Genomic DNA, 84485 nt, shown 5'->3' on the forward strand with positions numbered 1-84485 from the left:
ATCGGCCACGATCTCCGGTTGCCCGGAACCCGGAGGCGCCGGGGGTAGATCCGCCCACGAGACCAAGCCCCCGAGCTCGCCTGTGCGTGGATCGACCAACGCCGCAACCGGCTGACTTTCGTCGACCACCCACACGGTGTCATTCGCGAAGAACACATACCGAGAGCGCAGCATCCTGCGCACCGGAGTTGGTTCGATCATCGCCCATCGCTCCCGCTGACTCCGCCCGAAGACGAAGAGAGCGACCTTACACCCCGTCTCCCCCTGCGCCCACCCACTGGTTTGCATTAGCGCTAATGTACCCTCGGTTCATGCTGGTACCGTCCTCCCCCGGACTCGGTGAGCTCCTTCGATACGTCGGCGAGCTCGTCGACCGCGGCGCCGAGGAGGTGTACGACTCCCTCGGGCTGTCGTACCGCGCCCGCTACACGCCAGTGCTGCGGGCGATGGCCGACGGAGCCGCGACCGTCACCGACATCACCACCCGGCTGCACCTCACCCAGGGGGCGATCAGCCAGACGGTCGGGTTGATGGTCACCGACGGACTGATCCAACGGACGAAGCTGCCCGACGGCCGCAAGAGCGGACTGCGCCTGACCGACGAGGGCCGCGACCTCGTCGATCAGCTCACTCCCCACTGGGAGGTCACCTTCGACGCGATCGCCGAGCTCGAGCAGGAGGTCCGCCACCCGCTGCGACGCGTCCTCTCCGACACCGCGGCAGCGCTCGAAAGCAAGAACTTCGCCGAACGGATCCGCCAGGCACTCCAGGACAGGCACGAACGGGACGCGACAACGGCAACCCCCGAGAACGGGGCATCGACGAACTGGTTCGACCGAGGTGGTCAGGCGTACGCGCAATTCCGGCCGGTCTACCCGGAGCGACTGGCGATGTTCCTGGCCTCACTGGCGCCGTCCGCCGACCTCGTCGTCGACGTGGGCTGCGGAACCGGGCAGCTGACTAGCGGGCTCGCTCCGTACTTCGACGAGACGATCGGCCTCGACCCCAGCGCCCAGCAGCTCGCGAACACGCGGCCACAGGACCGGGTGCGATACGTCCAGGCGCCGGCCGAGAAGCTTCCCGTGCCCGACCACAGCGCCTCGTTGATCACCGCGGCCCAGGCCGCGCATTGGTTCGACCGGCCCGCCTTCTACTCCGAGGTTCGCCGCATCGCCGTCGACAATGCCGTGCTGGCGCTGGTCAGCTACGGCGTCATGCGACTCGACCCCGATCTCGCAGACCGGTTCGACCGCTTCTACCGCCAGGAGATAGGCCCCTACTGGCCGCCGGAACGCGCACTCGTCGACAGCGGATACGCGGACATCGACTTCCCGTTCGAGCAGTACCCGGCGCCCCCGATAGAGATCACCGAGAACTGGACGCTGAGCCAGGTACTGGGCTACATCTCGACGTGGTCGGCCGTCCGGCAAGTCGAGAACGCAGGCAAACCGGAAATCCTGCACGCCTTCGCCACCGACCTCGCTGCGCACTGGGGCGACCCGGCGGTGACGCGGCCCGTCACCTGGCCCGTCACCATGAAGGTCGGGATCGTGACACCCCTGGCCCGACACGAATGACACGCGGTACACTTGCGGCACCACAGGAGGTGGTTGCCGTGCTCACCAACCGAGATTCCGCTCGCGACTCGATCCATGCACTGTCCGACCAGGACCTCGTCGCCCTGCTCGCCGAGGAGTTCTCGCGCCGCCCGACCCTGCGTCCGGTACGCGACGACGTGACGGCACTGCTCGCCATGAGCCCCACCCTCGCGCTGGCGCAGGAACACGCCGTGGCGAACCCGGCCGCTGCCGCCGTGGCCCGCACCCGCATCGTCGCGTCCGCACTCGGCGCGATCGTCGACCAGCACGACATGCTCGACTCGACTGCGGTCAGTCGCGTCCTCGGCAAGGCAGCCACGAGCAGGAACACCGCCAGTCGCCTCACCGCATCGGGCACCGTGATCGCACTGCCCGCCTCGGGACAGAAGCTCTACCCCGCGTTCCAGTTCGACGCCTCCCGTCAGGAGGTCCGCCCCATCGTCCGCGAACTCAACCGACGCCTCGGAGCGAAGGACGACCCGTGGGGTGTCGCGTCATGGTGGCTCTCCCCCACCGCCTTCGCCGACGACCCGCGCTCCCCCGCCGAACTCGCACTCGCGGGCGACATGGACGAGGAACTCCGCGACATGGCGGACGACCTCACGCAGGACTGAGAGTGGCGGCACACCACCCGGATCCGCCCTCTCCCCTGCCCCCAGCCCTGGTCGTGACCGTTCCAGCCGGAACATCGCTGTGGCGCATACACAGTGCCACTCGAGGCGCTGCCGACCTCAACCCGACACCGAGCCCTCGGGCGCGCAGGGGCGGGCGCTTCGACAGCCTCGACGGCACCTACTCGTACACGTATGTCGGCGACAGTCCCGCGGCTGCCGTAGCCGAAACCCTGTGCCGCAACCTGCCTGTCGATCAGTCCCCTCGACTGATCCCCCGTGTCCAGATCGCCGGCCGTGTCCTCAGCGAACTCCGCACCACGCGGGCCCTACGCGTCATCGACCTCACCGGCACCGGTGCCGCCCGCATCAACGCCGACGTGTGGTTGACCAAGTGTGACCCGTCCGGCTACCTGCACACCCGGCTGTGGGCCGCAGCGATTCTCGACGCCAACCCCGGCATCGACGGCATCCAGTTCCGTCCGCGTCACGACGAGAACACCCTGTCGTGGGCGCTGGTCGGCGCTCCCACCGCTCGAACGCACCCGGGTCTCACTCCCGTCGGCGGCGTCGTCCCGCTCGACTCGAGCGACGGCCACTACCTCCTCGGTGCACTCCTCACACCGCACAACGCTGCGCTGGGTCCATAAGTCGGTCGCGCGGTCCGTCATCCGATTGCGAAGATGGCGCGGCGCCCGTCAGGGCGGCTTGTGTTCTTCGGGTGGTGAGTTGCGCCGGTTCCCCCTTATTGCCGATAAGCTGCCTTATGACATTATTGATGGGAGCGCGATCGCGCGATTTCCATGAACAGCCAGGTCAGAGCGTTCTGGCGCGGGCTGCAGCGTCGCGGTACTCGAGGCGATTGTGAGCGATGTGCGAGTCGACCCGCATGTGATCCCGCATCGTCGGAATCGCCGCGATGTCGTCGAGTTCGATCCCCCGCCGCAGTAGCCATGACTGCACTTCGCCCCACAGCCACAGCTGCCCCAGTGTCAGGTTGAACGGCGACGGGAACGGATCATCCTGGTGGCGTTGCCCATTGACCCACAGGGCCACCGCCTGCCGCGTGCAACCTGCGCGTTCGGCAATCAGTCTGCGGTTCACCAGATCCGGCTGGGTGCGCTCGACATCGACACCGGCTGCGCTCAGACTCGCCACCAGGTCCACCCCCGCGGCGTAGCCGCGGACGGCGTGCGCGGTCGCCGTAACCACATGCAGCGGACCGTGATCCGCGACCTCCGCGCCGAGTTCGCCCCGAACGCGGTCCTCGACGCGTATCGGCAGGACCGACGTGACGAACGAGTACCGGAACGGGCGCGAGTTCGACTCCACGCCGCAACCCTAGCCTCGACCGACCCTGGTGTTGACGTTCGTCAACACCAGGGTCGGTCGGACAGTCGAGTCGACGCGATCCCCTCCCCCAGCGACCACCCGTCCGGTCAGCCGGTCGTGTGGTGGTGCCGAGCCGGACTCGCCCAGCACCACCACACGGCTGGAGTGATTCTTCGCGTCAGGACGTGACGTTGATCGGCCCCGGCGTCCAGAGTCCGGATCGGGTCACCGTGCCGGTGCGGATCTGCGCCGGTCCGGCCGTGCGGTCGATCGGCACGAACTGCTCCAGCGAGCCCCAGTCCCGATCCCAGTCGTGGGCGAGGTACGACGGGATGGTTCGGGCGCCGAGCAGCAGCTGCGTCCACCCGAGCGGACCGCCGCCGTAGTGGTCCTGCCAGAGGCCCGTCACCACTGCCAGCGGACGATCCGGCGAGATCCGGTACTCGGGAACTTCCGCGACACCGTTGGCGTGCAGCATCTGGTGCTGGCACGGAAAGTTCAGCCCGACTGCCCAATCCAACAGGACCGGGGTGTCGCGGCCGAGGACGTCCTGCAGGGTCCTGGTCTGCGGTACCCGAGGCGGGGTGAACGCGAGCCACTGCTCGGGACGGACATCGTGATCGGTGGCCACAACGCGCACCACGTCGGCCTCGCCCGGCAGACCGTCGAGAGGAACGCGCAGGTTCCTCCACGACGGGGTGGGCCCGATGTCGAGGGGCACCGTCGACCCCAGTGCGGACACCGAACCGTCCGCCCCGCGAGCGCCGTACTCGAGAACCAGATCCTGTCCGTAGGTTTCGATGCCGTCCGCATCGACCGATCGGATCGACCCAGCCGCCGAGATCGACACCAGGTCCCCACGGGATCCGGAACCGTCGGGGTCGGGCAGCAGATACCAGTCGGTGGTGACGGTCGCGACGCCGGCTGCGCCATCGCTGCCCAGCACCGGGGTGGTCGCAGGGTCGAGGCCGAAGGGCAGGGCGACGGTGCTGCCGTTGACGCCCTCGCCGCCGAACCCGCCGCCGGTCCCGGCGGTACTGCCGGTCGTGTTCTGGTCGGCGCCGGTGCGGTCGACGGTGTTCGCCGTCCCGGAGGCAACATCCTCGGCATCCGGAGTGAGGTTCCGCGCGACTCCATTCGGTGTGAAGCCGTCGCCACCACCCGCGGCGACTCCTGCACCGACATTCCCGGAGAGCGGCCGCAGCATGGATGCGTTCGGGTCGGTCTCGAGGAGCACGTCGTTGGCCAGCCCGCAGGTCGACCCGGTGAGCGCGTCGATGTTGGAGCGCGCCACCGAATACGCCGGGTACTGCGATACCGCACCCTTGGCGAGGGAGAGCACCTCGAACGCGACCATGACGGCAGCGGCGACCGTCAACGGCGGGATCACCCACAGCCGCGAGGGCGCGTCGGTGCGGGTCGACGCCGTGGGGTGGATGTGGAACCAGGCCGCCGCCCCGAACAGCAGCACCGCGACCGCGAGGAACGCGACCGCGAATCCGTGTCCGGCTATCGAGGGCGCCTTGTCGAACCACGGCACGCCGTAGGCCGAGACGTACCACCAGTCGTTGCGGCCGGCGAACGAGATCGCGACCACGCACATCACAACGGCGGCGAACAGCGCCCGGTTGCGCCGAGACCGCAGTACCGCGGGCGCCACTGCGATGGACGCCGCGATCGCGACCGCACCGGCCAGACCGGCGTAGATGCCGAAGTGGTGTGTCCACTTGGTGGGCACGAACGTCATCAGCACCATTGCGCCGATGGTGATGCCGGCGATCCTGCGGGTCGGACCCACCGCGGTACCGGGAATCCGGCCCCGCCGAAGTAGGGCAACCACCAGAGTGAGCAGGCAGAGCACCATGGTGAAGACTGCGAACCTTCTCGCGAGCGAGCCGTCGGTGCTGTCCTGGAACAGCCACTGGTAGCGCAGGTACTCGTTGAACCACGGCTCGGACGGCGGGATGGCGTGCACGCGCTGCATCTCCCGCACCGCAGCGAAGGTCTGATCCGCGAAGACCGCGACGAGCACCACCAGACCGGCCGAGAGCATCGGCAGTAGTAGTGCGACATGGCCGACTGCCTTCGCCCGGTCGGCGACGATCCGCGCGATCGGCCGTGCACCGGAGATCAGTGCCGCGAAGCAGATGATGCCGGACGGACCCGCTGTCACGGTGACCGCGCCGATCAGGATCGCCGCGGCCGCAGGCAGCAGTCGCCGTGTCGCAATGGCCCGTTCGACGGAGCACCACGTCAGGAGCACACCGACGGCGACGATCGGTTCCGGCCGAAGGCCGTTGTTGAATGGCAACCAGAACGCCAGGAACACCAGGGCACCGGTCCACAGTGGCAGGGTGGAACGCCTGGCCGCGGCCCCGAGCCGGGGTGCGACCTCCCGACTCAGGAGCCACCACGCGAGCACGCCGGCGAGCAGGGCGGGCAGACGCATCCAGACACTCGCGGTCGACACGTGGGTCATCCAGGCGAGAACGTCGTAGAACGGAGTTCCGAAAGGAGCCTCGGGGACACCGAACCAACGGAAGTAGTTCGCCATGTAGCCGGCATCGCCTGCTGCGCGGGCCATACCCAACTGGTAGCCGTCGTCAGAGGTGTTCGCGCCGATCACATGCCACGACACGAGAACCCCGACGACCACCGCATCGATCCGGGTGAATGACCACCAGGAGGCGGGCAGGAACCTGCGGGTGCGCCGCCCGTCGACGGCATCGAGTCGGTACAGCGCCCACAGAGCCCCGGCGGTCGCCAGGGCCGCCATCACCATCGCGATGAGCTTCACTGCGGTCGGGGACGTGGTGAACCGGGTGTCGAGCGTCGCATCCACCCGCAACCCGTCCGGCGCGACACCGCCGAGGTCCGAGAAGACGCCTACGAGCTGCGGACGCAGATCGCCGTCGAACACCCGGTTGGTGTCGCCGTCGCTGTCGGTGACCGCGACGACGGTGCGGTCCGATGACGACGCGATCGCCACCGCACAGTCCGCTCCCGACATCGCCGCGACCGGCGTGGAAAGCAGAACCGTGTTCCGCGCAACCACTTCCAGCCGAGCGTCCGCACCGCCGTCTACGAGCGTCCGGGCGGACAGCGCCCACCGGTCCGGTTGAGCGGCACCGATCGGAGCCGTCGACACCAGAGTCCCACCACCCGCAGCGGCCAACTCCCCGATGGCCGCACACGGGATGCTGATCTCCAGATCGGTGGGCGTGTACGACACCAGCGGTGCCGTGATGCCGTCGAGTGAACCGTTCTGCGGCCACGAGATCCGAGCCTCGGTGTGCGTGACCGGCAGGAACGGGATCGCCGTCGCGGCGAGAATGCCGATCACCGCACTGATCACGGCGATCAGTCGCACACGTGCCAGATCCCTCCGCGCGGATGGAGGTTCGCCGGTGTGGGATGGGGTGGGTGTCGGCGGTCCAGCCGCCGTCTTCATGTCGGTCACGGCAAGCGAGCCTATCCAGACACCGAACGACCCCACCCCGAATCATCCGCGATCGGGTCGAGAGCCGGCGAGGGATGCTGTTCTCGTCATCCCACTGCGGCGAGATACTCGCTGTAGAACAGTCCGAGGCCGACTGCCGATGCGATCGCCGCAACCAGCCAGAACCTGATGATCACGACTGTTTCGGGCCAGCCGCCGAGCTCGAAATGGTGGTGCATCGGGGCCATCCGGAAGACCCGGCGTCGGGAGGATCGGAAGACGGCAACCTGGATCAGGACCGATGCCGCCTCCGCGACGAACAACGCCCCGATTCCCACGGCGAGCAATTCCGTCCGCGTCGTGATGGACAGGCCCGCGAAGAGGCCGCCCAGCGCGAGCGAACCGGTGTCGCCCATGAAGATCTTGGCGGGAGCTGCGTTCCACCACAGGAATCCGATGCAGGCACCGACACCGGCCGCACAGACGAGTGCCAGGTCGAGCGGGTCGCGCACGTCGTAGCAGCCCACATCGGGAGCGGTCTCGCATGCGTTGCGGTACTGCCAGAAGGTGATGAGCACATAACTGCCGAGTGCCAGTCCCATCGATCCGGCGGCGAGACCGTCCAGCCCGTCGGTCAGGTTCACCGCATTCGACCACGAGACCACTACTGCGCAGGTGAACAGGACGAACACGATCGCGCCCATCGACAGTGTGGTGTCGCGGATGATGGAAAGGCTGGTACTTCCGGGTGTCAGACCACTACCGCCGCGGAAGTTCAGGGCGAGAACCGCGAAGATCACGGCCGCGGAAATCTGGCCGATGTACTTTCCCGTTGCCTTCAGGCCGAGGTTGCGTTGCTTCCGAATCTTGATGTAGTCGTCCAGGAACCCGACGCCGGCCAGAGCTGTTGTGAGCCCGAGTACCAACAGTCCCGACGCGGAGGGACCGTCGGCGTCGTAGCCGAGGCCGATCAGGTGTGATCCGAGATATCCGGCCCACAGTCCGAGCAGGATCGCGATGCCACCCATCGTGGGGGTTCCGCGCTTGGACTGATGACTCGCCGGCCCCTCGACTCTGATCTCCTGGCCGAAGCCCTGCCGCGAGAATGCCTTGATCAGAAGCGGTGTCAGCAGGATCGAGACCGCCAGTGCAATGCCGGACGCAAAAAGGATCTGCCTCAATTTTCCCCCGAACGGTGCCAGCCCTGCGTTGTCGTCGTAGCTCGACCGAGCGCGGGCGGATAAGGCCAACAGGTCGTTGGGAGCGTCGGCCCAGCGTGTTTCGCTGCTTCGGTGTGGGCTGTCCCCCGGCGGACACGATAGCGGCCCGCGCGCCACACCCCGTGCAAACGTGGCACGGAGCCGATCGATCGGCGCCGCGTTTCACCACTTTTCGCTACACGTCGACAGAGCGACGTCAGCAACGGTGAAGGGTTCGCAGGGCCGATGGCCCACTCGGGGCCCTCCGGCGCGGACGTGTCGGCCACCTCCGGCACAATCGAACACGTGGCCGAATACCTGGACGACTGGTTCGAGGAGTTCCTCGTGTACCGGAGCACCGCCAAGCCGTCACCGAACACGCTGCGCGCCTACCGGCAGGACTATCGCATCGTGTCCGAGACCCTGGCTCGGACCTCGAATGTTCGACCCGACCGCCTCACTCCCGCGGTCATCGACAAGGGACGCATGCGCACCGCATTCGCCGAGTACGCGGACACCCGCCAGCCGGCGTCCATCCGGCGCTGCTGGTCGACGTGGAACATGCTGTGCGACTTCCTGTTCGCCGCCGATGCGATCGTGGCGAATCCCATGTCGTCGGTGTTGCGACCCAAGGCACCCAGGACCGTACCGAAGGCGTTCCACGCCGATTCCGTCGAGCGCCTGGTGACCACCCTGCAGGCGCCCGACGACGGCGCCCGTGCGTGGCCGCAGCGCGACCTGGCGCTGATCCTCACCGGCTTGCTGACGGGACTGCGGTCGGCGGAACTGATCGCGATCGACCTGGGAGACCTCCGCGACTCCGCCGGCGACAGCGCTGCGAACGCGAAGGTGATCCACGTCCACGGCAAGGGCAACAAACAGCGGGTGGTGACCGTCGAACCGGTCGTCGTCGATGTGCTCGGCGACTATCTGGACAGTCGCGCACGACGCTTTCCGGCGACGACGCGCAGGCGCGCGGCGCCGGATCCGTGGCAGCGCTTCGCCCCCACCGACCCGATGTTCGTCGGCGGGGACGGGGCGCGTATCACCCGGGGCACGCTGCAGTATCGCGTCGAGCGCGCCTACCGGAGGGCAGGCATCAACGGCGACCGCGCGAAAGGTGCTCTGGTGCACCAGCTTCGGCACACCTTCGCAACAGCGATGGCGGATCAGAACGTCAGCGTCTACACCTTGATGCGGATGCTCGGCCACGAGTCGATGACGACCACTCAGCGGTACACGTCGGGGGCGGGTACCGAGGTTCGCGGCGCGGCGGCGCTGAACCCGGCGTACGGCCTCGTGAGCCGTTCTGCCGGGCATTCACCGTCCTGAGGCGGCACCCCTTGGTCAGGGGTGTGTCACGGCAGCGTGGCGAGGAACGCGAACACCGCGGGCTGCACGGCCGGATTCGCGTTCACGACGCCGGTGACCGCGCCGATGGTGCCGCCGATCGCCGCGCCGAGCGGGCAGCCGACGAAGAGGAACAGCACGCAGCCGACGACGAGGCCGATCGCGGCGCCGGTGTTGGCTTGCAACTGTCCGCCGTTCAGCCAGCCCTTCTCGATCTCGGCGATCATTGTTTCGTAGGCGGCCTGGCTGTACGCCGGTTGGACGCCGACCGGTGGCGCCTGGGGTGTCAGGATCAGTTCACGCCCGCCCTCTCCCACGGTGGCGGAGATCGGAACGAGCGCGTCACCGACTCCGTAGGCGAGCGGGACCGTTGTCAGCGGCGTCCCTGCGTCGTCGAGGACGTCGACGGCCGTACCGCCCGCCGTTGGCCTGAACATCCCGGAGTCGAGAACGGTCGCCACCGAGCGACCGTCGGGGAGGATCGAGGTCGTGTAGCCGACCCCGGCATCGCTTGGTGCGGGGGTAGAGGCATAGGAGGTGCCGGTACCTACACACAATGTCGCAACCACGGCCACGGACAGGACCGCGGCCTTCTGAAGTTTCATGGTGGGGCTCCCAACTCGAGCGACACCGAGACCACGGGGACCCACGGACTCGGTGATTCGAACACCGATTGGCGGGAAGACGGCCGACGAAACCGTTCGTAGGCCGTCAGGAACACACCTAGAATAGAGGGCAAACGGCCTCGCGTCTGCCCCTATTGGGCTTGTGACCTCGGTCGATGCTCCTGACGCACGTTTCGCCGCCGGGCAGTTGCCCAGTGTCCCGATCGTCACGATGTAGGCGTCGACACCGAGCTCGCAGCGCCGCGGAGCCCTCCCCACGAGCGAATACGACTCCGAGTGCCACTGCGAGGTGCTCCACCGTTCGGCAACGCCGTCCCGGAGGCTGCACGCCGCGGACTCGGCTAGAACGGCACTGGACTACTCAATCATTAATGTGGGCCATTCATGTGGGCAGTGAGCGACGGTGCCGTGCCATGTCCGCTCGTCCTGTTCGACGATCGTCATGCAGGCCCCGGAAGTGACCGGGCGCGTACGCTGACACTGCACCAGGGTCGGGTCAGATCCAACGCGGAAGGCTCACGCCATGCGCCGTGCAGCAATTCATCGTTCGTTCGTCGCCCGCGCCGCGGCGTCCGTCGCCGTCCTCGCCGTCCCGCTCTGCACATCCGCTGCGGCGACTGCGAACCCGCCGCCGGTCCCGGCGGCGTCAACCACGGCGTTCCAGGTTCCGGTGAGGTTCGTCGAAGGTTGCCTCAGCAATGTGTTTGCGTGCTGGGGCCTTCCGTCGCTGACGACGCTGACGCCGACGGCAACGCCAGGTGCATCCGGCGCGGTGACCTTCGCGACCGAGCCGTCGCCATGGGCCTCGACCTGCCCCGATGTAACGGTGAGCTGGCGGAACCTGAACACCGGCGCCGTCGGCACCACCGCGCTCCGGCGCGTGGAACCCGGCTACGCTCCGCCGATAGCGCCGGAGGATCGGTGCCGACATGCCCCCGCGGCGGCGATCACCGGCAGCGGCACGATCACCGCGACCGCCGACGTCGGCGCGTTCACTCGCGGCGGCCCTGCCAGCGTCGGGTACCGACTCGTGGTCACCCCGGGGATCGGCACATTCCAGGTCAACTGAACTGGCCCCGACTGTTCTCGGAGGTCGCCGTGATCGATTTCGTTCGTCGATCGGTCGCCTGCGCGGCCATCGTGGCCGGTTCGGTACTGGCGCCGGCGGCCGTCGCCTCAGCCGCGGTCACCGTTCCGTTCCAGATCAACCCGTACGGCAGCTTCGATTTCCCCTCTGTCCACTGCGTGGCCGTGGTCGGCGAACAGCCTGGGACGGTGACGATCACCGGTCCGGAGGAACGCAAACGGGAAGGCAGATCGGGGTGCCTACAACTGTCCGAAGTGCACTGGCTGAACCTGTCGAGCGCAGCCACCGGCTCCACCCCGATGTCGAGCGAGTACCCGGAAGCGGTCCTGCCGACCGGGGCCGGGCAAGTTGTTGTCGTCGTCGTACACACCGGCAGCTCGTTCGTCACACCGGGCGTCGCGACCGTCTACGTTCCGTAGACGACGGCCTCGCTGTCCGGGAGGGCGCGCGGGTCTACCACTCAACGCCTCGAGCAACTCCAGTCGGTCCAGATGCTGCTGCCGCAGTCGGTCAGGGCACCGTCCAGACACCGGCGCCGGGAGTGGCGACGAGGATCCGGTAGCCGGGCCCATCGGGGGGAATTGTGACCGAAGCGACCACCGTCCCGGAACCGGTCACGACCGATGTGCCGTAACGGTTGTCGAGGTATGCGACACCCGCCGCACCAGTGGAGATGTTTCGCCAGTGGACGTGGACACCGGTGTAAGGCCCCAAACGGGTCACTCCCGGAGTGTCCGGGTCGGTGGTGGCGGTCAGGTAGGAGTAGCCCGAGCTCGGGAGTCCCGTCACGCCGATACTGATCCCGGCGACGGGAATGGGGAAGACAGCGTCCGTCGGGGCGGCAGCGGCTGGCTGTGCCGCGAGAAGCAGTGCTGCACAGGCTCCGGCGACAAGAGATGCCCGGCGTAGAAGGTGACGTTGTCTCATCGACGGACCTCCCAGCCCTGGTGGCCCGCTCCCGGACACGAACACCGGCGCCAGCCGAAGAAGCCCTCATTCTATGTCGGATACGGGTGGCCCCGACCATGAATCACCTGGTCGGGGCAGCCCTTAGCGTGCTCGCTGATCCTGCAAAGGCTCCCTGTCCAGGACCCCTCTTCCGCTTGGTCCAAGTTCACCACAACGCCCCAGAGCGATCCTTGGCCAACCGGTCGACGGGAACGCGGTCACGCAATCTGCGATTTCGTGACCCTGATAGATCGGGCGATGGCGACCGAGGCCTGTCTCAACAACCCGGACGATGGATGGACTTCTTCGCGCGGAATCTCAGGCATCGCCTGCCGACGTCTTACCGATGTGAAACGTGGGAGGCGCCGGGCACAATGCCCGGCGCCTCCCACGTCGTCGTTGTCGGGACTTCTCAGATGACCCCGAGCGCGAACATGGCGTCGGCCACCTTCACGAAGCCGGCAATGTTGGCGCCGAGGACGTAGTCGCCCGGCTTGCCGTACTCGTCCGCGGTCGTGACGCAGCGGTGGTGGATGTCGCTCATGATCTTCGAGAGCCGCTCGTCGGTGTACTCGAAGCTCCAGGAGTCCCGGGAGGCGTTCTGCTGCATCTCGAGCGCGGAGGTGGCCACACCACCGGCATTGGCAGCCTTACCCGGCGCGAAAGCGACACCTGCGTCGCGGAACACCGCGATGCCCTGCGGCGTGGTGGGCATGTTCGCGCCCTCGGCGACGACCTTGACGCCGTTGTTGACGAGGGTCTTCGCCGACAGCTCGTCGAGCTCGTTCTGCGTCGCGCACGGCATCGCCACGTCGCACGGCACATTCCAGACGTTGCCGCCAGGGTAGTACTGGGCGTCGCCGCGCTCGTCCACGTAGTCGGAGATGCGGCCGCGACGGACCTCCTTGATCTCCTTGAGCAGTTCGAGGTCGAGGCCCTTGTCGTCGACGATGTAGCCGGACGAGTCGGAGCAGGCGACGACGGTGCCGCCGAGCTGGTGGACCTTCTCGATGGCGTAGATCGCGACGTTGCCGGATCCGGACACGACGACGCGGCGGCCGTCGAGGCTCGTTCCGGCGGTCTTCAGCATCTCGGCGACGAAGTAGGCGGCGCCGTATCCGGTCGCCTCCTTGCGGACCATCGAGCCGCCCCAGGTGAGTCCCTTGCCGGTGAGAACACCGGACTCGTACGAGTTGGTGAGGCGCTTGTACTGCCCGAAGAGGTAGCCGATCTCGCGGCCACCGACGCCGATGTCGCCCGCGGGGACGTCGGTGTACTCGCCGATGTGGCGGTGGAGTTCGGTCATGAACGACTGACAGAAGCGCATGATCTCGGACTCGGACCGGCCCTTGGGGTCGAAGTCGGAGCCGCCCTTGCCGCCGCCGATGGGCAGGCCGGTGAGCGAGTTCTTGAAGATCTGCTCGAAGCCGAGGAACTTGACGATGCCGAGGTTGACGCTGGGGTGGAACCGCAGGCCGCCCTTGTAGGGACCGAGTGCGCTGTTGTACTGGACCCGGAACCCTCGGTTGACGTGAACCTGTCCGTGGTCGTCCTGCCACGGCACGCGGAAGATGATCTGCCGCTCGGGCTCGCAGAGGCGCTCGATCAGGGCACTGTCGGCGTAGTTGGGGTGCCGCTCGAGGACGACGGTGAGGGACTCGAAGACTTCGGCGACTGCCTGGTGGAACTCGGGTTCGCCTGCGTTACGCCGCGCGACGTCCTCGAAGTACCTGTCGACTCGCTCACGGACCTGCCCACTCACGTGACAGCCCTCCTCTTTCTCACGGGAACCGTCTCGACAGTTCACCCAGGTGTGGAAATCACAGCCAAGCACAGCGCTCGGCGGTTTAGGGCCTTTCATGGGCGTGAGATTTCGCTCAGGTAAACAATTGTGAACTTTTCCTCACGTCTGCTAGGAGGTTGCTGGGAGTAACCATTCGACGCGCCGCCGCCCGCGCTCATCAGGACGAGCCGTCCGCGCCGGACTACGGTGGGCACAGTGCCAGGACGTCGCTCGAACGGGCGGTGTCCGACGGTGTCACCCGTCCCTTTCCGTCGTGGAGGACCGTGTACATGAGCATCCAGTCGGCACATCCCCGCCGTCATCGCGTCGTCGTCATCGGATCCGGCTTCGGCGGCCTGTTCAGCACCCAGGCGCTCAAACGCGCCGACGTCGACGTCACCCTCATCGCCCGCACGACGCACCACCTGTTCCAGCCCCTGCTGTATCAGGTAGCGACCGGCATCCTGTCCGTCGGCGACATCGCGCCCGCCACCCGGCTCGTGCTGCGGAAGCAGAAGAACGCGCAGGTCCTGCTGGGCGAGGTGGAGAAGATCGACCTCACGGCGAAGACCGTCACGTCGAGGCTGCTCGACCGCGACACCGTCACCGAGTTCGACAGTCTGATCGTCGCCGCGGGAGCCGGACAGTCGTATTTCGGCAACGACCACTTCGCGAAGTTCGCGCCCGGCATGAAGACGATCGACGATGCGCTGGAACTGCGCGGCCGCATCCTCGGGGCGTTCGAGGAAGCCGAACTGTCCAACGATCCGGAGGAGCGCGCGCGGCTCCTCACCTTCGTCGTCGTGGGTGCCGGGCCCACCGGTGTCGAACTGGCCGGTCAGATCGCGGAACTCGCCAACCGCACCCTCGAGGGCGCCTTCCGCCACATCGATCCCCGCGATGCGCGCGTCATCCTGCTCGACGGCGCGCCCGTCGTCCTGCCCGTGTACGGCGGCAAGCTCAGCGCGAACGCGGCGAAGCGGCTCGAGAAACTCGGAGTCGAGATCCAGCCGGACGCGATGGTGACCGACGTCGACGTCGACGGGCTCACCGTCAAGGACAAGGACGGCACCGAGCGCCGCGTCGACTGCCAGTGCAAGGTGTGGTCCGCGGGCGTGCAGGCGAGCGGCCTCGGCAAGCAGCTCGCCGAACAGTCCGGCGCGGAGATCGACCGCGCCGGACGCGTCCACGTCAATCCCGACCTGTCACTGCCGGGTCACCCGAACGTCTACGTCATCGGCGACATGATGGCGCTCGACAGCCTGCCGGGCCTGGCCCAGGTCGCGATGCAGGGCGGCAAGCACGCCGCGAAGCAGGTGAAGGCCACCCTCGCGGGAACACCGCCCGAGGAGCGCACCCCGTTCAAGTACTTCGACAAGGGCTCCATGGCCACGATCTCGCGGTTCAGCGCGGTCGCGAAGGTGGGGAAGCTGGAGATCACCGGCTTCATCGGGTGGCTGATGTGGCTGGTCATCCACCTGATGTACCTGGTCGGCTTCCGCAGCAAGTTCTCCACGGTCCTGTCGTGGACGGTGGCGTTCCTCGGCCGGAGTCGGGCGCAGATGGCGTCGACGGAGCAGCAGGTCTTCGCGCGGACGGCGATCGAGGACCTGCAGGACTACGAGCGGGCGAGAGCGGCCGGGCTGATCGGCGACCCGACCGCCGTCGCCACCGGCGAGGAGCGCGAAGCGGGCTGACGCCCACGGGAGCATCGTTCCGGGCCGGTGGCCGCCGCGGCGGCGCGGATCAGCCCTTGGCGAGCTGTTCGGTGTGTTCGATGTTGGCGAGACGCACCTGTCCACGTGAGACGAGCCGATCCTGCTCGTCGCGGATTTCGGCCTGCCACAGCTGTTGGGTGCGACCGCGATGCACGGGTGTCGCGGTGACGGTGAGCGTGCCGGTGCGGACGGCGCGGAGGAAGTCGGTGTTGTTGTTGACGCCGACGACGTGGCCTCGGTCGCCGATCCAGACGGTGCCGCCGGTGCTGATGACGGTTTCGATGACGGTGCAGTAGACGCCGCCGTTGACGATCCCGGCCGGCTGGTAGAGGTGTGCGCCGACGTCCCAGCGAGCGACGACGCGGTCGCCGGTCAGCTCGAGGTAGTCGAGCCCGATCGACTCGCAGAACCCCTGGTTGAGGATGGGGGAAACCTCGGCGAGGGACAGTTGGGTCAGCGCGCTCTCGAGGGTTGTCGCGTCCGCCACCGTGGGCTGGGGCTCGGTCACGTGTGCTCCTTCGCTAGATCGTCGTGTCCCGCAGGGGACGCGTGCTCCGTTCGAGGCAGAGCCATCCGAAAGTCAAGCACGCAACGTCAGAGGGCCCCGCACCGGTGATCGGTGCGGGGCCCTCCGTGGAAGGGACCGGGAGTCTCTGCAGCCCTCAGGACTCCGGCGCGGTCCAGTAGTTCAGTTCGTCGCCATCACAGGGAACTATAGGCAAGGCTTCCCTAACTTGCAAGTGCTTGCGGGACGGCGCGCCGAAATGCCGGACGACCCGCGCGGGCGCGCACCGGAAGGCCGGCCCTCTCGAACGCGTCGAGCAGTGCCTGCCCCCGACGATCCGCGATCGACGGCGCGAGGGTGCTCCGCAACGGCACCATCGTGGCGGCACCGAGCACGGCCTCCCCCACCATTGCCCACAGCATCGTGCGGTCGAGCAGGACCAGACGATCCAAGGCGTCGAAGATCGCGGTCAGCGCGGTGCGGCTGCGGCACGCGGTCCACATCGCCAGCGCCCGCTCGCAGGGCAGCGTGACGACACCGGGAGATCCCTCCCACCGGTCGCCCGGCAGCACCCGGAGGGCGGGATCCCACACGCCGGCCCAGTCGATGCATCCGTCGCTGTCCATGTGGATCGACAGATTGTCCAGGCCGGTGTCCCAGGCCCGCCCGTCGAGGACGACAAGGGCGGCGACGCGTCCGATGACGGCGTGGATCAGCGCCGATGCAACAGAGATCGCCGCGGCCTCGTGGTCCGGGATGTCCTCGAGCGCGCGTGTCAGCATCCGCTCGAGGCGGTCCCCACGGATGCCCTGGGAGACGGCCCACCACCGACGCTTCGGCTGCTCGGACATCTGGGCCACGGCGTAGACCCGCGGATACTCGGGATGCAGTGCGCGCAGATGGGTACAGGACTCGACGAGACCGGCCGCGGTCCGGATGGGCGCGGCAAAGACGGTGGCGCGCAGGGGCGTCACGGTGATGTCGCGGATCGAGGCGGCCGGTGCGGCCGGGTCGAGTACCAGAGTCGTCGGCACTGCTCACTCCTTCGTCGTCGAGCAAGATCGAATGTAGGTTAGCCTAACCACAAGAAGATTGGGAGTACGGATCCGGGGTGTCAGGTTTGGATAGGGTTACGTAACCTGAATCCCCGTGCGATTCACCCCCTCAGGAGCGTGCCCGTGACCACCACACCCGGCGACGTCGACTACGCGGTCCGGGCGATTCCCCGTGGACCCGCGTCGCGCACCCGCCGCGGCGCGGCCGCGCTCGTCGACTGGGCTGCGGTCGCACTGCCCCTGATTCTGGGCTGGATCGTCGTCGACTCCCTGCGCGACGCCAACGGCGGCGGACAGATGGACCGCCTCGTCTTCGGCGCAGCAGCATTCGCCGCGGCAGCTGGCGTACTCGTCTGGAATCGAGGTTTCCGGGACGGCCGAACAGGCGCGAGCCTCGGCAAATCCTGGCTCGACCTGATCTCACGCGACGCCGCGACCGGTGCGCCACTCGGCACCAGCCGGGCCCTGCTCCCCCGCACCGGCACCGATGTCGTCCGCCGCGCCACCGCACTCGACGAGGGGTTCATCCCGATCCCGTCCGACACCTCCGTCACAGCGATTCGGAAGCGGCGACTGCTCGGCCTAGCCGCGCTGCTGCTGATCCTGATGGCGACCATCGTCGCGAGCATCGCGGTCGGCGCCCGGCCGATGGACTTCGGAGAGATCTTCCACGCCGTGTTCGGGGCCACCGGCACCGACACCGACCTCGTCGTCCGAACCCTCCGGATACCGCGGACCGCGCTCGCCGTCGCGGTCGGCGTCGCACTCGGCATCGCGGGTGCTCTCATCCAGGGACACACCCGGAACCCGCTCGCCGACGCCGGACTCCTCGGCCTCAACGCGGGTGCGGCCCTGTTCGTGGTGCTCTCGATCTACCTGCTCGGTTTCAACACCCCCAGCCAGTACCTCTGGTTCGCCTTCGCCGGGTCGCTCGCCGCGAGCGTCGTCGTGTTCGGCATCTCGTCGATCGGCGGTGGCGGGGCCAGCCCGCTCAGCCTCGCCCTCGGCGGCGCTGCGGTCGCGATGTTCCTGCAGGCCATGACCCAGACGGTCATCCTGCTCGACCAGACCAGCCTCGACGGCTACCGATTCTGGGTGGTCGGCTCGGTTGCCGGTCGCGGACTCGACGTGCTCTGGCAGGTGCTGCCGTTCCTCGTCGTCGGCGTGATCATCGCGCTGGCCAGCACCCCCAGCCTCAACGTCCTGAGCCTCGGCGACGACATCGCCCGTGGCCTCGGCACGAACATCGTGCGCAGCCGCGTGATCGGCATCGCCGCCATCACCCTGCTCACGGGCGCCGCGACTGCCGCCTGCGGGCCGATCGCGTTCGTCGGTCTCGTCGTCCCGCACGTCGCGCGGTTCGTGACCGGCCCCGACTATCGCTGGCTGGTCCCGTACTCGGGCCTGATCGGCGCCATCATGGTTCTGCTCGCCGACGTGATCGGACGTGTCGTGGTCCGTCCGGGCGAACTCCAGGTCGGAATCGTGCTCGCGATGTTCGGCGCGCCGTTCTTCATCGCGCTCGTGCGGCGCAGGAAGCTGGTGTCCCTGTGAGCCTCGTCGACGACGACGCCCGTCCGATCCCGACCACCGTTCCGTCACGGCCCGCGTTCCGGGTCGGATCGGTTTCCCTGGTCTGGCGCACCGCCATGGTCGCCATCACCGTCGGGCTGCTCGTGGCCGCGTTCCTGCTGCTGTGCATCAACATCGGACGTGGCGAGTACTCGATCCCGATTCCGACCGTCGTCGAGGTCCTCTTCGGCGGCGGCGAGAAGGTCGAGCGGTTCATCGTGATGGACCTGAGACTGCCCCGAGGTCTGGCGGCGTTGCTGACCGGCATCGCGCTCGGGATCTCCGGCGCGATCACCCAGTCGATCCTGCGCAATCCACTCGCGAGCCCGGACATCCTCGGCATCACCGCAGGCGCGAGTGCCGCCGCGGTGACGCTCATCGTCGTGGGAGGTGGCGGGAGCTTCGTCGGACTCCTCGCCGTCCTCGGAATCCCCATCGCCGCCCTGATCGGCGGCATCGTCACGGCGGTGGTCATCTACCTGCTCGCGTGGCGCGGTGGCGTGCAGGGCTTTCGGGTCGTGCTGATCGGCATCGGCGCCAACGCGATGCTCGTCGCGGTGATCCAGTGGCTGCTGATCTCGGCCGACATCAACGACGTCTCGCGGGCGCAGGTGTGGTTGAACGGCTCCCTCAACGGCAGTGACTGGGAGCGGGTCTGGCCCGTCGCGATCGGGGTCGCGGTGGTGGGTACCGCGGCGGTGATCTCCTCGTTCACCCTGGGCGTGCTGCGGCTCGGCGACGACAACGCCCGCGCTCTGGGCGTGCGGCTGCAAACGGGGCAGGCCGCGCTGCTCCTCGCCGCGGTGGCGTTGGCTGCCATCGCGACCGCAGCGGTCGGCCCGATCGGGTTCGTCGCCCTCGCGGCCCCCCAGGTGGCGATGCGCCTGCTGCGCACGCCCGGTCCGCCACTGATCGCGTCCGGCCTGATGGGGGCCGTGCTGGTCCTCGGTGCCGACATCATCGGCCGCACCGTGCTGCCCGTCGAACTGCCCGTCGGCATCGTCACCTCGGCGCTCGGTGGCCCGTTCCTGATCTACCTGCTCATTCGCAACAATCGGAAGGTGACCGCATGAGCGGCCAGAGCACCGGCGCCAGGGCACAGTCGGCGTCCGACCCCCGGGAAGAGTCGGGGCCCGACAGCCGGGAAGGGTCGGGGCCCGACAGCGGGGCGCAGTCTCCCGACGCGCAGCCGGCCATCGATCACGTCGCGGCCGCCGCGCATTCGAGTCACCGGCTCGCCGCGTACAACCTGGTCGTGGGGTACGGGGACCGGATCATTCTCGACGGACTCGACCTCGAGATCCCGACCGGAGTCGTCACGACCATCATCGGCCCCAACGGGTGCGGTAAGTCGACGCTGCTGCGGTCCATGGGGCGTCTCCTCAAGCCGCGGAGCGGCGAGGTCGTCCTCGACGGCAAGGCGATCTCGTCGATGCGGACGAAGGACGTCGCGCGGACGCTCGGGATGCTGCCGCAGGCCCCCGTCGCGCCGGAAGGTCTGACGGTCGCGGATCTGGTGTCGCGGGGCAGGCACCCGCACCAGTCGTGGCTGCGGCAGTGGTCGTCGGACGACGAGGGCGAGGTGGCGAAGGCGCTCGCGTTGACCGGAGTGTCGGATCTCGCGGATCGGCCCGTCGACCAACTCTCGGGCGGTCAGCGCCAGCGCGCATGGATCTCGATGGCACTCGCGCAGGGCACCGACATCCTGCTCCTCGATGAGCCGACGACGTACCTGGATCTGGCGCACTCGATCGAGGTGCTCGACCTGGTCGACCGCCTGCACTCGGAGTTCGGGCGCACGGTGGTGATGGTGCTGCACGACCTGAACCTCGCGATCCGCTACAGCGATCACCTCGTGGTGATGGCGCAGGGCTCGATCGTCGCGGAGGGGACGCCGACCGAGGTGATCACACCCGAGCTGCTGCTGGAGGTGTTCGGGTTGGAGGCCCGGGTCATCGACGATCCGGTCTCGGACCGACCGCTCATCGTTCCGGTCGGTACCCGGCACGTGTACGGGACGATCGGCGGGCCCGCGGAGGCCACACCGGGGCACTGACGTCAGCGGCTGCGGATCATGGTGCGCACCAAGCGCATCCCCTGCCCCACCGACACCTCCGGCAGGTAGGCGCGGCCGACGGCGTTGCCGATGCTCGGCAGTGCCGCCGGATCGGCGAACGTCATGTACATCGGCACGTAGTCGGGCTGGAACTTCGCCTTGAACGCCAGTAGCGACCGGAATCCGTACACCGGTTCGAGGGTGCGACCGAGGACGTCGAGGAGTCGGTCGAGGACCGACGCGAGCGTCACCTGCTCCCGGGCCTGCTCGTCGTCGGCGGGCGGCGCCTCCTGCCCCGCCTGCACAGTGGCGAGGGGTGCGCCCGACAGGCTGACGAACTCCGCGCCCTCCTCCTTCAGGGACAGTGCGGCGGAGGCGATGAGGAATTCCATTGCGGGCCGGAACCCTTCGGCTCTCCTGCGCATGAAGTCGAGCGTCCAGCCGACGACCCGGCCGTCGCGGTACACGGGCATCCAGGACGTGACGCCGTGGACGGTGCGCGACTCGTCGACGGCGATCAGGCAGCGCACCTGCGGATCGTCGATCTCGTCGAGGCCACCGAGGGTGAATCCCATCTCGGGCATCCCCTTGTCGGCGACCCACTCCTCGGAGATCGCGGTGATCTGGTCGGTCAACGACAGGGGCGCGTCGGGGAACCGTATCCACTCGGCGGTGACGCCGGACTTCGCTGCGCGGTTGAGTGCGGTGCGGACGTCCTGGAACTTCTTACCCTTGAACTCGAGGCGGTCGAGGTGCAGGACGGTCTCCTCCGCGACCTGGATGGCCGACCAGCCGAGCGCGTCCGTGGCACGCTTCAGCGCGCCGGTGACGGAGTAGAAGCACGGTGTCCAGCCGTTGGCGGTGGCGAAGTCGGCGAAGGCGGTCGCGTTCGCGCGCAACGATTCCGGTGGGCCGACCGGGTCGCCCGTGGTGAGCGCGATTCCCGAGATCACCCGGTACGCGACGTAGCCGCTGCCGTCGGGGGCGAACCAGTACTGGTTGCCGCGCCACGTGGTCATCCACGACAGCGGAGCGCCCGACCCGCTGGTCAGGAGCGTCCGGGCGCGTTCGGTGTCGTCGGTGCGGTCCCCGTAGGAGGGGGCGAGGAAGGTTCCCGCCACCACCGCGCACAGGACCACCCAGACCAGCACCCCCGTCCATTCGTACAGCAGGGTGGTGGGAGCGCTGTCGGGGAGGAAACGCGGGTCGAGCCACTGCAGGTACACGGGCGGGATCAGGCGCTCGGGGTAGTCGGCCCCCAGCGACGCCACGGACGGTTCCCGGTCGAAGCCGGAGCGGGCGAGCATCCCGAGCGCGACGTAGGCGACGCCGACGGCCACCCCGACCGCGGCGAGTCGGAGCCAGAGCGTGCGTTGGACGCCTCGCGGTGCCGACACGGTGAACCAGCCGCGGGTCGCGACCAGCACCAGCAGGATCGCGATCGGCACGACGAACGGGATCGCGGTCCGGTACACCGTCGGGGAGTCCAACCCGTAGTACAGGGTCTGCTCGTCCGCGAACCCGACGTAGCGGATCCCGAAGTCGATCACCGACAGGCCGAGGAGCACGATCTGCGCGACGACGGCGGCGATCCACGCGAATCGGCGTCCGCGGCGCAACCCGTCGGCGAGCACGAGCAGGAACACCGACGGCATCAGGCTCAGGATGGTCGGGCCGACGCCGCCGAGCCGCAGTTCGAGCAGTCCGCGCCTGCAGTCCTCGCTGGACGCGTCGGCCTCGCACAGCTCGCGAACCTCGCTGGGTGTCCACGGCACACCGCGGAACAGTTCGCGCAGCACGGCGAGCGGTCCGACCGCGTTGGGCGACAGGGCCGCCAGCACCGGTCCGAGCGCGCCTGCCGCGACGACCAGGGCGACGAGGACGCGACCTTCGCGCCGCGTCCCGGCCAGGTGGGCGCCGCGCGCGCTGCGCGCCACGATCCACGGTCCGATCACGAGTCCGACGATGGCGGCACCGAGCCGGACCAGGTCGATGAGGTGCCCGCTGAACAGTGACATGGTGACTAGTAGCGCGAGCCCGCCGACGCGGACCCGCCGACGCCACAGCGTGGTCATGCCCGCGGCGGCCACCATCGCGGCTCCGATGATCCAGGTGGTCGGACCGACCGCGGTTCCGATGTGCAGCCGGAAACCCCAGGTCTCGTCGACCGTCCGCACGAGGGCCGCCACCGCGAGGGCCAGCAGCGTTCCGAGGACCTGGGTGGACGCCGCGGCGACCAGGAATCGTCCGCTGCCGATGCGGTGTTCGACCGGTGCGGCGACCACGAGGACGAGCAGCGTCGCGACGAGGTAGCCGACGAGGCTCGGCGCCCAGAGTCCGGAGGTGAGCAGGGTCCACACCCGGCCGTGTTCGAGCGCGGGAACGGACGCCGCGAAGTGGCGCTGCACGTAGCCGCTCGGTCCGGTCAGGCTGGACGTGGCGGCGCCGAGCACCCAGATCACCACGAGCAGGGTGATGCTCGCGGGCGCGCCGGACACTCCGAAGCGGACGAGTTCGGCGATGCGCCGCGACTGCCGGCGCACCGCGGTGATCGGTGACGTCACGAGATCAACCCCACTCTCCTGGACAACCAGTCCACCTGTCCTGCGAGGCCCGCCGACCACACCGCGAAGCTGTGGCCGCCGGGCAGTTCCACGAGGCGCACGTCCATCCCCGCCTGTTGTGCCGCCGCGTACAGGGTGTGCACACCCGGCGCGTACTCGTGGTCGTCGGCGCCGACGACGAAGACCCCCGCCGTGCCCGGGAACCGTCGGGATGCCAACAGATCCATCGGGTTGACCTCGGTGAACGCCGCGTCGTCACCCCCGAACGCCGCGTCGACCGTTCGGTCGCGATCACCGAGGGTCGGCTCGAGCTGCCCGGACAGGTCGAGGAACGTCGGGTAGACGTCGGGATGGTTGGTGGCGAGTTGGAGCGAGCACGTTCCGCCGTACGACAGGCCTCCGACCGCCCAGGCTGGCGGGTCGGTGTCGACCTGCAGGTTCGCCTTCACCCACGCGGGTACGTCGGTGGCCAGGTAGGTGTCGACGTTGCCGAGGCGGGAGTCGAGGCACAGCGGGTTGGAGAGGGTCGACCCGGTGCCGTCGGCGACGACGACCACCGGCGCGAGCCCACCGTGCTGCGCGGCGAACGCGTCCATCGTCTCCGCGAGGCGGCCACCGGCGAACCAGTCGCCGGGGCTTCCCGGTTGCCCGGCGAGCAGCACCAGGACCGGGAGCAGGGGTCGCGGGTCGGCGAAGTAGGCGGGGGGTAGGTAGATCTGGGCGTCGCGAGCGGCGAATCCGGATGCGGTGCCCGGGATGGGGACGGTCACCACGCTGCCGTGGTCGGGCAGGTCGGCGGGCGGATGCCAGTCCGCGTCGAGTGGAGTGCCGCTGATCGGGTCGGCGACCGGCCCCGGGACCTCGGCGAAGGCGAGCGCGTTCGCGGCGGGCAAACCGAGGACGTCGCGGACCGTCGGGTAGGCGTCGAACACGAGGTTGACCTGGACGGCGGCGCCGACGACGACGGCGAACGCGGCCACCACGGAGACGATGCCGCGCAGCAGGTGCCGATCGGTGGCGATGCGCGCGGCGGCGAGGAGGATCGCGAACAGGCCGCAGCCGATCCAGGCATACACCCCGAGTGCGACGGGGTCGGGGAACGGACGCCACCATTTCTCGACGACGAGCCATCCGGCCACGGTGAGCGCCCCCGCGGCCACGGCGCACGCAGGAACGACCCGCAGGCGGTGGCGACGGGAGTCGGTGGTCGGTGCGAGCAGCAGCCACACCGCGCCCGCGACGGCGAGCACCGTCGCCGCCCACGGCACCGTCCCGGAGAGCAGCGGTCGGTCGTACAACCAGTCCACTCCGTGGCCCCCTCTGCCCGTGCGGTCGCACCGACTGTGTCCATTCACTGATACACCGACTGCGTTACTACTGCGGGTAGTACGCACAACTGTCGGACAGTAAGTACCATGGGGCCATGGCAGGACTTGGCGAGCTCGAACGCGCAGTGATGGATCACCTGTGGTCCAGTTCCGAACCCCAGACCGTTCGTCAGGTGCACGAGGCCTTGGCGGAACGGCGTGAGCTTGCGTACACCACTGTCATGACCGTCTTGCAGCGGCTGGCGAAGAAGAACCTGGTGATTCAGCAGCGGGACGACCGCGCGCACCGGTACCTCCCGGTCCAGGGCCGCGACGAGCTCGTTGCGTCGCTCATGGTCGACGCGCTGGACCAGGCCCATGCCTCGGACGGCAGGGTCGCAGCGCTCGTGCACTTCGTCGGCAGGGTCGGCGCCGACGAGGCCGCCGCGCTCCGGGAGGCCCTCGCCGCACTGGAGGCGTCCGACGCGTCGTCGCGGCACCTGCGCAGCGTGGACACCGGTACCGATCGCGCAAGCTGACGCCCGCCCGTCGTGCATGATGGGTAGGCCATGAACCCCTCCACCGCGCTGGCCTTCGCTGTACTGGCCCTGCTCCTCACCGGCCCGGTCCCCGCGCTGCTCGCACGGGCCACCTGGCCTCATCGCGCGCCCGGCGCGGCACTCGTGCTGTGGCAGGCCGTCGCGATCGCAGCGGTCCTGTCGGCGTTCAGCTCCGGTCTCGCGATCGCCACCGAGCTGCTCGTGCCCGGTCCCGACGGCCGGCCCACCACGGCGCCCCTCGAAGAGATCGACGCCCTCGGGTTGCCCCTGTGGATCGCATACGTGGTGGTGTTCGCGATCACCCTCCTCATCGGGGCGAAGCTGATCTTCTCCATCGCCTCGGTCGCGGTGCGTACCCGGCGTCGGCGGGCCCGCCACCGGATGCTCGTCGACCTCCTCGACCAGGGCGAGCCGCATCGCAGCCGCCAGTCGAACCTTCGTGTCCTCGACGCCGCCGAACCGATCGCGTACTGCCTGCCGGGACTCCGGCATCGGGTGGTCGTCAGCGCCGGCACCCTCGACAACCTCAACCGTGACGAGATCACCGCGATCCTCATGCACGAACGCTCACACCTGCGTTCCCGGCACGACCTCGTGATCGAGGCGTTCACGGCGGTCAACGAGGCGTTCCCGAAGGTGGTGCGCAGCAATTCGGCGCTCGGGTCCGTGCAACTGCTGGTCGAACTGCTCGCCGACGACTCCGCGGTGCGGGTCACGGGACCGACGCCGCTCGCGCGGGCGCTCGTCGCGTGCGCCGGGTCCAGTGCACCGGACGGAGCACTCGCCGCGGGCGGCCCGCACACGCTGACCCGCATCCAGCGGCTGACCCGCCCCGGCACCAGCATCCCGATCGCCCTCGGCGCGTACCTCGCGTCCGTGGCGATCCTCGTGGTGCCGACGATCGCCGTTGCGGTGCCGTGGCTCGTCGAACTCGAGCGCCTGTTCCGCGGATAGCGCGGCGCCCCCCCGGGGGTGATGCGAGGGTCACAGTCGCTCGGGATGAGAGTGCGTTCGCCGTCCCGTACACTCGACAACGGCCGTAATCGCGGCCCGACTCAATTGTTACTCACATTTTCGGCACGCCCCTGGCCAGACCAGGGTGAATGTGCCCGGCTCGTCTCTTTCTGCGCGACTGTTCACAGCCCCGCTCTCCGCGACGCGCCCGACGCCCGGAGAGGTATACCGCGTGACCAACGCTGCCCAAGACAATGCTGCCCAAGATCAGGCTGAAGCGACTGCCGCACCGACGGATCAGTCCGCCGAGTCCGCAACCGTGACCGTGACCGTGACCGATCAGCCGACCTTCGCCGAGATCGGCCTCCCGGCCCCCGTGGTCGCCGCCCTGGCGCGCGACGGCATCACCGTCCCGTCTCCGATCCAGGCGATGGCGATTCCGGACGCGATCGCGGGCCGCAACGTCCTCGGGCGCGCCCAGACCGGTTCCGGCAAGACCCTCGCGTTCGGCCTGCCGATGCTGGCTCGTCTCGCCGGCCGCGACGACCGCCCCGCAGCGAAGCGCCCGCGCGCCCTGGTCCTGGTCCCGACCCGTGAGCTCGCCGTCCAGGTCGTGGACTCGCTGCACCCGTACGCGTCGACCGTCGGCCTGAAGGTGCGCTCCGCCGTCGGCGGAATGGTGTTCACCAAGCAGGTCGACCAGCTCGCGCGCGGCGTCGACATCCTCGTCGCCACCCCGGGCCGCCTCGGCGACCACCTGCGTCAGGAGACCTGCATCCTCGACGAGGTCGAGATGATCGCCCTGGACGAGGCCGACCAGATGGCCGACATGGGCTTCCTCCCCGAGGTGCGGTCCATCATCGAGCAGACCCGCCCCGATGGTCAGCGTCTGCTGTTCTCCGCGACCCTCGACCGCGAGGTGCAGTCGCTGGTCCGCCGGTTCCTGCCCGACCACGTCGAGCACGCCACCGCAGACGGCCGCGCGAGCGTCACCACGATGGAGCACTACGTGCTCAACGTCGACCGCGGACAGAAGGACGCCGTCCTCGCCGAGATCGGCGCCCGCAACGGGGGCCGCACCATCATGTTCGCCCGCACCAAGCTCGGTGCCGAGGGCATCACCGAACGGCTCCGCGAGGTCGGCGTCGTCGCGGAGGCACTGCACGGCGGCAAGGCACAGAACCAGCGGACCCGCGTCCTCGAGCGGTTCAAGACCGGCCGGACGCCGATCCTCGTCGCGACCGATGTCGCGGCCCGCGGCATCCACGTCGACGGGATCGATCTCGTCGTGCACGTCGACCCGCCCGCCGACCACAAGGACTACCTGCACCGCGCAGGCCGCACCGCCCGTGCAGGTGAGAAGGGCACGGTCGTGTCGATCGTGCTCCCGAACCAGCGTCGGATGGTGCAGCGCCTGACCGACTCCGCCGGCGTCGACGCCGTTCAGGTGAACGTCCGCCCCGGATCCGAGGAACTGACCGCCATCACCGGCGCGCAGAAGCCGAGCGGCGAGCCGGTGCGCGAGCGTCGTGAGCGCTCCGACCGCGGCTTCGGTGATCGGCCGCGCCGCGAGGGTGGCTACCAGCGAAACGACCGCTCCTATGGTGACCGTCCCCAGCGCAGCGGCGACCGCTCCTACGGTGACCGCCCGCAGCGCAGCGAGGGTGGCTACCGCGGCAACCGCGACAGCGGGAACCAGCGCGGCGGCGACCGCTCCTACGGTGACCGTCCCCAGCGCAGCGAGGGCGGCTACCGCGGCAACAACGACCGCAGCTACGGCGACCGCCCCCAGCGCGACGGCGGCTACCAGCGCAGCGGCGACCGCCCCCAGCGCAGCGAAGGTGGCTACCAGAGGAACGACCGCTCCTACGGTGACCGTCCCCAGCGCAGCGAGGGCGGCTACCGCGGCAACAACGACCGCAGCTACGGCGATCGGCCGCAGCGCAGCGAGGGTGGCTACCGCGGCAACCGTGACGGCGGCAACCAGCGCGGCGGCGACCGCTCCTACGGTGACCGCCCGCAGCGCAGCGAAGGTGGCTACCAGCGGGGCAACGACCGCAGCTACGGTGACCGTCCCCAGCGCAGCGAGGGCGGCTACCAGCGCAGCGGCGACCGCCCGCAGCGCAGCGAAGGCGGCTACCGCGGCAACAACGACCGCAGCTACGGCGATCGGCCGCAGCGCAGCGAGGGTGGCTACCGCGGCAACCGTGACGGCGGCAACCAGCGGGGCGGGGACCGCTCCTACGGGGACCGGCCTCGCGGTGACCGTTCGTACGGTGACCGCCCGCAGCGCGACGGGTACCGCAGCGACCGCCCCCAGCGCGATGGTGGCTTCCAGCGCAGCGGCGACCGCCCGCAGCGCACTGAGCGCACGGGCACGTCCGGCGGTTTCCGCAGCCGGACGGAGCGTCGCTCGTACGACGGGTTCGACGGTCCGGTCCGCGACCGCTGATCCGCCTTCCACTGCACCGGCCGACGCCGCGACCCAACCGGGTCGCGGCGTCGGCCGTTTCGTGCCGAGCACCCTCCCCGTGTCATCCCACGGTGCGAGACCCTGGAGTGTCGCTCGTTTCGCGGGCAGGGAATGCTTGTCTGCATGACCGACAACACCTCCTCGACCGCGCGTGCCCAGATCGGCGTCACCGGACTTGCCGTGATGGGCTCGAACATTGCCCGCAACTTCGCCCGCCACGGACACACGGTCGCGCTGCACAACCGCAGTGTCGCCAAGACCGATGCCTTGATCGCCGAGCACGGCGACGAGGGCGACTTCGTTCGGACCGAGACCGTCGACGAGTTCGTCGCGGCGCTGCAGCGCCCGCGCCGCGTCCTGATCATGGTGAAGGCCGGTGAGGCCACCGACGCGGTGATCGAGGAGCTCGCGGCAGCGATGGAGCCGGGCGACATCATCATCGACGGCGGAAATGCCTTGTACACGGACACGATTCGCCGCGAAGCGTCGCTGCGTGAGCGTGGCCTGCACTTCGTCGGCGCCGGCATCTCCGGTGGCGAGGAGGGTGCGTTGAACGGTCCCTCGATCATGCCGGGCGGACCGAAGGAGTCGTACGAGTCGCTCGGTCCCCTGCTCGAGTCGGTTGCGGCGGTCGTCGACGGAACGCCGTGCTGCACGCACATCGGGCCGGACGGTGCCGGTCACTTCGTGAAGATGGTGCACAACGGCATCGAGTACGCCGACATGCAGTTGATCGGCGAGGCGTACCACCTGTTCCGGGACGCGCTCGGCTACGACGCCGGACAGGTCGCGAAGGTGTTCGCGGAGTGGAACACCGGCGAGCTGGAGTCGTACCTGATCGAGATCACCGCCGAGGTGCTCTCGCAGGTGGATGCGAAGACCGGCAAGCCGCTCGTCGACGTCATCGTGGATGCGGCGGAGCAGAAGGGCACGGGCCGCTGGACGGTGAAGTCCGCGCTCGACCTCGGTGTCCCGGTGACGGGTATCGCCGAGGCCGTGTTCGCGCGCGCACTGTCGGGGTCGCGGGAACAGCGCGCCGCCGCGAAGGGTCTCGCGTCCGGTTCGCTGGGCGGCAAGCCCACGGATGCGGAGCAGTTCACCGAGGACATCCGCCGGGCGCTGTACGCGTCGAAGATCGTCGCGTACGCACAGGGCTTCGACCAGATCCGCGCGGGCAGCGTCGAGTACAACTGGGATCTCACCCCTGGCGACATGGCGACGATCTGGCGTGGCGGCTGCATCATCCGGGCCCGGTTCCTGAACCGGATCAAGGAGGCGTACGACACGAACCCCGATCTGACGTCGCTGATCGTCGAGCCGTACTTCAAGGACGCGATCGAGAACGCGATCGATTCGTGGCGTCGCGTCGTCGTGACCGCGACGACGCTGGGCATCCCGGTCCCGGCGTTCTCCTCGTCGCTGTCGTACTACGACGGCCTGCGCGCGGAGCGTCTCCCGGCGGCGCTGACGCAGGGGCAGCGCGACTTCTTCGGCGCGCACACCTACGAGCGCACGGATCGTCCGGGCAAGTTCCACACCCTCTGGAGCGGGGACCGCAGCGAGGTCGAGGCCTGAGTTCGCCGCGTCCCGGTGGCGGTTCCCAGGAGCCGCCACCGGGATGCGCGGCCGCTGGTGCCGGGCCCGCGCCGGTGGGAGACTGGTAGGCGTCGTCTAGCCGGGGGCTGTGGTGGATCCGAGCGAACGATCCCAGAGTGCGGTACCGGAAATCTGCGACGTCTGCATCGTCGGGGCGGGAATCGCGGGACTGAATGCCCTGTTCGCGGCGAGCCGCTACCTGTCTCGAGATCAACGGGTCGTCCTGGTCGAGCGCAGGGAACGGGTCGGCGGCATGTGGGTCGACACCTACCCATACGTCCGCCTGCACCAGCCCCACGGCCTGTTCACCGTCGGGAACATCCCGTGGCAGCTGGACCGGGACCGTGCCCACCTCGCGACCAAAGGGGAGGTTCTCGACCATTTCGAGCACTGCCTCGACGTGTTGCGGGGCCGGGTGCGGATCGACGAGCGGTTCGGGTGGTCGTTCGAGTCCGCCGACGAGTCCGTGGACGGGGTCGACGTCGTCTGCTCGTCCGGTGACGGCCGGCGCCTGACGATCCGGGCGACGCATCTGATCAAGGCTTTCGGGCTCGACGTCGGACGGAATGCCCCACTGGCCGTGTCGAGTTCACGTGTCCGGTCGGTTTCGCCCGACGGCTGCGATGTGCGGCAGGGCGACATGCGTGCGTCCGCCGACCCGGTCTGGGTGATCGGCGGTGGGAAGACGGGTATGGACACGGTCCACACCCTCGTCACCGAGTACCCCGGGCGGGAGGTGAACCTCGTGGCGGGATCGGGCACCTACTTCGTTCGTCGCGACTGGGCGTTCCCGGTCGGTCCCCGCCGGTGGTGGCGCGGGCCCCTTCCGGATGCGGTGGCGGCCGACGCCGCCCGCCGATTCGACGGGACGAACGAGGCGGAAGTGGCGGCGTGGTATCGCGCCACCCACGGTATCGACGTCACCAGCGAGGCCAGCAACTTCGTACTGGGAGTGCTGTCGGAAGCGGAGAGCGACACGATCACGTCCGGCCTGGGCGCCGTGTACATGGACCACTTCGTCGACGCGGTCGATCGGGACGGTGCCACCGACGTGGTGCTCCGAAGCGGGGCACGAAAAGCGATCGAACCGGGCAGCTGGATCGTGAACTGCACCGGCTACGTCAGGATCGACGCCCCCTACGAGCCGTACGTGTCCCCGGGTGGGCGTGTGGTGTCGATCCAGCCCCGGTCCGCGATCATGCACCTGCCCGGCTTCATGGGCTACTACCTGACGCACCTGTTGATGTCGGGGAAGGCCACGACGGTTCCCCTCTACGAACTCGACTGGAAGGGCCTGCTCGACGGAGGCGGCAAACCCGCGTTCAGCTACGCGGTGATGGCATTGGCGATGTACAACCTCGGACTGTTGGCGGATGCCCTGCCCAGCCGTGTCTTCCGCGACTGCGGACTCGACTTCGACCGTTGGTATCCGGCACCCCGCCGACTGGCCGGGCAGGCGCGGTTCGCGGCCACCAGCCACCGCGACCGCAACCACCACCGCCGGACGCTGGACACGATCCGGGGGCGCTTCGGCATTCGGTGCGGCCCGCTCGTCGAGACGTGAGTGCCGATCGACGATCGGGCGTGTCACGGAGCCCCGGTCCCGTTGCGCGGCGGTCCGAGTAGCGGCTGGACGATGGTCGAGTCCTCCGCCCCTTCCCACGGCAACAGCCCCCGACAGTCGGCCCACACCGCCTGCAGTGCGTGGATGCGTCCGAACAGCGCGACGGCGCCGAGCAGCCACGACTCGCATTCGCGCACCTCGACGAGGTACACGTCGAGCCCGCCCGCCGTGTGCCGGTCGCCGGGCCGCAGGTCGAGTCCGCTCGCCTGCCACGATCCGAGGTCGTTGAGCACCTGCGCGGACTGGTCGGCGACCCGCCCGGTGACCACCAGTTCGGGTAGTCCCTTCGCGGTGTGCCCCACCGAGTAGCAGTACGCGGGATACACGTCGTATTCGTCGATGCCGGACTCCACGTACTGGAGGGCCCAGCCGTGCTTCCGAATGCTGCGGCGCAGGTCCCGCTCCATCTGCGCCGCCGACTTGCCGTCACACATCTCGCACATCCGTCTCCCCCTCCGCGATGACATTCGAAACAATGTTCGAATGGATGATGCACGACCCCACCGACACGGTTGGGCGTCAGTGACGCGACCCGACCCGCGGTAGCCTCTACCTGCACCGATCGCGAGGAGTCCACCCGCATGTCCACCTTCGCCGACCTCGGCCTGCCCACGACGCTGGTGCAGTCCCTGCGCCGGGAGCACATCGTCGAACCGTTCCCGATCCAGTCACTGGTGATCCCCGACATCCTCGGCGGCGCCGACGTGCTCGGGCGCGGTCCGACCGGGTCCGGGAAGACCCTCGCGTTCGGGTTGCCGATGCTGGTGCGGCTCAAGGGTGGCTTCAGCGCGCCGAAGCGGCCGCGCGGACTCGTCCTGGCACCGACGCGTGAGCTCGCCACGCAGATCGAGCGGGCACTCGACGAATCTGCCCTCGCGGTGGGGATGCGGATCGCGTCGGCGACGGGCGGTGTCCCGACGAAGGGGCAGGCCGAGCGCCTCGCACGCGGGGTCGATCTACTCGTTGCGACTCCGGGCCGGCTGATCGACCTGCTGAACCAGGGCGCCGTCGCGCTCGACGACGTGGCCGTCACCGCCGTCGACGAGGCCGATCACATGGCGGAGATCGGGTTCCTGCCGCAGGTGACCGCGATCCTCGACCGCACCCCGAATTCCGGTCAGCGCCTGCTGTTCTCGGCAACCCTCGACGAGGACGTCCGAGCGCTCGTCGACCGCTACCTCACCGACCCCGTGACGCATGCGACGGCGGCCGCGGCGGCACCGGTGGACCCGACCGATCATCACGTCCTGTTCGTCGACCGTGCCGACAAGGACGCGGTGGTCGCGCAGATCGCGTCGCGGACCGGCCGGACTTTGCTGTTCGTTCGTACCCAGCACGGCGTCGACCGCCTCGTCGCCCGACTCGCGCAGGTGGGGGTGCGGGCGGGGACGCTGCACGGAGGGAAGTCACAGGCGTTCCGCCGGCACGCGTTGTCGGCGTTCACGTCCGGCGCGGTTCCGGTCCTGGTCGCCACCGACGTCGCCGCCCGCGGCATCCACGTCGACGACGTCTCGCTCGTGGTGCACGTCGATCCGCCCGCGGATCCCAAGGACTATCTGCACCGGGCCGGTCGCACCGCGCGCGCCGGTGCGGCGGGGACCGTGGTGACCCTGGCGACGGAGGACCAGCGCGCCGAGGTCGAGGCGATGACGGCGAAGGCGGGTGTCGGATCGAAGGGAGTGCACGTCGCCCCCGGAGACCGCCTCCTCGTCTCGCTCACCGGCGCCGCACGGCCGTCGGGTGTCCCGGTACCCGAGGAGGCCGCCCCCGCCGCCGAGCCGGCCCGGCCGACCGAAGGACGCAGCGGTGGGTCGCGCCGCGAACAGGCGGGCCGATCGCGGCGACAGCCGCCGCGGAGTAGGGGACGCTGAACTCCATGACCGACCTGCCGCTGCTGGCCGTCCTGTGTGCACTCGTGGGCGCACTGCTGTTCGCGATCGGATCGGTCGCGCAGCAGTCCGCGGCGGCCGGTGTCGACGAGGGTGATGCACTGATCGGCGAGCTGATCCGGTCGCCGCGCTGGTGGGTCGGGGTCGGCGGCGACGTCGGCGGCTACGTGTTCCAGGCGACCGCACTCGGTCTGGGGTCGGTGCTGGTGGTGCAGCCGCTGATCGTGAGCACCCTGCTGTTCGCGTTGCCGCTGTCGGCGAGGTTCGCGGGTACCCGGATGTCCGCGAAGACCTGGCTGACGGCGATCGCGTTGGCGTCCTCGCTGGTGGTGTTCCTGACGGTCGGCAACCCGACCGAGGGCGCCGCCACGGCGACGTTGCGGCACTGGGCGTTGCCGTTGGCCCTGGTGGTCGGGGCGTGCGTGGTGGCGGTGGTCGTCGCCGGGACCCGAGTTCCCGCGGGTGCGCGGGCGTTGCTGCTCGGGGCGGCGTGCGGTGGCCTGTACGGGGTCGCGGTGGCGTTGACGAAACCGGTGATCGACGATCTGGAGCACGGCCCCGTCGCGGTGGTGACCGGGTGGGAGCCGTGGGCGCTCGTCGCGGCCGGGGTGGCCGGGTTCTACCTGCAGCAGCGTGCGTTCCAGGCGGGGTCGCTGGCCGCGTCGCTGCCCGCCATCACGATCGGCGAACCGCTCGTCGCGTCCTACCTCGGGTTCACGGTGCTCGACGAGCGACTCCGGGTGCAGGGCGCCGGCCTCGTCGTCGTCGCCGCGTCGGTCGCCGTGATGATCTGGGCGACGATCGCGCTGTCGCGGTCCCAGGCGCAGTCGACACCTGCCGCGGCCCTCGGGGACTCGGGCACATCCGGCGCGGCGGTGTCGCCGTAACGGGCGGCCAGGCGTTTAGTCTGGCGCAGTGACTACTGCGAAACACGAGGTCCCGACGCCGGCAGTGACCGGCCGCCGCCTCACCTACCTGACTTTCGCCCTGATCGTGGTCGCCTACCTCGCGATCATCAAGATCAGCGGGACACTGATCGCCGGCTGGGCCGACGAAGACGACACGCTGACCACCCGAGGGGTGGTCTTCACCATGCTGATCCCCCTCGGGCTCTCCGTCGTCTTCACCTACGGCGTCATCGCCGCGCTCGGGTGGTGGCGGCCGGTGATGAAGGACGACCGCCCGGTCAACCGGTGGGTGTGGGTCGTGCCCGCCATCCTCCTCGGCGCGATCCTCCTCGGCATCAACTACAGCGCGTTGTCGGAGAAGGGCTGGCTGTTCATCGTCTGCCTCCTCATCGCCACCCAGTTCGTCGGCTGGGGCGAGGAAGGCATGTTCCGCGGCATCGGCGTCACGGTGCTTCGCCAGCACGGCCTCCGCGAAGGCCAGGTCGCCCTGTGGTCCAGCCTCATCTTCGGCGTGGTGCACCTGTCGAACGCCTTCACCGGCGGCGGATCCGGCGCGATCGCCCAGGCTGCCATCGTCAGCATCGCGGGATACTTCTTCTATCTCACGCGCCGCGTGTCGGGCAGCAACGCGGTCAACTCCGTGATGCACGGCCTCTTCGACTTCTCGCTGCTCACCGGCACCGTCATCCTGCTGGACCAGCAGGCCTACGTGGGCACCTTCGCGCCGTTGCTGGCCTACCCGATTCTGGTGATCATCCTGCTGGTGAGGCGCAAGAGCATCGAACCGGCCGGCCGCGCCGACGCCACGGCGACCCCGTCCTGACCGACGCGACACCACCCGCGGTGAGAGGTAGCGTCGATTTCGTGCGCTTCCTCGACGGGCAGACCCCGCCCTACGACCTGACCTACGACGACGTGTTCCTCGTCCCGAATCGCACGGACGTCGCGTCCCGGTTCGACGTCGACCTCGCGACCCGCGACGGTTCCGGGACGACGATCCCGATCGTGGTGGCGAACATGACGGCCGTCGCGGGTAGGCGGATGGCCGAGACGGTCGCCCGCCGCGGCGGCATCGTCGTCATCCCCCAGGACGTGCCGCCGGAGGCGGTCGCGGATACCGTCACCTTCGTCAAGAGCAGGCACCTCGTCGCCGACACCCCCGTGACGTTGGGCCCCGACGCATCGGTGTCGGATGCGCTGGCGTTGCTGCCCAAACGCGCGCACGGTGCTGTCGTGGTGATCGACGGCGACCGGCGCCCGATCGGCGTGGTCACCGAATCGGCCTGCGCGGATGTGGACCGGTTCACCCGCCTCGCCGCGATCGCGGCGACCGACTTCCCGGTCGCCCGGGTGAGCGCGTCGGCGCGGGAGGTGTTCGACCTGCTCGCGTCCCGGCACGAGACGTTCGCGGTGATGGTCGACGATGCGGGACGTCTCGAAGGAGTCCTGACCCGGACCGGCACGATTCGCGCGGGCATCTACGCACCCGCCCTCGACGAGAGCGGGCGCCTGCGGATCGCGGCCGCCGTCGGCATCAACGGCGACGTGTCGGCGAAGGCGAAGGCGCTGGTCGATGCGGGTGCCGACGTGCTGGTGATGGACACCGCGCACGGACATCAGAAGCGGATGCTCGACGCGCTGTCCGCAGTCGCGGGACTCGATCTCGGGGTGCCACTCGTCGCGGGCAACGTGGTGTCCGCGGCCGGAACCCGCGATCTGGTCGCGGCGGGCGCGAACATCGTCAAGGTCGGTGTCGGCCCCGGCGCGATGTGCACCACCCGGATGATGACCGGCGTCGGGCGACCCCAGTTCTCCGCGGTCGCCGAATGTGCCGACGCGGCAAGGGAACTCGGTGCGCACGTGTGGGCCGACGGCGGAGTCCGGCATCCGCGTGACGTGGCGCTGGCGCTGGCCGCGGGCGCGTCGAACGTGATGATCGGGTCGTGGTTCGCCGGCACCTACGAGTCGCCGGGCGACCTGCGGTTCGACACGGAGGGCAACGCCTACAAGGAGAGTTTCGGGATGGCGAGCAAGCGGGCCGTCGCGGCGCGCACGGCCGCCGACAGCGGTTTCGATCGCGCCCGCAAGGCCCTGTTCGAGGAGGGGATCTCGAGTTCCCGGATGCGACTCGACCCCACGCGGCCCGGCGTCGAGGACCTGATCGACCACATCTGTTCCGGTGTCCGCAGCACCTGCACCTATGCCGGGGCCCGCAGCATCGAGGAACTGCACGACAAGGCGGTACTCGGGGTGCAGTCCGCGGCCGGTTTCGCCGAGGGACGCCCCCTGCCCGGCGGGTGGTGACCCGCCGCGGCTGTGGCGCACGTCGCGGTTGCCCGTTTCCGGCGCCGCGGCCGGTAGAATGGCCGTCTCCAGTTAGGTGTGCGCCCGGCACGATCCGGGCACGACGAAAGGATCAAGGTGCCCGAGGCACCCGAATCGGCGCATGACGCCGACTCCGGCGACGACAGCAGTTCCACGACGGAGGGCTCCTCTACCGAGCCGGGTGACAAACCCGGCGGCCCCACCCCGACCCCTCCCGGGCGGCGATAGACGATGCAGATCGCAGTGACCATCGTCAGCCTGCTCGGGTTTTTCGCCCTGACCGCGGGCACCGCCGTGTTCGTGGCCGCGGAATTCTCCCTGACCGCGCTCGAACGCAGCACCGTAGACGCCCACGCTCGCGACGGCGACCGGCGCGCACGACAGGTACAGCGGGCGCACCGCACCCTGTCCTTCCAACTGTCCGGCGCGCAGCTGGGCATCACCATCACGACACTGGCCACCGGTTACATCGCCGAGCCGGTCCTCGCGAAACTGATCACCCCGATCCTGACGGCCGTCGGCGTCTCGACGTCGGTGGCATCGGGGATCTCGTTGGTGCTGGCCCTGGTCCTGGCGACCTCGCTGTCGATGATCTTCGGTGAACTCGTCCCCAAGAACCTCGCGATCGCGCATCCCCTGGCGACGGCGCGCGCGACGGCGGGCCCGCAGGCCTGGTTCTCGACGGTGTTCCGGTGGGCGATCAATGGCCTCAACGGCGCCGCGAACTGGGTGGTTCGGCGTCTCGGGGTCGAACCCGCCGAGGAATTGCGGTCGGCGCGGTCGCCGCAGGAATTGGGGTCGCTGGTACGCAACAGCGCCCGTAGTGGCACCCTCGACCCCGGCACCGCGCTGCTCGTGGACCGATCGTTGCGTTTCGGTGAGCGCACGGCGGAGGAACTGATGACGCCGCGGGTCAAGATCGAGACCCTCGAACTGCACGACACCGTCGCCGACCTGCTCGACGTCGCGTCCCGGACCGGGTTCTCCCGCTTCCCCGTGGTCGATGGCGACCTCGACGACACGGTGGGCGTGGTGCACGTCAAGCAGGCGTTCACAGTGCCCGCATCCGCCCGTGCGACGACCACGCTGATGGTCCTCGCGAAGAAGGTGCCGGTGGTGCCGTCGAGCCTGGACGGCGACGCGTTGATGGAACGGGTCCGGTCGGACGGCATGCAGGTGGCGCTCGTTGTCGACGAGTACGGCGGCACGGCAGGCGTGGTGACGATGGAGGACCTCATCGAGGAGATCGTCGGTGACGTCCGAGACGAGCACGACGACACGGAGATCGACGTGCAGCGCCAGGGTGACAGCTGGATCTGCGCAGGTCTGTTGCGGATCGACGAGATCCGGCACGCCACCGGCTACGCCGCACCGGAAGGCGAGTACGAAACCATCGGTGGACTCGTCCTCGAACGCCTGGGGCGGATCCCCGAGGTCGGCGACGAGGTGGAACTACCCGCCCCCGACGGGTCCGACACCCATCTCGGTGACGGGAGCGGCGGCTGGCTCGCCCGCGTCGCCGCGATGGACGGGCGCCGCATCGACCGGGTCGTGCTGACCCCGGTCCCCGCGGAGGCCCTTGCCGCGCACCGGACCCGCACCACCGAGGAGTCCGACGATGAATGACCTCTTCGCCGTCCTGCTGACGGTGCTGCTGCTCGGTGGCAACGCGTTCTTCGTCGCGGCCGAGTTCGCGTTGATCTCGGCTCGCCGCGACCGCCTCGAAGCGCTCGTCGCCCAGGGCAAGAAGCGGGCCGCCACGGTCATCCACGCGGGCGAACACCTGTCGCTGATGCTGGCCGCGGCACAGCTCGGCATCACGATCTGCTCGATCCTGCTCGGCCGGGTCGGCGAGCCGGCCATCGCGCACCTGATCGAGAAGCCCCTCGACTTGGTCGGCCTGCCCGACCAGCTGCTGCACCCGATCGCGTTCGCCGTCGCGATGTCGCTGGTGGTGATCCTGCACATCCTGCTCGGCGAGATGGTCCCGAAGAACATCGCCATCGCAGGGCCGGAGCGGGCGGCGATGCTGCTGGTGCCCGCGCACCTCGCGTTCATCAAACTGGCGAGGCCGCTCATCGCGTTCTACAACTGGGCCGCGAACTCGGTGCTGCGGATGCTGCGGGTGCAACCGAAGGACGAACTCGACAGCACCGTCTCCGAGATCGAACTCACCGAGATGATCGGCGAGTCCCGCTCGGAGGGGCTGATCGACGAGGAGGAGCATCGCAGGCTCACGCAGGCGCTGCACACGACGGGCCGCACGGTCGCGGACGTGCTCATCCCCCTCGACAAGGTGCGGACGGTGCCGCTGACGGACCGGGGCACGACGCTCGGCGCCATCGAGCGTGCCGTGGCGGAAACCGGCTACTCCCGCTACCCGGCCGCACTGCCCGACGGCTCGCTCGCCGGGTACCTGCACCTCAAGGACGTGCTCGACGAGGTGCTCGACGAGTCGGCGGGCCCGGACACCGTCGTGCCGCGCAGCGATGTGCGGCCCTGGCCGCGGTTGCAGATGCAGACTCCGCTCGACGAGGCACTGGCCGTGCTCCGGCGCGCGAGCAGTCACCTCGCGGAGATCGTCGACGCCGACGGCCACTGCCTCGGCATCGTCGCGCTCGAGGACCTGGTCGAGGAGTTCGTGGGCACCGTGCGGGACGGCACCCACCGGATCACCGATGCCGTCCCCGGGCAGCACACATCGTGACGGCACCGCAGCAGACGGCGCGCCGGACCGTCCTGTCCGAGGAGGACTGGACGGTCCGGCGCGACGCGCACCACGCGCGGGTCGACGCGCTGATCGGCCCGCACCTGGGCAGGCAGGCGCGCGGCGACTCCCATCCCGTCGTCGACTTCCTGTTCACGTACTACAGCCTCCGGCCCGCCCAGTTGCGGCGCTGGCATCCGGGCTTCGCGCTGGTGCTCGGAGGCGAGGCCTCCCGGCCGTACGCCGAGTACTCCGGGTACCGGGAGGTCGACGGAGGGGTCGGCGCGGACCCGGTGCTCCTGGAACGCCGACGGACGATGCTGGAGTTCACCGAGCGGGTACTGGCTGGGACGGCGTCGCGGCCCGCTCAGCTCGGGTGCTTCGGCCTGCACGAATGGGCGATGGTGTATCGCGGCGGCGCCGACGCCGTCCGGCATTCGGGGACGCCACTGCGGCTCGGCGCGGAGGGGACGGACGCGGTCGTCGAGTCGATGACACTGCGGTGCACCCACTACGACGCGTTCCGGTTCTTCACGCCGGACGCTGTGGGGCGCAACCATCTTCCGCTCTCCCGCGACGAGCAGTCGGAGCGTGAGCAGCCGGGCTGCCTGCATGCAGGCATGGACCTCTACAAGTGGTGCTACAAGTTGGTGCCGCTGGTCGACTCCGATCTGCTGCTGCGCTGCTTCGAGCACGCCATGGACGCACGGGAACTCGACATGCGGGCCAGCCCGTACGACCTCCGGGACCTCGGCTACGAACCGGTGCCGATCGAGACCGCGGCGGGCCGCGCCGACTACGTGCGTGCGCAGCAGGCGCTCGCCGACCGGGCGGCGCCGCTCCGCGCCGAACTCCTGGCGCGCTGCCGGGAACTGCTGGGCCACTGAGGAGTCTCCGGACTTCTCAGGGAGGGCGCCCACCTGCATGGCCTCCGCCACCGATTCCGGCTCGGATAGGCTGCGCCACATGACCAACGGCAGCAGACGCGGCGCGGACGTGCTCGTCTTTCTGCTCTTGTGGGCCGCCATCTGGTTTCAGGCATTGGGACTCGCGGCCAGCGGCGACACCACCGCACTGCTGGCCGGCCTGGTCATAGCTCTGGCAGCGGTCGCTGCGCTCGTACTCGTCTGGCGCGCCGACGACCTGATGTTCGGGCTCGCCCGCACCACCCGCGGTCCGACCAGCGAGGAAAAGCGCCTGCGGGGCGCGTTCCGCCGCCATTCACACCCCGCTACTCCCGGCCGCCCACGACCTCGAGCGCCTGGCCCCCTTGCAGGGGCCGCTTTCACCACGTCGGTCTGATCGGCCCCTGCTTCCTCGCGACCTTGCACTTCCTCGAGGAACCACGGGAGTCCCCCATGCTCAATCCTTCTCGGCCGGACGACCACGTCCTGGCCGTCCACGATGCCGAACGCCGCTTCGGTGATCTGACGGTGTTCACCGGCGTCACCTTCGCCGTCTCCGAAGGTCGGTGCTGCGCGATCGTCGGCGCGAACGGCGCCGGAAAGTCCACCTTGCTGCGGTGCGTGACCGGTCTCGACCGGCTCGACGTCGGCACCATCACAGTCGACGGCTCGGTCGTCGACGAGGCCTCACCCACTTTCAGGGCGGCCGTGGCGTCGGTTGTCGGCGACGTCGCCACGTTCGCCCACCTGACGGCGCACGAGCATCTGCAGCTCGTCGCGACCGCCCACGGGATGCCCGACCCGTACGGGTTGGCGACACGGACACTGATCAACGTCGGTTTGTCCGGTGCCGCGGACCAACTCCCCGTCACCTTGTCGAGCGGACAACGTCGACGGTTGGCTGTGGCGTCCGCGTTCGTTCGGCCCCGGCGACTGCTGGTACTCGACGAACCCGAACAACACCTCGACACCGGCGGTCGCGCCTGGCTCGGCACCCGCATCAACGACGAGAAGAGGAGCGGGACAGCAGTTCTGATCGTCTCGCACGACGCGGCGCTGGTGTCTGCGGTCGCCGACGAGACGGTGGACGGTGACTCGTGGCGCTGACAGCCTGCACCTCGCCGGCTCCGAGCGCCCGCACACTGCGTGCGATGCAGCGCCGGTTCGCCCGTGCCAACACGCCGGGCGGTTCACGTACCGGCACGATCGTCGTGGCCGTGCTCGGCGCCTACGTCGTCGCCGGGCTCGCCTGGTGGCTGACGACTCGACCGGCCACCGTACTGGCGGATTCGGCCCTGCTGTCCGGTGCGGTCGAGGGGAACCCGACCTGGGCATGGGTGTGCGGTGCTGCCGTCATCGCATCGGGTTCTGCAGTAGCGCGCGCTGTCGGACCGCTGGCCACCAGTCCGGAGCACGGCTTCTGGATGCTGGCCACGCCGGTCGACCGGGCGGCGCTGCTCCGTCCGAGGGTGATGGCGACATTCGTCGTCGCTGCGGTCGCCGGTGCCGCGGGCGGACGGCTGGCGGCGTACGCCGGGGCAGTGACGCTGTGGACACCCTTGGCGGGCGTTGGGGCCGCGTTCGGCGTGAGTGTGGCCGCCGCAGCGGTCCTGACGCAGGCCCGGGTGCTTCCGGCTCGGACGATCTCGACACTTCAGGTCCTGTTCACCGTGACGGCCGCCGGTGCGGCGGTGGCGGCGACAGTCGGGTTCGAGGTTCGGGCCGCCCTCCCCTGGACCCCGGTCGTGGCCGTCGTGGGTGTCTCCGTGGGGCTGGCGGTCGGCGCGATGCGGGCTTGTGGCCGGATCACGGCCACCGAGCTCGACGAAGGTGCCGACATCGCCGTGGCGGCCGAAGTCTCGATCATCGGCATGGATCTGACCGTGCTGACGGGCGTGGCGAACGAACGTGCGTGGCGGCGAATCGCTCACCGGCCGACGCGAACACTGCCGCGCAACCGATCACGCGCTCTGCTCCACGTCGATGTGCTCAGACATGTGCACCGGCGGTCGGCATTCGTCGTCACTGCAGTCACCCTTGCGGGGGCGTGGACGATCGGCGGCATGGTGTCGCCGATCGTCGCGGCGTGGGTTCAGATGGCGGCGGTGTTCCTCGCTGCGATGGTGTTCAGCACGGGGCTGCGGGAGTTGTCGGGCAATCCCGAACTGGTGGGGATGCTCGGCGCCGACGATCGATCGCTTCGCCTACCGCTGACGGTCCTCCCCTCATGTGCTGCGGCTGCGGTGGCGATGGTGACGGCACCTCTTGTGGGCTGGTCGGTACCTGCGCTGGTGACTGTCGTGGCCGGTTCGTGTGGTGCGGTGTACCGCCTACGAACCCGGCCGCCGTCCACCTACGACGGCCTTGTCCTCGAGATCGGCGTCGGTCAACTGCCGATCGATCTGATCCGACAGAAACTCCGAGGCCCGGACTGCCTCATTCTGACCGCAGCACTGCTCGCCGCACTCTCCTGAAGCGAGCCCGATCCGATGCACCAGGGCGGTGGTGGGGCTCCGGAAGCGCCGAAATGGGGATCGCCGGACATGACCTAGGGTTGGGCGCGTGTACGTCCCCGCCGCCTTCGCCCTGACCGAGGACGAGACCGTCGACGCGCTGCGTCGCGGCGGGTTCGCGCATCTGGTCACCGCCACACCCGCCGGGCTGCTGACGACCCCGCTGCCGATGCTCTACGACGAGGAGCGGCACCGTCTGGTCGGGCACGTGTCGCGGGCGAACCCGCACTGGCGTGGCGGTGACGGCGGGCAGAGCGTCGCGATCTTCTCCGGTGCCGACGGGTACGTGTCCCCGCGCTGGTATCCGGAGGACGCGTCCCGCACGCGGATGGCACCGACGTGGAACTACGAGGTGCTCACCGTGCACGGCCGGCTCGTGGTGCACGACGACGTCGAGTGGGTGCGGGCGAACGTGACGGCGTTGACGGCGGCCCACGAGCAGGACCGGGACGAACCCTGGCGGATCGGCGAGGTCGCGGCACGGGACGTGGACGCGATGCTCCGCGCCATCGTCGGCGTCGAGGTCGTCATCGAGCGGGCGGTGGGCAAGGCGAAGCTCAGCCAGAACCAACCCGACCGCAATCGCCGCGCGGTGATCGACGGTTTGGAGCGATCCGCGTCCCCGGGCGATCGCACGCTCGCCGACCGGATGCGTATCTCGCCGAGCGAGAACTGAACCCACGACGGCACAGCAGGCCGCTACATTCAGCCTCGTACGGCGAATTGATCCCGGACGCTCACATGGGAGGCAGTGCAGGTGAAGGTCACGCACGACCGCATCGTCGACGCGGGCATCGACCGCGACGAACTGGAACGACGCAAGACGCTGTACGGCTCGTTCACCGACGCGGTGCGGGAGCTGGTCGACGCGACGATCCGCACCGAGGTGGACGACGAGGTGATCCGTGAGGTGCAGGCGGAGATCACGGCGGCGACCGCGAAGCTGCGCGCCCGCCAGATCGACGGCGCGTTCGGGATGCGCCGCACGATCTCGGGCGAGACCTTCTCGTGGGGCAATGCGGGTGTCGGGGTGCGCAATGCGGTCGCGCCGCCGCTGGTCATCGAGCGTGACGACACCGGCAGGCACTGGACGCACGTCACCCTCGGCGCCGCGTACGAGGGCCCGCCTGGTCACGTGCACGGCGGCATCGGGGCTCTGGTCCTCGACCACCTGCTCGGTGTCACGGGCAGCGCCACGGAACGCCGCCTGACTGGCACCCTGACGCTGCGCTATCGGCGCGGGACCCCCCTCGGCCCGCTGTACGCCGAGGCGCAGGTCGTCGAGGTGGACGGACGCAAAGCCATCGTGCGGGGCACCCTGTCCGACGCGGAGGGTGTCACGATCGAGGCGGAGGGAATCTTCATCTCACCCGGACCGTTGGTGTAGTCAGCCCGTCGGCGTGGGTCGGGCCGCCACCGTCCCGCGGGCGTACCAGGCCCGGGCGTCGAGGGTGAACGGTCCGGTCGGCAGTTCGGTCCGGCACACCTCGCGGACCGCGGAGCGCAGGTTCTCCGGCAGGGAATGCAGGAACTGGCCCGCCGGTCCGACGGCGAACGTGAACGGTTCCCAGAAGTCGTCGAAGTCGCGGTAGTCGACGTGGGCGGTGAGCGCGCCGCTCACCACATCCGCCAGGCCGGCGCGGCGCAGCCTCTCGGCGATGTCGCCGTCGGCGGTGCCCACCATCGCGGCCTCTCCCACCACGGTCGGGTCGATCTCGCGGACCGCGGTCCAGAACAGGTGGAGCATCCGCATGCCCCCGGTCGCGATGTCCCACATGCAGGCGGCGACGGTGCCGCCCGGTCGGGTCACCCGCGCCATCTCACCGACGCCGCGGTCGGGGTCGCGCATGAATCCGATCACGAGCGACGCCATCGTTGCATCGAATTCGTCACTGTCCCAGGACAATTGCTCGGCCGCGCCGTCGCGGACGTCGGCGCCGGGAATGCGTTCTCGACAGGCCGCAGCGAACTGGGGTGCCGGGTCGATCGCCGCGACGTTCGCCGCGCCGACGCGGGCGGCAAGTTCCGCGGCGAGGGCACCGGGTCCGCACCCGACGTCGCAGACGCGCATTCCGGCGCGAACCCCGACCGCGTCGGCGAAAACCGGCGCCAGGGACGACGCGTACCGCCCCATGAACCTGTCGTACTGCTGCGCCGGCGCACCGAACTGCTGCATGTCATCATCATCCGCCACTCGCCGCCCCGGTCAAGCAGCCGCTCGCGGCAGCGATCCAGTCGCCGCTCGCGGCAGCGATCCAGTCGCCGCTCGCGGCAGCGATCCAGTCGCCGCTCGCGGCAGCGATCCAGTCGCCGCTCGCGGCAGTGGCCGAGTCGCCGCTCGCGGCAGTGGCCGAGGACTGGACAGCGCGCGCGCCGCCACCTAGATTCACACAGCAGTCCAGACAGTTGTCCAGAAGTGTTCAGGGGGTCGGGGTGCAGTTCACGCTCGAGGACATCGACGCCGCGGAGGTCGTCCGGCGCACTGCGCTGTACGGGCCCCTCACCGACGCAGTCCGCGACCTCGTCGACGCCACGATTCGCACCGAGGTCGACGAGGACACCATCCGCGACGTGCACGCCAGCGTCCTGGCGGCGACCGACCGCCTGCGCGCGCACCAGATCGACGGCGCGTTCGGCGTCCGATACACCCATCACGGCGAGGCGATGGCCTGGGGCAACTCCGTGATCGGACTGCGGAACGCGATCGCGCCACCGCTGTCCGTCACGCACGAGCCCGGCGGCCTCGTGTGGAGCGAGTTCGTCCTCGGCGCCGCCTACGAGGGTCCACCCGGGCACGTCCACGGCGGGGTGTGCGCACTCGTCCTCGACCAGATCCTCGGCATGTCCGCCGCATCCAACGACAAGCCGAACTTCACCGGCACCCTCACACTCCGCTACCGGCGCGGAACGCCGCTCGGCCCCCTGCGCGTCGAGGCCCGGATCGACCGCGTCGAGGGCGTCAAGACGTTCGTCGTCGGCACCATCTCCGACGCCGCAGGCGTCACAGTCGAAGCTGACGGCGTGTTCATCCTGCCCACGTGGGCGCGGGAATCCGGCGGAGAACCCACCTCGAAGTGAGGTAGTGCGCTACTCGATACTCTCGCCGCGAACCGGCCGATTCTGGAGTCGACAGCAAGTCGATCCGAGTGAGGCGAGAACGATGACCGTGCAGGCCATGGACGTGCGCGTCGCAGCCCCGGCCGAGGAGGTCGCCGCCGACACGACGAGTCCACACGCGTCGGCGTCGTGGCCGTGCGGCGAGGTGCTTCCGGTCGGGGTGCTTCCCGACCAACGGCGCCGATCCGACATCGCCGAGCATCTGACCGTCGTCCGTGCCGCGGCACGTCGCGACGCGCGGCACGGCCTGGTGCGGGTTCCTCGGGTACGCCCCGATCGACTTCCGCCGGTGGTCTCGCTGGCCCGGTGGCAGACACCGTTCCGGTTCCAGAACTTCCGCGGCACCGGATCCGCGTTCGCGGTGGTCGCGGCGATGGAGGCGGAGTACCTGCGCCGGTACGGGGTGGCGCTGCATCTGTCGGAGCAGTACGCGATTCACGTGGCGCAGGCGGGCGAGCTGTACCCCGGCTACACCACGTCACCGAAACGGCACGAGAACAACAGCTCCTACTGGAGTTTCCACGGAACGTCCGATCTCGCATCGACGCTGTCTCGGGCGGCGATCCCCGACGAACAGTCGGCGCGGTACCTGTCGCGGGCGGAGATGACGCTGCTGCGTCCGGCGGTCCCCGCGGCGGGCGACCTGGCCGACGCGGACGACACCCCGCAGGAGAATCTCGACGCGTTCGAGTTCTCGGAGCGGCACATTCCCACCCACGCCCGCCACCGGGCGCACTACCGCATCGCGGACAACGCCGTGGTGTCCCTCGGGATGAACCCGTCCATCGCCACCCTGCAGTCGGTGATCGCGAGCGGCCACGAGGTCATCGCGGACGTGCCCGCGCACTGCTTCCTCCTCGTGGGGTACGACCGGCCGCGGCGCGAATGGCTGGTGAAGGACTCGCGCGGCCAGAACGCCTTCATCCGTGTCGGATTCGACGATCCCGACTGGCCGATCCTGGCGGGGCACTACCTCACGGCGGTGGTCGCGCCGACCTGCGAGCCGCAACTCGACGCCTGGTGGATCGGCCGCTGGAACATCGACATCGACGGTCGCTGCGGCGAACTGGTCGTGCGGCGGACCGCCGACTATCGCGGCACCCCGGGGACACCGACGAAGCTCGGGAACTTCTACTGCGACGGATGGCGGTACGACGTCAACGGCCTCACCGAGGACGACGGGCGGACGGTGCACTTCTGGATCGCCGACACCACCGACCGGATCCCGGCCGGAACCCCGTCCGGCCAGGAGTTCCACGCCCACCTGTTCTCCTGGGATCCGAGGAACGCCGCCGGGCACACCACCCGGGACGGCGTGCCGTTCGGCGTCACCCTCAGTCGCAACCCGCTCGACCGCCCGTCCGTCGACCGAACGGCGCGCGCCGGTTTCGAGGCGCGCGACTGGGTCGGCACGTGGGCGCTGAACCACGACGGGTTTCGGGGCTCCTGGAGATCGACTCGGTGGATCCGCTGCGTGCCCGCTACACACCCGCGGGTGGTCGGCCCCTGCCGGTCACGGGATCGGTGACGGCGCACCGGCTGACGATGTCCGTCGACTTCGCCGACACCGAACCCCAGCAGTTCCACCTGCTCGCCCACACCGGCGAGCACGCCCGCCTGTCCGGAATCACCACCTGGCACGGTCACGAGTACGGAGTGCAGGGCACCCATGTATGACAGCGATTACATTTCCCGCATGACCACTGCACGCAAGTCCCTGTGCGTCGCGTACGCCGTGATCGCGGCGGTGGCACTGGTCGCCACGTGGTGGCACAACATCGCGTACCTCGCCGACGGCGGCACACTCGGCGGGTTCTTCACCGAGGGCTTCGCCAACCACGTCAGCAGTTCGTTCACGAACGACCTCGTCCTGCTCACCGCGGCGGTGATCGTGTTCATGGTCGTCGAGGCTCGCCGGCTCGGCATCCGGTTCGTCTGGCTGTACGTGGCGCTCGCGTTCGTCATCGCGATCAGCGTGACGTTTCCGCTGTTCCTGATCGCCCGCGAAGTGCGGTTGACGCAGACGGAACGCACAGCGATCACACCTGACGCCGCCTGACGGCTCGACCGCCATCTCCTCCACACCCGCGGCGCGGCTCGGAAGCCTGTCGAGACGCGAGGCTCCCCTCCCGTATCATTGGTAACGACCGGCCACACCGCTGGTCGTCGTCGAGACCTGCCGAGTGACCCGAACCGCCCGTCCCCGGCCAGCAGGCGCGCCCACCTCACGCGCCGCGCGCTCTCGAGCTTGTTCTTTCGATGTCGCCCGGCTCGCCGCCACCGGACCAACTGAACTCCGGGAAGCTACCGCCGGGTAACATTGTTGTGTCCCGTACTGCGTCCCGATTGCGGACGCTTCTGGTAGCGGAAAAGTGAGGCTGTTCAATGACTGAACGCGTGCAGGTCGGTGGACTTCAGGTCGCCAAGGTTCTCTACGACTTCGTCAATGCCGAGGCACTGCCCGGCACCGGCGTCGACGCCGACGCGTTCTGGTCCGGCGCCGTCAAGGTGATCGAGGATCTCGCCCCCAAGAACAAGGCGCTGCTGGCGAAGCGCGACGACCTGCAGGCGCAGGTCGACGGTTGGCACCGTGAGCGTGCCGGTCAGCCGCACGATGCCGCCGCGTACAAGGCGTTCCTGCAGGAGATCGGCTACCTGCTGCCCACGCCGGAGCCGTTCGAGATCACGACCGCGAACGTCGACGCCGAGATCGCCACCACCGCGGGCCCGCAGCTCGTGGTGCCGGTGCTCAACGCCCGGTTCGCGCTCAACGCGTCCAACGCTCGCTGGGGTTCGCTGTACGACGCCCTGTACGGCACCGACGCGATCTCCGAGGACGGCGGCGCCGAGAAGGGCACCGGCTACAACAAGGTGCGCGGCGACAAGGTCATCGCCTGGGCCCGCAACTTCCTCGACACCGCGGCGCCGCTCGCGAAGGGCTCCCACGCCGAGGCGACCCGCTACTTCGTCGACGGCTCCACGCTGAAGGTCGAACTCGGCGGCGAGGTCGTCACCGAGCTGGCGCAGCCGGAGAAGTTCGTCGGCTTCCTCGGCGAGAAGGACGCACCGACGTCGGTGCTGCTGCGCAACAACGGCCTGCACGCCGAGATCCAGATCGACGCCACCTCCCCGATCGGCTCCACCGACGCCGCGGGCGTCAAGGACGTCGTGCTCGAGTCCGCGATCACCACGATCATGGACTTCGAGGACTCCGTCGCGGCCGTCGACGCCGACGACAAGGTCGTCGGCTACCGCAACTGGCTCGGACTGAACCGCGGCGACCTCGCCGAGGAGATCAGCAAGGGCGGCAAGTCCTTCACCCGCCGCCTCAACGGCGACCGCACCTACACGGCGCCCGACGGCTCCGACCTCACGCTGCACGGTCGCTCGCTGCTGTTCGTCCGCAACGTCGGCCACCTGATGACCAACCCGGCGATCCTCGACGCCGACGGCAACGAGGTGCCCGAGGGCATCCTCGACGCGCTCGTCACCAGCCTGTGCGCCACCCACGGCCTGACCCGCAGCGATGCGAACGGTCCGCTGGACAACAGCCGCACCGGCTCGATCTACATCGTGAAGCCGAAGCAGCACGGTCCCGAGGAGGTCGCGTTCACCGGCGAGCTGTTCGGTCGTGTCGAGCAGGTCCTCGGGCTGCCCGCGAACACCCTCAAGGTCGGCATCATGGACGAGGAGCGCCGCACGACGGTCAACCTGTCCGCCTGCATCAAGGAGGCGTCCGAGCGGGTCGTGTTCATCAACACCGGCTTCCTCGACCGCACCGGCGACGAGATCCACACCTCCATGGAGGCCGGCGCGATGATCCGCAAGGCCGAGATGAAGAAGCAGCGTTGGATCGCCGCGTACGAGGACTGGAACGTCGACACCGGCCTGGCCGCGGGCCTGCAGGGCAAGGCGCAGATCGGCAAGGGCATGTGGGCGATGACGGACCTGATGGCCGACATGCTCGAGCAGAAGATCGGCCACCCGAAGGCCGGCGCCAACACCGCGTGGGTGCCGTCCCCGACGGGCGCGACCCTGCACGCGACGCACTACCACCAGGTGGACGTGTTCGCGGTGCAGGAGGGGCTGAAGGGCAAGCCGCGCGCGAGCGTCGACGACATCCTCACCATCCCGCTCGCCCCGTCCACCGACTGGTCGGACGCCGAGAAGCGTGAGGAACTCGACAACAACGCCCAGTCCATCCTCGGCTACGTGGTCCGCTGGATCGACGCGGGCGTCGGGTGCTCGAAGGTGCCCGACATCCACGACGTCGCACTCATGGAAGACCGTGCGACGCTGCGCATCTCGAGCCAGCTGCTCGCGAACTGGCTGCGCCACGGCATCGTCACCGAGGCCGAGGTCACCGAGGCACTGGAGCGGATGGCCCCGGTCGTGGACCGCCAGAACGCGGGCGACGCCACCTACCGGAACATGGCACCCGACTTCGACTCCAACATCGCCTTCCAGGCGGCGAAGGAGCTGATCCTCGAGGGCGCGAAGCAGCCGAGCGGCTACACCGAGCCGATCCTGCACCGCCGCCGCCGCGAGTACAAGGCCGCGAACGCCTGATTCCGGCGCACAGCACCACATCCCGGTCCACCGGGAACACGACGCCGTCCGACCGCTCCGGTCGGACGGCGTCGTCGTCGCGTGGTGCGTCTCGATCCGTAGACTGAACGCTCGGGTTCGGATGGAATGACGGAACGGGGCCTCGCGGCCGGGAACGAGGAGCCGTGGGGCAGCATCGCGACGAGGAACGACTGCGTGGCGTCAGCCGGGGCCCGGTGATCGCGGCCGTATCCGTGTTGGTGGTGATCCTCGCGATCGTCGGGTGGTTCCAGCTGCGGGACCGGATCTCCGATCAGGGTGTCGCCGCCGCGCAAACCTGCGTCGAGGGTGAGGTGGTTCTCGACGTCGCCGCCGACCCCGACGTCGCGGCCACCGTCCGCGCCGTCGCGGACCGCTACAACGCGACCGCACCGGTCGTCCGGGACCACTGCGTTCAGGTCTCCGTCGCCGACGCCCCGTCGGACGCCGTCGTGACGGGGCTGTCGCAGCCCGACCTGTCCGAGTGGACCGGACCGGTCTCCGCTCCCGCGCTGTGGGTTCCGCAGAGTTCGATGGCGATCACCCGGCTGACCCACCCCGAGGTGGTGTCCGGGGTCTCGAAGTCGGTCGCGTATTCACCTGTCGTCCTGGCCGTTCCGGACGCACTGCGGGACGGATTGACACGCGCCCGGATCGGATGGCAGGACCTGCCGCGCCTGCAGGGCGACCCGAAGTCACTGCCCGAGCTGGGTCTTCCGGGTTGGGGCGGACTGAAACTCGCACTGGCGCCCGCGTGGGAATCCTCGGCCCTGACGGGCGACTCCGTCGCCGCCGCGGTCGCCGGGGCAGGCACCGGACCCGTCACCGCCGAACAGGCACAGTCCCCGGCCGTGACGTCCGCGCTCACCACCCTCGCTCGCGGTTCCCGAGTACTCGGGGACCTGCCCCCGACCGCGGCGGACGGCCTCACCGCGCTCGCCGCGCAGACCGACCTCGCGGGCGGCCAGTTCCACGCCGTACCCGTCACCCAGCAGCAACTCGACGCTCTCGACGCGACCGACGTCAGCGGCTACGCACCCGCAGGCGCCGCGCCGGTCGCGGACCACCCGGCGGTCGTCGTCGCGGCGCCGTGGGTCGACGAGACGCGCTCACGGGCGGCCGCCCAGTTCGCCGAATACCTGCGGGCACCGGAGCAGTACGACATCGTCACCGGCGCCGGGTTCACCACCACCGCGCCGGGCGGCACCCTCGTACCGTCGGACCCGGCGACGGCGTCGGCCATGCTGGCACCGATCACCGCCACCGCCTCGACGCGATCGACGACCGTCCTGCTCGACGTCTCGGCGTCGATGACGCAGACCGACGGGGGCGCCACGAAGCTCGCCAACGTCACCGGCGCCCTGGCCGAGCAGATCGATGCCGCCCCCGACGACTCCGAGGTCGGACTCTGGCTGTACTCGCGGGGTCTCGACGGGAACCGTCCCTACCGCGTCGCGGTCGCGACGGGCCCGCTGTCCGAGAACCGCGACGATCTCGAGGGCGCGCTCGGCTCGGTGCGCGCGGGGACGGCCACCTCCACGTACACGTCGGTGATCACCGCCTACGACACGGCCGTGTCCGAGTACTCCGACGGCAGGACCAATTCCGTCCTCCTCGTCACCGACGGACCCAACGACGACACCAGCATCACCTCCGCGCAGTTCCTCCGCGCGGTGTCCGAAGCGTCCGACCCCGGCCGGCCCGTGCAGATCGATGTCATTGCCGTCGGCGAGAACTCGGACGCGGCGACGCTGCAGAAGCTCGCCGACCAGACCGGTGGCACGATGCGGACGGTGCCCGGCTCGTCGGGTCCCGACTTCGCGCAGGCACTCCAGTCGACGCTCGGCTGAGGACCGACGGATTCGATGATCAGACTCGCCGTTTTCGGACTTCTGCTCGCCCTTCTCACCTGGTGGCTGTTTCGCAGGCTCACCGGCCCGACCGAACTCGGGCCGGTCGCGCGACGCGCCGTCGGCACCGCCCTGATCGTGCTCTGGGCGCTGGCACTCGTCGGCGTCGGCAGCGGTGAGGTGTTCGCGACGTCGTGGGCTCGGCCGCCCGGCGCGGTCGGCTGGGTGTGGCTCGCCGCGGTGCTGTACCTCACAGCGGGGTTGGGCGTCATCGCGATCGGCACCGGGGTCACCGGACTGATCCGACGGCGGCGGCGCACGCCGATCGAATCCGGATCCCCCGAACAGGCGGCGGGCCCGACCCGGCGGCGGGTGCTGCGCGGCGCAACGGCCGCGGTCGTGCTCGCGGCGATCGGTTCGGCCGGCTACGGCGTCGTGGAGGCGGCAACGCCACGGGTCGTTCGGGTGCGAGTTCCGTTGCGGCGCCTGCCCGCCGATTTCGCGGGCACCCGCATCGCCCTGGTCACCGACGTTCACGTCGGGCCGGCCCGCGGGATCGGATTCACCCGCAAGATCGTCGACATCGTGAATTCCGAACACCCCGACCTGGTGTTGCTCGGCGGCGACCTCGTCGACGGCACCGTCGCGAAGGTCGGTCCCGACCTGGCGCCGCTCGCCGACCTGAGCGCCCCGCTCGGCGTGTTCGGGGTCAGCGGCAACCACGAGTTCTACGCCGGAGACGGCGGACGGTGGCTCGACCTGTGGGACACCCTCGGAATCCACACGCTCCGCAACTCCCGCGTCGAACTGCGGCGCGGCGACGCCGTCGTGGACCTCGCGGGTATCCACGACCTCACGTCACCGGCACCGTACGAGCCGGACCTGCAGGCCGCGTTGGCGGGACGCGACCCGGACCGCGCCGTGCTGCTCCTCGCCCACCAGCCCGCGCAGGTGCTCGAGGCGGCGGAACTGGGCGTCGACCTGCAGATGTCCGGACACACACACGGCGGGCAGATGTGGCCGCTGGGCTACCTGGTGCCGCTGCAGCAGCCGTCGGTGACCGGACTCGACCGTTTCGGCGACACGGTCCTCTACACCAGCCGCGGGGCAGGCGCCTGGGGCCCGCCGGTGCGCGTTGCGTCACCGCCGGAGATCACCCTGATCGAGCTCACCACAACCTGACCGAACATGCCGTGTGGTCTGGTGGAGTGACCGGACGGCACAGTCGTGTCGACGGGTGGGCGTCAGAGGCACCACTCGAGTTCGGCGGAGCCCGGGAACGGCACGACGAAGCAGAAGGCGAGCGACCCGTTTCCGAGCGGACGTTCCTTGGCCATGGCCGGTGGTGCGGCGATGGCGCCGACAGCGACGGTCATGGCGGCCACGGCGATGACGCGGCGGATGGTGGAAGGCATTTTCCCGACCTCCGGATTGCGGTTTCCCGTGTCCCGGTCGTTCGGTCGTGCGGACGGCCCGGGTTTCGGGCACCGCACCATCGTCCCCCTCCGGCGTCGCCGACCACAACGTTCGTGAGCTCGGCTCACGAACGTTGTGGTCCGGCTGCCGAGCAGGTCAGCTGCTGAAGGCCTCGATCGGCGGGCAGGAACAGACCAGGTTCCGGTCGCCGTGGGCGCCGTCGATGCGACGCACCGGCGGCCAGATCTTGTCCGCGGTGCCCGCGGGGAACACCGCGAGTTCTCGCGAGTACGGGTGGTCCCACTCGCCGACGAGGCAGGCCGCGGTGTGCGGGGCGCCGCGCAGCGGGTTGTCCTCCACCGGCCACTCCCCCGCACCGACGCGGTCGATCTCGCGGCGGATCGAGACCATCGCGTCGCAGAACCGGTCGATCTCGGCCAGGTTCTCGGACTCCGTCGGTTCGATCATGAGGGTGCCCGCAACCGGGAAGCTCATGGTCGGCGCGTGGAAACCGTAGTCCGCCAAACGCTTTGCGACATCGTCGACGGTGACGCCGGTGTCCTTGGTGATCTGACGCAGGTCGATGATGCACTCGTGGGCGACCATGCCGTTGTCGCCGGTGTAGAGCACCGGGAAGTGCTCGTCGAGGCGGCGGGCGATGTAGTTGGCCGACGCGATCGCCGTCAACGACGCGGACCGCAGCCCGGCGGCTCCCATCATGCGGATGTAGGCCCAGGTGATCGGGAGAATCGAGGCGCTGCCGTACGGCGCCGCGGACACCGTCGGCCCGTCGCCGAGCTCGGGCGCGAGCGGGTGCCCGGGCAGGAACGGGGCGAGATGCTCGCGGACGGCGACCGGCCCGACGCCGGGTCCACCGCCGCCGTGCGGGATGCAGAACGTCTTGTGCAGGTTCAGGTGACTGACGTCGCCGCCGAACCGGCCGGGACGAGCGAGACCGACGAGCGCGTTGAGGTTCGCGCCGTCGACGTACACCTGACCGCCCGCGTCGTGCACGGCCGCGCAGATCTCGGTGACCTCGTGCTCGTACACGCCGTGCGTGGACGGGTACGTGATCATGATCGCCGCGAGACGCTCGGCGTGGTCGGCGATCTTCGCCCGCAGGTCGTCGAGGTCGACGTCGCCGTTGGGACGGCACGCGACGACCTCGACGCGCATTCCCGCCATCACCGCGGACGCGGCGTTGGTGCCGTGCGCACTCGACGGGATCAGGCAGGTGTCGCGGTGGTCGTCGCCGCGCGAGAGGTGATAGTTCCGGATCGCGAGCAGGCCCGCGTACTCGCCCTGGCTTCCTGCGTTCGGCTGCAGGCTCACCCGGTCGTACCCGGTGACGGACGCCAGCCAGGACTCCAGGTCGGCGACGAGGCCGCGGATGCCGACGGTGTCGTCGGCGGGTGCGAACGGATGCAGCGAATTGAACTGCGGCCAGGTGATGGCCTCCATCTCGGCGGCCGCGTTGAGCTTCATCGTGCACGACCCGAGCGGAATCATGCTGCGGTCGAGGGCGATGTCCTTGTCGGACAGCTTGCGCAGGTAGCGCATCATCGCGGTCTCGGTGCGGTGGCTCCGGAACGCGGGGTGGGTGAGGAACTCCGAGGTCCGGGCGAGCGCCGACGGCATCGACTCCGCCGCATCCCCTGCGAGATCGCCTGCCACTCCGAATGCCGCAAGCACCGACTGCAGGTGCGCGGTGGTGGTCGCCTCGTCGCACGCGATGCCGACATGATCCGCGTCGACGAGACGCAGGTTCACGTTCCAGCCCTTGGCGGCCGCGACGACGTCGTCGGCACGACCGGGCACACGGGCGAGCACGGTGTCGAAGAAGTCGGTGTGCACCACGTCGATTCCGCCCGCGCGCAGGCCCGCGGCGAGAGTGCGGGCGTACCCGTTGACGCGCCGGGCGATCGCGGTCAGGCCCTCGGCGCCGTGGTAGCTCGCGTACATCGCGGCGACGACCGCGAGGAGCACCTGCGCGGTACAGATGTTCGAGGTCGCCTTCTCGCGGCGGATGTGCTGTTCACGGGTCTGCAGCGCGAGCCTGTACGCCTTGTCGCCGTCGGCGTCGACGGAGACACCGACGAGGCGGCCGGGCAGCTGGCGGGCGTGCTTCGAGTGGACGGCGAGGTAGCCGGCGTGCGGGCCGCCGAATCCCATGGGGACACCGAACCGCTGGGTGGTGCCGAAGCAGGCATCCGCGCCCATCTCCCCGGGCGGGGTCAGCAGCGTCAATGCGAGCAGGTCGGCGCCGATGGCGACGAGCGCGCCGCGCTCGTGTGCGGCGGAGATCAGCGACGAATGGTCGACGACGCGACCCGATGCGCCGGGCACCTGGGCGAGGACGCCGAAGAAGTCACCCTCGGGCAGGCCCAGGGACAGGTCGGCCTCGACGACCTCGATGCCGAGCGGGGTCGCGCGGGTCTCGATGACGGCGCGGGTCTGCGGGAACAGATCGGCGTCGACGACGAACCGCGGAGACTTCGAACGTCCGGCGCGGCGCAGGAGGGTCATCGCCTCGGCGGCGGCGGTGGCCTCGTCGAGCATCGACGAGTTCGCGACCTCCATGCCGGTCAGGTCGGAGACCATCGTCTGGAAGTTGATGAGGGCCTCGAGCCTGCCCTGACTGATCTCGGGCTGGTACGGCGTGTACGCGGTGTACCAGGCCGGGTTCTCGATCAGGTTCCGCACCAGCACCGGCGGCGTGAGGGTGTCGTAGTAGCCGAGACCGATCATCGACGTCGCGACGGTGTTCCGTTCCGCGAGTGCCGCCAGCTCCGCGAGCACCTCGTGTTCGGACACCGCTGCGGGCAGCGTGTCCAGGCCCGCGCTGACGCCGTCGGTCACGGCGTCGAGGATGCTGCCGGGGATCGCCTTCTCGGCGAGGGTGTCGAGGGTGTCGACACCGATCACGTGCAGGATGCGCTCGAGTTCGGCGTGGTCCGGGCCGATGTGCCGCAGGGCGAAATCGGCGGGGTCGAAGGTGGGCTGGTCAGGCAAGGCGACTCCCGGGGATTCGAGGCCACACCGCAGCGCCTGCGGTGTGTTCCTCCCCCTCTGTCGCCTGCTCGTACCGAGCGCCTGAGAGATTCGGGGCGGCGCTGCCGATCCCTTTCCCCGTGGGCGGGTGGGTTCTCCCACCGCTTTCCAGAGGCGCCGATGCCCGCACGGTCCGGGTGCCTGAGAGATTGACGGGGAGGTGCTGCTCCTTCGGCGTCCGGACCTCGGTCCGGAGCTCTCCCGCGCGGCGACGACGCACCGCAATTCTATGCGACCGTCACGGAATCACCCGCACCCGTCCGTGTGGCACGCGCCACCGTCCCCCGGCAGGGCGGAACCTCGGCTAGCCGGTGCGACGGCTGCCGCGGTTGCGGCGACGCGAGGCCAGCTCGTCCTCGGGGCTCTGCTCGGATTCGCCGCCGTCGGCGCGTTCGGCCGGGAAATCGGCGATCGTGCCGGTCAGTTCCCGCATTGCACCGCTGACGGCGATACCGAACACACCCTGCCCACCTTGGAGCAGGTCGACGACCTCTTCCGGCGACGTGCACTCGTACACGGTGGTGCCGTCGGAGAACAGCGTGATCTTCGCCAGGTCCGCGACGCCGCGCTTGCGCAGGTGATCCACCGCGACCCGAATGTTCTGCAGCGAGATCCCGGTGTCGAGGAGTCGCTTGACGATCTTGAGGACGAGGATGTCCTTGAACGAGTACAGGCGCTGGCTGCCCGAGCCCGCGGCGCCCCGGATCGACGGGACGACCAGCGACGTCCGCGCCCAGTAGTCGAGCTGGCGGTAGGTGATCCCCGCGATCTGGCACGCGATGGGAACCCGGTAGCCGACGAGCTCGTCGGGGATGGAATCGTCGGGGAACAGTCCGGGCTGGGCGTCGAGTACCTCGACCGCCTCGACTGGCGCCTCGGAATCGACGCGCTGATCGACATTCGCGTCCTGCGGCTGATCTACCACTGCCTGCTCCCTCTCGCACGGAAAACCGACCCGTGGATCCCCTCGGCCTACGCCTGGAATTCTCAGCGTACGCCCCGGTGAATCACATGGTGCGTATTCATGTCGGCCCGACGGTATGGGTCGAGGTTCATGCGGTCAACGCAACACGCCCAAAACGTTCAAAGCTTAGCCCCGCTTTAGCTGACTTTACGTAGACGAGACGCTATCGAGACCAAGTGGTTCACAATCGTGACCTGGCCGAGCGCAGCGGTACCACGCGTCAGCCGTCGGTGGCCTTGAAGTCGTCGGGCGAAACCGACTCGAGGAACTCCTTGAACTTCTCGACCTCGTCCTCGCGTTCATCGGGCATCACCAACCCGGCCTCCGCGAGAACGGCTTCCTCGGCGTAGATGGGAACCCCCGCCCGCAGCGCGATGGCAACCGAGTCGGACGGCCGCGCCGAAACAGTGACGTTCTGGTCGAACACCAGGTCCGCGTAGAACGTCCCCTCCTGCAGGTCGACGATCCGAACCTCGATCAGACGATGCCCCAGCGCCCCGATCAACGTGGTGATCAGGTCGTGCGTCAGGGGGCGTGCCGGCTCGACTCCCTGCTGTTCGAGCACGATGGCAGTGGCCTCGGTCTGACCGATCCAGATCGGCAGGTATCGGTCGCCGTCCGCTTCCCGCAGCAGGAGGACGGGCGAATTCTGCGGTTGCTCGACGCGAATCCCGATCACACGCATCTCACTCATCGCGCCCGCCTCCCGTGAAAAACCGTTGCTTCGACCGATTCTATGCCGATGTGAGAACCCGTGCCCGTACGCGCACGGACATCGCGGAGCCGCCGCACTCAGCGGTCGAGCGCCCCGCGAACAGCCGCCTTCACGAGGCAGGTGTGCAGGGTGAGGGACAGTGCGGCCAGTTCACGCACCATCTCCTCCGCCCGGTCGCGGGCGCCCGCGTCGCGGCCCTTCGCCACCGGCCCGGCGATCTGCGCGACCAGCCCGGCCTCACGATCGGCGGCGAGTTTGAACGCACGAAGGTGCCGGGCCTCGAGACCGAAGCCGGACATCGCCCTCGCCGTGCGGGCGAGGGTGACGGCGTCCTCGTCGAAGAAGCCCGCGGAACCGGGAACGATCAGCCCCGCCCGGATCAGCTCGGTGAGGAAGCCCTCGTCGACGCCCGAACGTGCCAGCAGGTCACTCCGGCTGACCCGCACCTCACGGTCCGTCCGGAACTCCTCGGGAGACACCTCACCGGGTGCCACCGTCAGGACCCGCGGGCGGCGTGGTGCCGAGTCGGGCGCTCCGACGACGGCAGCGCCGCTGTCGATCGCCTCGAGCTGCTCCTTGATCACCTTGAGCGGCAGGTACTGGTCACGCTGCGCGGTGAGCACATAGCGCAGCCGCTCGCAGTCGGCGATCGAGAACCGTCGGTAGCCCGACGGCGTCCGTTCCGGACTGATGAGCCCTTCCGCCTCCAGGAAGCGGATCTTCGAGATCGTCACATCCGGGAACTCGGGGCGGAGCCGGTCCAGGACGGAGCCGATGGACATCCCTCCCGAACCCTGGCTCCGCTGCCCGACCGCGGTCATCAGCTGCCCGCACCCGCAGGTGAGTCGCCGGCCGCCGCGCGCGGCCCGGTCAGGAACACCAGCCGGAACTTGCCGATCTGCACCTCGTCGCCGTTCGCGAGCGTGGCCGAATCCACCGGCTCCCGGTTGACGTACGTGCCGTTGAGGCTTCCCACGTCGACGACCTGGAATTCGCTCTGTTCGCGCCGGAACTCGGCGTGCCGACGCGAGACCGTCACGTCGTCGAGGAAGATGTCGCTGTCGGGGTGCCGACCCGCCGAGGTCGTCGGGTGGTCGAGCAGGAACCGCGAACCGGCATTGGGGCCACGCTTGACGACCAGCAGTGCGGAACCGGAGGGCAGGCCCTCGACGCCGGAGACGGGCTGTTCGGTCGGCGCGGCGGTGCCGTCCAGGTCGCTGAGGAAATCCGCTCGGAAAACAGACGTGGTCTCGGCGGGGGTCTCCCCGTAGACCGCGTCGCTGTCGTTGTCGCTCACCGTTTCTCCTCCTCAGTCCGATATCCGGGAAGCCCCGAGCGGAGACCCGAACGAATCTGTAGACACAATCACAACCGATGCGGATCTGCGCCCCGACACGGCGAATGACCTTGTACTCGACCGTACCCTGCGAGCGCCTGTCCGCGTAGGCGCTCGCAGTGCGGGGCGGGTCGGGATCACTCCCCGGTCAGCTCCCGGTACGCATCGGGGTCGAGCATCGCAGCGAGTGCGGCATCGAGCGCGGGCTCGTCGGCGACCTCGAGTTCGACCAGCCACCCGCCGCCGTACGGCGCCGAATTCACCAGCTCCGGGGCGGAATCCAGATCCCCGTTCGCGGCAACGACTTTCGCGTTCAGCGGGGAGTAGATGTCGGAAACGCTCTTGGTGGACTCCACCTCACCGAAGGACTCACCTGCGGTGGTCTCGTCGTCGACGGCGGGCAGCTGGACGAACACCACGTCGCCGAGCTGGGACTGCGCGAAGTCGGTGATGCCGACGCGCACCGTCGTCGATCCCGTCCGCTGCACCCACTCGTGCTCCGCCGTGTAACGCAGTTCGGCCGGGATGTTGGTCTCGCTCACCGTGAGGTCCTTTCGAAGAACAGGTGGTACTCGCCTCGGCAACGCCTGCGCGCTGTACGAGGACGGATGTTCAGTTTCCTGGCTGAGCGTATTGGCGTGGTTTCACCTCTCGCAAGGCGGCGGTCGTGACCTGCTCCGATTGTTCGACCGTCACCCTGCCACCGCTGCGGGCCACGGTGTCGACGACACCACCGGGGATGTTCAGCGCCGCCGCGAGCGTGGGCGGGTCACCGATCGCGGTGACGGTGTAAGGCGCGGACAGTTTCTGCCCGTCGAGCTGCAGGTTTCCGGCGGTGCCCCGCACCCAGGAGTCGACACCCACCCGGATCGGCGGCGTACCGTTCCCGGTCACCTCGATGGACTCGGCGCCCGCGGCGCGCAGTTCCTGGATCATGTCCAAGATCACCTCGGAGCCGACACCTCCCGCCGGGTCGGTGACGGTGAGCACGACCCCCGGACCCGTCGCAGGCGCGGCGCCCACCTGGATGGAGAGTGCGGACAACCGGGCGTTGGCCTCTGCGAGCGCCGCCTCGGAGCCACCGCCGCTACGTTGCAGCGTCGCCAAGGTGTCCTGCAGCGTCGCGATCTCCTGTCGCAGTACCGCTTCCCGCTGTCCGAGGTTGTCGAGGATGACCAGCAGATCGGCGGGCCGGGCCGAATCGAGCGTGTCGCCGGAACCGGTGTCACGCACCTGGGTCGCGATGGCGACACCGAGCGCCGCCATCAACAGCGCGGCGAGGAGCCCGAACACCACCTTCGACCGGCGCGCAGACGCGGGCGTCTCGGTGTGCCATTCGTGCTTGCCCTCGGTGGCCATCGTCAGGCCCCGAACAGCCTGCGACGCAAGGCCGCCGCGTTGCCGAAGATGCGGATGCCGAGCACGACGATGATCGCGGTGGACAGCTGCGTCCCGACGCCCAACTGGTCGCCGAGCCACACGATCAGTGCCGCGACGAGGACGTTGAACACGAAGGACACGACGAAGACCTTCGCGTCGAAGATCTCGTCGAGGTAGGCGCGCAGCCCACCGAACACGGCGTCGAGCGCCGCGACGACCGCGATCGGCAGATACGGCTGTATGGCGTCCGGCACCTGCGGCCGGAACACGATCCCCGCGACGATGCCCGCGACCAACGCGAGTACACCGTAGATCGCGTAGCCGTTGCGGGCCGCGGTGACAGGTTTGACGGGTTTCACTGACCCCCCACTTCTCGTGCGTTCCTGATCTCCCGCGCCGTTGCGGCCGGAAGCGTGATGTCGTCGCTCTCGGCGATCCCGAATCCGACGCCGTACAACTGCTGGACACCGGACATGCGCAGGTAGGCGTCACTGACGACGAACCCGGTCTGCAGTCGTGACGGCTGTCCGATCGCCGACACCACGTACGGCGACGGCACCGGCTGATTGTCCACGAGCATCGCGCCGCCGGCCTGCCGGATCGTCACGCCCGGACCCACCCTCACGTTCCCGACGGCGACGGCCTCGGCGCCGGAGTTCCACAACCCGTTCACCACGGCCTGCAGGTCACGGTCGATGATGACGGGATTCGCGCCGGCGCCGGGACGGGACCGGTCGGACAGGTCCGGCCGCGCGGCGGGATCGCTGAGGGTGACGGTGATCCCGGGACCGTGGACGGGGGTGAGTGCGGCGTCCTGCTCCAGGGTCTCGATCCGGCCCAGGACGGCCGCACCGTCGGCGTCGCCCGCGAGCGCCGAGGTGCGCGCGGCATCGGTTCGGGCGAGCAGGTCGTCCCGCGTCGCGGCCAGGTCGGCGCCGCGCGCTTCGGCGGCGTCGACCTGCGTGAGGATGTCGCTGCGCACCTGGTCCGTTCCGGGCGCCCGGTCCGACGCCTCGGCGTAGGCGACACCGAAGATCAGCCCGAGGACCAAGGCGCCGCCCGCGCACCACGCGGTCGCGTGGAGCGGCCGGTGCAGCGCGTGGTCACGTTCACGATCCTCGGCGGCCGCGGCGTACCCGGGGTCGAGCCCCTCTGCCAGGAGCGCCGTGAGCAGCGACGGCGTCGGATTTCGCCTGACGCCGGTCGGGGCGTCCGCGCCGTTCCCGCTCACGGCGATTCCGCTCGCAGGTCGGAGCGCCCGGGGACGGGGACCTCGCGGGCGATGTTGCGGGCGGCGAGCAGGTACAGCGCACCCGTCCACACGTAGAGCGCGGTGCCCCACACGAGGAGCGCATATCCGAGGGCGTTCGCGGTGGACGCGATAGCCCAGTCCCCCTGTGCCGCCAGCACGAGCGGCATCGCGATCATCAACGCGAACGTCGCCGCCTTGCCCAGATACATCACCGACGGCGGAGGCAGGCCGCGGCGCCGGTAGACCTGCAGGCTGACAGCGAGGATCAGGTCGCGGCCGATCAGGAGCAATGCCACCCACCACGGGATCATGTCCCGGATCGCGAACGCGACCAGCGTGGTCACGACGTAGAGCCGGTCGACGAGGGGGTCGAGCACACCGCCGAGCGTCGACATCTGGTTCAGCAGCCGCGCGAGCTTGCCGTCCGCCCAGTCGGTGAAGCCGCTGAGCATGAGGATCGCCAGCGCCCACCCGTCGGCCTGCGGCCCCAGAAGCAGGTACGCGAACACCGGAACGCCGATCAGCCGGAGCAGGCTGAGGATGTTCGGCACGGTCAGAACCCGGTCGGTCACGACCAACTCCTCAGACCCCGCCTCGGCACCCTCCCCCGCCGCCGGCTCGGTACGCGACCGGTCACCGCTGTCCACTGTCACTCCCATGCTCGTGGGCCGGTCCGCGCCGGCCGGCATCGGAGCAAGCCTGTCACACGTCGGTGCCGGCCGTCGGGAGGTGGGCGGCCTTCGGCACGGGCATCCGCGCGACCGCGTCGGAGGAGAGACTGCCGAGGTACAGCCAGCCGTTCGCCTCGCGGACACCCGTGACCGGCGCGTAGCTGTCACGGTCGCCACGCAGGTCGTGCACGACCGTCCCGTCCCCGTCGAACCCGAGCACCCGGCCGCGCAGGATGGGTTGCGGCGCTAGCCGGTCCGGGAGGTTGGCGGCGACGATCCGCAGGGCGGGGTACGGGGCCAAGCGGTCCAGCACGGACAGCCGTGGGCTGTACAGCGCCACCCAGAAGATGCCGCCATCGGTCTGGGAGGCGATGTTGTCGGGGAAGCCGGGCAGGTTGTCCACCCACGTCGTCGCGGTACCGGCGGTGGGGCCGCGCAGGTCGACGCGGCGGATCGCGTAACCGGCGGTCTCCGCTACGAGCACGTACGACTCGTCGGCGGCAAGGCCGACCCCGTTCCCGAACTGCAGCCCGGTGAGCAGGACGTCGGTGTCACCGGTGGCAGGATCGAATCGGATCAGGCGACCGGTGCCCGAGTGTTCGATCGCGTCGAGTCGGTGCTCTGCGAGGCGGAAGCGGGCAGACGAGTCGGTGAAATAGACGACTCCGGCAGAGTCGACGGCGGCGTTGTTGCAGAGGAGCAGTGGCGATCCCGCCGCGGTGTCGGTCAGAACGTCGACACGACCGCTGTCGTCGACACGGAGCAGCCCGCGATCGGCATCACACATGAGGTAGCGGCCGTCGGCGAGAACCTCGATGCCGAGCGGCCGGCCTCCGGTGTCGGCGATCCGGGTGACGCTGCCCGGGCCGTCGAACCGCCAGATCGCACCGTCGTCGGTACCGGAGACGACCCGGCCTTCACTGTCGACGGCGACGTCCTCCGGTCCCGTCGATCCAGGGAGTGGCCACCTTTCGACAGTGTCGAAATCGGCTGCGGGACCTGATGTCTCCCGGGGCGCGGGCGGCGGTTTCCACGCGACCGGCTCCACGCCGGTGCGGTCGAGGCGGGTGAGGGCGCGACGGAGCGGTCCCATGACGGCAACGGTAGCCCCTGGTGGACTGCGCCCGCGACTACTTGGCCGCGAAATCCGGCTGCGCGTACTCAGCGACACGGGTGTCGCGTCCGTGGATCACGACCTCGCGGAACTGGTGGATCAGCGCGGCCGTCGGTGCGAACATGGCGCCGCCGCGGAACGGCCAGCGAAGATACGGCGGCGCGTCGTCGGGCATACCGGGAACCGGTTGGATCAGCGGATCGACGTCGACCTCACCCATGGTCACCTCGAACACCACCGCCACTTCACCCGCGTTCGGAACGATGGGGGCGTTCGGGCGGCCGATCCACACCACGACCGGGGTGATCACGTAGCCGGATCGCGTGACGTAGTCGTCGAGCAGTCCGAGCACGGAATCCGCTCCCGCGACGACGCCGACTTCCTCCTCCAGCTCCCGCACCGCCGCCATCTCGGGCGTCTCCCCGGGGTCGATGCTGCCGCCGGGGAGCGCGAACTGGCCGGCGTGTGCCCGCATGCGGGGTTGCCGTCGCGTCAGCAGCAGCCGGGATCCCGCGTCGTCGGTGATGACGGCGAGCGCGACTGCGGCACGGCGGGTTCCGGTGTCGGGGACCGCGATCCGGTCGAACGCCGAAACCCTGGCGGCGCACTCATCACGGGTCAGGCTCGGACCGGGATCGCTCGGCGGCGCCGAGGTCGGATCCTCGTCCCTCGTGGTCGGCTGGTGGGGTTCCATTCCCCGACGGTAGCCGCTCAGGCGAGGGCGTCGACGTAGGCGCCCTGCCAGACACTGTCGAACGGGGTGCGGGCACCGATGCGTCCGGCGATTCCGGCGGTGACGAACTCCTTCGCGAACTCCACCGCGGACTCGATTTCCGCACCCTTGGCCAGTTCCGCCGTCACCGCGGCGGCGAGCGTGCAGCCCGCGCCGGAGACGCGTTCCTGCCCGACCTTGGGTGCACGCAGGATCGTCACCTCGCTGCCGTCGAACAGGACGTCGACGGCATCGTCGCCGGGGAGTTCGACACCACCCTTGGCGATCACGTGCGCGGGTCCGAGGTCGTGGATGCGGCGCGCGGCTTCGACGAGGTCGTCGACGGAGCCGATCGACTCCATGCCCGCGAGGGTGCGTGCCTCGAACAGGTTCGGGGTCACCACGGTGGCCAGCGGAAGAATCTGCTCGCGCAGGGCGGTGTCGGTGTCGAGTGCGGCTCCGGGTTCCTGCCCCTTGCAGATGAGCACCGGATCGAGCACGACGTGCCGCCACGACTGGCGACGCAGTCCGTCTGCAACGACCTCGATGGTGTCGGGGGTACCGAGCATGCCGATCTTGACGACGTCGAGGTCGTGCGCGGCGGTCGCCGCCTCGATCTGGTCGGCGATGACGTCGGGCGCGATCGGGACGAAGCGGTGCCCCCAGCCGGCCTTCGGGTCGAAGGAGACGATGCAGGTGACGGTGCCGACGCCGTAGACGCCGAGCTCCTGGAAAGTCTTGAGGTCGACCTGCAGGCCGGCGCCACCGGTCGCTTCCGATCCGGCGATGACATAGGCGAGGTCGACCACGAGGAGCTCCTTCGAGAACATGTTCAGCGCGCCCCTCCACCGGGACGGCGCCCGTTGACGAGAATAGTCGTCCGACACGGTCGCCGACCGAGGACCTGCTCGCGGCCCCGATCCCCCGTCGCACCGTCCAGGCACGACTCACGAACACTGTGTGCAGGCAAGGACATTCGTGCGAATCGGATCGCACTGCGCTCCACCGAACCGGCTCTGCGCAGCGCAGCCCCGTACACGAAGAAACCCCGGTGAGAATTTCTTCTCACCGGGGTTTCTGCGTCGGGCTGACAGGATTTGAACCTGCGACCACCTGACCCCCAGTCAGGTGCGCTACCAAGCTGCGCCACAGCCCGCCGCGCTCTTTCGGGCGCTCGCAAAGATTACATCAGTGGCACTCGGAAGAGCGAATCGGCAGGTCACGCACCTTGTCCGGGGTCAGCGGGTCCGGGCGGTCAGCGCTTCTTGCGGTCCCGCTTCTCGCGTACACGCACCGAGACGCGGACCGGACTGCCGTCGAAACCGAACTCCTCGCGAAGTCGGCGCTCGAGGAACCGGCGGTAGCCCGCCTCGAGGAATCCCGAGGTGAACAACACGAACGTCGGCGGCCGCGTGCTCGCTTGTGTCGCGAACATGATCCGCGGCAACCGGCCTCCACGCATCGGCGGCGGGGTCGCCGCGACGACCTCCTTGAGCCAGTTGTTGAGGCGACCCGTCGGCACCCGCTTGTCCCACGACTCCAGTGCCGTCTCCAGCGCGGGGACCAGCTTCTGCACGGCGCGACCGGTGTGGGCCGAGATGTTGACGCGCTGCGCCCACGGCACCCGCACCAGTTCCCGGTCGATCTCCTTCTCCAACATCAACCGGCGGTCCTCGTCGACGAGATCCCACTTGTTGAACGCCAGCACCAGCGCACGACCGGTCTCGGCGACCATCGACAGCACCCGCAGGTCCTGCTCCGTGATCGGCTGCGACGCGTCGATCAGCAGGATCGCGACCTCGGCGGCCTCGATCGCCGACTTGGTGCGCAGCGACGCGTAGAACTCGTGCCCACTGGCGTGACTGACCTTGCGGCGCAGTCCCGCGGTGTCGACGAACCGCCACACCTTGCCACCGAGCTCGACGAGCGAGTCGACGGGGTCGACGGTGGTGCCCGCGACGTCGTGCACCACGGAACGCTCGTCGCCGGACAGCTTGTTGATCAGGCTGGACTTGCCGACGTTCGGCTTGCCGACCAGCGCGACACGGCGCGGTCCCTGGCCACCGGTGCCCTCACGCGGCGTCTCCGGCAGCACGGCGAGCACCTCGTCGAGGAGGTCACCGGTACCGCGGCCGTGGATGGCGCTGACCGCGTACGGCTGACCGAGCCCGAGGGACCACAGGGCCGCCGCTTCGGCCTCGGTGCGCTCGTCGTCAACCTTGTTGGCCACCAACAGGACCGGGGTCTTCGAGCGGCGCAGCACCTTGGCCACCGCCTCGTCGGTGGCGGTGGCGCCGACGACGCCGTCCACCACCAGGATGATCGCGTCCGCGGTCCGCATCGCCAGTTCGGCCTGCCGGGCCACCGACTGCTGCAGTCCCTTCGCGTCGGGCTCCCAGCCACCGGTGTCCTGCACCATGAATCGACGTCCGGCCCAGTTCGCCTCGTACGACACGCGGTCGCGGGTGACGCCGGGGATGTCCTCGACGACAGCCTCACGGCGGCCGATGATGCGGTTCACCAGCGTCGACTTGCCCACGTTGGGGCGGCCGACGATCGCGAGGGTTGGGACGGCGATGTGCTCCTCGCCCTCGTCTCCGGACTCGAGATCGGCGATCTCCCAGTCGGATTCCTCGCTCCAGATGCCGTCACCGGCATAGGCGTCGCCGCCGAATTCGAACTCGTCGCTCACTGCACCACTCCAGTTCTGTCCCGAACCACCATCAGCAGCCGGGCGATCACGTCGTCGATTCCGATTTCGCTGGTGTCCACGAGCACCGAGTCGTCGGCGGGTCGCAGCGGCGAGACCGCACGGGTCGAGTCGAGGTGGTCGCGGCGCTGCACGTCGGCGAGCACGGCCTTGTAGTCGTCGCCGCGGCCTTCCGCGACGTTCTGCGCGTTGCGGCGCTGGGCGCGGGCCTCGGCCGACGCCGTGAGGTAGATCTTCACATCCGCGTTCGGCAGGACGACGGTCCCGATGTCGCGTCCCTCCACGACGATTCGCGGATGCTGCGCGATGAACTCACGCTGCTTGTCGACGAGAAGCTCACGTACTCGTGGAACCGCGGACACCGCGGACACGGCCGCGGTGACGGCCCCGCCGCGGATCTCGTCGGTGACGTCCTCACCGGCGAGCAGAACGCGGTCCGAAGACGGATCGGTTCCGACCGACAGGACGAGCGCCTCGGTCGCGGCCGACACCGCATCGGCGTCGTCGACGTCGACCCCGGAGCGCAGCACGTTCAGCGTCGCGATCCGGTACATGGCGCCGGTGTCGAGGTAGCGAGCGGCGAGCGCGTCGGCGAGTCGACGGGACACGCTCGACTTTCCGGTGCCGGAGGGCCCGTCCATCGCCACGACGAGTGGCGTGGTCACGTCCTCGCTCACAGACCGACCGCCTGGTACAGGCTGCCGACCTCGCCGCGGCCCAGCACCCGCAGGGTTCCGGGGCGCCCGTCACCGAGCGCGACGGCACCGATGTCGGTGCGGACCAGCCGCACGACCGGGTGCCCGGCGGCGTCGAGGAGGCGGCGGACGATGTGCTTGCGACCCTCGTGCAAGACGAGCTTCACCAGCGACTGCTTGCCGTTGACGTCGAGCAACGTGAAGGCGTCGACCTTCGCGGGACCGTCCTCGAGCTCGATGCCAGCCTTGAGCTTCTTGCCCAGGCTGCGGTCGACGACGCCGTTGACCGTTGCGAGGTACGTCTTCGGCACCTCGAAGGACGGGTGCATCAGCCGGTGCGCGAGATCGCCGTCGTTGGTCAGCAGGATCAGTCCCTCGGTGTCGGCGTCGAGGCGGCCGACATGGAACAGGCGCTGTCCGGCGGACACCCGCTCGGACACGATGTCGCCGATGCACGGCCGACCGAGGTCGTCGGACATCGTCGACTGCCAACCGCGCGGCTTGTTCAGCGCGATGTGCACGAGGTCCTTCTTCACGACGACCCGAACGCCGTCCACGCGGACCACGGCGTTCTCGGGATCGACCCGCAGGCCCTGCTCGACCACGATGTGGCCGTCGACCTCGACGCGCCCCTGGTCGATGAGGTCCTCGGCCGCGCGGCGCGACGCGACGCCTGCCTGCGCGAGCACCTTCTGCAGGCGCACACCCTCACCTGCGGCGAGCTGCTTCGGAGCGGCCCCGTCGGTGTACTGGTGGCGAGCCGGCTTCGCGTTGCTGATCTTCGGGGTGCCCTGCACCTGCTGGCGCTGCGGCTTCGACTGCTTCGGCTTGCCACGCTTGTTGGTGGCGCCAGCGGCGGCGCCTGCCGCGGCCGCCTGACCGCGGTGAGGCTTCTTCGGAGCACCCGCGCCGGTTCGCGGCGCGCCTCCGGTGCCGCTGCGCGACGCGCCCGTGCCGCTGCGCGGAGCGTCCTTCTTGCCTGTCGTGCTGCGGGCGGGCTTTCCCCTGCCCCTGTCCGGTGTGCCATCACGGCGAGCGGATCTGTTCACTTTTCTTTCCTGTTCACTTCTCAGCGTTCGAGTGAACGGAACCGTTCACTCGATCAATTGTCCTCGTCGACACTGGTGTCGACGACGGGTTTTGTGTCCGGCTGCACGCGTCGCAGTCGTGCGAAACGCGGGTCGGACTCCACGTCCTCGCTGATGTCGTCGATCACGTCGACATCGGGCAGCAACGGTGCCACCGGCGGCAGATCCGCCAGTGAGGACAACCCGAGCCGTTCGAGGAACAGCTCGGTCGTCGCGTACGTGGTCGCGTTGGTGTCGGGATCGGTCCCTGCCTCCGCGATCAGACCCCGGGCGAAGAGGGTGCGCATGACGCCGTCGACGTTCACTCCGCGCACCGCGCTCACCCGTGCACGGGTCAACGGTTGACGGTACGCAACTACAGCCAATGTTTCCAACGCTGCACGTGTGAGCTTCGACCGAGCGCCGTCGAGCAGAAGCCGCTCCACGTACGGTGCGTACTCGTTCCGGGTGTAGAACCGCCACCCCTCGGCGGCACGCCGGAGGTCGATTCCACTGCGCCGCGCCGACAATGCGCCCGACATGCGTCGCAGCGTCTTCTCGACCCGGGCCCGGGGTTCGCCGACCGCGGACGCGAGCGCCTCCGTCGCGGCGGGCGCATCTATGACGAGAAGCACAGCTTCGAGGGCCGACTCGAGTTCGTCGTCGTCCATCGCTTCGTCGAACGAGACGGTGTCCCCGACCGTGTCGGTCAGATCGTCACCGACCGTGTCGGTCAGATCGTCACCGACCGTGTCGGTCAGATCGTCACCGACCGTGTCGGTGAGGTCGTCACCGACCGTCTCCGTGTTGCCGATCTCAGCCTCGCTCATCCGTAGTCCTCCGAACTCACCAGCATCCGCCCGTCGTCTCCGCCCTCGCCCGTCCAGCTGACGAGCAGGTCACCGAGTGGTTCGAGTTGCTCGAACGCCACGGCCCGCTGGCGGTACAGCTCCAGCAGCGCGAGGAACCGGGCGACGATCTGGACGGTCTCCTCGCATCCCGCCACGAGATCACCGAAACCCGCCCAGGCGCCCTCGCCGCGCTGCCGCAGCAGGTCGAGGATGATGGCGGCCTGTTCCGGCACCGACACGGGGGATGCGTGCAGGTGGCCGAGACCCACCGTCGGCACCGGACGGGGTGCGAGCGCAGCGGCCGCGATGTCGGCGAATGCCGCGGCGTCGACACCGAGCAGCACCTCGGGCAGCAACCCGACGTACCGCTCCTCCAGCGCGACGGCCCTCGGGTAGCGGCGCAGGGCCGCGGATTCGAGTTCCGCGAACAGCTGCGCGACCTGTTTGAACGCCCGGTACTGCAACAACCGGGCGAACAGCAGGTCCCGCGCCTCCAGCAACGCCAGGTCCTCGGCGTCCTCGACTTCGCCTGCAGGCAGCAACTTCGCGGCCTTGAGGTCGAGAAGTGTTGCGGCCACGACGAGGAATTCGGTGATCTGGTCGAGGACATTGCCCGCGCCCTTGGTCCGGGTGTCCAGGTCGGCACTCAGTGCGCGGGTGTAGGCGATGAAGTCGTCGGTGACCTGATGCAACGCCACCTCGGTGACGTCGAGGCGCCGCTGACTGATCAGGGTCAGCAGGAGGTCGAACGGTCCCTCGAAGTTGCGCAGTCGAACCCTGAAGCCGCCGCTCTCCTCCGTGCCTTCGGTGAGCTCGGAGTCCACTACCGGCCGGACCGCGCGATCACTTCGCGGGCGAGCGCCCGATATGCTTGCGCTCCACCGGATTTCGGCGCCCATGTGGTGATCGGCTCGCCTGCGACGCTGGTCTCCGGGAATCGGACCGTCCGGCTGATCACCGTGTCGTACACGAGGTCACCGAACACCTCGACGACCCGCGTCATCACCTCACGCGCATGGAGGGTCCTGGCATCGAACATGGTGACCACGATGCCAGACATCTGCAGACGCGGGTTCAGCCGGTCGCGGACCTTCTCGACGGTGTCGTTGAGGAGGGCCAGGCCACGGAGACTGAAGTACTCGCATTCCATCGGGATGATCACGCCCTCAGCGCAGGCCAGAGCATTGACGGTCAGCAGACCGAGCGACGGCTGGCAGTCGATGAGGATGTAGTCGTAGCGGTCGAGCACCGGATACAACGCCCGGCCGAGCGACTGTTCGCGCCCGACCTCGGTGACGAGTTGGATCTCGGCAGCGGACAGGTCGATGTTGCTCGGCAGCAGGTCGAGGTTCTCGACGCGGGTGCGCATCAACACGTCGTCGATCGACACCTTGCGCTCGACGAGCAGGTTGTGGACGGTGAGGTCGAGGTCGTTGTGGGCGACTCCGAGGCCTGCGGACAGCGCACCCTGCGGGTCGAGGTCGACGAGCAGGACCCGACGACCCTGCTCGGCGAGCGAGGCCCCCAAGTTGATCGTCGAGGTCGTCTTTCCGACGCCGCCCTTCTGGTTGCACATCGCGATCACCTTGGCGGGACCGTGTGAGGTGACCGGCTGCGGGTCGGGGATCACGCGGAGCGGACGACCGGTGGGTCCGAGTTCCGTTTCTCCGTCGGCATCGGTGAAACCGGTGGGTGCCGTGTCGTCGGCGTCGATTTCGGGGGTCGCGGTCTCGACGTCGCCGTGTGGTGCCGGCGCAGCGGGACCGCTCGGGATCCGCTGCTGATCGGCGATGCCGTCCGGCGATGTCGCCGAGGGCGGCTGAGGTGTCATCACGGTTTCGATGGCCCCTTCCTCGCTCGTGCATGCTCGCACCACGACGCTACCGCCTGGCACCCGGAAGCCGCCGCGGACACGCGCGGGCGAGCTAGCGGGCGCGGGGATGAGCGCCTGCCCACACCTCTCGGAGCGAGCCGATCGTGACGAGGGTGTAGATCTGCGTGGTGGTCACCGACGCGTGCCCCAGCAGTTCCTGGACGACGCGGACGTCGGCGCCGCCGTCGAGCAGGTGCGTCGCGAACGAATGCCGCAGGGTGTGCGGGGAGACGCCATCCGCGAGCCCGACCCGGTCAGCTGCGGATCGGAGCACCTGCCAGGCGCTCTGCCGCGTCAGCCGACCACCGCGGGAGTTCAGGAACACCGCGGGCCCGCCTCGAGACACTAGCGCGGGCCTGCCTCGGACCAGATACGCCTCGAGTGCGGCGAGCGCCGGCCTGCCGATCGGGACGATGCGGTCCTTGCCGCCCTTGCCGCGCAGCAGCACCGCACGGTCGACGGCGTCGATGTCGTCGAGATCGAGCCCGACGGCCTCGGAGATACGGGCCCCCGTCGAGTACAGGAGTTCGAGCAGCGCCCGGTCCCGCAGTGCACGCGGCTGATCGCCCGAGTCCTCTCCCCCGGTGGATTCGAGCAACGCCAGCACCTGGTCCAGCGGTAGCGACTTCGGCAACCGGCGGCTCGGCGACGGCGGTTTGACGCCGTGGGCGACGTCCGCCCGGGCGAAGCCTTCCGCGGTCGCGAACTTGTGCAGTCCGCGCACCGCGATCAGTGCCCGCGCGGCAGACGAGGGAGCGAGCGGCCGCACCCCGTTCGGGGTGTCGCCCCGCCTCAGCACCACCACGAAGTCGGTGATGTGCCGTTGCGCGACCCGATCGAGGTCGTCGATCCCGCGGCTCGTCAGGTACTCGCTGTACCGCTCCAGGTCGCGGCGATAGGACAGCAGTGTGTTCGCCGCCACGCCGCGTTCCACGGCGAGGTGGTCGAGGTAGCTCGACACCTGCTGTGCGAGCACTTCAGGAGCCGTGGCCGCGGCGGTCGAAGGCGGTGGGCCGATCCGGCCACGCGGAGTCGACGGGCCTGCCCGCGGTTCCACCACAGGCACGAAGCGCCGCCAGCGCGAGGATTCCCGACAACGCGGTGGCGTTGACGATCTCCCCGGCCAGCGCCTGAGCGACGGCGTCGCCGACCGCCACGCGCGTGATCGAGAGGTCGGCCTCCTCGTGTTCCGGGTCCGGGCGGTCCACCTCCGTCAGACCGGTCGCCAGGTAGACGCGGATCGCTTCGTCGGTGAATCCGGGCGACACCGCGACGTCGACGAGCACGGACCAGTGGTCCGCGGCGAGGCCGGTCTCCTCGGCCAGCTCCCGCCGGGCCGCGTCCACCGGGTCTTCCCCGGTGGCGTCGAGCAGCCCGGCGGGCAGTTCCCGGATCCGGCGTCCGAGCGGATGCCGGTACTGGTCGATCAGTACCAGGCGATCCTGCTCGTCGACGGCGACGACGGCGACCGCGCCGTGGTGCTCGACCACTTCACGGTTGGCGGCGACGCCGCCCGGCATCGCGACGCGGTCGACCCGCAACGCGACGATCGCGCCCTCGTACACCGTCCGACTGTCGAGCGTGTCGAAGTCGTGCTGTCCGGGAATCATCGTCAGGTCAGCCTGCGGTGACGTCCGAGGCGGCCTCGTCTGCCTGCTCCTCGACATCGGGGTGCACGTCCACCTCGAGGCGCTCGGCGGCCTTGTACTTCACCGCCGCACCGACGAATGCCGCGAACAGCGGGTGCGGGCGGGTGGGCCGGCTCTTGAGCTCCGGATGTGCCTGCGTCGCAACGAAGAACGGGTGCTTGTCGGCAGGCAGTTCGACGAACTCGACGAGGTGCCCGTCCGGCGAGGTGCCGCTGAACTTCAAGCCCGACTTGGCGATCCGGTCCCGGTACGAGTTGTTGACCTCGTAGCGGTGCCGGTGCCGCTCGGACACGTTCTCGCTGCCGTACGCGCGGGCGACGACCGAGCCCTTCTCGAGGACGGCCGGGTAGGCACCCAGGCGCATGGTTCCACCGAGATCGGCTTCACCCGCGACGATGTCCTCCTGGTCGGCCATCGTGGAGATGACGGGGTGCTTGGTGTCCGGTTCGAATTCGGCCGAGTTCGCATCGGCCAGGCCGACCGAGCGCGCCGCCTCGATGACGACGGCCTGCAGCCCGAGGCACAGGCCGAGCAGCGGGATCCCGCGGGTACGGGCGAACCGGATGGCCCCGAGCTTGCCCTCGATGCCGCGGATGCCGAAGCCGCCGGGGATCAGGACGGCGTCGACCTCGCCGAGCGCCTCCTGGGCGCCTGCCTCGGTCTCGCACACGTCGGAGGGAACCCAGTCGATCTCGACCTTCGCGCGGTGCGCGAAGCCACCGGCGCGCAGCGCCTCGGTGACCGACAGGTAGGCGTCGGGCAGGTCGACGTACTTGCCGACCAGCGCCACCCGCACACTCTCGCGCGGGTTGTGGACGCGTTCGAGCAGGTCGCCCCACACCGACCAGTCCACGTCGCGGAACGGCAGGCCGAGCTGACGCACCACGTAGGCGTCGAGTCCCTCGCTGTGCAGCACCTTCGGGATGTCGTAGATGGAGCGGGCGTCGGGAGTGGAGATGCAGGCGTCGACGTCGACGTCGCACATGAGGGCGATCTTGCGCTTGAGTCCCTCGGGGACGTCGCGGTCACAGCGCAGGATCAGCGCGTCCGGCTGGATACCGATGTTGCGCAGCGCCGCCACCGAATGCTGCGTCGGCTTGGTCTTGAGCTCACCGGACGGGCCGAGGTACGGCACGAGGGAGACGTGCAGGAAGAAGACGTTGTCGCGTCCGACATCGTGCCGAACCTGCCGGGCCGCTTCGAGGAAGGGCTGCGATTCGATGTCGCCGACGGTGCCACCGATCTCGGTGATCACGACGTCGGGCACCTGCCCCTGAGCGTCGGGGCCGGCCATCGCGAGGATCCGGGACTTGATCTCGTCGGTGATGTGCGGGATGACCTGCACGGTGTCGCCCAGGTATTCGCCGCGACGTTCCTTCGCGATGACCGACGAGTACACCTGACCCGTGGTCACATTGGCGAACGCGTTGAGGTCGCGGTCGAGGAACCGCTCGTAGTGCCCCACGTCCAGATCGGTCTCGGCGCCGTCCTCGGTGACGAACACCTCACCGTGCTGGAACGGGTTCATGGTGCCCGGATCGACGTTGAGGTACGGGTCGAGCTTCTGCATCGTCACCCGGAGGCCACGGGCAGTGAGCAGCTGTCCGAGGCTCGATGCCGTCAGACCCTTGCCGAGAGAGGAGGCCACGCCCCCACTGACGAAGATGTGCTTGGTGGCGGTACGCGAATGACTGCGTGAGAGTGGCAAGAAGGGCTCCCGTGACGACTTGCAGGACTTGACCAATGGTATAGCTGGGGCCTGCCGACCCACGGGTCTTCACGGTAACACCTCCGCAAGCCGGCGGGTGCACGGCACGCCCGTTCGGACCGCCTCGCCCGTGTGATGTCAGCCGATCGGCACTCCCACAGTGACCGCCGTCGCATTCGGTCCGGTACCGAAACGACCCGACCCGCCACCGAGCTGGTCCTGCAGTGCGAGGACCGTCGTGATGCGACCGGATTCCCTGTCGACGTCGTCCACCGTGGACACCCCGGACGACAGGGCGGTGTCGGACCGCACGACCGCGACGGGTCCGTTGCCCTGCGCGGACGCCGGCCTGCCCGCCAGTACGGTCCCGGCACCGCGCCCGTCGAGGGCTCCTGCGAACCTGGCGACGATGGCACCTCGGTTCCCGCTGTCGGACCCACCATCGCCCGTCAGGACCACCGCGAGCTGCGCGGGCGCGACCGTGCCGTTGTCGTAGGCGACGAACCCGCCGGCCCGCAACGCGTCCAGCGCCAGCGACAGTTCTTCCGGCGTGCTCTGCGGCTGCGCGGTCTGAGCGTTCAGAAGCAGCACCGATCCGAGCAGGTCACCCGCGAGGCTGCCCTGGTCGACGGCACCGGTCCGCAACTGGATGCCCGCGGGGACGACGTTGGTGACGGTGGTCCGCAGCTGGTCTCCACTCGCCGCGTCGACGAATGCGTCGGTGAGCGCGACCCGCCCGGTCACCGTTCCACCGGACGCGCCGACCAGCCTGGTGACCGCGTCGAGGTCGGCCGGATCCGCATCCGGGGTGGTGATGACCACGACCGACCGCTGGGCCAGAGCGTCCCGCACGACACGATCCGCGACCGCGGCGTCGAAACCGTCGGCTGCGGCGAGTTGCTCACCGAGCCGGTTGTTCTCGTCGCCGAGGTCGTTGATCCGGTTCTGCATGTCGGCCTTGTCGTCGCGCAGTCCGGACATCAGCGAGTCGGACAGCGTTCCCGACCCGAGGACGACGCCGATGGCGAGAGCAAGGAAGATCGCCGCGATCGAGATCGCGTGTTGACGCATAGAGATCACTTGAAGAATCCCTGAACCCAGATCGCAAAGCTGTTCCACGTCTGGACTGCCCAGTCCACGACCTCACCGCCGATGTTCGAGACGACCAGCGCCACGATCACGGCGGTCAACGCCGCCAACACGAGGAGCGCGATCGCGGCCCCGGAGACACGACTCCGGTACAGCGTCGCAACAGCTTTCGCGTCCACCAGCTTCGGTCCGACCTTCAGCCGCGTCATGAATGCCGCCGGATTGTCCTCACGCCGCCCCCGGTCGAAGAACTCGTCGAGCGAGACCGTGCTGCCGACGGTGACGATCAGCGAGGCCCCGTGGTGGTCGGCGAGCAGCAGCGCAAGATCCGCAGGCGCGCAGGCAGCGGGGAAGGTCATCGCACCGATCCCCAGGTCCTGGATGCGTTCGAGGCCGGGCGCATGCCCGTCCGGGTCTGCGGGGAGTACAACCTCGGCACCGGACTTGAGGGTCGCCGCGGTGACCTCCTCCGGGTCGCCGACGATCAGGTCCGGGCGGTAGCCCGCCGCGGACAGCGCGTCTGCGCCCGCCCCGACGCCGATCAGGATCGGCGAGTACTCCTTGATGAAGGGCTTCAGATTCTTCAGATCAGCAACGTGATCCGGTCCGTCCGCGACCACCACGACATGGCGATCCGTCATGTCGACGTCCACGTCCGGCACGCCGACGCCGTCGATCAGCAGGGGGCTCTCGGTGCGGATGAACTCGATCGTGTTGCCCGAGAACGCCTCGAGGTGATCGACCAGACCGGTCTTCGCCTCGATCATCAGGTCCGAGATCTCCGCCTCGGACTGCTCGACCCCGGCGGCCAGGCGGCGCTCACCCGCGTGGATCCCACCCTCGTGGAGTCGGATCTTCGAGCCGTCCTTCACCTTCTTGAACACCTCCTCGCCGACCGAGTCGACGAGGACGATCCCGTTGGCGACCAGCACCTCGGGTCCCAGGTTCGGGTACCTGCCGGAGATCGACGGGGACGCGTTGACGACGGCGGTCACCCCGGCGACGACGAGCGCATCGGCGGTGACCCGATCCAGGTCCAGCTCGTCGAGGACGACGATGTCGCCGGGGCCGACGCGGCGAAGCAGCTTCGCCGTGTTGCGATCAACCCTGGCGATGCCGGCAACGCCCGGCAGCGACTCGGTGTTTCGTGACAACAGAGCGGGCATCTTCATGTCCTCGATGATGACGCGCACACCGGCCCGCGCCGGGGAGGCGCGCCGAACCTCTTACCTCACCAGTCACTCGAACACCACGAACGACACGGCGTCGCGAGCTCCGAACCGGTCACTCGGGGGGATTCGTCCCGCCCGGTCAGGACGCCCGCTCGGCTCCCGCAGTCGCGAGCAGCTCCTCGGCGTGGGCGCGGCCCGTCTCCGTGTCTCCCAGACCGGCGAGCATCCGCGCCAGCTCCGCGACCCGCTCGTCGTCGCTCAGGGTCCGAACCCCCGAGTCGGCCCCACGCTTGCCGTCCACCTTGTCGACGACGAGATGGGTGTCGGCGAAGGCCGCCACCTGGGGCAGGTGGGTCACGACGATGACCTGATGGGTGCGCGACAGACGCGCGAGCCTGCGACCGATCTCGACCGCCGCGCGGCCTCCGACCCCGGCGTCGACCTCGTCGAACACCATCGTTGCGCCGGACTGCGCGCCTGCCAGCACCACTTCCAGGGCCAGCATCACGCGTGAGAGCTCACCACCGGACGCGCTCTTGCCCAGCATCAGCGCCGGGGCACCGTCGTGAGCGGCGAGCCGGAACTCCACCTCGTCGACACCGGCGGATCCGGCATGGACCGCCTGCCCGTCGACTTCGAGCGGCGCCGAGTCCTGCGCGGTCGCGACCATCGGCCGGACCACGACCTCCAACTTGGCCTTTCCCATCGCGAGACCTGCGAGTTCCGCGGTCACGGCCTTGCCCAGCTTGCCCGCCGATTTCGCGCGAGCCCGGCTCAGCGCACGGGCGGCTTCGGCGAGCGCGGTCGCCGCCGAGTCGACACGCGCGGCGAGTGACGCGAGCGCATCGGCCGAGACGTCGATCCGGCCGAGTCGGTCCCGGGCCTGCGCGGCCCACTCGAGCACACCGTCGACGTCGGCCGCGTACTTGCGGGTGAGGGTCTTCAGCTCCGCCTGCCTGCTCAGCAGCACGTCGAGCGCGCCCGGATCCGCCGGCAGGCCCTCGAGATAGCCGGTCAGATCCGAGGCGACGTCTGTGAGGATGGTGATCGCTTCACCCAAGCGCGGCGCGAGCACGGTCAGCGCCTGGTCGTCGGACGACTCGACGCGCGAACGCGCTTCTCCCAGAAGGTCGAGCGCACCGGACGCGGCCGGCCCGACCTCGTCGGTGAGATCCCCCGCTCCGGACAGTGCGGCCTGCGCACCCGCCGCGGCGGACCGCAGGGAGTCGAGGGCGCCGAGCCGTTTCACCTCGGCGACGATCGCAGCGTCCTCACCGGGTTGGGGGGCAACCCCGTCGATCTCGTTCAGTGCGAACTCGAGCCGATCCGCTTCCTGCGCCAGCTCGCGACTGCTCCGGGTCCGTTCGTCCAGTTCCGTGCGCGCCTGCAGCCACTGCGAACGCACTCCGCGGTACTTGTCGAGCAGCGAGCCGAGTGCCGCGCCACCGAACTCGTCGAGAGCCTGCCGCTGCTGGTCGGGTCGCTGCAGACGGAGCTGGTCGTTCTGACCGTGCACGGTGAGCAGCGGTGTCGTCAGCTCCGCGAGGACACCGGCCGGAACGCCGCGGCCACCAAGATGAGCCCGGGACCGACCGTCCGCTCCCACCGTGCGCACGGCGATCACCGTGCCGTCCTCGTCCCGCTCGGCACCCGTCGACTCCAGCATTCGGTCGATGTCGGCGGCCACCTGCGGTCCGACGTTCGCCGTCGAGAACCGCCCCTCGACGACGGCGCGTTCGGCGCCGACACGCACGCGCCCGGCGTCGGCCCGGGCGCCACCGAGCAGGTGGAGGCTGGTCACCACCATCGTCTTGCCCGCGCCGGTCTCACCGGTCAGGACGGTGAACCCCTCGTGGAACTGGGCCGAGGCCGACGCGATCGCGCCGAGTGAATCGATGCGGAGTTCAGTGAGCACGCCTACCGTCCCCTTCCCCACGGCCGCGCAGACCGCGCCAGCCCTTCACGGGCAGTTCGAACTTTCGCACCATCCGGTCGGCGAAGGGCGCCGAGTCCAGGCGAATCCACTTGACGGGGTTCGCACCCCGAACGATCTCGACGCGGCCGCCCGCAGGTAGTGCCAGGGTGCGGCTCCCGTCGCAGAACACCAGCCCGTCGTGCCCACCGGCGAACGTCTCCACCGCGATCGTCGACTCGGGACTCGTGACCAGAGGCCGGGCGAACAGGGCATGTGCGTTGCTCGGAATCACCAGCAGCGCTTCGAGTTCCGGCCACACGATCGGCCCGCCCGCCGAGAACGCGTACGCGGTCGACCCCGTCGGCGTCGCGACGAGCACCCCGTCACACCCGAACGACGACACGGGCCTGCCGTCCACCTCGAGGACCACCTCGAGCACCCCGAGCCGGGACACGTTCTCGATGCTCGCCTCGTTCAGCGCCCACCCGCGGTCGACGATCACGTCGTCCACCCGGATCGCGATGTCGATGGTCATCCGTCGCTCGACGCGATACTCCTGACGGATCAGATGAGCGAGCGCTTCCTCCAGATGCTCGGCCTCCGTCTCCGCGAGGAATCCGATCCGGCCGAGGTTGATCCCGAGGACGGGAATGTCCGCTGCGCGAGCCAGTTCGGCGCCGCGCAGGAACGTCCCGTCGCCCCCGAGGACCAACACCAGTTCACAGCCCGTCGCGGCGTCGGGTCGCGGCTCGACCACCGTGACCTGCACGTCGTCCGGCGACGCGGGGTCGACCGACTGGTCGACCTCGGTGGCGAGCACGCGCAGTCCGATACCGGCACCGGCGAACACGCGCGCGATCCGTCGCGTCGTGTCGCTGATCTCGGTTCGCCCCGAGTGGGAGACGACGAGGATCTCGCGATGAGCTCCGGTCACTGCGGTCCCTCCTCGACCGCGCGGCGAACGAGGTCCTCGACATCCGGCGCACCGGGGTCCGCCTGCTTGCGCAGCCACAGGAAGTACTCGACGTTCCCGGACGGTCCGGGGAGGGGGCTCGCCACCACACCGAGGGTGCGCAGGCCGAGTTCGTCCGCTGCCCGGGACACCTCGAGCACAGCATCCGCGCGGAGGGCCGAATCGCGCACCACGCCACCGGATCCGACACGATCCTTGCCCACCTCGAACTGCGGCTTCACCATCGGTACCAGATCCGCACCGTCGGCGGCACAGGCGACGAACGCCGGCAGCACCAGCTTCAGCGAGATGAACGAGAGGTCCGCGACGACCACGGCGACCTGACCACCGATCTGATCCGGTTCGAGCGACCGCACGTTGGTTCGGTCGACGACCGTGACCCGGTCGTCGGACTGCAGCCGCCACACGAGTTGTCCGTAACCGACGTCGACGGCGACCACCTCGGTCGCACCCCGGCTGAGCAGCACGTCCGTGAAGCCACCCGTGGACGCACCCGCATCCAGGCACCGCTTACCGGACACCGACAACCCCTGGGGCTCGAACGCGTCGAGCGCACCGAGAAGTTTGTGTGCGCCTCGCGACGCCCAGGACACCTCGTCGGTCTCCTCGGTCACCAGCAGAGGCGTACCTGCCTCCACCCCGGTCGCAGGCTTGACCGCAACGGACCCGTTGATCAGCACCCGGCCGTCCGCGATCAGCTGAGCAGCATGTTCCCTGGAGCGAGCCAGACCTCGCCGAACGAGTTCGGCGTCGACTCGTGCACGCCTGGCCACCTCAGATCTTGTCCACGGTCGCGAGCGCCTGCACCAGAACCTCGTGGGCACGCTCGAGGACGTGTGCCTGATGTGTGATCGACCGGTGGTCGTCCTGCGGATCGACGGCGGTCAGTCCCACGAGCAGTTCGTCGACCTCGGCGTGGATCTGCTGCGGGTCGACAGTCTGGGGCGGACCCGGCAGGTGCTGCCCGGGTTTCGGTGTCGGCGTACTCATCGCCGTCAACGCTATCCGATCGACCCGGGACCGCGCAGTCGGCCGCGTGAGTGCCGTGTCAGCGAACGCCCTCCGTACCGCCGAGCTGTTCGGCGACGGCAGCAGCCACCTGTCCTCGTCCCTGCACCGCGGTGACACCCGGCGACTCCCACGCAGCAGCGAGCGCGGCGCGGAGTACGACCATCTCGTCGACGCCGTCGCCGGCTGCGATCGTCAGTGTTGTCCCGTCGACGTCGACGCTCACCTCCGGGTGCGCCGTGATGCGGAGCATCTCGGGCCGCTCGTCGAGCGCCGCGAGCGTCCGCGACAGGTAGGTCGGCCGCTCCGCCGGAGGAGCAATGAGGAGATCGACCGGCGTACTCACCCCGGTCAACACCAGCAGCGAGTCGAGTCCGGTCGCGTTCGCACCCGCGATATCCGTGTCGATGCGGTCACCGACGACCAGCGGACGCGCCGCGGCGCTGCGGCGTACCGCGTCGTCCATCAGCGGACGCGCAGGCTTGCCCGCGACATCGGGCTCACGGCTCGTTGCCGTCCTGAGCGCCGCGACCATGGACCCGTTGCCGAGGCACAGACCACGCTCGGTCGGAAGTGTCGTGTCAATGTTCGACGCCACCCAGTAGGCGCCGGCGCGGATGGCGAGGGTCGCCTCCGCGAGAATCCGCCACCCGGTCTCGGGTGAATGCCCCTGAACCACGGCGACCGGGCCGTCGTCGAAACTACGCACCGGCCGCAGGCCCACCAGGGCGACCTCGTCGGCCAGCGCGTCGGTCCCGACGACGAGCACCGGGGACCCCGGAGGAACCTGTTGCGCCACCAGCCGCGCCGCGGACTGCGAACTCGTAACGACCTCGAATTCCGTTGCGGGGAAACCGAGTTCGCTCAAGTGTCCGGCGACGTCGGCGGGGCTGCGGCTGGCATTGTTCGTGACGTAGAACAGACGAGGCCCCCCGTCGACGACGAGCGCATCCCTGGCCCCGGGAATCGCGTGCGCACCCGCGTAGACGGTGCCGTCCAGGTCGAGGAGCAGAACGTCGTACTCGTCCCGCAGTCGCGTACCTGCCGACGACACCCCTGCGGTCACTGGTCGCCGGAGAGTTCGGCCACCCGCTCCTCGGCGTCGGTGTCGCCGTCGTGGTCCGCGGCGGCCGCGTTGAGGAACCACTTCAACCCGTCCTGCACGCGACCGGCCGCGACGAGCGCGTCGGCGTAGGCGTAGAACAGGCGCGCGGCCGTCGGACCGGACTTCGACGCGTCCAGTTCGGGAGTCTGCAACGTGACGACGGCCTGATCGAACTGTCCCAGATCCATCCGCGCACCGGCGACGACGATGCGGAGCTCGGTCGCTTCGTCACCCGACAGGGCCCGAGCTTCCTCGCTCCGGCCGAGTTCGATCGCGCGCTCGGGACGTCCGAGGCCTCGTTCACAGTCCGCCATGACGGCGAGAAGTCCAGGCCCGCCTGCCATTCGGCGGGCAGCTCGGAGTTCGGACAGCGCTTCCGCCCATTCACCCGCGTGGTAGGCGACGATGCCTGCGGTCTCTCGGACCACGGCGACACGACCTGCACGGTTGCGCGCGGCCCGTGCATGAGCGAGTGCCAGTGCCGGATCATCCTCGAGGAGCTTGCTTGCCATCACCAGGTGTCGCGCGACGGCATTCGCGTTCGACTTGTCGAGGCTGAGCAGGTCGCGACGAACCGTCTGGTCGAGCTCGCCGGCCTGGACCTCTTCCGGCAGGTTGGGCTCGTCGGGACGGGCCGCTCGACGCTCGGGGAACGCTCCGCCGTCGCGCGGGCGCGGCGCGAAAGCACCCTCGCCGCCACGACGCTGCGGGCCGCCGCCGCGGCGATCCGGTCCACGACCGTCACTGCCCTGCCGACGATCGCCGCCGCGGTAGTCGCCGCGCGACGAGCCGCTGTCACGGCGGTCGCCACCACCGGAGCGACGGTCGCCGCTCGGGCGGTCGCCGCCGGATCGTCGGTCGTCGGATCCCCTGTAGCCGCCGCGCTGTTCACCTCGCGGGCCGCCGTCCCGACGGTCGCCACTCGAGGAACGTCGGTCGTCACGGTCACGGTATCCACCACCGGAACGCGGTCCGTCGTTGCGAGGGCCATCGTGCCGGCGGCCGGACTCACGCCCTGCCCCGGTGCCGTTTCCGCCGCGCGGTGCGTCACCGCGACGCCGTTCCGGATCGTCGCCTCCGTCGGCTCGACGATCTCCGTTGCTGTCAGCCACAACGTCTCCTTCGAAGACAACCCAGGCAATGTCAATGAAAACACGAAAGGGGACCCAATAGTATGGGTCCCCTTTCGGATGTTATGTACGGCGGTGTCCTACTCTCCCACACCCTGTCGAGTGCAGTACCATCGGCGCTGGAGGGCTTAGCTTCCGGGTTCGGAATGGGACCGGGCGTTTCCCCTCCGC

78 protein-coding genes, 1 tRNA gene, 1 rRNA gene and 1 riboswitch are annotated in these 84485 nt (G+C 69.4%); of the genes, 34 read left to right on the top strand and 46 right to left on the bottom strand.

Annotated elements, in window-relative coordinates; translation table 11 throughout:
* Positions 1-311 precede the first annotated feature (311 nt).
* From FFS72_RS26660 to FFS72_RS12735, 3 genes are read left to right on the top strand one after another with little or no spacing between them, the layout of a single operon-like run.
* The gene (locus FFS72_RS26660) at positions 312-1577 is read left to right on the top strand and encodes a methyltransferase domain-containing protein (protein ID WP_212744352.1); all 1266 of its coding nucleotides are present in this window, start codon (positions 312-314) and stop codon (positions 1575-1577) included.
* 38 nt (positions 1578-1615) lie between these two features.
* Positions 1616-2212, top strand: coding sequence for a hypothetical protein (locus FFS72_RS12730; RefSeq protein WP_050064587.1), 597 nt, complete (start codon positions 1616-1618; stop codon positions 2210-2212).
* Positions 2213-2265: 53 nt separating this feature from the next.
* Entirely contained in the window at positions 2266-2859 is a 594-nt protein-coding gene (locus tag FFS72_RS12735; protein WP_249353272.1) for an RES family NAD+ phosphorylase, read from the top strand.
* A gap of 166 nt (positions 2860-3025) precedes the next feature.
* Here FFS72_RS12735 and FFS72_RS12740 read toward each other — a convergent pair whose 3' ends face one another.
* From FFS72_RS12740 to mraY, 3 genes are all read right to left on the bottom strand, one after another.
* Positions 3026-3541 carry a hypothetical protein gene (locus tag FFS72_RS12740; protein WP_137874283.1) on the bottom strand — a complete coding sequence of 172 codons (516 nt, stop codon included), beginning with the start codon at positions 3539-3541 and terminating at the stop codon, positions 3026-3028.
* Positions 3542-3719: 178 nt separating this feature from the next.
* Entirely contained in the window at positions 3720-6992 is a 3273-nt protein-coding gene (locus tag FFS72_RS12745; RefSeq protein WP_137874340.1) for an arabinosyltransferase domain-containing protein, read from the bottom strand.
* Positions 6993-7087: 95 nt separating this feature from the next.
* Positions 7088-8161, bottom strand: a complete 1074-nt coding sequence (gene mraY / locus FFS72_RS12750; RefSeq protein ID WP_137874284.1) for a phospho-N-acetylmuramoyl-pentapeptide-transferase — start codon at positions 8159-8161, stop codon at positions 7088-7090.
* A 324-nt stretch (positions 8162-8485) separates the two neighbouring features.
* Here mraY and FFS72_RS12755 point away from each other — a divergent pair, with 324 nt between their 5' ends.
* A complete protein-coding gene (locus tag FFS72_RS12755; protein WP_137874285.1) occupies positions 8486-9511 on the top strand; it encodes a tyrosine-type recombinase/integrase in 1026 nt (341 codons plus the stop codon).
* Between the two features lie 26 nt (positions 9512-9537).
* Here the strand turns inward: FFS72_RS12755 and FFS72_RS12760 are convergent, their stop codons facing one another.
* Complete coding sequence (locus FFS72_RS12760; RefSeq protein WP_171018655.1) at positions 9538-10134, bottom strand: DUF8020 domain-containing protein; 597 nt, start codon at positions 10132-10134, stop codon at positions 9538-9540.
* Positions 10135-10678: 544 nt separating this feature from the next.
* Between FFS72_RS12760 and FFS72_RS12765 the strand changes: the two genes are divergently transcribed.
* Both FFS72_RS12765 and FFS72_RS12770 read left to right on the top strand, forming a co-directional pair.
* Positions 10679-11224 carry a hypothetical protein gene (locus tag FFS72_RS12765; RefSeq protein ID WP_137874286.1) on the top strand — a complete coding sequence of 182 codons (546 nt, stop codon included), beginning with the start codon at positions 10679-10681 and terminating at the stop codon, positions 11222-11224.
* Between the two features lie 29 nt (positions 11225-11253).
* On the top strand, positions 11254-11661 hold the full coding sequence (locus tag FFS72_RS12770) for a hypothetical protein (RefSeq protein ID WP_502704108.1): 408 nt from the start codon (positions 11254-11256) through the stop codon (positions 11659-11661).
* Positions 11662-11752: 91 nt separating this feature from the next.
* Here the strand turns inward: FFS72_RS12770 and FFS72_RS12775 are convergent, their stop codons facing one another.
* Together FFS72_RS12775 and gdhA are read right to left on the bottom strand one after the other, a co-directional pair.
* A complete protein-coding gene (locus FFS72_RS12775; protein ID WP_249353273.1) occupies positions 11753-12031 on the bottom strand; it encodes a hypothetical protein in 279 nt (92 codons plus the stop codon).
* 571 nt (positions 12032-12602) lie between these two features.
* Positions 12603-13952 (bottom strand): NADP-specific glutamate dehydrogenase, encoded by a 1350-nt coding sequence (gdhA, locus tag FFS72_RS12780; protein ID WP_137874288.1) that lies wholly within the window; start codon positions 13950-13952, stop codon positions 12603-12605.
* A gap of 311 nt (positions 13953-14263) precedes the next feature.
* Between gdhA and FFS72_RS12785 the strand changes: the two genes are divergently transcribed.
* Positions 14264-15670 carry an NAD(P)/FAD-dependent oxidoreductase gene (locus tag FFS72_RS12785; protein WP_050064591.1) on the top strand — a complete coding sequence of 469 codons (1407 nt, stop codon included), beginning with the start codon at positions 14264-14266 and terminating at the stop codon, positions 15668-15670.
* A gap of 49 nt (positions 15671-15719) precedes the next feature.
* On the opposite strand, the gene FFS72_RS12790 is transcribed toward FFS72_RS12785, so the two are convergent.
* Both FFS72_RS12790 and FFS72_RS12795 read right to left on the bottom strand, forming a co-directional pair.
* Entirely contained in the window at positions 15720-16178 is a 459-nt protein-coding gene (locus FFS72_RS12790; protein WP_502704110.1) for a PaaI family thioesterase, read from the bottom strand.
* 242 nt (positions 16179-16420) lie between these two features.
* Positions 16421-17170 (bottom strand): hypothetical protein, encoded by a 750-nt coding sequence (locus tag FFS72_RS12795; protein ID WP_502704111.1) that lies wholly within the window; start codon positions 17168-17170, stop codon positions 16421-16423.
* A 204-nt stretch (positions 17171-17374) separates the two neighbouring features.
* Between FFS72_RS12795 and FFS72_RS12800 the strand changes: the two genes are divergently transcribed.
* The 3 genes from FFS72_RS12800 to FFS72_RS12810 all read left to right on the top strand — a co-directional run bounded on the left by FFS72_RS12800 (position 17375) and on the right by FFS72_RS12810 (position 20879).
* A complete protein-coding gene (locus FFS72_RS12800) occupies positions 17375-18805 on the top strand; it encodes a FecCD family ABC transporter permease (protein WP_137874290.1) in 1431 nt (476 codons plus the stop codon).
* A 95-nt stretch (positions 18806-18900) separates the two neighbouring features.
* Complete coding sequence (locus tag FFS72_RS12805; protein ID WP_502704112.1) at positions 18901-19896, top strand: FecCD family ABC transporter permease; 996 nt, start codon at positions 18901-18903, stop codon at positions 19894-19896.
* Complete coding sequence (locus tag FFS72_RS12810; RefSeq protein ID WP_249353274.1) at positions 19893-20879, top strand: ABC transporter ATP-binding protein; 987 nt, start codon at positions 19893-19895, stop codon at positions 20877-20879. Before FFS72_RS12805 ends, FFS72_RS12810 begins: the two co-directional genes overlap by 4 nt.
* 2 nt (positions 20880-20881) lie before the next feature.
* Here the strand turns inward: FFS72_RS12810 and FFS72_RS12815 are convergent, their stop codons facing one another.
* Together FFS72_RS12815 and FFS72_RS12820 are read right to left on the bottom strand one after the other, a co-directional pair.
* Complete coding sequence (locus FFS72_RS12815) at positions 20882-23443, bottom strand: bifunctional lysylphosphatidylglycerol flippase/synthetase MprF (protein WP_249353275.1); 2562 nt, start codon at positions 23441-23443, stop codon at positions 20882-20884.
* Complete coding sequence (locus tag FFS72_RS12820) at positions 23440-24750, bottom strand: alpha/beta hydrolase (RefSeq protein ID WP_137874292.1); 1311 nt, start codon at positions 24748-24750, stop codon at positions 23440-23442. Before FFS72_RS12820 ends, FFS72_RS12815 begins: the two co-directional genes overlap by 4 nt.
* Before the next feature lie 116 nt (positions 24751-24866).
* Here FFS72_RS12820 and FFS72_RS12825 point away from each other — a divergent pair, with 116 nt between their 5' ends.
* The 5 genes from FFS72_RS12825 to FFS72_RS12845 all read left to right on the top strand — a co-directional run bounded on the left by FFS72_RS12825 (position 24867) and on the right by FFS72_RS12845 (position 31897).
* A complete protein-coding gene (locus FFS72_RS12825) occupies positions 24867-25289 on the top strand; it encodes a BlaI/MecI/CopY family transcriptional regulator (RefSeq protein WP_050064455.1) in 423 nt (140 codons plus the stop codon).
* 30 nt (positions 25290-25319) lie between these two features.
* Positions 25320-26264, top strand: a complete 945-nt coding sequence (locus FFS72_RS12830; protein ID WP_050064456.1) for a M56 family metallopeptidase — start codon at positions 25320-25322, stop codon at positions 26262-26264.
* Between the two features lie 319 nt (positions 26265-26583).
* Entirely contained in the window at positions 26584-28716 is a 2133-nt protein-coding gene (locus FFS72_RS12835) for a DEAD/DEAH box helicase (protein WP_249353276.1), read from the top strand.
* Between the two features lie 144 nt (positions 28717-28860).
* Positions 28861-30312, top strand: coding sequence for an NADP-dependent phosphogluconate dehydrogenase (gnd, locus tag FFS72_RS12840; RefSeq protein WP_137874294.1), 1452 nt, complete (start codon positions 28861-28863; stop codon positions 30310-30312).
* A gap of 109 nt (positions 30313-30421) precedes the next feature.
* A complete protein-coding gene (locus FFS72_RS12845; RefSeq protein ID WP_137874295.1) occupies positions 30422-31897 on the top strand; it encodes an NAD(P)-binding protein in 1476 nt (491 codons plus the stop codon).
* A 23-nt stretch (positions 31898-31920) separates the two neighbouring features.
* Here FFS72_RS12845 and FFS72_RS12850 read toward each other — a convergent pair whose 3' ends face one another.
* Positions 31921-32391, bottom strand: a complete 471-nt coding sequence (locus FFS72_RS12850) for a DUF4262 domain-containing protein (RefSeq protein ID WP_171018656.1) — start codon at positions 32389-32391, stop codon at positions 31921-31923.
* A 147-nt stretch (positions 32392-32538) separates the two neighbouring features.
* On the opposite strand from FFS72_RS12850, the gene FFS72_RS12855 reads away from it, so the two are divergent.
* The 12 genes from FFS72_RS12855 (at position 32539) to FFS72_RS12910 (ending at position 44591) form a co-directional block, all read left to right on the top strand.
* Positions 32539-33828, top strand: coding sequence for a DEAD/DEAH box helicase (locus FFS72_RS12855; protein ID WP_137874297.1), 1290 nt, complete (start codon positions 32539-32541; stop codon positions 33826-33828).
* A gap of 5 nt (positions 33829-33833) precedes the next feature.
* The gene (locus tag FFS72_RS12860) at positions 33834-34733 is read left to right on the top strand and encodes a DMT family transporter (protein ID WP_137874298.1); all 900 of its coding nucleotides are present in this window, start codon (positions 33834-33836) and stop codon (positions 34731-34733) included.
* 28 nt (positions 34734-34761) lie between these two features.
* Positions 34762-35577: a CPBP family intramembrane glutamic endopeptidase gene (locus FFS72_RS12865; RefSeq protein ID WP_137874299.1), complete on the top strand. Its 816-nt coding sequence runs from the start codon at positions 34762-34764 to the stop codon at positions 35575-35577.
* A 41-nt stretch (positions 35578-35618) separates the two neighbouring features.
* Positions 35619-37058, top strand: coding sequence for a GuaB1 family IMP dehydrogenase-related protein (locus FFS72_RS12870; protein ID WP_137874300.1), 1440 nt, complete (start codon positions 35619-35621; stop codon positions 37056-37058).
* A 252-nt stretch (positions 37059-37310) separates the two neighbouring features.
* Complete coding sequence (locus FFS72_RS12875; protein WP_137874301.1) at positions 37311-38705, top strand: hemolysin family protein; 1395 nt, start codon at positions 37311-37313, stop codon at positions 38703-38705.
* On the top strand, positions 38698-39786 hold the full coding sequence (locus FFS72_RS12880; protein WP_137874302.1) for a hemolysin family protein: 1089 nt from the start codon (positions 38698-38700) through the stop codon (positions 39784-39786). Before FFS72_RS12875 ends, FFS72_RS12880 begins: the two co-directional genes overlap by 8 nt.
* Complete coding sequence (locus tag FFS72_RS12885) at positions 39783-40673, top strand: 3-methyladenine DNA glycosylase (protein WP_137874303.1); 891 nt, start codon at positions 39783-39785, stop codon at positions 40671-40673. The genes FFS72_RS12880 and FFS72_RS12885 overlap by 4 nt, the downstream gene beginning before the upstream one ends.
* 79 nt (positions 40674-40752) lie before the next feature.
* On the top strand, positions 40753-41088 hold the full coding sequence (locus tag FFS72_RS12890) for a DUF6412 domain-containing protein (RefSeq protein ID WP_137874304.1): 336 nt from the start codon (positions 40753-40755) through the stop codon (positions 41086-41088).
* Between the two features lie 56 nt (positions 41089-41144).
* Positions 41145-41798, top strand: a complete 654-nt coding sequence (locus tag FFS72_RS12895; RefSeq protein WP_137874305.1) for an ABC transporter ATP-binding protein — start codon at positions 41145-41147, stop codon at positions 41796-41798.
* A gap of 44 nt (positions 41799-41842) precedes the next feature.
* Positions 41843-43165 (top strand): DUF6297 family protein, encoded by a 1323-nt coding sequence (locus FFS72_RS12900; protein ID WP_137874306.1) that lies wholly within the window; start codon positions 41843-41845, stop codon positions 43163-43165.
* Between the two features lie 88 nt (positions 43166-43253).
* A complete protein-coding gene (locus FFS72_RS12905) occupies positions 43254-43880 on the top strand; it encodes an FMN-binding negative transcriptional regulator (protein WP_137874307.1) in 627 nt (208 codons plus the stop codon).
* Positions 43881-43961: 81 nt separating this feature from the next.
* Positions 43962-44591, top strand: coding sequence for a PaaI family thioesterase (locus FFS72_RS12910; RefSeq protein WP_249353277.1), 630 nt, complete (start codon positions 43962-43964; stop codon positions 44589-44591).
* Here FFS72_RS12910 and FFS72_RS12915 read toward each other — a convergent pair whose 3' ends face one another.
* Entirely contained in the window at positions 44592-45380 is a 789-nt protein-coding gene (locus FFS72_RS12915) for a class I SAM-dependent methyltransferase (RefSeq protein ID WP_137874308.1), read from the bottom strand. It abuts the gene before it with no gap.
* Between the two features lie 7 nt (positions 45381-45387).
* Positions 45388-45594, bottom strand: coding sequence for a hypothetical protein (locus tag FFS72_RS12920; protein WP_137874309.1), 207 nt, complete (start codon positions 45592-45594; stop codon positions 45388-45390).
* A gap of 43 nt (positions 45595-45637) precedes the next feature.
* On the opposite strand from FFS72_RS12920, the gene FFS72_RS12925 reads away from it, so the two are divergent.
* From FFS72_RS12925 to FFS72_RS12950, 7 genes are all read left to right on the top strand, one after another.
* Complete coding sequence (locus FFS72_RS12925; protein ID WP_137874310.1) at positions 45638-46282, top strand: PaaI family thioesterase; 645 nt, start codon at positions 45638-45640, stop codon at positions 46280-46282.
* A gap of 82 nt (positions 46283-46364) precedes the next feature.
* A complete protein-coding gene (locus FFS72_RS12930) occupies positions 46365-47849 on the top strand; it encodes a hypothetical protein (protein WP_137874311.1) in 1485 nt (494 codons plus the stop codon).
* Entirely contained in the window at positions 47846-47998 is a 153-nt protein-coding gene (locus FFS72_RS26450; RefSeq protein WP_171018657.1) for a hypothetical protein, read from the top strand. Before FFS72_RS12930 ends, FFS72_RS26450 begins: the two co-directional genes overlap by 4 nt.
* A 19-nt stretch (positions 47999-48017) precedes the next feature.
* Entirely contained in the window at positions 48018-48380 is a 363-nt protein-coding gene (locus tag FFS72_RS12935; RefSeq protein WP_137874312.1) for a DUF2834 domain-containing protein, read from the top strand.
* A gap of 326 nt (positions 48381-48706) precedes the next feature.
* Positions 48707-50890 (top strand): malate synthase G, encoded by a 2184-nt coding sequence (locus tag FFS72_RS12940; RefSeq protein ID WP_137874313.1) that lies wholly within the window; start codon positions 48707-48709, stop codon positions 50888-50890.
* Between the two features lie 164 nt (positions 50891-51054).
* Positions 51055-52758, top strand: a complete 1704-nt coding sequence (locus FFS72_RS12945; RefSeq protein ID WP_137874314.1) for a substrate-binding domain-containing protein — start codon at positions 51055-51057, stop codon at positions 52756-52758.
* A 15-nt stretch (positions 52759-52773) separates the two neighbouring features.
* Complete coding sequence (locus FFS72_RS12950) at positions 52774-53940, top strand: metallophosphoesterase (protein ID WP_137874315.1); 1167 nt, start codon at positions 52774-52776, stop codon at positions 53938-53940.
* A gap of 62 nt (positions 53941-54002) precedes the next feature.
* Here the strand turns inward: FFS72_RS12950 and FFS72_RS26455 are convergent, their stop codons facing one another.
* The 33 genes from FFS72_RS26455 to rrf all read right to left on the bottom strand — a co-directional run.
* The gene (locus FFS72_RS26455; protein WP_171018658.1) at positions 54003-54173 is read right to left on the bottom strand and encodes a hypothetical protein; all 171 of its coding nucleotides are present in this window, start codon (positions 54171-54173) and stop codon (positions 54003-54005) included.
* Positions 54174-54330: 157 nt separating this feature from the next.
* Positions 54331-57186 (bottom strand): aminomethyl-transferring glycine dehydrogenase, encoded by a 2856-nt coding sequence (gene gcvP, locus FFS72_RS12955; protein WP_137874316.1) that lies wholly within the window; start codon positions 57184-57186, stop codon positions 54331-54333.
* 158 nt (positions 57187-57344) lie between these two features.
* A riboswitch (glycine riboswitch) is annotated at positions 57345-57439 on the bottom strand.
* A gap of 90 nt (positions 57440-57529) precedes the next feature.
* Entirely contained in the window at positions 57530-58150 is a 621-nt protein-coding gene (locus FFS72_RS12960; protein ID WP_050064475.1) for a MerR family transcriptional regulator, read from the bottom strand.
* Positions 58151-58409: 259 nt separating this feature from the next.
* The gene (locus tag FFS72_RS12965; protein ID WP_050064476.1) at positions 58410-58883 is read right to left on the bottom strand and encodes a bifunctional nuclease family protein; all 474 of its coding nucleotides are present in this window, start codon (positions 58881-58883) and stop codon (positions 58410-58412) included.
* Between the two features lie 98 nt (positions 58884-58981).
* Positions 58982-59725, bottom strand: a complete 744-nt coding sequence (gene ftsR / locus FFS72_RS12970) for a transcriptional regulator FtsR (RefSeq protein WP_137874317.1) — start codon at positions 59723-59725, stop codon at positions 58982-58984.
* A complete protein-coding gene (garA, locus tag FFS72_RS12975; protein WP_050064478.1) occupies positions 59725-60201 on the bottom strand; it encodes a glycogen accumulation regulator GarA in 477 nt (158 codons plus the stop codon). The genes ftsR and garA overlap by 1 nt, the downstream gene beginning before the upstream one ends.
* Positions 60202-60377: 176 nt before the next feature.
* Entirely contained in the window at positions 60378-60782 is a 405-nt protein-coding gene (gene gcvH, locus FFS72_RS12980) for a glycine cleavage system protein GcvH (protein ID WP_137874318.1), read from the bottom strand.
* Between the two features lie 70 nt (positions 60783-60852).
* The gene (locus FFS72_RS12985; RefSeq protein ID WP_050064480.1) at positions 60853-61599 is read right to left on the bottom strand and encodes a DUF881 domain-containing protein; all 747 of its coding nucleotides are present in this window, start codon (positions 61597-61599) and stop codon (positions 60853-60855) included.
* A 2-nt stretch (positions 61600-61601) separates the two neighbouring features.
* Positions 61602-61979, bottom strand: coding sequence for a small basic family protein (locus tag FFS72_RS12990; protein WP_050064481.1), 378 nt, complete (start codon positions 61977-61979; stop codon positions 61602-61604).
* Positions 61976-62851, bottom strand: coding sequence for a DUF881 domain-containing protein (locus FFS72_RS12995; RefSeq protein WP_137874319.1), 876 nt, complete (start codon positions 62849-62851; stop codon positions 61976-61978). The genes FFS72_RS12990 and FFS72_RS12995 overlap by 4 nt, the downstream gene beginning before the upstream one ends.
* On the bottom strand, positions 62848-63444 hold the full coding sequence (gene clsA / locus FFS72_RS13000) for a cardiolipin synthase ClsA (RefSeq protein WP_502704109.1): 597 nt from the start codon (positions 63442-63444) through the stop codon (positions 62848-62850). Before clsA ends, FFS72_RS12995 begins: the two co-directional genes overlap by 4 nt.
* Positions 63445-63574: 130 nt before the next feature.
* On the bottom strand, positions 63575-64636 hold the full coding sequence (locus FFS72_RS13005) for an SMP-30/gluconolactonase/LRE family protein (RefSeq protein ID WP_137874320.1): 1062 nt from the start codon (positions 64634-64636) through the stop codon (positions 63575-63577).
* A gap of 37 nt (positions 64637-64673) precedes the next feature.
* Entirely contained in the window at positions 64674-65351 is a 678-nt protein-coding gene (locus FFS72_RS13010) for an NUDIX hydrolase (protein ID WP_137874321.1), read from the bottom strand.
* A 17-nt stretch (positions 65352-65368) separates the two neighbouring features.
* Positions 65369-66178 (bottom strand): bifunctional hydroxymethylpyrimidine kinase/phosphomethylpyrimidine kinase, encoded by an 810-nt coding sequence (gene thiD, locus FFS72_RS13015; RefSeq protein WP_137874348.1) that lies wholly within the window; start codon positions 66176-66178, stop codon positions 65369-65371.
* Positions 66179-66451: 273 nt separating this feature from the next.
* A tRNA-Pro gene (locus FFS72_RS13020) sits at positions 66452-66525 on the bottom strand.
* A 99-nt stretch (positions 66526-66624) separates the two neighbouring features.
* Positions 66625-68061 carry a ribosome biogenesis GTPase Der gene (gene der / locus FFS72_RS13025; RefSeq protein WP_137874322.1) on the bottom strand — a complete coding sequence of 479 codons (1437 nt, stop codon included), beginning with the start codon at positions 68059-68061 and terminating at the stop codon, positions 66625-66627.
* Entirely contained in the window at positions 68058-68720 is a 663-nt protein-coding gene (gene cmk, locus FFS72_RS13030; RefSeq protein ID WP_137874349.1) for a (d)CMP kinase, read from the bottom strand. Before cmk ends, der begins: the two co-directional genes overlap by 4 nt.
* Before the next feature lie 32 nt (positions 68721-68752).
* Positions 68753-69823, bottom strand: a complete 1071-nt coding sequence (locus FFS72_RS13035; protein ID WP_137874323.1) for a pseudouridine synthase — start codon at positions 69821-69823, stop codon at positions 68753-68755.
* A gap of 53 nt (positions 69824-69876) precedes the next feature.
* A complete protein-coding gene (gene scpB, locus FFS72_RS13040) occupies positions 69877-70512 on the bottom strand; it encodes an SMC-Scp complex subunit ScpB (protein WP_050064605.1) in 636 nt (211 codons plus the stop codon).
* 155 nt (positions 70513-70667) lie between these two features.
* Entirely contained in the window at positions 70668-71591 is a 924-nt protein-coding gene (locus FFS72_RS13045; RefSeq protein ID WP_137874324.1) for a segregation/condensation protein A, read from the bottom strand.
* Positions 71516-72523 carry a ParA family protein gene (locus FFS72_RS13050; protein WP_137874325.1) on the bottom strand — a complete coding sequence of 336 codons (1008 nt, stop codon included), beginning with the start codon at positions 72521-72523 and terminating at the stop codon, positions 71516-71518. The genes FFS72_RS13045 and FFS72_RS13050 overlap by 76 nt, the downstream gene beginning before the upstream one ends.
* A 94-nt stretch (positions 72524-72617) precedes the next feature.
* On the bottom strand, positions 72618-73541 hold the full coding sequence (gene xerD / locus FFS72_RS13055; RefSeq protein WP_050064487.1) for a site-specific tyrosine recombinase XerD: 924 nt from the start codon (positions 73539-73541) through the stop codon (positions 72618-72620).
* Between the two features lies 1 nt (position 73542).
* Positions 73543-74175, bottom strand: a complete 633-nt coding sequence (locus FFS72_RS13060) for an NUDIX domain-containing protein (RefSeq protein WP_137874326.1) — start codon at positions 74173-74175, stop codon at positions 73543-73545.
* 7 nt (positions 74176-74182) lie between these two features.
* Positions 74183-75922 carry a CTP synthase gene (gene pyrG / locus FFS72_RS13065; RefSeq protein WP_050064489.1) on the bottom strand — a complete coding sequence of 580 codons (1740 nt, stop codon included), beginning with the start codon at positions 75920-75922 and terminating at the stop codon, positions 74183-74185.
* A 138-nt stretch (positions 75923-76060) separates the two neighbouring features.
* Complete coding sequence (locus tag FFS72_RS13070) at positions 76061-77002, bottom strand: copper transporter (protein ID WP_137874327.1); 942 nt, start codon at positions 77000-77002, stop codon at positions 76061-76063.
* A complete protein-coding gene (steA, locus tag FFS72_RS13075) occupies positions 76999-78183 on the bottom strand; it encodes a putative cytokinetic ring protein SteA (protein ID WP_137874328.1) in 1185 nt (394 codons plus the stop codon). Before steA ends, FFS72_RS13070 begins: the two co-directional genes overlap by 4 nt.
* A gap of 139 nt (positions 78184-78322) precedes the next feature.
* The gene (recN, locus tag FFS72_RS13080) at positions 78323-80098 is read right to left on the bottom strand and encodes a DNA repair protein RecN (protein ID WP_137874329.1); all 1776 of its coding nucleotides are present in this window, start codon (positions 80096-80098) and stop codon (positions 78323-78325) included.
* The gene (locus FFS72_RS13085; protein ID WP_137874330.1) at positions 80088-81032 is read right to left on the bottom strand and encodes an NAD kinase; all 945 of its coding nucleotides are present in this window, start codon (positions 81030-81032) and stop codon (positions 80088-80090) included. The genes recN and FFS72_RS13085 overlap by 11 nt, the downstream gene beginning before the upstream one ends.
* On the bottom strand, positions 81029-81844 hold the full coding sequence (locus FFS72_RS13090) for a TlyA family RNA methyltransferase (protein WP_137874331.1): 816 nt from the start codon (positions 81842-81844) through the stop codon (positions 81029-81031). The genes FFS72_RS13085 and FFS72_RS13090 overlap by 4 nt, the downstream gene beginning before the upstream one ends.
* A gap of 1 nt (position 81845) precedes the next feature.
* On the bottom strand, positions 81846-82061 hold the full coding sequence (locus FFS72_RS13095; RefSeq protein WP_137874332.1) for a hypothetical protein: 216 nt from the start codon (positions 82059-82061) through the stop codon (positions 81846-81848).
* 58 nt (positions 82062-82119) lie between these two features.
* Complete coding sequence (locus tag FFS72_RS13100) at positions 82120-83145, bottom strand: HAD-IIA family hydrolase (protein WP_249353278.1); 1026 nt, start codon at positions 83143-83145, stop codon at positions 82120-82122.
* Positions 83142-84296, bottom strand: a complete 1155-nt coding sequence (locus FFS72_RS13105) for a tetratricopeptide repeat protein (protein WP_137874333.1) — start codon at positions 84294-84296, stop codon at positions 83142-83144. Before FFS72_RS13105 ends, FFS72_RS13100 begins: the two co-directional genes overlap by 4 nt.
* Before the next feature lie 85 nt (positions 84297-84381).
* Positions 84382-84485: ribosomal RNA gene (gene rrf, locus FFS72_RS13110) — 5S ribosomal RNA — on the bottom strand; the annotation flags it as partial.

This window comes from Rhodococcus sp. Q (assembly GCF_005503035.1).
Lineage (GTDB): Bacteria > Actinomycetota > Actinomycetes > Mycobacteriales > Mycobacteriaceae > Rhodococcus_G.

What these genes read in the sequence shown, in the direction of transcription:
- FFS72_RS26660 (WP_212744352.1), top strand. Translation starts at nt 312, where the DNA reads ATGCTGGTACCGTCCTCCCCCGGACTCGGTGAGCTCCTTCGATACGTC.
- FFS72_RS12745 (WP_137874340.1), bottom strand. Translation starts at nt 6,992, where the DNA reads ATGAAGACGGCGGCTGGACCGCCGACACCCACCCCATCCCACACCGGC.
- FFS72_RS12760 (WP_171018655.1), bottom strand. Translation starts at nt 10,134, where the DNA reads ATGAAACTTCAGAAGGCCGCGGTCCTGTCCGTGGCCGTGGTTGCGACA.
- FFS72_RS12765 (WP_137874286.1), top strand. Translation starts at nt 10,679, where the DNA reads ATGCGCCGTGCAGCAATTCATCGTTCGTTCGTCGCCCGCGCCGCGGCG.
- FFS72_RS12785 (WP_050064591.1), top strand. Translation starts at nt 14,264, where the DNA reads ATGAGCATCCAGTCGGCACATCCCCGCCGTCATCGCGTCGTCGTCATC.
- FFS72_RS12805 (WP_502704112.1), top strand. Translation starts at nt 18,901, where the DNA reads ATGGTCGCCATCACCGTCGGGCTGCTCGTGGCCGCGTTCCTGCTGCTG.
- FFS72_RS12810 (WP_249353274.1), top strand. Translation starts at nt 19,893, where the DNA reads ATGAGCGGCCAGAGCACCGGCGCCAGGGCACAGTCGGCGTCCGACCCC.
- FFS72_RS12825 (WP_050064455.1), top strand. Translation starts at nt 24,867, where the DNA reads ATGGCAGGACTTGGCGAGCTCGAACGCGCAGTGATGGATCACCTGTGG.
- FFS72_RS12830 (WP_050064456.1), top strand. Translation starts at nt 25,320, where the DNA reads ATGAACCCCTCCACCGCGCTGGCCTTCGCTGTACTGGCCCTGCTCCTC.
- gnd (WP_137874294.1), top strand. Translation starts at nt 28,861, where the DNA reads ATGACCGACAACACCTCCTCGACCGCGCGTGCCCAGATCGGCGTCACC.
- FFS72_RS12850 (WP_171018656.1), bottom strand. Translation starts at nt 32,391, where the DNA reads ATGTGTGACGGCAAGTCGGCGGCGCAGATGGAGCGGGACCTGCGCCGC.
- FFS72_RS12855 (WP_137874297.1), top strand. Translation starts at nt 32,539, where the DNA reads ATGTCCACCTTCGCCGACCTCGGCCTGCCCACGACGCTGGTGCAGTCC.
- FFS72_RS12860 (WP_137874298.1), top strand. Translation starts at nt 33,834, where the DNA reads ATGACCGACCTGCCGCTGCTGGCCGTCCTGTGTGCACTCGTGGGCGCA.
- FFS72_RS12875 (WP_137874301.1), top strand. Translation starts at nt 37,311, where the DNA reads ATGCAGATCGCAGTGACCATCGTCAGCCTGCTCGGGTTTTTCGCCCTG.
- FFS72_RS12880 (WP_137874302.1), top strand. Translation starts at nt 38,698, where the DNA reads ATGAATGACCTCTTCGCCGTCCTGCTGACGGTGCTGCTGCTCGGTGGC.
- FFS72_RS12890 (WP_137874304.1), top strand. Translation starts at nt 40,753, where the DNA reads ATGACCAACGGCAGCAGACGCGGCGCGGACGTGCTCGTCTTTCTGCTC.
- FFS72_RS12895 (WP_137874305.1), top strand. Translation starts at nt 41,145, where the DNA reads ATGCTCAATCCTTCTCGGCCGGACGACCACGTCCTGGCCGTCCACGAT.
- FFS72_RS12900 (WP_137874306.1), top strand. Translation starts at nt 41,843, where the DNA reads ATGCAGCGCCGGTTCGCCCGTGCCAACACGCCGGGCGGTTCACGTACC.
- FFS72_RS12915 (WP_137874308.1), bottom strand. Translation starts at nt 45,380, where the DNA reads ATGCAGCAGTTCGGTGCGCCGGCGCAGCAGTACGACAGGTTCATGGGG.
- FFS72_RS12930 (WP_137874311.1), top strand. Translation starts at nt 46,365, where the DNA reads ATGACCGTGCAGGCCATGGACGTGCGCGTCGCAGCCCCGGCCGAGGAG.
- FFS72_RS12935 (WP_137874312.1), top strand. Translation starts at nt 48,018, where the DNA reads ATGACCACTGCACGCAAGTCCCTGTGCGTCGCGTACGCCGTGATCGCG.
- FFS72_RS12940 (WP_137874313.1), top strand. Translation starts at nt 48,707, where the DNA reads ATGACTGAACGCGTGCAGGTCGGTGGACTTCAGGTCGCCAAGGTTCTC.
- FFS72_RS12950 (WP_137874315.1), top strand. Translation starts at nt 52,774, where the DNA reads ATGATCAGACTCGCCGTTTTCGGACTTCTGCTCGCCCTTCTCACCTGG.
- FFS72_RS26455 (WP_171018658.1), bottom strand. Translation starts at nt 54,173, where the DNA reads ATGCCTTCCACCATCCGCCGCGTCATCGCCGTGGCCGCCATGACCGTC.
- FFS72_RS12965 (WP_050064476.1), bottom strand. Translation starts at nt 58,883, where the DNA reads ATGAGTGAGATGCGTGTGATCGGGATTCGCGTCGAGCAACCGCAGAAT.
- ftsR (WP_137874317.1), bottom strand. Translation starts at nt 59,725, where the DNA reads ATGACCGCGGTCGGGCAGCGGAGCCAGGGTTCGGGAGGGATGTCCATC.
- FFS72_RS12985 (WP_050064480.1), bottom strand. Translation starts at nt 61,599, where the DNA reads ATGGCCACCGAGGGCAAGCACGAATGGCACACCGAGACGCCCGCGTCT.
- FFS72_RS13005 (WP_137874320.1), bottom strand. Translation starts at nt 64,636, where the DNA reads ATGGGACCGCTCCGTCGCGCCCTCACCCGCCTCGACCGCACCGGCGTG.
- FFS72_RS13010 (WP_137874321.1), bottom strand. Translation starts at nt 65,351, where the DNA reads ATGGAACCCCACCAGCCGACCACGAGGGACGAGGATCCGACCTCGGCG.
- cmk (WP_137874349.1), bottom strand. Translation starts at nt 68,720, where the DNA reads ATGGACGGGCCCTCCGGCACCGGAAAGTCGAGCGTGTCCCGTCGACTC.
- scpB (WP_050064605.1), bottom strand. Translation starts at nt 70,512, where the DNA reads ATGGACGACGACGAACTCGAGTCGGCCCTCGAAGCTGTGCTTCTCGTC.
- FFS72_RS13045 (WP_137874324.1), bottom strand. Translation starts at nt 71,591, where the DNA reads ATGGGCGCCGAAATCCGGTGGAGCGCAAGCATATCGGGCGCTCGCCCG.
- FFS72_RS13050 (WP_137874325.1), bottom strand. Translation starts at nt 72,523, where the DNA reads ATGACACCTCAGCCGCCCTCGGCGACATCGCCGGACGGCATCGCCGAT.
- FFS72_RS13060 (WP_137874326.1), bottom strand. Translation starts at nt 74,175, where the DNA reads ATGATTCCCGGACAGCACGACTTCGACACGCTCGACAGTCGGACGGTG.
- steA (WP_137874328.1), bottom strand. Translation starts at nt 78,183, where the DNA reads ATGAAGATGCCCGCTCTGTTGTCACGAAACACCGAGTCGCTGCCGGGC.
- FFS72_RS13095 (WP_137874332.1), bottom strand. Translation starts at nt 82,061, where the DNA reads ATGAGTACGCCGACACCGAAACCCGGGCAGCACCTGCCGGGTCCGCCC.